Origin of the sequence: Mucilaginibacter sp. (assembly GCF_039207105.1) — a bacterium.
Lineage (GTDB): Bacteria > Bacteroidota > Bacteroidia > Sphingobacteriales > Sphingobacteriaceae > Mucilaginibacter.
Genome location: NZ_JBCECK010000003.1, coordinates 1 through 103,286 on the forward strand (window position 1 = coordinate 1; position 103,286 = coordinate 103,286).

General features: G+C 41.5%; 94 protein-coding genes and 1 pseudogene. 42 read left to right on the top strand and 53 right to left on the bottom strand.

The genetic code is table 11. The features are described from left to right. From AAGC65_RS01040 to bglX, 4 genes are all read right to left on the bottom strand, one after another. On the bottom strand, positions 1 to 223 hold a 223-nt coding region (locus AAGC65_RS01040; RefSeq protein WP_343110543.1), incomplete at its 3' end, for a hypothetical protein. 101 nt (positions 224 to 324) lie between these two features. Next, positions 325 to 2,100, bottom strand: coding sequence for a RagB/SusD family nutrient uptake outer membrane protein (locus tag AAGC65_RS01045; RefSeq protein WP_343110544.1), 1,776 nt, complete (start codon positions 2,098 to 2,100; stop codon positions 325 to 327). Positions 2,101 to 2,120: 20 nt separating this feature from the next. Next, positions 2,121 to 5,423, bottom strand: a complete 3,303-nt coding sequence (locus AAGC65_RS01050; protein ID WP_343110545.1) for a TonB-dependent receptor — start codon at positions 5,421 to 5,423, stop codon at positions 2,121 to 2,123. A gap of 864 nt (positions 5,424 to 6,287) precedes the next feature. Then, positions 6,288 to 8,597, bottom strand: coding sequence for a beta-glucosidase BglX (gene bglX / locus AAGC65_RS01055; protein ID WP_343110546.1), 2,310 nt, complete (start codon positions 8,595 to 8,597; stop codon positions 6,288 to 6,290). 199 nt (positions 8,598 to 8,796) lie between these two features. Between bglX and AAGC65_RS01060 the strand changes: the two genes are divergently transcribed. Continuing rightward, complete coding sequence (locus tag AAGC65_RS01060; protein WP_343110547.1) at positions 8,797 to 9,558, top strand: NrtR DNA-binding winged helix domain-containing protein; 762 nt, start codon at positions 8,797 to 8,799, stop codon at positions 9,556 to 9,558. 7 nt (positions 9,559 to 9,565) lie between these two features. Here AAGC65_RS01060 and AAGC65_RS01065 read toward each other — a convergent pair whose 3' ends face one another. Then, a complete protein-coding gene (locus AAGC65_RS01065) occupies positions 9,566 to 9,802 on the bottom strand; it encodes a hypothetical protein (protein ID WP_343110548.1) in 237 nt (78 codons plus the stop codon). A gap of 136 nt (positions 9,803 to 9,938) precedes the next feature. Between AAGC65_RS01065 and AAGC65_RS01070 the strand changes: the two genes are divergently transcribed. The 6 genes from AAGC65_RS01070 (at position 9,939) to AAGC65_RS01095 (ending at position 17,432) form a co-directional block, all read left to right on the top strand. Further along, positions 9,939 to 11,807 (top strand): M1 family metallopeptidase, encoded by a 1,869-nt coding sequence (locus AAGC65_RS01070; RefSeq protein ID WP_343110549.1) that lies wholly within the window; start codon positions 9,939 to 9,941, stop codon positions 11,805 to 11,807. Positions 11,808 to 12,066: 259 nt separating this feature from the next. Further along, positions 12,067 to 13,128, top strand: coding sequence for a sterol desaturase family protein (locus AAGC65_RS01075; protein ID WP_343110550.1), 1,062 nt, complete (start codon positions 12,067 to 12,069; stop codon positions 13,126 to 13,128). Between the two features lie 62 nt (positions 13,129 to 13,190). Next, positions 13,191 to 13,544: a winged helix-turn-helix domain-containing protein gene (locus AAGC65_RS01080; RefSeq protein WP_343110551.1), complete on the top strand. Its 354-nt coding sequence runs from the start codon at positions 13,191 to 13,193 to the stop codon at positions 13,542 to 13,544. A gap of 109 nt (positions 13,545 to 13,653) precedes the next feature. After that, positions 13,654 to 15,657 (top strand): TonB-dependent receptor domain-containing protein, encoded by a 2,004-nt coding sequence (locus AAGC65_RS01085; protein WP_343110552.1) that lies wholly within the window; start codon positions 13,654 to 13,656, stop codon positions 15,655 to 15,657. A 124-nt stretch (positions 15,658 to 15,781) separates the two neighbouring features. Beyond that, positions 15,782 to 16,930: a cytochrome c peroxidase gene (locus AAGC65_RS01090; RefSeq protein ID WP_343110553.1), complete on the top strand. Its 1,149-nt coding sequence runs from the start codon at positions 15,782 to 15,784 to the stop codon at positions 16,928 to 16,930. 10 nt (positions 16,931 to 16,940) lie between these two features. Next, the gene (locus AAGC65_RS01095; RefSeq protein WP_343110554.1) at positions 16,941 to 17,432 is read left to right on the top strand and encodes a molybdopterin-dependent oxidoreductase; all 492 of its coding nucleotides are present in this window, start codon (positions 16,941 to 16,943) and stop codon (positions 17,430 to 17,432) included. A gap of 174 nt (positions 17,433 to 17,606) precedes the next feature. On the opposite strand, the gene AAGC65_RS01100 is transcribed toward AAGC65_RS01095, so the two are convergent. Further along, positions 17,607 to 18,254, bottom strand: a complete 648-nt coding sequence (locus AAGC65_RS01100) for an ankyrin repeat domain-containing protein (protein WP_343110555.1) — start codon at positions 18,252 to 18,254, stop codon at positions 17,607 to 17,609. A 315-nt stretch (positions 18,255 to 18,569) separates the two neighbouring features. Here AAGC65_RS01100 and AAGC65_RS01105 point away from each other — a divergent pair, with 315 nt between their 5' ends. Together AAGC65_RS01105 and AAGC65_RS01110 are read left to right on the top strand one after the other, a co-directional pair. Further along, positions 18,570 to 21,164 (top strand): DNA translocase FtsK 4TM domain-containing protein, encoded by a 2,595-nt coding sequence (locus AAGC65_RS01105; RefSeq protein WP_343110635.1) that lies wholly within the window; start codon positions 18,570 to 18,572, stop codon positions 21,162 to 21,164. A 71-nt stretch (positions 21,165 to 21,235) separates the two neighbouring features. Continuing rightward, entirely contained in the window at positions 21,236 to 21,913 is a 678-nt protein-coding gene (locus AAGC65_RS01110) for an outer membrane lipoprotein carrier protein LolA (RefSeq protein ID WP_343110556.1), read from the top strand. 213 nt (positions 21,914 to 22,126) lie between these two features. Here the strand turns inward: AAGC65_RS01110 and AAGC65_RS01115 are convergent, their stop codons facing one another. The 4 genes from AAGC65_RS01115 to AAGC65_RS01130 all read right to left on the bottom strand — a co-directional run bounded on the left by AAGC65_RS01115 (position 22,127) and on the right by AAGC65_RS01130 (position 24,989). Continuing rightward, positions 22,127 to 22,378: a DUF1456 family protein gene (locus AAGC65_RS01115; protein ID WP_343110557.1), complete on the bottom strand. Its 252-nt coding sequence runs from the start codon at positions 22,376 to 22,378 to the stop codon at positions 22,127 to 22,129. 15 nt (positions 22,379 to 22,393) lie between these two features. Continuing rightward, the gene (locus tag AAGC65_RS01120) at positions 22,394 to 23,695 is read right to left on the bottom strand and encodes a DEAD/DEAH box helicase (protein ID WP_343110558.1); all 1,302 of its coding nucleotides are present in this window, start codon (positions 23,693 to 23,695) and stop codon (positions 22,394 to 22,396) included. A 262-nt stretch (positions 23,696 to 23,957) separates the two neighbouring features. Next, a complete protein-coding gene (locus tag AAGC65_RS01125) occupies positions 23,958 to 24,239 on the bottom strand; it encodes a hypothetical protein (RefSeq protein ID WP_343110559.1) in 282 nt (93 codons plus the stop codon). A 72-nt stretch (positions 24,240 to 24,311) separates the two neighbouring features. Then, positions 24,312 to 24,989: a pseudouridine synthase gene (locus AAGC65_RS01130; RefSeq protein ID WP_343110560.1), complete on the bottom strand. Its 678-nt coding sequence runs from the start codon at positions 24,987 to 24,989 to the stop codon at positions 24,312 to 24,314. Positions 24,990 to 25,122: 133 nt separating this feature from the next. Here AAGC65_RS01130 and AAGC65_RS01135 point away from each other — a divergent pair, with 133 nt between their 5' ends. Then, entirely contained in the window at positions 25,123 to 26,274 is a 1,152-nt protein-coding gene (locus tag AAGC65_RS01135) for a DUF5009 domain-containing protein (RefSeq protein ID WP_343110561.1), read from the top strand. A gap of 158 nt (positions 26,275 to 26,432) precedes the next feature. Here AAGC65_RS01135 and rlmF read toward each other — a convergent pair whose 3' ends face one another. Both rlmF and AAGC65_RS01145 read right to left on the bottom strand, forming a co-directional pair. Beyond that, entirely contained in the window at positions 26,433 to 27,395 is a 963-nt protein-coding gene (gene rlmF / locus AAGC65_RS01140) for a 23S rRNA (adenine(1618)-N(6))-methyltransferase RlmF (RefSeq protein WP_407940652.1), read from the bottom strand. Positions 27,396 to 27,418: 23 nt separating this feature from the next. Further along, entirely contained in the window at positions 27,419 to 27,889 is a 471-nt protein-coding gene (locus tag AAGC65_RS01145) for a nucleoside triphosphate pyrophosphohydrolase family protein (protein WP_343110562.1), read from the bottom strand. A gap of 336 nt (positions 27,890 to 28,225) precedes the next feature. On the opposite strand from AAGC65_RS01145, the gene AAGC65_RS01150 reads away from it, so the two are divergent. Then, positions 28,226 to 28,585, top strand: coding sequence for a hypothetical protein (locus AAGC65_RS01150; RefSeq protein WP_343110563.1), 360 nt, complete (start codon positions 28,226 to 28,228; stop codon positions 28,583 to 28,585). Between the two features lie 131 nt (positions 28,586 to 28,716). Here the strand turns inward: AAGC65_RS01150 and AAGC65_RS01155 are convergent, their stop codons facing one another. Both AAGC65_RS01155 and AAGC65_RS01160 read right to left on the bottom strand, forming a co-directional pair. Next, the gene (locus tag AAGC65_RS01155) at positions 28,717 to 31,470 is read right to left on the bottom strand and encodes a glycoside hydrolase family 78 protein (RefSeq protein ID WP_343110564.1); all 2,754 of its coding nucleotides are present in this window, start codon (positions 31,468 to 31,470) and stop codon (positions 28,717 to 28,719) included. Positions 31,471 to 31,558: 88 nt separating this feature from the next. Further along, positions 31,559 to 32,695, bottom strand: a complete 1,137-nt coding sequence (locus AAGC65_RS01160; RefSeq protein ID WP_343110565.1) for a glycosyltransferase family 2 protein — start codon at positions 32,693 to 32,695, stop codon at positions 31,559 to 31,561. A gap of 140 nt (positions 32,696 to 32,835) precedes the next feature. On the opposite strand from AAGC65_RS01160, the gene AAGC65_RS01165 reads away from it, so the two are divergent. After that, a complete protein-coding gene (locus tag AAGC65_RS01165) occupies positions 32,836 to 33,342 on the top strand; it encodes a DinB family protein (protein WP_343110566.1) in 507 nt (168 codons plus the stop codon). Positions 33,343 to 33,403: 61 nt separating this feature from the next. Here the strand turns inward: AAGC65_RS01165 and AAGC65_RS01170 are convergent, their stop codons facing one another. The 9 genes from AAGC65_RS01170 to AAGC65_RS01210 all read right to left on the bottom strand — a co-directional run bounded on the left by AAGC65_RS01170 (position 33,404) and on the right by AAGC65_RS01210 (position 41,774). After that, on the bottom strand, positions 33,404 to 33,601 hold the full coding sequence (locus AAGC65_RS01170; RefSeq protein ID WP_343110567.1) for a hypothetical protein: 198 nt from the start codon (positions 33,599 to 33,601) through the stop codon (positions 33,404 to 33,406). A gap of 297 nt (positions 33,602 to 33,898) precedes the next feature. Further along, positions 33,899 to 34,729 carry an amidohydrolase family protein gene (locus AAGC65_RS01175; protein ID WP_343110568.1) on the bottom strand — a complete coding sequence of 277 codons (831 nt, stop codon included), beginning with the start codon at positions 34,727 to 34,729 and terminating at the stop codon, positions 33,899 to 33,901. Further along, a complete protein-coding gene (locus AAGC65_RS01180; RefSeq protein WP_343110569.1) occupies positions 34,722 to 35,567 on the bottom strand; it encodes a fumarylacetoacetate hydrolase family protein in 846 nt (281 codons plus the stop codon). Before AAGC65_RS01180 ends, AAGC65_RS01175 begins: the two co-directional genes overlap by 8 nt. Positions 35,568 to 35,667: 100 nt before the next feature. Next, entirely contained in the window at positions 35,668 to 36,432 is a 765-nt protein-coding gene (locus tag AAGC65_RS01185; protein WP_343110570.1) for an SDR family oxidoreductase, read from the bottom strand. A gap of 123 nt (positions 36,433 to 36,555) precedes the next feature. Then, positions 36,556 to 38,217 (bottom strand): altronate dehydratase family protein, encoded by a 1,662-nt coding sequence (locus tag AAGC65_RS01190; RefSeq protein WP_343110571.1) that lies wholly within the window; start codon positions 38,215 to 38,217, stop codon positions 36,556 to 36,558. A gap of 53 nt (positions 38,218 to 38,270) precedes the next feature. Next, positions 38,271 to 39,632 (bottom strand): alpha-L-fucosidase, encoded by a 1,362-nt coding sequence (locus AAGC65_RS01195; RefSeq protein WP_343110572.1) that lies wholly within the window; start codon positions 39,630 to 39,632, stop codon positions 38,271 to 38,273. Between the two features lie 20 nt (positions 39,633 to 39,652). Continuing rightward, positions 39,653 to 39,985 (bottom strand): L-rhamnose mutarotase, encoded by a 333-nt coding sequence (locus AAGC65_RS01200; RefSeq protein WP_343110573.1) that lies wholly within the window; start codon positions 39,983 to 39,985, stop codon positions 39,653 to 39,655. 313 nt (positions 39,986 to 40,298) lie between these two features. Next, positions 40,299 to 40,814: a GNAT family N-acetyltransferase gene (locus AAGC65_RS01205; protein ID WP_343110574.1), complete on the bottom strand. Its 516-nt coding sequence runs from the start codon at positions 40,812 to 40,814 to the stop codon at positions 40,299 to 40,301. A 93-nt stretch (positions 40,815 to 40,907) separates the two neighbouring features. After that, entirely contained in the window at positions 40,908 to 41,774 is an 867-nt protein-coding gene (locus tag AAGC65_RS01210) for an AraC family transcriptional regulator (RefSeq protein WP_343110575.1), read from the bottom strand. Positions 41,775 to 41,929: 155 nt separating this feature from the next. Here AAGC65_RS01210 and AAGC65_RS01215 point away from each other — a divergent pair, with 155 nt between their 5' ends. The 4 genes from AAGC65_RS01215 (at position 41,930) to AAGC65_RS01230 (ending at position 47,038) form a co-directional block, all read left to right on the top strand. Further along, complete coding sequence (locus AAGC65_RS01215) at positions 41,930 to 43,156, top strand: outer membrane beta-barrel protein (RefSeq protein ID WP_343110576.1); 1,227 nt, start codon at positions 41,930 to 41,932, stop codon at positions 43,154 to 43,156. A gap of 490 nt (positions 43,157 to 43,646) precedes the next feature. Then, entirely contained in the window at positions 43,647 to 45,047 is a 1,401-nt protein-coding gene (locus AAGC65_RS01220; protein WP_343110577.1) for an ATP-binding protein, read from the top strand. 51 nt (positions 45,048 to 45,098) lie between these two features. After that, positions 45,099 to 46,760, top strand: a complete 1,662-nt coding sequence (locus AAGC65_RS01225) for an FAD-dependent oxidoreductase (protein ID WP_343110578.1) — start codon at positions 45,099 to 45,101, stop codon at positions 46,758 to 46,760. A 2-nt stretch (positions 46,761 to 46,762) separates the two neighbouring features. Next, positions 46,763 to 47,038, top strand: a complete 276-nt coding sequence (locus tag AAGC65_RS01230) for a UBP-type zinc finger domain-containing protein (RefSeq protein WP_343110579.1) — start codon at positions 46,763 to 46,765, stop codon at positions 47,036 to 47,038. A 101-nt stretch (positions 47,039 to 47,139) separates the two neighbouring features. On the opposite strand, the gene AAGC65_RS01235 is transcribed toward AAGC65_RS01230, so the two are convergent. The 6 genes from AAGC65_RS01235 to AAGC65_RS01260 all read right to left on the bottom strand — a co-directional run bounded on the left by AAGC65_RS01235 (position 47,140) and on the right by AAGC65_RS01260 (position 51,507). Then, positions 47,140 to 47,586, bottom strand: a complete 447-nt coding sequence (locus AAGC65_RS01235; RefSeq protein WP_343110580.1) for a DoxX family protein — start codon at positions 47,584 to 47,586, stop codon at positions 47,140 to 47,142. A gap of 173 nt (positions 47,587 to 47,759) precedes the next feature. Beyond that, on the bottom strand, positions 47,760 to 48,248 hold the full coding sequence (locus AAGC65_RS01240; RefSeq protein ID WP_343110581.1) for a hypothetical protein: 489 nt from the start codon (positions 48,246 to 48,248) through the stop codon (positions 47,760 to 47,762). 750 nt (positions 48,249 to 48,998) lie between these two features. Further along, on the bottom strand, positions 48,999 to 50,090 hold the full coding sequence (locus AAGC65_RS01245) for a DUF3810 domain-containing protein (protein WP_343110582.1): 1,092 nt from the start codon (positions 50,088 to 50,090) through the stop codon (positions 48,999 to 49,001). A gap of 99 nt (positions 50,091 to 50,189) precedes the next feature. Beyond that, on the bottom strand, positions 50,190 to 50,708 hold the full coding sequence (locus tag AAGC65_RS01250; RefSeq protein ID WP_343110583.1) for a DUF2911 domain-containing protein: 519 nt from the start codon (positions 50,706 to 50,708) through the stop codon (positions 50,190 to 50,192). 269 nt (positions 50,709 to 50,977) lie between these two features. Next, a complete protein-coding gene (locus AAGC65_RS01255) occupies positions 50,978 to 51,184 on the bottom strand; it encodes a hypothetical protein (protein WP_343110584.1) in 207 nt (68 codons plus the stop codon). A gap of 83 nt (positions 51,185 to 51,267) precedes the next feature. After that, entirely contained in the window at positions 51,268 to 51,507 is a 240-nt protein-coding gene (locus AAGC65_RS01260; protein ID WP_343110585.1) for a hypothetical protein, read from the bottom strand. 190 nt (positions 51,508 to 51,697) lie between these two features. Between AAGC65_RS01260 and AAGC65_RS01265 the strand changes: the two genes are divergently transcribed. After that, positions 51,698 to 52,327, top strand: a complete 630-nt coding sequence (locus AAGC65_RS01265) for a DUF47 family protein (RefSeq protein ID WP_343110586.1) — start codon at positions 51,698 to 51,700, stop codon at positions 52,325 to 52,327. An 86-nt stretch (positions 52,328 to 52,413) separates the two neighbouring features. Here AAGC65_RS01265 and AAGC65_RS01270 read toward each other — a convergent pair whose 3' ends face one another. Then, positions 52,414 to 54,954, bottom strand: coding sequence for an outer membrane beta-barrel family protein (locus tag AAGC65_RS01270; RefSeq protein WP_343110587.1), 2,541 nt, complete (start codon positions 54,952 to 54,954; stop codon positions 52,414 to 52,416). A 124-nt stretch (positions 54,955 to 55,078) separates the two neighbouring features. Continuing rightward, a complete protein-coding gene (locus AAGC65_RS01275; protein WP_343110588.1) occupies positions 55,079 to 55,492 on the bottom strand; it encodes an EamA family transporter in 414 nt (137 codons plus the stop codon). 439 nt (positions 55,493 to 55,931) lie between these two features. Here AAGC65_RS01275 and AAGC65_RS01280 point away from each other — a divergent pair, with 439 nt between their 5' ends. The 4 genes from AAGC65_RS01280 (at position 55,932) to AAGC65_RS01295 (ending at position 59,541) form a co-directional block, all read left to right on the top strand. Next, the gene (locus tag AAGC65_RS01280; protein WP_343110589.1) at positions 55,932 to 56,972 is read left to right on the top strand and encodes a fatty acid desaturase; all 1,041 of its coding nucleotides are present in this window, start codon (positions 55,932 to 55,934) and stop codon (positions 56,970 to 56,972) included. A 165-nt stretch (positions 56,973 to 57,137) separates the two neighbouring features. After that, entirely contained in the window at positions 57,138 to 57,974 is an 837-nt protein-coding gene (locus AAGC65_RS01285) for a sterol desaturase family protein (protein ID WP_343110590.1), read from the top strand. An 88-nt stretch (positions 57,975 to 58,062) separates the two neighbouring features. Next, positions 58,063 to 58,503 (top strand): hypothetical protein, encoded by a 441-nt coding sequence (locus AAGC65_RS01290; protein WP_343110591.1) that lies wholly within the window; start codon positions 58,063 to 58,065, stop codon positions 58,501 to 58,503. Positions 58,504 to 58,638: 135 nt separating this feature from the next. Beyond that, entirely contained in the window at positions 58,639 to 59,541 is a 903-nt protein-coding gene (locus tag AAGC65_RS01295) for a hypothetical protein (RefSeq protein ID WP_343110592.1), read from the top strand. 181 nt (positions 59,542 to 59,722) lie between these two features. On the opposite strand, the gene AAGC65_RS01300 is transcribed toward AAGC65_RS01295, so the two are convergent. Then, positions 59,723 to 61,939, bottom strand: coding sequence for a putative Ig domain-containing protein (locus tag AAGC65_RS01300; protein ID WP_343110593.1), 2,217 nt, complete (start codon positions 61,937 to 61,939; stop codon positions 59,723 to 59,725). 189 nt (positions 61,940 to 62,128) lie between these two features. On the opposite strand from AAGC65_RS01300, the gene AAGC65_RS01305 reads away from it, so the two are divergent. Further along, on the top strand, positions 62,129 to 62,482 hold the full coding sequence (locus tag AAGC65_RS01305; RefSeq protein WP_343110594.1) for a hypothetical protein: 354 nt from the start codon (positions 62,129 to 62,131) through the stop codon (positions 62,480 to 62,482). Between the two features lie 62 nt (positions 62,483 to 62,544). Here AAGC65_RS01305 and AAGC65_RS01310 read toward each other — a convergent pair whose 3' ends face one another. From AAGC65_RS01310 to AAGC65_RS01335, 6 genes are all read right to left on the bottom strand, one after another. Next, positions 62,545 to 62,754 (bottom strand): heavy metal-binding domain-containing protein, encoded by a 210-nt coding sequence (locus tag AAGC65_RS01310; RefSeq protein ID WP_343110595.1) that lies wholly within the window; start codon positions 62,752 to 62,754, stop codon positions 62,545 to 62,547. Positions 62,755 to 62,756: 2 nt separating this feature from the next. Then, complete coding sequence (locus AAGC65_RS01315) at positions 62,757 to 64,208, bottom strand: PepSY domain-containing protein (RefSeq protein WP_343110596.1); 1,452 nt, start codon at positions 64,206 to 64,208, stop codon at positions 62,757 to 62,759. 2 nt (positions 64,209 to 64,210) lie between these two features. Next, positions 64,211 to 66,568: a TonB-dependent receptor gene (locus AAGC65_RS01320; RefSeq protein ID WP_343110597.1), complete on the bottom strand. Its 2,358-nt coding sequence runs from the start codon at positions 66,566 to 66,568 to the stop codon at positions 64,211 to 64,213. 353 nt (positions 66,569 to 66,921) lie between these two features. Continuing rightward, positions 66,922 to 67,293, bottom strand: coding sequence for a hypothetical protein (locus tag AAGC65_RS01325; protein WP_343110598.1), 372 nt, complete (start codon positions 67,291 to 67,293; stop codon positions 66,922 to 66,924). Positions 67,294 to 67,343: 50 nt separating this feature from the next. Beyond that, complete coding sequence (locus AAGC65_RS01330) at positions 67,344 to 67,703, bottom strand: hypothetical protein (protein WP_343110599.1); 360 nt, start codon at positions 67,701 to 67,703, stop codon at positions 67,344 to 67,346. 223 nt (positions 67,704 to 67,926) lie between these two features. Further along, the gene (locus AAGC65_RS01335) at positions 67,927 to 68,289 is read right to left on the bottom strand and encodes a hypothetical protein (protein ID WP_343110600.1); all 363 of its coding nucleotides are present in this window, start codon (positions 68,287 to 68,289) and stop codon (positions 67,927 to 67,929) included. Positions 68,290 to 68,469: 180 nt separating this feature from the next. Between AAGC65_RS01335 and AAGC65_RS01340 the strand changes: the two genes are divergently transcribed. Next, positions 68,470 to 68,769, top strand: coding sequence for a hypothetical protein (locus AAGC65_RS01340; RefSeq protein ID WP_343110601.1), 300 nt, complete (start codon positions 68,470 to 68,472; stop codon positions 68,767 to 68,769). Positions 68,770 to 68,889: 120 nt separating this feature from the next. On the opposite strand, the gene AAGC65_RS01345 is transcribed toward AAGC65_RS01340, so the two are convergent. From AAGC65_RS01345 to budA, 3 genes are all read right to left on the bottom strand, one after another. After that, complete coding sequence (locus AAGC65_RS01345) at positions 68,890 to 70,128, bottom strand: DUF3179 domain-containing (seleno)protein (protein WP_343110602.1); 1,239 nt, start codon at positions 70,126 to 70,128, stop codon at positions 68,890 to 68,892. Next, positions 70,128 to 70,694: a peroxidase-related enzyme gene (locus AAGC65_RS01350; RefSeq protein WP_343110603.1), complete on the bottom strand. Its 567-nt coding sequence runs from the start codon at positions 70,692 to 70,694 to the stop codon at positions 70,128 to 70,130. The genes AAGC65_RS01345 and AAGC65_RS01350 overlap by 1 nt, the downstream gene beginning before the upstream one ends. 154 nt (positions 70,695 to 70,848) lie before the next feature. After that, positions 70,849 to 71,661 (bottom strand): acetolactate decarboxylase, encoded by an 813-nt coding sequence (budA, locus tag AAGC65_RS01355; RefSeq protein WP_343110604.1) that lies wholly within the window; start codon positions 71,659 to 71,661, stop codon positions 70,849 to 70,851. Between the two features lie 161 nt (positions 71,662 to 71,822). On the opposite strand from budA, the gene AAGC65_RS01360 reads away from it, so the two are divergent. The 3 genes from AAGC65_RS01360 (at position 71,823) to AAGC65_RS01370 (ending at position 74,540) form a co-directional block, all read left to right on the top strand. Continuing rightward, a complete protein-coding gene (locus AAGC65_RS01360; RefSeq protein WP_343110605.1) occupies positions 71,823 to 72,527 on the top strand; it encodes a DsbA family oxidoreductase in 705 nt (234 codons plus the stop codon). Between the two features lie 161 nt (positions 72,528 to 72,688). After that, positions 72,689 to 73,216, top strand: coding sequence for a hypothetical protein (locus AAGC65_RS01365; protein ID WP_343110606.1), 528 nt, complete (start codon positions 72,689 to 72,691; stop codon positions 73,214 to 73,216). A gap of 172 nt (positions 73,217 to 73,388) precedes the next feature. After that, the gene (locus tag AAGC65_RS01370) at positions 73,389 to 74,540 is read left to right on the top strand and encodes an MFS transporter (protein ID WP_343110607.1); all 1,152 of its coding nucleotides are present in this window, start codon (positions 73,389 to 73,391) and stop codon (positions 74,538 to 74,540) included. On the opposite strand, the gene AAGC65_RS01375 is transcribed toward AAGC65_RS01370, so the two are convergent. Next, on the bottom strand, positions 74,541 to 74,810 hold the full coding sequence (locus AAGC65_RS01375) for a hypothetical protein (RefSeq protein ID WP_343110608.1): 270 nt from the start codon (positions 74,808 to 74,810) through the stop codon (positions 74,541 to 74,543). It abuts the gene before it with no gap. A gap of 110 nt (positions 74,811 to 74,920) precedes the next feature. Here AAGC65_RS01375 and nhaA point away from each other — a divergent pair, with 110 nt between their 5' ends. Further along, the gene (gene nhaA, locus AAGC65_RS01380; protein WP_343110609.1) at positions 74,921 to 76,219 is read left to right on the top strand and encodes a Na+/H+ antiporter NhaA; all 1,299 of its coding nucleotides are present in this window, start codon (positions 74,921 to 74,923) and stop codon (positions 76,217 to 76,219) included. Positions 76,220 to 76,231: 12 nt separating this feature from the next. Here nhaA and AAGC65_RS01385 read toward each other — a convergent pair whose 3' ends face one another. Next, a complete protein-coding gene (locus tag AAGC65_RS01385) occupies positions 76,232 to 77,413 on the bottom strand; it encodes a glycosyl hydrolase (protein ID WP_343110610.1) in 1,182 nt (393 codons plus the stop codon). Between the two features lie 421 nt (positions 77,414 to 77,834). Here AAGC65_RS01385 and AAGC65_RS01390 point away from each other — a divergent pair, with 421 nt between their 5' ends. From AAGC65_RS01390 to AAGC65_RS01405, 4 genes are read left to right on the top strand one after another with little or no spacing between them, the layout of a single operon-like run. Next, positions 77,835 to 78,641, top strand: a complete 807-nt coding sequence (locus tag AAGC65_RS01390; protein ID WP_343110611.1) for an ABC transporter permease — start codon at positions 77,835 to 77,837, stop codon at positions 78,639 to 78,641. A gap of 1 nt (position 78,642) precedes the next feature. After that, entirely contained in the window at positions 78,643 to 79,416 is a 774-nt protein-coding gene (locus AAGC65_RS01395; protein WP_343110612.1) for an ATP-binding cassette domain-containing protein, read from the top strand. Positions 79,417 to 79,439: 23 nt separating this feature from the next. Further along, a complete protein-coding gene (locus tag AAGC65_RS01400; RefSeq protein ID WP_343110613.1) occupies positions 79,440 to 80,426 on the top strand; it encodes an MlaD family protein in 987 nt (328 codons plus the stop codon). 19 nt (positions 80,427 to 80,445) lie between these two features. Then, positions 80,446 to 80,763: a DUF3784 domain-containing protein gene (locus AAGC65_RS01405; RefSeq protein WP_343110614.1), complete on the top strand. Its 318-nt coding sequence runs from the start codon at positions 80,446 to 80,448 to the stop codon at positions 80,761 to 80,763. Here the strand turns inward: AAGC65_RS01405 and AAGC65_RS01410 are convergent. Both AAGC65_RS01410 and AAGC65_RS01415 read right to left on the bottom strand, forming a co-directional pair. Beyond that, the gene (locus AAGC65_RS01410; RefSeq protein WP_343110615.1) at positions 80,760 to 81,926 is read right to left on the bottom strand and encodes an acyltransferase; all 1,167 of its coding nucleotides are present in this window, start codon (positions 81,924 to 81,926) and stop codon (positions 80,760 to 80,762) included. The genes AAGC65_RS01405 and AAGC65_RS01410 overlap by 4 nt on opposite strands. Positions 81,927 to 82,011: 85 nt before the next feature. Continuing rightward, complete coding sequence (locus AAGC65_RS01415) at positions 82,012 to 82,728, bottom strand: hypothetical protein (RefSeq protein WP_343110616.1); 717 nt, start codon at positions 82,726 to 82,728, stop codon at positions 82,012 to 82,014. Between the two features lie 189 nt (positions 82,729 to 82,917). Here AAGC65_RS01415 and AAGC65_RS01420 point away from each other — a divergent pair, with 189 nt between their 5' ends. Further along, the gene (locus AAGC65_RS01420) at positions 82,918 to 83,394 is read left to right on the top strand and encodes a hypothetical protein (protein WP_343110617.1); all 477 of its coding nucleotides are present in this window, start codon (positions 82,918 to 82,920) and stop codon (positions 83,392 to 83,394) included. Further along, positions 83,364 to 83,894, top strand: a complete 531-nt coding sequence (locus tag AAGC65_RS01425) for a hypothetical protein (RefSeq protein WP_343110618.1) — start codon at positions 83,364 to 83,366, stop codon at positions 83,892 to 83,894. Before AAGC65_RS01420 ends, AAGC65_RS01425 begins: the two co-directional genes overlap by 31 nt. A 47-nt stretch (positions 83,895 to 83,941) precedes the next feature. Here AAGC65_RS01425 and AAGC65_RS01430 read toward each other — a convergent pair whose 3' ends face one another. Then, positions 83,942 to 85,819, bottom strand: coding sequence for an SPFH domain-containing protein (locus tag AAGC65_RS01430; RefSeq protein ID WP_343110619.1), 1,878 nt, complete (start codon positions 85,817 to 85,819; stop codon positions 83,942 to 83,944). A 268-nt stretch (positions 85,820 to 86,087) separates the two neighbouring features. Here AAGC65_RS01430 and AAGC65_RS01435 point away from each other — a divergent pair, with 268 nt between their 5' ends. The 5 genes from AAGC65_RS01435 (at position 86,088) to AAGC65_RS01455 (ending at position 88,493) form a co-directional block, all read left to right on the top strand. Beyond that, positions 86,088 to 86,249, top strand: coding sequence for a hypothetical protein (locus tag AAGC65_RS01435; RefSeq protein ID WP_343110620.1), 162 nt, complete (start codon positions 86,088 to 86,090; stop codon positions 86,247 to 86,249). Positions 86,250 to 86,391: 142 nt separating this feature from the next. Continuing rightward, positions 86,392 to 86,799 carry a hypothetical protein gene (locus AAGC65_RS01440; RefSeq protein ID WP_343110621.1) on the top strand — a complete coding sequence of 136 codons (408 nt, stop codon included), beginning with the start codon at positions 86,392 to 86,394 and terminating at the stop codon, positions 86,797 to 86,799. Positions 86,800 to 86,989: 190 nt separating this feature from the next. Next, complete coding sequence (locus tag AAGC65_RS01445) at positions 86,990 to 87,526, top strand: sigma-70 family RNA polymerase sigma factor (protein WP_343110622.1); 537 nt, start codon at positions 86,990 to 86,992, stop codon at positions 87,524 to 87,526. Further along, the gene (locus AAGC65_RS01450; protein WP_343110623.1) at positions 87,507 to 87,779 is read left to right on the top strand and encodes a hypothetical protein; all 273 of its coding nucleotides are present in this window, start codon (positions 87,507 to 87,509) and stop codon (positions 87,777 to 87,779) included. Before AAGC65_RS01445 ends, AAGC65_RS01450 begins: the two co-directional genes overlap by 20 nt. A gap of 30 nt (positions 87,780 to 87,809) precedes the next feature. Further along, positions 87,810 to 88,493, top strand: a complete 684-nt coding sequence (locus tag AAGC65_RS01455; protein WP_343110624.1) for an ATP-dependent Clp protease proteolytic subunit — start codon at positions 87,810 to 87,812, stop codon at positions 88,491 to 88,493. Positions 88,494 to 88,709: 216 nt separating this feature from the next. Here AAGC65_RS01455 and AAGC65_RS01460 read toward each other — a convergent pair whose 3' ends face one another. From AAGC65_RS01460 to AAGC65_RS01485, 6 genes are all read right to left on the bottom strand, one after another. Continuing rightward, a complete protein-coding gene (locus AAGC65_RS01460; RefSeq protein WP_343110625.1) occupies positions 88,710 to 89,936 on the bottom strand; it encodes a multidrug effflux MFS transporter in 1,227 nt (408 codons plus the stop codon). A 204-nt stretch (positions 89,937 to 90,140) separates the two neighbouring features. After that, a complete protein-coding gene (locus tag AAGC65_RS01465; RefSeq protein ID WP_343110626.1) occupies positions 90,141 to 91,370 on the bottom strand; it encodes a hypothetical protein in 1,230 nt (409 codons plus the stop codon). A gap of 159 nt (positions 91,371 to 91,529) precedes the next feature. After that, positions 91,530 to 91,874, bottom strand: coding sequence for a YMGG-like glycine zipper-containing protein (locus tag AAGC65_RS01470; RefSeq protein WP_343110627.1), 345 nt, complete (start codon positions 91,872 to 91,874; stop codon positions 91,530 to 91,532). Positions 91,875 to 91,989: 115 nt separating this feature from the next. Continuing rightward, a complete protein-coding gene (locus AAGC65_RS01475; RefSeq protein ID WP_343110628.1) occupies positions 91,990 to 92,802 on the bottom strand; it encodes an alpha/beta hydrolase in 813 nt (270 codons plus the stop codon). A 14-nt stretch (positions 92,803 to 92,816) separates the two neighbouring features. Next, a complete protein-coding gene (locus AAGC65_RS01480) occupies positions 92,817 to 94,133 on the bottom strand; it encodes a gluconate:H+ symporter (RefSeq protein WP_343110629.1) in 1,317 nt (438 codons plus the stop codon). A 135-nt stretch (positions 94,134 to 94,268) separates the two neighbouring features. After that, the gene (locus AAGC65_RS01485; protein WP_343110630.1) at positions 94,269 to 95,729 is read right to left on the bottom strand and encodes an ATP-binding protein; all 1,461 of its coding nucleotides are present in this window, start codon (positions 95,727 to 95,729) and stop codon (positions 94,269 to 94,271) included. Positions 95,730 to 95,912: 183 nt separating this feature from the next. Here AAGC65_RS01485 and AAGC65_RS01490 point away from each other — a divergent pair, with 183 nt between their 5' ends. Next, positions 95,913 to 96,269: a response regulator transcription factor gene (locus tag AAGC65_RS01490; protein ID WP_290324080.1), complete on the top strand. Its 357-nt coding sequence runs from the start codon at positions 95,913 to 95,915 to the stop codon at positions 96,267 to 96,269. Positions 96,270 to 97,259: 990 nt separating this feature from the next. Further along, positions 97,260 to 97,628: a response regulator gene (locus tag AAGC65_RS01495; RefSeq protein ID WP_343110631.1), complete on the top strand. Its 369-nt coding sequence runs from the start codon at positions 97,260 to 97,262 to the stop codon at positions 97,626 to 97,628. 24 nt (positions 97,629 to 97,652) lie between these two features. Here AAGC65_RS01495 and AAGC65_RS01500 read toward each other — a convergent pair whose 3' ends face one another. Beyond that, the gene (locus AAGC65_RS01500) at positions 97,653 to 98,795 is read right to left on the bottom strand and encodes a hypothetical protein (protein ID WP_343110632.1); all 1,143 of its coding nucleotides are present in this window, start codon (positions 98,793 to 98,795) and stop codon (positions 97,653 to 97,655) included. 229 nt (positions 98,796 to 99,024) lie between these two features. Here AAGC65_RS01500 and AAGC65_RS01505 point away from each other — a divergent pair, with 229 nt between their 5' ends. Further along, complete coding sequence (locus tag AAGC65_RS01505; RefSeq protein ID WP_343110633.1) at positions 99,025 to 102,144, top strand: tetratricopeptide repeat protein; 3,120 nt, start codon at positions 99,025 to 99,027, stop codon at positions 102,142 to 102,144. Between the two features lie 20 nt (positions 102,145 to 102,164). Next, a pseudogene (locus tag AAGC65_RS01510) lies at positions 102,165 to 103,286 on the top strand (hypothetical protein); the annotation flags it as partial.

The window sequence follows — 103,286 nt, forward strand, 5'->3', positions numbered from 1 at the left end:
GCGCCATAGCGGGTAGTACGTGTTTTGTCCATGTTACCTGATCAAGCGTTTGAGGGCCGACATATTTATGGCAGCTGGTGCAGTATTTTTCTGAAAGTGATTTACCATCAAGCGCAACAACGGCAGCAGGCTGATCACTATTACAGCTGAAAACGGATGTAATAATGCCAATTACCGATAAAATAATAAACGTACTAATAACTTGCTGTTTTCTGAATAACATGTTGATGGTAGGTGTTGATAACGCTAAAATAGATTTTAACCTAATAAAAAGAGCCGGTATTACCGGCTCTTTTTATTATAATGATATAACAGGGTTTTGAATTAATAACCCGGGTTTTGTTTCAATGTTGATGTTTTACCATCAGATTGTAAATCTACCTGAGACTGAGGAATTGGATAGTACTCATTTTTATTTGGTGTAAAGCTGGCACCTGTAACATCAGTTATTGTCTTGCCATCAGTTGCAAAGTAAGCAGCTAATGATTGCTGTGCTATACCCCAGCGTACAATATCAAAGAAACGGTGACCTTCTAAAGCCAACTCAAGCTTGCGCTCAAAGTAAATAGCCTTTAAAGCAACATCCTTACCTGTAAAATAGCCATTAGGATATTGAGCAACCACATAATTCGCGGCTGGTGTTGTTGTATATCCACCTGTTGGGTTTGCAGGATCCTTGTAAGTGTACACAAAACCAGCAGGGTTAGATGCTCTTGCACGTACACGGTTAACATAAGCTAAACCCATATCACCGCTACTCAGCTGAGCTTTAACCTCTGCTGCCATCAGCAATACATCGGCAAAACGGATGATATTGATTTGATTTGCATTACCAGGAGCCCATGAGTGCCCATCACCGTAAGTGCCTTTAGATGCCTGGAAGTAAACATTCTTTTTAGCTGAATATGGGCCTGCAGAGCTTTGCTCACGAATCCAGTTTTGACCTGGGTGATTACCCCAATCCAGGAACGGAATACCACGACGGCCAACTGTCCAATCAAAACGAGGATCAAGGTTACCTGCGTCAAGAGTGAATGGAGCATTTGATGCTATACCCTGATCATTAGCAACCGGATGTGTATTGTAATCATTAAGATAAGGTAATCCGGTAGCATCTGTACGGAATGAGTTAGCCAGATCCAACGTTGGCTGGAAAAATCCGCAGCAACCGAATGGGCTGTTATACGGATAGTTCAGCATATCGCCATTGTTAGCTTCGCTGATGGTATTTGTACCATCATTAGCAGCCTGCTGAACAGCAAATACGGTTTCCTTATTGTTTTTGGTGGCCGCGTTGAAATTGTCAAAATAATTTGCTGTTAAATCGTAAGCAACACCAGCTGAGTTTTTACCTGTTGTAATAACAGTAGTGAACAGCGCATCAGCTTCGGTATATTTTTTTTCATATAGATAGCTTTTAGCTAAATATGCAGCCGCAGCCCATTTATTTACACGACCAATCTGAGCCTGTGTCTCAGGCAGGTTTGCATAAGCAAATTTAAAGTCGTCCTCAATTTTAGGCCATATATCTGTAGTATTCGGCTGTATATAATTTACTGTGGCTTCATCAATATACGGCACATTATTAAACATCTTTTTAAGATCAAAATAATAGTGTCCACGTAAAAACCTCGCTTCAGCAATGGCCTGTGTTTTTGCAGCATCGGTCATATCTGTTGCTGCATTAGCTGATTTAATCACATTGTTTGTACGCTTTATACCTTCATAATCGGCTCTCCATTTACTGTTCAAAAAGCCGTTACTGGCATCTACTGTAAAACGGGCTATAGAGTTGATGGCCGGTTGATCGGTACCGGAGCTGCCTTTATGGGCATCGCCACCGGCAACTGAACCATAAACCCAGTTATCAGCCGCAGATTCCCACGGGCCGCCTCCACCGAAAGCAGCATTAGTACCCTGCTGACCATCAAGCGCTGAGTAAGCGCCAATTAATAACCCATTCACACCTGCCGCGGTATTGATAGCCCCAGATGGCAGCGCGCCTATAGCAGGCTGCTCCAAGTAAGACTTTTTGCACGAAGCTTGAATTATACCGGCTGCAATTAATGCATAAACCGATAAGCGTTGAATATTTTTCATTATCTTTTTGTATTAAATAATTAAAACTTAACCTGTAAACCCAATAAATAGGTACGAACTGGTGAATAGTTACCACGATCTACACCAAAGTTGGTGCTGCTTGAGGTTGCAGAATTGTTAATAACACCATTGTTAACATCTACAGACTGGTTGCCCGAGCCACTACCTACGATCTCAGGGTCAACACCGCTGTATTTTGTAATCGTAATTAAGTTAGCGCCTGATACATAAACCCTTAACCTGTCAATACCTACACTTTTCAATATTTTAGGATCAAATGTATAACCTACTTGTACGTTACGTAAACGCAGGTATGAACCATTTTCTACGTAATAAGAGTTTGGCACAGTACTGGTACTGAATGAACCATCAATTTCCTGTATAGGAGCTTTGGCATTCTGGTGAGTTGGAGTCCATGAATCATATAAAGCGGTTTTGCTTTTTGCTCCAAGGAAGTTGGTATAAAAATCAGTCCACCATTTAACGTCATTCCAAATCTTGTTACCATACGATCCGTACCAAAACATATTCATATCAAAGCGTTTGTAGGTAAAGTCAAGATTTAAGCCACCAGTAAATTTAGGGTTAGGGTTACCCAATAAAGTACGGTCAGCAGCAGTAACTTTACCATCACCATTAACGTCGGCATATTTGAAACGACCAACAGCCGCATCAGATTGATAAGTTCCGCCTGCTTTTTGGTTAGCAGCATCAATCTCAGCCTGCGAATTCCAGAAACCAGCTGTTTGATAACCGAAGAAACCACCTATTGGTCCGCCAACCTGGTTTCTTACAATGAAGCTACCGTTAAAGCGTCCGCTGTTCTGATCAAAATATGGTTGTCCTACAGTAACTTGTTTAATCACATTCTTGTAAGTAGTAAATGTTAAAGTAGCATTCATCTTCAGCTCAGATCCCAGATTTTGATGCGTAGTAATAGCAACATCAACACCTGTGTTGTCCATAGCACCAATATTTGAGTATGGGTTACGCGCTGTACCATTAGTACCAGCAAGAGGTGGGTTGAACAGTAGGTCTGTTATAGATTTTTTATAATAATCAGCCGAAATCTCTAACTTCTGATTGAAGAAAGTTCCGTCAAAACCAACGTTAAAGTTCTTGTCTGATTCCCATTTAGCATCCGGGTTACCGATAGCATTCTGAGCAAAACCAGCAACTGTACTGGTTGAGGTACCACCAATATCATAATATGAGTTGGTTCTGTTACCTGCAAAGGTACTGAAAGCGTTTGATGGGTTAACGTTAACCTGGTTACCCATAACACCATAACCACCCCTGATTTTCAAGTCGTTGATCCAGCTTACACCTTTCATGAAACTTTCCTGAGATACGCGCCAGCCAGCACTTACTGCCGGGAACCATCCGTACACCTCATTTAAGAAACGGGTTGAACCATCGCGGCGAATAGTAGCATTCAACAGAAACTTATCATTAAATGCATAATCTAAACGGGCAATAAGCGGAGAATACAACCTGTCTTTTTGCAAAAAGCTGTAAGCTGTCGGAGAACCGGTACCGCTTGATATAGTAGTATAGTTTGGATCAAATGTAAAGTACCCGGTATTTGTAGCACCCAATGCCTGATACCTATTTTTAACAGCCTCGTTACCTACCAATAATTTAATATCATGTTTACCAATAACCTGGTGATAGGTTAAAGTATTGGTCCAGGTATAGCTATAAGCGTTGAAAGAGTTTTCAGAATAGGAGTTAACTGTATTATTTTCAGAGTTTTCATATTCCGGATAAGTGAATGAGTGATTATAATTTGAGTAATACTCACCACCAAACTGGGTGCGGAAACTAAAGTATTTCAAGAAATCAACCTCTGCAAATACGTTACCGAATAAACGGTTGGTAATACCGTAATTGTTTTGGGTACGGGTTGCAATAGCAACAGGGTTACGCGCATTACCTAAATTAGCAGTATTTGAACCGGCAAAGTTTCCTTTAATATCATAAACCGGAATAATAGGCTGCTCACGGAATGCCATACCTATGGATGAACCTTCATCATTTTGATTGATCTGGGGGTTCTCTGATATAGCATAGCCAATATTTTCACCCACACGGATATGATCAGTAATGTTAAAGCTTGTATTAGCCCTTACTGTGTAGCGCTTAAGGTAAGTATTAAGCAAAGTGCCTTGTTGGTTAAAATAATTCACTGAGAATAAATAAGATGCTTTATCTGTAGAACCATTTACGTTAAGGTTATGGCTTTGGATTGGCGCTGAGCTAAAAATTTCATGGAACCAATCGGTACCTGATTTATTGGCTCTGGTTATACGGTAAAAACCAGAAGGATCTCCTGAGGTATAAAAAGGATTAACGGTATACTTTGCCGGATCAACAGCAGGATCACCATCCTTAATACCAAACGGACCAGCACCACCTGCATTAATATAATCAGGCAATACATTACCATTAGGGCCGTATAGGTTACTGGTTAAATCAACAGGTATACCTTTTAAGGTAGCAGTGTTTTGAATAGCCAAAGTTCTAAGGCTCATCATTTCAGTAGGGTTCAGCAAATCATATACGTTGCCGCCTTTAGGCTGCTGGGTACCATAATAAGCATCATATGAAATGTTGGTTTTACCTTTACCCTTTTTGGTGGTAATGATGATTACACCATTTGAAGCACGCGCGCCATAAATAGATGCAGAGCTCGCATCTTTCAAAACCTGCATGGATTCAATGTCATTAGGGTTAAAGTCATTTACGTTGGTAGTGGCAACACCATCAACCACATATAATGGCTGGTTGTTACCGAAGGTATTGGCACCACGTATTTTTACAGCAGGAGCCTCACCTGGCTGACCAGATGCTACAACGGTAACACCCGCTGCCTGGCCTTGTAACTGGTTTTCTACAGAACCTGTAGGCTGCCTGTTTAACGCGGCCACGTTTACTACGGCTACCGCACCTACCAGATCCTTTTTACGTTGAGAACCGTAACCAGTAACAACAACTTCATTTAATGAGTTATTACCTGCTTTTAAGGTAACATTAATGGTTGTACTTGAGCCTACAGTAACATCTGTAGTTTGATACCCGATGTAGCTAACAGTAATTACATCACCTGATTTAAGGGTTAAGGTAAAATCACCATTAACATCAGTTACAGCGCCCGTGGTAGTACCTTTAACGCGTATAGACGCGCCAACTACAGGTAACTTATCATCGCTGCCGATAACTTTACCTTTGTACTTTGTTTGGGCTGTAACTACTAACGAAGATAACAGGCAGCATAGTAGCACGCCCAGGAATCTTCCTTTAAGGAGTAAACTTTTAAACATGAGATTGAGATTTAGTTGATTAATATATTTGATTTAAGATTGTAAGTCGATAATTGGTGTTTTAAGTTGGAAACCGGACATTATAATATTTCAGAATAAACTTTTTTCGGGGGGAAGACAGGTTTATTCTATAGCTTTTATTAAGCAATTCTTTAAAATCAGAAGACTCAGAAAATAAAAAATGTAAAAGTTTAATCATATGATCTTCTCGTAATAAATTTTAAAACTTATCTCCCGTATCACCCTTTTTTAACGCTTTTCTAAAAGAGCGTTAACCCCTTAAATGTTACTATAGTATTAGATTTTTGTAAATTCCTGGTGTTTCAGAAACTTATATTGGCTTTGCAACTAATGTAATGAAGGTGTATTGTTTACACAAGGGAAAAATGCAGATTTACAAATTAATTATTGGTAAATCATTTAAGCAAAAAAACATCATAATTTCAGCATGCTTTATTAATAATTCCTTAATAAAAGAATAACTTTTGTAAAAATTTTATAATGTAAAAACATTATTGATGTTAGTAACAAATCCTTAAAAAGCCGGCTGAACGTATAATTCTGGTTACAAAGCAACAAAAACCTACTTGCTTTTGATTTTTTAAGCTTATTAATTTCAAATTCTTTTCAGGTTTTTATGATCAAAATATCATCATAATCAAAGCATTAATGTCATGATAACATTTATTATTCAAATTTTTTAAAACGGAGAGATAAAATTTATAAATAATATTTAAAATAATAAATGTAGCCAAAACAGTTATTGTCCTTTAACAAAGTACATTCACGCCACACTATGATACCATAAAAAAAGCGCCGGTATAAAAATACCGGCGCTTTTAATTTAGTTAAATGATATATTGTTTATTTATCCCATTGCACCGACGCGTCACGTGTATTGGCAGAGTTGGTACCTATTTGTATAATGAACTTACCCGCCTCCCAATCATATTTAAGCTGGCTGTTATAAAACTTCAACTCTTCTGGAGTAATGGTAAAGGAAACCTCCTTTTGCTCACCCGGCTGCAAGTTTATTTTTTTAAAGTTTTTTAATTCCTTTACCGATCTGCTGATGCTGGCTACCGGATCGCTAATGTATAATTGCACTACCTCTTCGCCGGCATATTTCCCGGTGTTGGTTACATTAACACTGGCAGTAAGGGTTTCATTGCCTTTTAAGCTGGTTTTACTCAATTTAACATCACTGTAACCAAACGTTGTATAGCTCAAACCATATCCAAAAGGATAAAGCGGATCATTAGAAATGTCCAGGTAGTTTGATTTAAATTTTGAAGGGCCTTTGCCATCATATGGCCTGCCTGTATTTTTATGGTTATAGTAAATAGGTATCTGGCCTACGCTGCGCGGAAAGGTGGCGGTTATTTTACCGGCCGGGTTATAATCACCAAACAACACATCGGCAATGGCGTTACCTGCTTCGGTACCCGGAGCCCAAACATCTAATATGGCGCTGGCATGTTTATCTTCCCAGGTTAAGGTAAGCGGCCTGCCATTAAATAATACAATAACCAGTGGCTTGCCTAATTTGGCCAATTCTTTCAGCATACTTTTCTGGCTCTCCGGAATATCAATATCCGAACGGCTTGATGATTCACCCGACATGCTCTGCGATTCGCCTACTACCGCTACGATCACATCTGATTTTTTAGCCGCATCAACAGCCTCTTTCAATAATTCATCGGCAGGCTTAGCATCAACGGAAACCATTCCCGGACCAAAGTTCAATCTTTTTATAAACAGGCTATCCTCTGTAATATTAGCGCCTTTAGCGTAGTTGATAGTTACATTGCTGCCCGCTACATTTTTAATACCTTCCAGTATACTAACCGATTTTTCCCATTCGCCGGCAATAACCCAGGTACCCAGCATATCACGATGATTATCGGCCAAAGGGCCAACAAGCGCTATGGAAGCTGTTTTTTTCAACGGCAATGTTTGCGCATCATTCTTTAATAATACAAAGGAATGTTTAGATATATTACGGGCAGCAGCACGGTTTTCAGGTGTTAAAACCTCTTTTGCCCGGCTTGGATCAATTGATTTATAAGGATTGTCAAATAATCCCAGTTTGTATTTGGCTTCCAGCACACGGCGGCAAGCCAGATCAATTTCCTGGTTGGTTACTTTTCCCTCAGCAAGCGATTTTTTAAGCGTAGTTAAAAAGCCCTCGCCTACCATGTCCATATCCAAACCGGCTTTCAGTGCCAGTGCCGATACCATTTGCAGATCGCCCAGGCCGTGGGCCTCCATTTCATTAACCGCGGTATAATCTGATACAACAAAACCTTTAAATCCCCATTGCTTGCGCAACAGATCGGTAAGCAGCCATTTATTGGCTGATGCAGGTACGCCATCAACCGTGTTAAATGAGCTCATGAAGCTGCCTGCACCCGCATCAAGAGCGGCTTTATAAGGTGGCAAATAATCCTGGTACATTCTGATCCGGCTCATATCAACCGTATTATATTCCCGGCCGGCTTCGGCACCGCCATACAGGGCAAAGTGTTTTACGCAGGCCATTACCGCGTCAGCATTTTTCATGCTGCTGCCCTGATAACCTTGCACCATAGCTTTGGCCACCTGACCACCATACCAGGGATCTTCGCCAGATCCTTCAGAGATGCGCCCCCAGCGTGCATCGCGGGCTATATCTACCATTGGCGAATACACCCAGTTTAAACCTTCGGCAGTAGCTTCCTTGGCAGCTATCTGGGCAGATTGCTTGATCAACCCCATATCCCAAACAGCCGACATGCCCAGCGGAATAGGGAAAATGGTACGGTGACCGTGTATTACATCAAGCCCGAAAATAAGCGGGATGTGTAATCTGGAATTTTTAACTGCAAGGTCCTGCACCTCTTTCACATGGTCGGCACCCCAAATACCAAACACACCACCAATAGCTCCTTTTTTAATTTTATCCTCAACGCCTTTATTTACTACAGAGCCTGTAGTGGCCGCGCCCACGGTTACCAGGTTAAGCTGACCAATTTTTTCGTCAACCGTCATCTTGCCCATGAGGCCACTCACAAACGCGTTCATTTTAGCGTCATCTGTTTTAGTTTGGGCCGATACCTGGCTCAAAGGCAGCAATGCTGCAACACAAAGCGGGATAATCTTATTAATAATCCGGTTTGAAAAACACTTTTTCATTTTTTTAATTTAGATGTATCAGAATTGGTTAAACAAATATGGAGATAATAAAATTCTATGCGACTGTATATCACCTACTTATTTTAACAAAATTTTACAGATTAAAATTGACCTGTACAAAACAAAGTCATCGTGTACAAAGTACACAATTGTAAATATTATAATTAAATAATCAAACTATTTTTGTACAATAGCACAAATGTTAAGCAAACAACAACTTATACAATACAGCGACGAGGCCCGCAAAAACTATCTCGATCATGTTTCTATCGATTGCGTAGTTTTTGGTTTTCATAACGGGCAGATGAAGGTACTGCTCATGAAAGCTTATGAAGAGGAGCAATGGTACCTTCCCGGTGGCTTTGTGCTTAAACAAGAACCTATTGATGATGCAGCTACGCGCATATTACAGGAGCGCACTGGTCTTAACAAAATATTTTTGCAGCAGTTTAGAGTGTTTGGTGATCCTGATCGTTCCAAATTCCATAACGACTTGTACATGGAGATGCTGCCTGTTCAGGAAAACTGGTTTTCAGGAAGATTTCTATCTATAGGATACTACGCTCTTGTTGATTTTTCTGGCGTTGCCCCCCAACCTGATGAATTTTCAGAGCTATGCACCTGGCGCGATCTGGATGATATGCCCGGACTACAACTTGATCACGAACTGATATTTAAAAGCGCGCTTGACGCCTTGCGTCTGCAGCTCAACTATCAGCCCATAGGCTATAACCTGATGCCTAAGGATTTTACCATGCCCGAACTGCAAAAGCTATACGAAACCATATTAGATAAAAAGCTGGATAGGCGTAACTTTCAGCGGCGCATATTGGCTTTTGGCATACTAAACCGGGCCGATAAACCACGCAAAGGTGGTGCGCATAAAGCCCCTTACCTGTATTCTTTCGACCTTGAAAAATATACCAACGCCTTAACCGAGGGCTTTAAAGGCGGTTGGTAACAAGCTATTATTCCGTTAAGTACTCTAATTTCACTTGTATATTTAAGTCTTCATTCATTTTGGCAAACTGGCGGGGATTGCGTGTAAAATCAGCATCGGTATCCATATAGATGTTGATAATTTTAACCTCCTCCGGATGCTTTTCTGTGCCTATATTGTACGTAAGACCATCACCGCCTTCCATGCGTTGTTTTAATTCCAGGTATTGTTTACCGGTTATCATGATCATCTTTTCTGCAGTCATCGGTTTATTAGTTTATAAGTATAAATTGGTTAGGGGTAATTGCAAATAGGTAAAAATCACCTATCTGAGCAATTTGTTTTTCCGTTTATCCTGTTTGCTATATTTACATCAAATATAACTGATATAATTTCTCTTAATGATCAACCTTAAAAAATTACTGGCTATAATTTTATTGTCGGGCAGTACAATTACTTATGCACAGGTTACCCTCCCTATAGCTGTCAACTTAAAAAATACATATACCAAAGGTACGCGCACCATCACCGGCGAACCTGGAAAAAACTACTGGCAAAATACAGCCAGCTACACTATAAAAGTCAATTTTAATCCACAAACCCGCAATCTTTCCGGAACTGTAGGAATTGATTATGTAAACAACAGCCCGGATACCCTTACCCAGGTACAGTTTAAACTATATCCAAACCTATATAAAAAAGGTGTTGTGCGCGATATGCCTGTAGAGGCTGTTGACCTTACCGATGGTGTACAAATCCAATCACTTAGCATCAACAATCAGCTACAGGATAGCGCTAAACGAAAAATTGACGGCACCAATATGGTACTACATGTGCAGCCTATATTGCCCAAACAAAAAACTCATTTTGATATTGCCTACAATTATACACTTAACCAAACATCGCACATACGTACCGGACAAATTGATACAGGCGCGTTTTTTATCGCTTACTTTTTTCCGCGGATAGCCGTTTACGATGATATTGACGGATGGAACCAGTACCCCTACCTGGGTTCGCAGGAGTTTTATAACGATTTTGGCCACTTTAATGCCGAGATCACTGTACCCGGCAATTACCAGGTTTGGGCAACCGGCAACTTAAAAAATACAGATGAGGTTTATCAGCCTAAATATGCAAAGCTGATAGCACAGGCGGGTAGCAGCGATAAAGTGACTGATATTATTACGGAAGCTGATCTAAAAGCTGGTAACATCACTAAAAACAACCCAACCAACACCTGGAAATTTGAGGCCGATAGCGTTACTGATCTGGTCTTTTCGCTCAGCAACCATTACTTATGGAAGACATCAAGTCTGGTAGTTGACCCGAAAACCAACAGGCGTACCCGGGTTGATGCCGTGTTTAACCCAGCTCATAAAGATTTTTATGAGGTGATTAACTATGCCCGCAAAACGGTGGAGACCATGAGCTACCAATTTCCGAAATGGCCGTACCCCTACCCGCACGAAACCGTATTTGACGGGCTCGACCAGATGGAATACCCGATGATGGTAAATGACAACCCGCTTGAAAATACTGAGGATGCCATTGAACTCACCGATCATGAGATATTTCATACCATGTTTCCGTTTTACATGGGCACCAACGAAACCAAGTATGGCTGGATGGACGAAGGCTGGGCCACCATTGCCGAATGGCTGATCAGCCCCATTATCGACAAAAAAATTGTGGATCCTTATGGCGTAGCAGCCACAGAAAACAGTGCGGGCACTGAGCAGGACGTGCCCATCATGACGCTTACACCTGGCTTAATCGGAACAGCTAAATTTACAGATAACTATCCCAAACCGGCTATGGCCTATTTGTATATAAAAGATATGCTGGGCGATGAACTATTTACCAAGGCCCTGCACTACTACATAGCACAATGGCATGGCAAACACCCTATGCCTTATGATTTTTTCAATTGCATGAACACCGGCGCCGGCATTAACCTGAACTGGTTTTGGAAAAGCTGGTTCTTTGACGGAGGTGTACCTAATCTGGCTATTAGCAAGGTAAATCAGCAGCAGCAAAAATATACGGTTATCATTACCAGCATTGGCAGCAAGCCCGTGCCTGTGAATTTAACCGTTTATTATACCGACGGCAGCAAGCAATTAGTTCATCAAAGCATAGCATGCTGGGCAAATGGAAACAAAAGCACCAACGTTGAGTTTACCGCTTCCAAAGCCATCAAACAGTTGGTTTTAGGTACAACCTATGATCCGGATGTAGATAAAAAAGATAATGTTTGGCGGCCGTAGAACCACAATCAAAAGTCATTGTAGTTTAGCGATTTAATACCATTCGCCATCTTCAAATAATGAAGGGTTTGTTCCATTGCATTTAAGTTTTGAAAGCAAATTCTTCATCATTTTTTGAAAAAACTGCCGCTTCGCTAAATCAATTTAACTTGATTAATTAAGAAATAATCCCGATATTTATAAAAATTAGATATGTATATACATAATTACATATTTAAACCGTTATAGATCAATAAACCAATTATAAAATTTTAATATTATGGAGTTTTTAGAGGGCATATTTAAACACTTTGTCGGCTTTTTTGGCTTTAATAGTTTGGCAGCCATCATTAAATCAGGCGATTATGATAAACTTCTTACCTATGAAGGCTTTAAATCGCTGATTTTCCCTATTATGCCGTTCTTATTGGTGATTGAAATTATACGCGCGGCTTTTTATAAACGGTTTAAAGTGATCAGCTATAAACTGCCATTTTTTTCCTACGTTTTTAACGCGTTCATTGGCAGGGTAATAGCTATTGCCATGGTAGGCCTTTGTATTGGCCTGTTTGAAAAATATGCCATATTTAAACTCACATTTACCTGGTACTGGTTCATTTATGGCTACATTGTTTGGGAGTTTGGCCATTTCCTTTATCATTATTGGGGTCATAAAGTAAGGTTGTTCTGGTGTCTGCACTCCACCCACCACGCGCCCGAGACTATGAACCTTTCTGTAAGCTACGCCCACTTCTTTTTAGAAGGGCCCTATGCCGATTTCATCCGTACCACCGTTTGTATTTTACTGGGTGTACCTCCTGCTATGCTATTTGTAATTATGTTTATTGATGGTTTTTGGGGTGGCATGATACACATTGGTGAAAACCTGGTTCAAGATGGCCGCTTAGGTTTCCTGAACAATATTATTCTTACACCATCACATCATAGGGTTCACCATGCTAAAAACCCACTGTATATGGATACCAATTTCTGTAATCTGCTCCCTATATGGGATAAGGTATTTGGCACCTATCAAAACGAGGATCGCAGCATCCCTATTGAATACGGTATTAGCCGCCCTATGATCAAGAACAGCTTTCTGGATGCTTATTTTGGCGAGATCGTAGCTTTGGCAAAAGATGTGCACAAAGCACCCGGCATTAAAAACAAATTCTTGTACCTGGTAATGCCTCCGGGCTGGAGCCATACCGGCGATCATAAAATGACCACCGTTGTAAAAAAGAAGTATTTTGAAGAGTTACAGCAAACCGGAAAACAACCGGAAGCTACAACTACAAACATAGCCGAATCGCAAAGCGGCAGCCCTGTTGCCTTATCATAAAACCACAGGCGTTTACGCTTAGGTTTTGCTTTTAACTAAAATAGCTTTACTTTCATTACGCAATGAATAATGAAAGTAAAGCTATTTTTAATTTAAATGGCAGAGTTTGGATAGAAACCGCTGATGAAAAGATACTTGGCCACGGCCGTGTGGAACTGCTTGAACGCATACAGGCTTCAGGCTCTATCAGGCAGGCTGCCTTACAAATGAAAATGTCATACAAACAAGCCTGGGATCTGGTTAACCACATGAATGATCGTTTTGGCCAACCACTTGTCGTATCATATCGTGGCGGCAAAGGCGGCGGTAAAGCCATAGTTACCGAACATGGCTTAAAAATAATCAACGAGTTTCACCTGTTGCAGCAAAAATTACAGGCATTTTTAAAAGAAAATACACAAAACTTAACATTTTAAGAGCAAAAGGATTGCCTTTTTCCTAAAAAACAGCTCTAACTATTTCAAATAGTCGTTAAAATTTGCGATTTTGCGTTATATTTTATTTTATATAACCAAAATCTAATCCATGAAAAAACCTTTACACTGCTTTTTTTCAATTTTCACTCTTGCTGCCCTCTCCACAACAAGCCTTAAGGCTCAAAATGCTGATACATCCAGGCATGTTTTTCAATTAGGCCAGGTTAATATCATTGGCACAAGGGATAGCCTGCGGTCCGACAAGCTGAGCTCCGGCACCATCAATCGCTATAACAGGCTTACGGTTTCAAATGCCTTAAACCTGCTACCCGGCATCACGCTAACAGCGGTAGGCCCACGTAATGAATCGGCAGTGAGTGTACGTGGTTTCGATGTACGATCGGTACCTATTTATCTGGATGGTATCCCACTGTATGTACCTTACGATGGCTATGTAGATCTGGCCCGGTTCAACACTTTTAACTTATCTGAAATACAGGTAGCCAAAGGCTATTCATCCGTATTATATGGCCCTAATGCCGAGGGCGGCGCTATCAACCTCATAAGCCGCAAACCGGTAAAGCCTTTTGAGCTTAACGCGGTTGCAGGCTGGCTAAGCGGCGGCTACAGGTTAAATACCAATATAGGCTCAAATTTGGGTAAATTCTATTATGAGGTTTCGGCGTCACAACTCAAACGCGACTGGTACCCGCTATCACATGATTTTAAACCTGTTAAAACTGAAGACGGCGGTCATCGCGACAATTCCTACAATAATGATGTGGCCGTAAGCGGTAAGGTAGGCTTTACCCCCACCGCCAACCAGGAATATGCCATAGGTTACAGCTACCAGCATGGCACTAAAGGTACACCCGTTTATGCCGGTAGCGATCCTTTAAACGCGCTGTTTAAAAGTCCGAGGTATTGGAAATGGCCAAACTGGGATACGCAAAGTCTTTACTTGCTGAGCAATAACCGCATTAACAGTACCAACGTAATTAAAACCCGCTGGTATTATGACCAGTTTAAAAACAACCTGCAAAGCTTTGACGATGCCTCGTACAGCACTATCACCAAGCCTTATGCCTTTACCAGTATATACAATGATTATACTCTGGGCAGCAGTATCATGTTTGAAAACACTTCGTTAAAGGACAACAGCTTTAGTCTGGCAGGCCATTTTAAACAAGATGTGCACCGCGAGCATAATGTTGGCGAACCTGTACGCCGCGATGCCGATAATAACTTTACCGTTGGCGCCGAGGATACTTATCATATCACATCTGCATTGAAAGCCAATGTTGGGCTTAGCTACATGAACAGGCGCAGCATTGATGCCCAGCAGTACACTAACAACGTAATAAGCGACCTGCCTGCTAACAACAACAGCGCCTGGAACCTGCAGGGCTTGTTACAATATGATATTGACAGCACCAACACCCTGAGCCTTTCTGTTGCCCGTAAAACCAGGTTTGCAACCATTAAAGACAGGTACTCATACCGTTTTGGCACTGCCATACCTAACCCTAACCTGAAAGCCGAAGATGCTTTAAATTACGACCTGAGCTACCGTACATTGCTGGTAGGTAAACTGAACATTCAGGCTTCATTATTTTACAGCAAGATCAACAACCTGATACAAACCGTAAACAACGTACAGGTTGATCCTAAAACCGGCACCCAGCAATCGCAGGTTCAAAATGTGGGCCGGGCAGAGTATTACGGCGCCGAATTTGCCATTGGCTATCCCATTGCCGATCAGTTAAGGATAGATGCTAACTACACCTACCTAAAACGCAAAAACTTGTCAAGCCCGACTATATTTCTGACAGATGTACCGCAGAACAAGGTGTTTGGATCGATCCAGTATACACCAATAAGCAAGTTATACATTATGGCCAGCGAAGAGTACAACTCCAAACGCTACAGCACCAGTTACGGTACTGTATCCGGAGCATTTTACCTGACCAATGTAAAAGCACACGTGACGCTAGTAAAAGGCTTTGCGATTGAAGGCGGCATAAACAATTTGTTCGACAGGAATTATACCCTGGTAGAAGGTTTCCCCGAAGCCGGAAGAAACTATTTTGCCAATGTGATATTTAATTATTGATAAATTAAAATTGATGAAAGAATAAGGACAAATGGACAAAAGACTTTTCAAAAACCCTCTTTCCGCCGAAGTCGAAGCGATGGTCAGGTGAGTTAATTGGCCAAATGTTTAATTAAATTTGATCATGAATATCAATAGAAAGCATAAAGCAATCATAAGTGCAAGGCTTCAAAAAAGCCGCGCTTTGTTTGTGCTGTTGCTATTCATGATCTTTTTATCCATCCTCAGCTTTACCCCAAACCCTATTGATACCGGAACTTACAATCTGGTATACCCTGCAAATTTTGGAAACCGCATTAGTATTCCGGCCGATAATCCTACAACCAAGCAAGGGGTTTATTTGGGCCGGATGCTGTTTTATGAAACCAAACTATCTGCCAATAATACCCTCTCCTGCGGTAGTTGTCATCAGCAAAACAAGGCATTTACAGATGGCCTGGCTTTTAGTAAAGGGGTTGACGGGGTGCTTACTCCACGCAATTCTATGTCGCTGGTTAATTTACTGTGGGCCAGAAAGTTTTTTTGGGATGGCCGGGCCACCGGGCTTGAAGAACAAGCCACCACCCCGCTTACCAATCCGCACGAGATGGGGCAGGCTTTGGCAATATCAGCCCAAAAGCTTAGTCAGACAAGCATTTATCCCCCATTATTTAAATTGGTTTACGGCGATAATGAGATCACCGGCGAACGTATTGTTAAAGCCGTATCCCAATTTGAACGTACACTCATCTCGGCCAATTCGCGTTATGATCGATACCTGCGCGGCACTTATCAGCCTACTGCCGATGAGTTAAAAGGCATGGAACTGTTCAACAATGCGCCACAGCCTGAAAAAGGCATTCGGGGAGCCAATTGTGGGCACTGCCACGGCGGACCAAAAACCTACATGGAGCTTTTTCACAACAATGGCTTAGACAGTATCCCAAAAGACGCGGGTATAGCTGCCCTGACAGGTTCTCCTGCAGACAAAGGCCGTTTTAAAGTACCCACCTTACGTAACATCGCCTTAACTGCGCCCTACATGCACGATGGCCGTTTTAAAACACTGGCAGAAGTCGTTGACCATTACAGTGACCACATACTGGAATCTGCTTCATTAAGTTCTTTCCTGCGTGGCGAATCAAATGAAGTTGGCGGCAAAAGCCTGAAACTACAACCGCTTGAAAAAAAGCAGATCATCGCTTTTTTAAATATGCTGACAGATAGTACTTTCATTAATAATCCCGAATTTGCAGATCCTAATTTATTAACTGCAAAAAATCAACATCATTAACAACATATCCATGAAAAAGCATTTTATAATAGCTTGTTTAGCTTTATTAAGTTTTACAGCCATCCCATTTATAACACAAGCACAAACCATCAAGGTAAGCGGCGAGGTTACTACTCCCCTAACTATTGATGCTGCCTACCTGCAAAAGTTTAACCCAACCACCGTAACCCGTAAAGACCGTGATGGTAAAGACCATACCTACACCGGTGTAATATTGGCCGAGATCCTGAAAAATGCCGGTGTTACCTTAGGCCCAGAATTGAAAGGCGAAAACCTGACCAAATACCTACAGGTAGAAGCCAGCGACGGCTACCAGGTGATATTCGCCCTGGCCGAACTGGATAAAAGTTATACCGACTGCATGATAATTCTTGCTGATAAGGTTGACGGCCAGCCCTTAGCCCCCGGCGATGGCCCCTACCGTATCATTGTTCAGGATGAAAAGAAACCCGCCCGCTGTATTAAACAGGTAACCGCCATGCAGGTACATTTTGTGAAATAGAATTAAATGTATCTAATTTTTGTCATTGCGAACAAAGTGTGGCAATCGCGAACTTTACAGAGGAAACTTGCTTAGTACGCGATTACTTCGTTCCTCGCAGCAATGACAAGTTTTCCAATTATATTGCTGTAGTATTGGATTACTTCGTTTCTTTCGATTTCAATTGAGAAAACCTTAACTCAAAATATCAGCGATCTCTTCAAACCCTTTTTCGCGGGCTAAGTCAGCAGGGAGTTTGCCGCCTTCCATGCGTACATTGGTTAGCGCGCCATGTTCAAGCAGTAAAATAAGCAAGTCAATATTGCCATGCTGGGCCGCGGTATGTAGTGGTGTAGCGCCCGCTTGCTGTTTCACATTTACCTCGGCACCATTATTCACCAGTACACGCGCAATCGCAGTATTATTATCGGCACAGGCCGAGTGTATGGGAAAAACCTGGAACCCATTGTTTGACGGGCGATTTACATCAGCTCCGCTAAGCACCAGGTAACGGGCTACAGCTTCGTGACCAAAATAACAGGCCAGTCCCAAAGCGGTAAAACCATCCGGCGCATAATCATCAATAGTGTTGTAGCTGGTTTCCACAAAATGCATTACTACTTCTAATTTACCGGCTGCTGAGGCTTCAAACAGGTTGATCTCGTTTACATACCTCAACAATACATCGGTAACCGCTGGCTTTTTATAATAACATGACAGCATCAGCGGCGAAACACCGTGGCTGGTGCGCGTAGTAGCCAGCGCAGGGCTTTGCATCAACAAGGCTTCCAGCTTACTTAAATCGGTAGTAGTAATGTATTCTTCCAGCGTCTCTATACTCATTATTTATTTAGGTAATATGCGTTTTTGTTAGATACGCGAATAATAAACCCACTTAGCAGGCGCATAATCTCATGGTTTTCAATAATACTAAAAAATTAAAAATACAACTAAATATTTGTTTAATCTGCTAACTTTATAAGAAGTAAATTCGAATTTGAGATGTTCGATTAAGCCATTTATTAAGTATAATAGGCCTTAAATCCAAAATCAAACCTCCCAAATCCGAAACTCTCAAAAAGTGAATATGTTGTTTTTGCAAAGTTTACATAGGTGAAATTTTATGTAAGTTTGCAGTTAAAGGATGTTACATCAGCGATGCCGGTAAAAGGAAATCAGTTTAAATCAAATAGTTTTAAGGACGAGAATCAGCCCCGCCAAACGGGAAAAGCTGATAAAGAGCGTATCAGCAAACGGCGGCTTCCGAGCTTGCCCCAGTTTGATATGGAGAATGGCCGTGCCATAAAAATAGCAGGCCTACTGTCGCTTTTAATGTCTATATACTTTCTTATAGCGTTCACCTCTTACCTGTTTACCTGGCAGGAAGATCAGAGTTATATTGCAAGCACCAACGGTGGCTGGCACAACCTGGCTACCGGCAAAACAGTACAGGAAATTGCCGATAATGGTGGTAACCCGCAAATAGCGCAAAACTGGCTGGGTAAATTTGGAGCGCTGTTAAGCAACCAATTCATTTACGAATGGTTCGGGATAGCATCGTTCCTGTTTGTGCTTGTATTTTTTGTATTGGGCTACCGTCTGCTTTTTAAAGTGAAGCTGTTTTCTATCACCAAAACAATCGCCTATTCGCTTTTTTGCATTGTATTTATATCCATCTCCATAGCTTATTTTCACGCATTTATTATTGATTATCCGCATTATTTGGAGGGTGGCTTTGGCTTTTGGTGCAACCGCCTGCTTGACGCGCAGATAGGCCCGGCAGGTACAGGCGGTTTATTGGTATTTGCCGCATTGGCCGTACTGGTGATTGCCTATAATATCGACTTTAAACTGCCTGCACGTAAACAAAAAGCCGAAGCGGCAATGGCTGTAGATAACGCGGCCCCTGTGCCTGCTGATGTGGATGAAGAAGAAAACGAAGAGGAAGAAGAACCAAGCATTCCGCTGGAATGGCCTCGCGGAGGTACAAACCGGGTTAAAGATATGCTGGCCAGTCAGCAGGAAAATACGGTAAAACCCGAGCCCCTTAAACAGCAACCCCTGGTGCAAACCCCGATTTATCACGAGCCTGTAGTATTAACACCAAGTACCCAACATGAGCCCGAAGAGGAAACCGAGATACCGCTTACCATTGATGTAAACCGCCCGCTGCCCGAGCTGAGTGTGGAGCAAGCTGATGATGTTAAAGCTAAAGACCTGGTGAGCCAGTTTGGTATTTATGACCACCGACTTGATCTGGCATCGTACAAATTCCCGCACCTTGAATTGCTGGAAAACCACGGCTCAAACAAAATATCAGTTAACGCCGAGGAACTGGAGGCCAACAAAAACAAAATTGTTGAAACCCTGAACCATTACAACATCGAGATTGATAAGATCAAAGCTACCATAGGGCCCACGGTTACATTGTACGAGATCATTCCAGCACCAGGTGTGCGTATCTCCAAGATCAAGAATCTGGAAGATGATATTGCCTTAAGCTTAGCCGCTTTGGGTATTCGTATCATTGCTCCTATGCCGGGCAAGGGAACCATAGGTATTGAGGTACCGAATCAGAATCCCGAGATGGTGTCGATGCGCTCTATCCTATCGACAGAGAAATTCCAGACCACCACGATGGATCTGCCGATTGCGTTGGGTAAAACTATATCAAACGAAGTATTTATTGCTGATCTGGCTAAGATGCCACACTTACTGGTAGCGGGTGCTACCGGTCAGGGTAAATCGGTTGGTATCAATGCCATATTGGTATCGCTGTTGTTTAAAAAGCACCCCGCCGAACTTAAATTTGTATTGGTTGACCCTAAAAAGGTAGAGCTTACGCTTTTCCGCAAAATTGAAAGGCACTTTTTGGCTAAACTGCCTGATGAGGCCGACGCCATTATTACCGATACCAAGAAAGTGGTGAACACCCTCAATTCGCTTTGTATTGAGATGGATCAACGTTACGACCTATTGAAAGATGCACAGGTACGTAACCTGAAAGAGTATAACGCCAAGTTTGTTAACCGCAAAATAAGCGATCCGGAAAAACACCGTTACCTGCCTTTTATTGTATTGGTGATAGACGAGTTTGCCGATTTAATGATGACCGCCGGTAAAGAGGTGGAAATGCCAATTGCCCGTATTGCCCAGCTGGCCCGTGCGGTAGGTATTCACCTGGTTATTGCCACACAAAGGCCATCGGTTAATATTATTACAGGTACTATTAAAGCCAACTTCCCGTCAAGGCTGGCATTCAGAGTGCTATCCAAGATAGATTCACGTACCATCCTGGATGCAGGCGGCGCAGACCAGCTGATTGGTCGCGGGGATATGTTATTCAGTACAGGCAGCGATTTGATACGCCTCCAATGCGCCTTTGTGGATACGCCTGAGGTAGAAGCCATCTCCAACTATATTGGTGAGCAGCGCGGCTACCCTACTGCTCTACTATTGCCTGAATACCTGGGTGAGGGCGAAACCAGCAGCGCCAAAGAATATGATCCGGATGATCGTGACCCGATGTTTGAAGAAGCCGCGCGCCTCATTGTAATGCATCAGCAAGGCTCAACCTCATTGATACAGCGTAAAATGAAACTTGGCTACAACCGTGCAGGTCGTATTATTGACCAACTGGAAGCTGCCGGTATCGTCGGCGCTTTTGAAGGCAGCAAAGCCCGTGACGTGCTATATCCTGACGAGTACAGCCTAGAACGCTACCTGGAAACACTTCAAAAACCTAAGGATTAAACCAAACACCATTTAATTGCTCTAAACCAATAACTATTGCTGATAATAGTTGTTGACGAATAAAAACACTAATGAAAAAGCTATTCTTATATTCCATTTTAGCGCTAAGCACCTGCAGTACTGCTTTCGCCCAAAAAGATACACAGGCTAAAACCATATTAAGCCAGGTAAGCCAGAAATACAAATCATACGATGCTATAAAAACAGATTTTAGTTTCACGCTGGATAATCCGCAGGCTGGTGTTAAGGAAACCCAGACTGGCACCTTGATATCAAAAGCTAAAGCGGGCAAATACAAGGTTACCCTATATACCTCGGCTACTGCCAAAGATGTAGACAAGGAGATCATCAGCGATGGTAAAACTCAGTGGACCTACCTCAAAAAAGATAAAGAAGTACAAGTAGGCGATGCCCCCAAAGGCGGCGACGGCGTAAACAACCCATCGCAAATTTTCACCATATACGAACACGGTTATAAATACCTGTACACCGGCGAACAAAAGGTAGCCGGCAAAGCATACCAAGCCATTGACCTTACCCCCGAAAACGATAAGCAAAATATTTTCAAAGTGCGCCTGCTGATTGATAAAGAGAAAAAACAGATATACAGCGCGCAACTATTTGATAAAAACGGCAACAAGTACAGCTACACCGTACGCAGCTTTACCCCCAACGCCCCAATTGCCGATAACGCTTTTGCCTGGGATGCTAAAGCACACCCCGGTGTTGAAGTAGTTGACCTGCGATAAGAAAGTTTTACGTTAGACGTAGTACGTTTTACGTTGATATAAAAAGAGCGATGGTAAAACCATCGCTCTTTTTATTTGTTACCTTCTCGTCATGCCGAACTTGTTTCGGCATCCCACAGGACAAGCAGCCACTATACTAAAAACCTTGCATGTGAGGTGCCGAAACAAGTTCGGCATGACGATAAAAACGTATCACGTCAAACGTAAAACCCCTTAATTTCCCTCCGGTTTAGGTACCCTTTTATCCGGCATAGGCCCGCGATGATGAATGATCAAACCATTCAGGAAATTACGGAGTATCTGATCGCCGCAAGGTTTAAAATTAGGGTGATCATCGGCACGAAATATGGCGCCCAGTTCTGTTTTGGTGATCCGGAAGTTAACCAGCGCCAAAACTTTTATAATATCATCGTCGGTAAATTTCATAGCTACACGTAGCTTTTTCATGATATCATTATTGCTCATGCTTTTATCGGTTTATTATCTTGAAATATCTATTTTAACTTTTTTGTTTTTGATCTTCTCGCCTTTGAGTAATTGTACCGCGCGCTCAATGCGGTTACGTTTTACAGCCGCGTATGATGAATGATCAAGCACCTCTATCAGGCCAACATCTTCTTTGGCCAGTTCGGCTTTTTTAAGCAGCAGGCCAACAATATCAACCTTATTTACCTTATCCTTTTTACCCGCGGCAACATATAGCGTGGCCCAGGGCGATAAGGGTGGCAACTGCGGATGTTCGGGCAACTCTTCAATCTCCGGCATTTCCCGCAAATAAGCAGGCTTTTCATCGGGCGATAATATCAGGTATGAAGTACCTTTGGCGTGCATACGGGCGGTGCGGCCGTTGCGGTGGGTATAGGCCTCTTCGGTATGTGGCAGTTGATAATGTATCACATGCTCAATTTCGGGTATATCCAATCCGCGCGAGGCCAGATCAGTAGTGATGAGTAAACGATGGCTACCGTTCCTGAATTTTAATAATGCTCGCTCACGGTCGTCCTGCTCCATGCCGCCGTGAAATATATCATGCGGCAGCCCGCGATCATATAACAGATCACTGATACGCTCCACCGCTTCACGGTGATTGCAGAATACCAGCGTGGCATTATCTCCGATTTTACAAATGAGAGCAAACAAGGCATCCAGTTTGTCGGCAGCTTCGGCAATTACAGCTTTCTGTTTCAGATCGGGCGTTGAAGCAGCATTGGTAAGATAATCCAGCTCAATGGGCTTTACCATGCCCGTAAATGCCGGAATTTCATCCATACGGGTAGCCGAGGTGAGTATCCGTTTTTTGATAGCCGGCATTTGCCTGATGATATAGGTCATATCCTCCTGAAAGCCAAATTCAAGCGCTTTATCAAACTCGTCCAGTATCAGCGTATGAATGGTATCTGTGCTAAAACTTTCACGGCGCAGGTGATGTGCTATACGGCCTGGTGTACCTATTAATACAGTAGGCGGCTGAGACAGGCTATTCAATTCAATTTTTACCGAATGACCACCATAACAGCAGTTCACTTTAAAGCCGCTACCTATGGCCCTGAAAACCTGTTCAATTTGCAAAGCCAGCTCACGCGATGGTACCATAATGAGCGCCTGCACGGTTTGCAACTCCGGATCAAGTAAACTTAATAAAGGTAGCAAAAAGCCCAGCGTTTTACCTGAGCCCGTAGGCGAGAGCAATATCACATCACTTTTTTTGGCTGCGCTTATCGCGGCCTCCTGCATAGGGTTAAGAGCATTTATCTTGAGGTTCAGGAGGGCTTGCTTTATCATTATCTGTGTTGGATTGTGCGCAAAGATAAGGTAAATAAAATGGGGCTTTAAATTTTGATACGCCGGACGCAAAAGACTCACCCCGCCTACGCTTCGCTGGGCGACCCTCTCTTCGCCTTTGGCGCAAAGAGGGTTGAAACAAAATTGTCATTGCGAGCGTAGCCTGGCAATCGCGAATATGTATAGCTCGTGATTGCTTCGTCGTTCCTTACAGCTATGACATTAATAGATTACTTTTCTTTCTACTAAAGACGAGAAAAACTTAATCAATCTGCTGATCTTCCAGTTCCTGGCGGGTTTTATCCTGAATGTAGGTTGCTATTTCTGATGCCTGCTCATGTGTCAGATCGCCGAGGGCGGTGTACTCCCATTGGCGCATATTATCGTCAAAAACAATTTCGCCCAGGTTAACCTTTCCGTCTTTCAACCTAAATACTCCGGTTGCCTGTAAAGTACCTCCAGGCAGGGTTTTGGTTATTGGATCTATTGTTATAATACGCTCTCCATCAGTGGTATATAAACTATACTTTGCCGGCTTAATCATCTTTTTTACATGTATGTATAAGTTACAATTACCGGCGTTTTTTGTTTATTTATTCAGTTAAAAATGAAGTATTTACCAACCCATAATTTGCATTACCCGCTCAAACTCAGGCTGCAGCCCGGCATTAATTTGCACACTTTGGCCAGTAAGCGGATGTGTAAAAGTTAGTTGCGACGCATGCAGCAACATGGTATTCATATCCCAGGTTTCGGTAAACAGCTTATTTTGCTTGTTGCAGCCATGCGTACGGTCGCCAATAATGGGATGAAAAATATGGCTGAAGTGTTTGCGCAGCTGGTGCATACGCCCGGTAGTTGGTACAGCCTCCACCAGCGAATAACGTGATGTAGGGTGCTTGCCCAAGGCGATATCCAGTTCGGTACGTTTTAGGGTGGTATATTGAGTAAAGGCATCCTGTAAAGTGCCGTTCTCTTTGCGTAAAGGATAATCAATATCTTCCTGATCAGGCGTGTGGCCGCGCACTATGGCCAAATATTTTTTATGCACCTGATTTTCCATAAACTGCTGCTGCATGGCCACCTCGGCCTGTTTGTCCAATGCAAAAAGCAGTATGCCTCCTGTTTTACGGTCGATGCGATGCGCGGGGTTTACCTTTTGCCCTATCTGGTCGCGTAATAGTTGCAGGGCAAACTCACTGGCATCGGCAGCTATGGGCGACCGGTGTACCAGCAAACCATGCGGTTTATTGATAGCAATCAGGTGTTCATCCCGGTATATGATCTCTAACATCGGCTCTGTTTCAAACGGCGAAGTTACAACGCTTCGTAACAATTTTATTTTATAAAGTATGATTGGTTAAAAAAATATTTTAAATAGTGCGCTTTTTATATCTTTAGTAAATCACTAAATCTCTTTCATAAAAATGACCACTACAACAAGCTCATCAACAGGTGTTACAGCGCCTGATGATATTAACACAGCGCCAACGCGCTTATTTTCTTTAGATGCCCTGCGCGGGTTTGATATGTTTTGGATCATGGGTGGCGAAGAGATTTTCCATACCCTGGCGAAGGCCACCAAATCACCATTTTGGGAGGCTGTAGCCCTGCAATTTACCCACCCTGATTGGAACGGTTTTCATTTGTACGACCTCATATTTCCCCTGTTCCTGTTCATGGCTGGAGTATCAACACCGTTTTCGGTAGGCCGCGAACTGGAAAAAGGCAAAAGCAAGCAACAACTCACCATCAGGGTAATTAAAAGGGCGCTGATATTGGTACTGCTTGGCCTGGTGGTAAACAATGGCCTTACTATAATGCCTATATCCCAAATACGTTTTGCCAGTGTGCTGGGCCGTATTGGTATAGCCTACATGTTTGCCAATATCATTTATCTGTACAGTAAAGAACGTATGCAGATGGTATGGTTCGCGTTTTTTATTATCGGTTACTGGTTGTTATTAAAATTTACATCGGCACCGGGCTTTCCGCATGGCGATTTGACCATGCAGGGTAACTTTGCCTCATACATGGACCGCATGATATTACCGGGCAGATTATACCTGGGTATTCATGACCCTGAAGGTTTATTCTCAACTATCCCGGCTATCAGTACCGGTTTACTGGGAATTTTAACCGGGCAACTGTTGAAGAAAACAGGCATCAGGCAAATACGAAAAGTAAGTATTATGGCCGTTACCGGTGTGATATTCCTGATCATAGCACAAATATGGAATTTAGATTTTCCGATCAATAAAAACCTGTGGAGCAGCTCATTCGTGATGCATGTAGGCGGTATAAGCCTGCTGCTGATGGCCTTCTTCTATTATATTATTGACGTGCTGGGTTACAAAAAGTGGGCCTTTTACTTTAAGGTGATCGGTATGAATTCTATCCTTATCTACATATCTGGCCACTTTATCAAATGGCAATACACTACCAACGGCTTTTTTGGCTGGATAGGCCAGCTGATTGGCGACCCATACAATATTGTAGTAATGGCTGTTTGCTTTGTAATGGTAAAATGGGTGTTCCTGTACTATTTATACCAGAAGAAAACATTTTTGCGTGTGTGACCGCTGATGGGTGTGATTGCGCTGATTGCTGACCGTTGATGCAAAAATGATTACGCTGATTTCGTTGATTTTCTAAGTCCTGATAAGATCAGCCCAATCTATTTAATCAAAACAAAATCAATAGTCAAGCATCAGCGAAATCAACGTAATCAAAAAAATCAACGGTCTTTCCAATTTTGCCTGTCTTCGGCGGAAAGGAATGTCCAGGCCATGATGCGGCTTACCTTTTGGCCTTGCGACATGTTGATGGTTTGAACATCTGTCGCCCCTGCTTTTTGCAGCGCGTTGTATAATATGCGCAGGTTTTCTTTTTTTGATACCAGCGTGGTAAACCAAAGGCATTGTTTACCAAAATGGGTACTTTGAGCAGCCATTTGTTTTAAAAACGCGGCTTCGCCGCCTGGATACCATAACTCCGCATTTTGACCGCCAAAGTTAAGCACCGGTTCTTTTTCCTTACCTGCTTTCAGTCCAAGGTTATTCCATTTACGGCGCGAACCTTCGGCCGCTTCTTTGATAGATGCGTGAAATGGTGGATTGCAGATGGTAAGATCAAACCGCTCTCCGGGCTTTATGGCAAATAAGAATATATCGGCCCGGTGTTTTTGCAGGCGCAGCTCAATGGCGTTTTTTAGATCTTCATTACCATCAATAATGCCTTTTGCTGATTGAAGTGCTTCTTCGTCAATATCAACACCTACAAAGCTCCAGCCATACTCCTGATGACCTATAATGGGATATACACAGTTTGCCCCTACCCCTATATCGAGCACTCTTACTTTTTTTCCTTTCCGGATAACAGCATTATTTGTTGTAGCCAGCAGATCGGCAACGTAATGAATATAATCTGCCCGGCCCGGGATAGGCGGACATAAATAGCCGGCAGGAATATCCCAATAGTCTATGTGGTAATGCTGTTTAAGCAGTGCCCGGTTCAGCATTTTTACAGCATCGGGATTGGCAAAATTGATGGTTTGATTATCGTACTGATTTACGGTAACAAAAGGCCTCAATTTCGGCACAGCTTTGGTCAACGCTTTAAAATCATACCCCATGCGATGCCTATTACGCGGGTGCATGGTCTCTTTTATTTCTGACGGGTTTGGGGTTGATTCTGGCAAGTTTCTTTATTTTAAGTATGATATTATCCTACAATGCTGCCCAAATTGGCAGGTGAATAGTTAATGGATTTTAATGTCTTATTATCAGCAGTACGATACACCAGGAACAAACCGTCTATCTCTTTATAATGCGATTCGGTGCCTGCCGTGTTACGATAATGCTCAATGGTTTGATTAGCTTCTTCTACCGTTTTACAAGCTTTGCTCATGTTTGAACGGTGCACCTCATCAAACAATTCTTTAAATTTTTCGCCCAGGCCAAATTCCAACACTGCGCCCGATAATACGTATTGCAGATCGCAAAGGGCATCGGCTATCTCAACCAGGTTGTTATCGTTCACTGCCTCCTGTAACTCTTTCAATTCTTCGGCCAGTAACTCTATACGCAACTGACTACGTTCTTTCGAGGGTATTTGAGGCGAAGCAACAATAGGATGTTTAAAGGTGCTGTGAAATTCAGCTACCTGGTTTAAGGAATTTAAATCTTTGATCATGGGCATTAAAGTATTTATAGCCTGCAAAGTTATCAATTAACCTAAAAGCTTTCTAAAAATCATTTGCTGTTTGGTGGTTCAAGGCTTTTATCTGAACAAATTTTAATAAATAATAATTTCAACCAAGATAAAACTATACTATCATCATAATCTGTAATTAGCGATAAAAGACAAAATTAACGCCTTAAAATGAGTCAGATAGCTTGTTAATTCAATAAAAATTGCTTAACATTGATTATGGTTGTTAACACAAACATAATATTAAAGTCACTATTTATTAACCTAAATTTGCAGCGAAAAATAAATCTAACAAGCTGAATTTCCTTATACCACAATATGAAGAATAATAAGAATAAACCTGCCGGTAAAGAGGCCCGCAAGGCCCTGAAGAAACAATTAAACGATAAACTTTTTGCCCAGATCAAAATCGTAGTAAGCGAATTTGAGCCCGATTTTAAAAAGGTGAACAAAGCTGTTGAAAAAGCTGCAAAAAACTTAGCTAAAACATTGGCAACCAAAATAAGCACGGAAAATACTGCTGCTGCCGAAAAACCAGCAAAGGATAAAAAGCATGCAGCAGCAACTGAAGTTAAGGTTCCAGAGGCCGCGGCAGCTAAAACAACTGCTGATAAAAAAACCGCACCAGCTACTAAAACTGCCACTAAAAAGAAAGCGGAAACCGAAGACGCAAAATAATATCGTTTAGCAAACAAAAAGAGGCCGTTAATAGCGGCCTCTTTTTGTTTTATGACTTATATTAATCTTCTACATCTAAAAGTCTTTTGTCCCAAAGCCCAGCAGTCTTTCAATCCTTTGTCCCAAAGTTTCTATTTAGCCCTGTCCTTTGCTTTTTCCTTCGGCATAATCCAGGGATAGCTAAAAGTGTAATCCCCGGAGCCAAGTCTTACGGTTGCTCCTTCATCATTTTTCTCAGCAGTAACATTAAATGATCCTGCAATGGGTTTACCATCAGCCTTAACCTCTTCCGGATGTGCAGATGGTAAGGTAACTTCGGCCGTTGAATTCACCGGTATCTTAACATGCACCTGCATAGTTCCATTGTTTACTTCCCATGATGATAATATCTGCCCGTACATGGTTTCGAGGGATGCCCTGGCAAAGCTAACCTTACGGTGAGGTGGTTCAGGCTTAATAACAATGTGCTTGTAGCCCGGTGCTCCTACTTGTAAACCCGCCATTTGCTGATACATCCAGTCGCCTACAGCACCATAGGAATAGTGGTTAAAAGAGTTCATGCTTTTATCTTGGAAGGTACTATCAGTTTTAATACCATCCCAACGCTCCCAAATAGTAGTTGCACCCATTTTTACCGGATACAGCCATGATGGATATGTTTTTTGCAACAACAGATCATAAGCTACATTACTGTATCCATTTTGCGATAACACCTGGCACAAATAAGGTGTACCCAAAAAGCCCGTAGATAAGTGATTATTCCTTCTGCGTACATCATCAACCAAATAAGCTGCCGCTTTGGCTTTCAGACTATCAGGTATTAAATTAAATTTTAAAGCCAGCACATAGCCCGTTTGCGAATCGGCAAATACCCGGCCGGTTGGTGTAATGTAATTATGGATAAACGCCTTTTTTACTTCCTCATAAATATCGCCGTACTTTTTCTCGTCGGCAGTATTCCCTAAAGCACCTGCAGCCTGGCTCAGCAATTTGGAAGAGTATGCGTAAAATGCGGTAGCGATCAGATCGGGATCGGTATAGCCATTAGGTTCAGAAAAATCGTAGATGCCGGGGCGATAAAACAGCCAATCGCCAAATAAGCTGCCGCCATGCCAAATGTGTTTTTCGCCCGCCTTTTTAACTATATAATCTACATAGGCTTTCATACTGGGGTATTGCACTTTCAGAATGTTTTTATCTGCATAAACCTGGTACATTGTCCACGGTACAATAACGGAAACATCCCCCCAGCCTGCCGATGTAGCACTGTTGGTTGGTAAATTATCGGGTACCACAAAAGGTATCCCTCCACCCGGAAACTGATCAGCAGCTACATCTTTCATCCATTTGGCAAAAAACGGAGCTACCTGCATATTAAAGGCAGCCGTACGCGAAAAAACCTGCGCATCACCCGTCCAGCCTAAACGCTCATCACGCTGTGGGCAATCCGTCGGAATATCTAAAAAGTTATCCTTTTGACTCCATTGAATATTGTGCTGCAGCTTATTGATCATGGTATCTGAACAAGTGAAATTGCCGGTTATAGGCAGATCAGAGTGAACAACCACTGCCGTAAAATTTTCGGGCTTCAATTCGCCGGGGAAACCCTCAACAGCTATATAGCGGAAACCCATGAAAGTAAAATGCGGCTCAAAAGTTTCAACACCGCCACCCTTTAAGGTGTAATTGATACTGGCTGTTGCTGAGCGTAGGTTGGCTGTGTAAAACTCGCCAAACTTATCCAATACCTCAGCATGGCGTATATTAACTGTTTGCCCTGCCTGGCCGCTTACTTTCAGGCGTACCCAGCCGGTAAGGTTTTGTCCAAAATCAACAATTTGAATGCCTTTTGAGCTTTTAAATATAGCTATAGGTTTTATCTCCTGAATTTTACGCACGGGGACGCTTTGTACACCAACCAGCATTTTATTATCAAAGCTCACTTCGTGCACGGCCTGCCAGTTGGCATCATTAAATCCTTTCATATCCCAACCTGCCATTTCTTTGCGGGCATCATAATTTTCGCCATCATAAATGCCATCAAGCGTGATAGGCCCATTTTGGGTACTTTTCCAGGAGTTGTCAGAGTTGATGTATTCAACCGTTCCGTCAGCGTAAGTAATTTGCAGCTGGCATAGTAGCGCCAGTTTTTTACCCCAAACTCCCCATTGACTGGCAAAACCAGTTGTGCCGCGAAACCAGCCATCTCCCACCATAGCTCCTACTACGTTATCCCCCTGCTGCAACATGGAGGTAATATCGTAAACCTGGTACTGCAGGCGTTTTTTATACTCCGTCCATCCGGGGGTAAGTTGCTGTTCACCTACTCTTTTACCATTTAAATGCAATTCATATAAACCATGAGCGGTAGCATAAGCCCGGGCCGAAATTATCTTTTTTGACAACGTAAATTGCTTGCGAAGCATTAGCGCAGGCATTTTACGCGATGTATCTTGCATAGGCTGAACCCAGGTGGCTTTCCAGTCGGTAGGTAAAAGTAAACCCGTTTCAAAATAGGTGGGTTTGCTCCAGGCAGATGCATGGTTGTGGTTATCCCAAACCTTTACCTGCCAGTAATAACGCGTGCTTGATTTTAGGGCGGTTCCGTTATAAGTGATCAAAACAGACGAATCGGTATTTACCTTACCTGTATTCCACACTGTTTTCGAGGATGAGAAAGTCGCGTCTGTTGCAACCCGGATATTATAGGCCTGCTGCATGGTGTTTGTTTGCGGGGTATTTATTTTCCAGCTCAGGCGGGGATGCAGCATATCTATACCCATCGGATTAGTCAGGTACTCGCAGGTTAAACTTTCAACAACAGGCGTTTGTGCCATGCACATCACCGGGAAGGCAAGCAATAGATAAAGAAATATACGCTTCATGATTTAAATTGGTAAATCAAGTATATCAATTGTATTTTGAAATGGCAACCCCGTCTATCTTCTTGCTAAAACGTGATAATCTTATGGATTACTCTTTCTCGCCTTTTAACATAGCTAAAGGGTAAAAACTATCGCGCCAGTAAATACCACCTTGCTTTATGGTTATCAATGCCGATTTTAAGGTAACGTAGGCCATTATGAAACTGGCGAACGGGATCATAAACGCATACCACCATTTATTAGGCCTAACGGATATCATATAAATTATCTGAAATACGATCACTACTAAAGCCATGATACGGATCAGGCTTGAGCCGAAAATTAACATGAGCGGAACCGGTAAAACAAAACAGATCAATACCATTAAGGTGCTTGCTATTGATTTAGCTAAACTATATCCGGAATAGGCAAACGAGTTTTTCAGGAGCCCATTGGTAAACTCCTTCATGTTTTTGTACCACTCTAAACAAACATACTTGCTACCGCCCAATACACCCTGTTTTAAACCTGCCGATTTAATGATACTGCCAAGCTTCAGGTCATCATCAGGCCGCAATTTGATACGGGCATGCGTTCCTATCTTTTCGTAAGCATCCCGTCTTACCAAATTAAACGCGCCAATACCTATAAAGCCTTTTGATTTAGGATCTTTAGCCGCCCAGGGCTTCAGGTTCATCATTAACATGATACCGAAGGTTGCCAATACACTATTCAGCGTTTTTGATCTGGATATGGCTTCGGGCAAAATAGATAAATGATCGAGCTGGTGCCTGGTAGCATATCCTAAAGCCTTATTAATGGCATCCGGGTGAAAAACGATATCGGCATCGGTAAAAAGCATCCATTCCTCAGAACTGCTCAGATAACCCTGGTACAGCGCGTTATTTTTACCCAACCAGCCAGCTGGTAAATCTGTTATAGTTGTAACCGTTAGCTTTGGATAACGTGTGATAAAACCCTGCAATATAACGGCGGTACTATCTGTTGAACGGTCATTCACTACAATAATGCGGCAGTTATCGTAATTGATATTACAAACGCTTTGCAGGGCATTTTCAAGGTCGGCCTCTTCATTACGTACAGCTATAATAATGGCCAAAGAAGGTTGGGTTTCAATTAAAGGCTGCTTTTGTACCTGTTGAATTTTTTTCAGGTTTACAAGCAGATAAATAATCGTGGCTACCCACGAAAAGCTTACCACTATGCTGTAGCTAAGGAGAATCATTTGTAACGAGGTTTTGATAAAGGTGAACAAAATTGCAGATATTTTCAACTATTCTTTCCCCCACTAAAACCTGCTGACATAGGGCTGTCATCACTGTATTGTTACTTTGAATCATCAATCAAAATTTAAACAATAAAGCTATGTCAATCTCCATTATCCCCGTGTTATTAAAAGAAATGCAGCAGGAAGCGCAAACAACCCGTAAAATGTTATCCCGCATACCTGAAGATAAATACCTATGGCAACCGCATGAAAAAAGCATGACCTTGCAGCACCTGGCTGTGCATATTGCCGAGCTGCCGGCCTGGGTTACCATGACACTTACTACCGATGGCCTTGATTTTGCCGCTAATCCATATGAGGTAAAACCGGTAGCTAATAACGCCGAATTAATGAATTTTTTTGAAGAATCATTAGCGGGTGGAAAAGCCCATTTAGAACAAGCCAACGAAGCAGACCTGGAAAAAACCTGGGTACTACGCAATGGCGATATGGTTTTGAGTGAAACCACTAAAGCAGAAATGATCCGAATAGCCTATTCGCAAACGGTACATCACCGGGCACAACTGGGTGTTTACTTACGCCTGCTTAATATTCCTATACCGGGCAGTTATGGCCCAAGTGCTGATGAAGGCTTTCAGCAATAAGAAATAAAACGCGTAATCCCTTGTGTTACAACAAATACAAGAGATTACGCATTACACAACACTATTTGTGGTTTGATAATTTGTTTACGTTGATCTCTTCCAGAAAACCCTCCTCATTAATAGCATAACGGGCGTACTCTGTATTGGTATCGATCTTATATGCAGATTTTGACCTTTTTTTAATTTTTTTGCGTACAACCAACAATGGCAAAATAATTACGGCGAGCAGGGCGGTAACTTCTAATAAAATAGTATACATGACTTTGATTAATAAATGTTATTGATAGCACCGGCACCATTGTATAACTCATAGATCATTGTGCTGCCGCGACCAAATAATTAACAGCTAAATGGATGCCATGTTTTTCACTGACGTGATTTATTTACATTTATTATGATGCAGGTCATAAATAACAGGCTTATTACAAATCCTGTCAATAACCTTATAACAAAAAAACCTTGCTATTTAACGTTATAGCAAGGTTCTGATAAAAGTTTAACACGAAAGTAATTTTAGAGGATAACAAACAATCATCTACAAAACTGGCATACAATATTATAAGTTATAAAACAGTGTAGCATTATTACCCCAAAATAGTTCCTGTTCTGTGGCCGATAGTTTTGAACAATACTCATTTAAAACCTTCATGGTACCCTCATAACCGCCGGCAAGTAAACATACTGGCCAGTCGGAACCAAACATTACCCGGTTAATACCAAAAGCATTGAAAACTACGTCAAGATAAGGCACAAAATCGGCTGGTGTCCAGGAACTCCAGTTAGCCTCGGTAAGCATGCCCGAAATTTTGCAATGTACATTGGAATGCTGTGCCAAAACTTCGATATCCTGCCGCCAGTCACCTATCTGCTGATCTTTAATATGCGGTTTAGCCAAATGATCAACCACAAAAGGCTGATCTGGAAAAGTCCTTACTAACTGCTCAGCATAGGGCAAATGCTCCGGGTATATGAGTATATCATAAGTATAACCATGCTTTTGCAAGCTGGCTATACCCTTTTTAAACGCAGGCTGCAGCATGTATTGCTTATCGGGTTCCGATTGCAGGATGTGCCTGAAGCCCTTCAGCTTATCATACTGCTTAAAATATTCCAGGCGCGCTTCCAGATCATCAGCTTTCAGATCAACCCAACCTACTACGCCTTTTACAAACTCATTTTCAGCAGCCTGTTTTAGCAGGAATAAGGTTTCTTCTTCCGACTGACTGGCTTGCACGGCAACACAGCCGTCAATACCATTTTGCTGTAATACTGGTAACAGGTCGGTTGGTAAAAAATCCTGTTTGATCACCAGCATTTCGTCGCTGATCCAGCTATCTCTAACTGGGTCAAATATCCAGAAATGCTGGTGCGCATCAATTTTAGGCATAAGCTACAACGTTTTGTTTTGATTCGCCCAGGCCATCAATACCAAGTTCAACCACATCGCCGGGTTTCAGGTAAAATGGTGGCTTCATACCCAAACCTACACCTGCAGGTGTACCGGTTGAAATAATATCACCCGGCAACAGCGTCATGAACTGGCTGGTGTAGGCTATTAAATGAGGCAGGTTAAAAATAAAGTTTGATGTTGTACCATCTTGTAAAGTTTCGCCATTAACCTTAAGCCACAGGCGCAGGTTATGCGGATCGGCAATTTCATCAGGTGTAGCCAGGAAGGGGCCAAGTGGAGCAAAGGTATCGCAGCCTTTACCTTTATCCCAGGTACCGTTACGCTCTAACTGAAACTCTCGCTCTGATACATCATTATGCAATACATATCCTGCTACATAATCCATCGCATTAGCTTCATCAACATATGATGCTTTCTTACCAATTACAACAGCTAACTCTACTTCCCAATCGGTTTTTACCGAGTTTTTAGGGATCACGATATTATCGTTAGGGCCTACAATAGCAGTAGTGGCTTTCATGAAAATTACCGGCTCAGGCGGCAGTGGAGCATTGGTTTCTTTAGCATGATCGGCATAGTTAAGGCCAATACATACAATTTTTGATGGGCGCACAATCGGGCTGCCTAAACGTACCTCCTCGCCTACTTCTGGTAATTGTTTATCTTTTATAAAGGCAACTAAGCGAGCCACACCGTCAGTCTCAAAAAACTGCTCGGTATAGTCTTCGCCAAAGGCAGATACATCATATCTTTTATCGTTAATGATCAGTCCCGGTTTTTCCTGTCCGTTAGCGCCAAATCTTATAAGTTTCATAGTTATTGTAGTTGTTTATTGGTTGTATGTTTTACGTTTCTCTATGTATTCAGTTATTAACACTAAACGTACAACTTATAACGTAAAACGTACAACCTACTTAGTTATTCAAAGTAATAAATCCGCCGTCAATAGGGTAATCTGTACCGGTAATGAAACCGGCCTCGTCTGAGCAAAGATATAATGCAAGTGCCGCTACCTCTTCAGATTTTGCCATACGGCCAATTGGCTGACTTTTAGATAATTTTTCAAATATCTCAGCTTCCTGGCCTGCATAGTTCTTAGCTATAAAACCATCAACAAAAGGCGTGTGTACCCTTGCCGGCGATATACTGTTACACCTGATGTTGTCATGAATATAATCGCGAGCTACAGAAAGCGTCATAGCATGGATAGCGCCCTTGCTGGTTGAGTAAGCAAACCTGTCAGTAATGCCCACGCTGGCAGCTATAGAAGCAGTATTTAAAATCACCCCTCCGCCATTAGCTTTAAACATAGGTACAGCCGCGAAAAGGCAGTTGTAAGCGCCTTTTACATTCACGTTAAAAACACGCTCAAAATCTTCAGTGCTGGTATTATCAACCCGGCCTATATGAGCTATACCCGCATTGTTAATTAAAATATTAATCGTGCCAATCTTTTTAAAGGTATCAAGCACTTGTTGCTGATTACTTACATCGCAGGCGTAGCCTGTTGCCTTGCCACCTGCTGCTTCAATTTCACTTACAGTATCTGCCGCAGCTTTATCATTCAGTTCGATGATGTGCACCGTTGCGCCTTGCTGTGCAAACATAACAGACATAGCTTTGCCTATGCCGCTGCCCCCGCCAGTAATTACTACTGATTTATTGGTTAATTTAAACATATTTAGACCCCTTTATTTATTCTTTTCATTTGGCGAACCGACTCTCACCCTGTCATCGCTTCGCTCGACATCCCTCTCTTCGGCTTTGCCGCAAAGAGGGAATTAATACACTCCTATAAGTTCTTATAAGGATACTCCCCTTTTCCAGGGTATAAAATCGTCCTGGCCTAATTTAACGGCTTTTGGCTCTATCTCTCCACTGGCGACTTGTATCACATAATTTAATATGCGTTCGCCCGCCTGATGAATGGTTTCATCACCTTCAATAATGGTACCGCAGTTAATATCGATAATATCAGGCATACGCTCAAACATAGCGGTATTAGTTGATAGTTTTACCACCGGCGCGATAGGGTTACCCGTCGGCGTACCCAAACCTGTGGTAAACAACACAATGTTGGCGCCCGAGCCTACTTCGGCTGTGGTACTTTCCACATCGCTGCCCGGTGTGCAAAGCAGGTTAAGGCCCGGTTTGATTACCTTTTCGGGATAATCAAGTACAGCGGTTACCGGTGATGTACCCCCTTTTTTGGCCGCGCCTGCCGATTTAATGGCATCTGTAATTAATCCATCCCTGATGTTTCCGGGTGATGGGTTAGCGTAAAAGCCCGAACCATCTGCCTCGGCTTTGGCATTATAGGTGGTCATGAGGTGCATAAAACGATTGGCTGTATCCTCATCGGTACAACGGTCGCTCAATTCCTGCTCAACTCCGCAAAGCTCCGGGAACTCAGCTAAAATAACCGAACCACCCATTTTTACTAATAGATCAGAAACATAACCCAAAGCCGGATTTGCCGAAATACCTGAGAAACCGTCGGATCCACCACATTCCATACCTATGCAAAGTTTAGAAAGCGGTGCAGGCTCGCGCTGCGTTTGATTTGCCTGTACCAGGCCGGCAAAGGTTTGCTTCAAGGCTTGCTGCAACAATTCACTTTCGGTACCTACCTTTTGCTGCTCTAACACTACCATTGGTTTGCTGAAGTTAGGGTCGCGTTTGGCTATCTCAGCCTGTAAAATACTTACCTGAGCATGCTGACAGCCTAAGCTAAGCACAGTTGCCCCGGCCACGTTAGGATGGGTAATGTATCCTGCTATTAAACCACAAAGCGCGTCAGAATCATCCTTGGTGCCACCGCAGCCCATGCTATGGTTCAAGAATTTGATGCCATCAATATTTTTAAACAAACGTTTTGAATCTGGCCTGTCTGCAGCTGCCTGAATATCGGCATTTAATATTTCTTCAACAGACTTACCTGCCTGATAAAGCTCCATCAATTGCTCTACATCGCCCTCGTAGCTTTTAGCTTTTTTATAACCCAATTTATCAACCAGCGCTTCTTTTAGCACATTGATGTTGCGGTTTTCGCAAAATACCAACGGCACTACAATCCAGTAGTTGTTGGTACCCACCGAGCCATCTGCCCGGTGGTAACCGTTAAATGTTTTACCTTCAAAGTTGCCGGTATCGGGCTGATGCCATTGCAGTTTACGCTCGCCCAGATGGAAACCTTCCGATGCGTGATGAACATTTTGAGTGCTTAGCAAACCACCTTGTGGTATAGTGCTTGTTGCCCGGCCTACCAATACGCCGTACATGTAAATTTCCTGCTCAGGCTTTAACTCATTGATAGCAAATTTATGCTTGGCAGCCACACGCTCTGTTAAAGCAAATGTGTTGCCCTCAAAATTGATCACAGTACCCTGCTCCAGATTTTGGAGAGCTACCAGCACATTATCATGCGGGTGTATTCTTAAAAACGTTTCTTTTTGTTGTGACATTGTATTTTATCTTTTCCCGCACATACCAATAAACGGCCCGGAGGCCATTTATTTTATTGCAGGGTTAATTCAATTACAGGTATTTCGTAATCTGGCTTTTTAACCGGCAGGGTTAATACCAGATCCTGCTGATCATTTTCAGATTGTTTGTATAACAGCTCTGAATGATCATTTAAAAACTGCGCGTATTTGATTTTACCGCTATATCCCGGCAAAACAAGCTTACCTGTATTTGGGTAGTTGTACAAATGTACATACAGGCGCTTGGTTGTTTTATTATAGGTAAGCTTTGAACTATCCGGCGCTTTATAAGTATCGGGCGCGTAGGTACAGTTATAAATGGCATTACCATTGGCATGCATCCAGTGGCTCAGACTATCAAGCGCGTTGGTGGCACGGTAGTCAAATTCGCCGCGGGCTGTTGGGCCTACGTTCAATATCAGATTACCACCGTTGCTGGTTGAGGTGATCAGCAGATCAAGCAACTGGCGGTGGGTTTTCCAGGTATTTTCATCGCGATAGTATCCCCAAGAGCCGGAAAATGTTTGGCAGGTTTCCCAGGTTTTGCCACGATATTTTAACAGTTCTTTGGTGCTTACCTGCTCTGGTGTTTCAAAATCGGCACCGTCTTTATATTCTTCCAGGTTAAGGCGGTTATCAACAATGATGCCCGGCTGTAGCTTTCTGATCAGTTTTAACAGTTCAACAGATCCCCATTCATCTTTGCCTTTACCGTGACCATCCTTACGGGGGAACGAGAAATCGAGCCAAAGAATATCGATTTTACCGTATTTAGTTAACAGCTCAGTGATCTGGTTACGCATATACTCGCGGTATTTAGCCATATCGCGGTTTTTATTCAAAGCCGCATAAGAGGCGTCACTTTTATCTTTTGGCGATTGCGGGTGAATTTCGTCAATAGTATAATCAGGGTGATGCCAATCCAACAGTGAATAATAGAAACCAATTTTTAAACCTTGTGCACGAAAGGCGTTTACATACTCGCGTACCAGATCGCGTTTGGCCTGGGTATTTGGTGCTTTATAATCGGTATATTTAGAATCAAATAAGCAAAACCCTTCATGGTGTTTGGTGGTAAGCACCGCGTATTTCATACCTGCGGCCTTGGCCTGCTTTGCCCATTTTTGCGCATCAAACTGATCAGGGTTAAACTGATCGAAATACTTCTGATAGCCAGCGTTATCTATCTTTTCATTGTGCTTTACCCACTCATGCCTTGCCGCGCCCGAATATAAACCCCAGTGAATAAACATACCGAAACGGTCGTCCTTCCACCATTCCATACGTTTTTCCTTTTGAGCATCTGTTTCTGTTCCTATCATTTTTTGTTGAGCCAATACCGGCATGGCCACCATCAGCACAAAGGCTAATAGCAAGTGAGTTCTTTTAAGCATAATTATTTAGTTGAAATTGGTTACAACGCAAATATTTTATTCATCAAAACCCACTTCTCACCTTTTAAAGCGCCCTTTACGGGCTGCTGGTATTTCCACATCAGGGTTTCCCACTCCTGCACTTTAGGGTTGGCAGCATCGGCAGCAGCCTTTTGCTCAAAGCTAAAACTATCATCAGTTTCCATGATCATCATTAAACGCATGTCAAAACGATAGATCTCCATGTTGGTGATGCCTGAACCAACGATGCTTTCGTGGATCTCGGGCCAAATAGCTTCATGGTATTTTTCGTATTCGGCAATTAAATCTTTGTCATCAACCAAGTCAAGTGTTAAGCAATATCTGTGGCCCATAGATGTATTATAAAATCAGGATATATTGGTAATACAAAGAAATAAAGTTTGCCCTAAAATAGTTGTCCCAAAATCGTCAAAGTGTTCAGCTTTTTTGGCATCGATGGCGTAAGTCAATTGCTGGATTTGAAGCGCACTGAGTAGCATACCTACGGCATGCTAAATCCATTATTTTAATCTGCTACTACAAAGCTTTTATTCCTACGGAATATTGATAAGTAATACGTACTTATTATGGTTGAGTTTAAGCTATTCTTATCAAAGTTTTTACTACTACAGAGTATTGTAAACTATGTTATTGAGCTCCTCTACCTTAAAGCCGTTTCCAATAGATCATAGTTCTGGTTAATCCTCCATGCGGCTTAAAGGCGTAATCCGGAATTAACCCTGCCAAAGTAAACCCAAGCTTTTCATAAAAACCCGAAGCTCCCTCCTCTTCAGCCGTATCAAGTACTAAAAGTGTCCGTTTCTTTTCAATGGCTATACTTTCTGCCGTCTGCACCAATCTTTTGGCTATTCCCCGGCCGCGATGACTAAGCCGCGTCATCATTTTAGCAATCTCTGCCCGATGGGGCTGATTAGGTGGACAATCGAGCAATAAAGTTACTGTAGCTACAAGGCAATTGCTGTCAAAAGCGCCCAAAACAACCCGCTCTCCGCGCTCAGCCGCCGCTAATGATCCCATCCAGAAACTCTTGGCTGTTTCTAAATCCAATGGATGCATAAAACTAACAGACCCGCCATTTGCAACAACTTCTACAAGAATTTCACTTAATGTCTCAATAATTTGCGGTTCGGCCCTTAAAGGCTCTATCCTGATAGTTGACATAGCTAAAAATAAGCGTTATTGATCAATAACTACCCAGTTCAAAAGTCCTTTATCTATTAGTCCTTTGTCCAAAAGTCCCATAATCCCCAAGTCCTAATTCTTAGTAAACTCCTTTTGATATATCAGCGGGCTTTTACCGGTTACCTGCTTAAAATGCTTGTGAAACGTAGAGAAATTATTGAAGCCGCTATCATAACATAACTGCTTAATGTTAAGCTTATTTTCAATAAGTAGCTTACAGGCATAACCCACCTTGATCTCGATAATGAACTGTGAATAAGTTTTGCGCGTTTTTGATTTAAAATAGCGGCAAAAGGAGTTGGAGCTTACACCTGCTATTTCGGCAATTTCGTCCAGATAGATCTTTTTCCGGAAGTTACGAACAGAGTACTCGTATATATTGTTCAGCCTGTCGTTTTCAGACTCGTCGTGATCATATTTAAAACCTATTGACGTCAGGTAATTTACCGGGTTACTGATGGCCATTGTATTCAAGGCCTTGAGCAGCATGATGATTCTTTCGGCACCATCTGTATCCAGCATGGCAGCTAATTGCTGGGCTACTTTTTCTTTGGTATTGCCGCTGATCTGCAAACCGCGTTTAGAGCGTTCAAGCAAAACTTTGATCAGTTTGTTCTCCGGGAGCTGCAAAAACTGGTCGCCCCAAAAATTTTCGCAAAAGTGCACTACAATTATTTCCACTTCGGCCGGTTCATCAGAAAAGTAAACATCATCAAAACGCCAGTAATGCGGCAGGTTTGAACCTACCAATGCCATATCGCCGGCTTTAAACTGTTTAATGCTATCGCCAATAAACTGAGTACCATTGCCTTTTTTAAAATAAATAAGCTCAAGCTCTGGGTGGCAATGCCAGCGGTTATTGATATCGGGCAGTACATCATGCCTTACACTAAACGAGTGTGCCGGACCCGAAGAAACTTTAAGTAAAAGGGGCTTCATTCAACTTAATTTACAATTGATTGGGTAAATGTAGTTAAAAACTGTAAAAATAACTGATTTTAAATAGCAGGTATCCATGTAAAATAATTGTTATCATACCATTTTAACAATTATATAATTTAGATAACTTCGTGCGAAATTTTAAACCTTATTACATGAAAAAACTCTACGCATTGTTGTTAGCAGCAACATTATTTCCATTTGTTTTAAAAGCTCAAAGCAATTACAAACCAGGCTACGCCGTCACGGTTAAAGGTGATACGCTACGGGGCTTTATAGATTTGAGAGAGTGGCAAACAGACCCTCGAAACATCAACTTTAAAACTTCGGCAAGTGCCAGTGAAATTCAAATTCTCGGGCCATCTGCAATTACTTTTTTTAATGTATCTGACCTTGTATCATATGAAAGATATATAGGCAAGCTTAGTACAGATAGAACCAATACATCAGTAATGATTAATGGACGCGATACCAGTACCATTACAGACAGCCTGTTTTTAAGAGTTTTACAAAAAGGAAGCAAGGTAACTCTGTATGAATACAATGATAAAATAAAGACCCATTTTTTTGTGGCCGATAATGCTGATAACAAACCGGCAGAATTGATTTACAGGATATATTACGATGGCGCCAAAACTGTAACAGAAAACGGATACATGCGTCAACTATATGCATTGGCCGTTAAATATGGCGTTGGCGATAATTTGCATTTTCAGATTAACAAAGCTGATTATAACCTTTTGGACATTGAAAAGATAACCGCTAAAATCAATAATATTGATAAAAAGGATATTGAAAAACAACACACCCTTAATAAGGGAACTACATTTTATGTTGGGGCCGGATTAAATATAGGCACAATAAAAGCTGAAAACGTATTTTCCCCATCATCTTTTATCAAATCCACAACACTCTTTCCGCGCGTCAATGTTGGTTTAAACGTGTATGCTAATCCAAACGTGGGGAAATTTATTTTCAGACTTGAGGCTGCATTTACCGGCAACAAGTTTAAAACTACTGAAAGCTATTATGCCCCTGCGCTCACTCATACCGTTGATCAATATAACTTTTCCCTCATACCACAAGTTATATATAACTTTTACAATGCCGACAATTTCAAATTTTATGGAGGTGCTGGTTTTTCCATCAACATATCAAGCTATAAAGGCAGCAACTTAACTGTTACCGATCCTACAACAGGATTAAAAAACACCTTTAAGCCTGCTACAATGTGGGGGGCATTTCCTATAAAAACAGGAATTGTACTTCAAAAGAAAATTGATCTTTACGCGGCCTATATTCCCACGGCTTACTTTACAGACGATTCAAGTTATTCTATGGGAGTAACATCTATACAAATAGGAATTAACTATGCTTTTTGATAAGCTAAATACTGAATTAAAAGCGTTCCGGCATCTCACCTCCGGAACGCACAGTTACTGATTAAACCAAATTCACAGTTATTGATTAAACCAATAACAATCAACTAAATCCAGATCAAGTTCATGTTTGATCTTGCTTACCATCTTTCTCAAGGACGATAAGGTTTTGAATACAGTATTAGGCTTATCGTATGTATAAGTAGTGGCCTTCTCCGGGCCGTATTATGAGGTGATTTATATGGTGGTAAACAAAAAGTATTCCTGTTTGTTTTAAAACGGTTTTGATAAATTGTTGAAGTTTTTTGCCGGCATCAATGATTATATTTTTTTCAGACACTGTATATGACAGTTTAGTGTAACTTAAAGCCTGTTTGGGCATCCAAGTTAAAAATCATGCGTATTTTAGCACCAGCAAATCTGCCGAGATTTTGGTCGGCATTGCTGTCATAAACGCCCTCAAACATTAAATAATTATAGCTAATTTTAATACATGCAAACGGTAACTGTATCCTGGCTAAAATCGCTCGAAGTTTTAAACAATGTACCTGACGATCAGCTGCAATGGCTGTTAGATAACAGTAAAGATCAATTTTTTGAAGAAGGCGAATTTTTGATGCAGCCCGAAGAGCCCATTACAGGGCCCCATATCACGGTTGAAGGCAGCATGCGTTTTTTTATGATGCAGGGCACTGCCCGCAGAGATTATACCATTATTGGCCCGGGCAACATCACCGGTTATCTTCCCTTTTCAAGAGGAAAAATAGCTAAAGGATATGCGCAGGCCATGACCAAATTGCACTTGCGCAGCTTGGATACCAGCCTGATACCCGAAATGATCAAAAATCATTACGAACTTACACAGGCGCTCGTAAACATTATGACCACCCGCGTGCGCGACTTTACGGCTCTGCAACAGCAGAACGAAAAAATGATGGCCCTGGGTAAACTTTCGGCTGGCTTGGCCCACGAGTTAAACAACCCGGCATCGGCCATTGTTCGTGATTCATTGACACTGAAAAAACACTTATCAGAAGAGCCGGAGAGCATTAAGGCTATATTCTCAATGAAAATTGAGCCCGAGCAGGTTACCGCCATCACCAAAACCTTGTTTACGCTGCTTGATGCCAATAACAATACCAGGCTAAGCCTTAAACAACGTACCCATCGCGAAGATGAGATCATTGAGTGGCTTGATGAACATGAAATTGAAAATAGCTATGACATTGCCGAAAGCTTTGTTGATTTCAATTTCACTATTGAAACATTGGAAACATTTGAAAAATATTCGCCAGGTAATAATCTGACACATATTTTAAACTGGGCAAGCGATATGCTGATCACCGAAAAAATGGTGAGGGATATTCAGGAATCGGCAAGGCGTATAGCCGAGCTGGTGAGTTCTGTAAAAACCTTTACCCATATGGATCGGGCACAGGATAAGCAATATGCCGATATACACATCGGTATACGCAACACCCTAACCATGCTGGGTTATAAAATTAAAAAAGGGAACATCAGCGTTATTGAAGATTTTGATGAAACCCTGCCTGAAGTTAAAGCCCTGATAGGTGAACTTAACCAGGTATGGACCAACCTGATTGATAACGCCATTGATGCCATGTTTGTTAACGGCAAAGGCACACTTACTATTAAAACCCGCCGCGACCGCGAGTTTGTGGAAGTTTTTATAGTTGATGATGGCCCGGGTATTGCTCCGGAAATACAAAGCCTGATATTTGATCCGTTCTTTACTACCAAGGAAATGGGCAAGGGTACCGGCATGGGCCTTGAGGTTGTGCAACGCATTGTTAAACAGCACCGTGGCTCTATAAAAGTAAAATCAGAGCCTGGCCATACCGTGTTTAGTGTTTGTTTCCTGATAGATGGATAACCGGCAATTGTTGAATAAAAATTAATAATTTTACGTTTAGAAAAAGCCCCTATGAGCCGCCCAATTATATTTTCCATTGATGATGATCCGCAGGTACTGCGGTCCATAAGCCGCGATCTTCGTGCGCAATATGGTAAAGAGTACAAAATACTGAGCACAACATCGGCAAATGAGGCGCTTGAAACCCTTACCGAACTCAAAAACAGTTCGGATGTAATTGCCTTGTTTTTGTGCGACCAACGCATGCCCGAAATGGAAGGCGTTAAATTTTTAGAACAAGCAAAAAAAATATATCCTGATGCCAAGCGCGTATTGCTTACCGCTTACTCTGATACCGAAGCTGCCATTAAAGCTATTAATGATGTACAGCTTGATTATTACCTGATGAAGCCCTGGGATCCGCCGGAAGAAAAGCTTTTCCCGGTGATCAATGACTTGTTGGAAGATTGGCATAATAGTTACGTACCTGAATTTGTAGGCATTAAAGTAGTAGGCTATCAATTTTCACCTCAATCGCACGTGGTTAAAGACTACCTGGCCGGTAACTTAATACCTTACAGGTGGCTTGATGTTGAAAAAAACATAGACGCGGGCAGTATCTTGTCGTTAAACAATCTTACTACTGATTGTTTACCACTGGTTGTTTTTGAAGATGGCAGTTATTTAGCCAAACCAACCATACAAGCCATTGCCGCTAAGTTGGATACCAACCCACAAACACTTACCGATGTTTATGATGTGGTGATCATAGGCGCCGGCCCTGCAGGCCTGGCCGCGGCGGTTTACGGTGCATCTGAAGGCTTAAAAACGTTATTGATTGAACGCAAGGCACCAGGCGGACAAGCAGGTACCAGTTCGCGTATTGAAAACTACCTGGGTTTCCCATCTGGTTTAAGCGGGGCCGACTTAACCCGACGGGCCATTAGCCAGGCTATGCGTTTGGGTGCCGAATTTTTATCGCCCCAATCGGTAAGCGACATCAGGCAAAAAGATGGCTATAAAACCATTGTTCTTGATGATGGCCCCGAAATCATTAGTCGCACTGTGGTAATTACCACCGGTGTTGACTACCGTAAACTGGAGGTAAAAGGCGTTGAAAACTATACAGGTGCAGGTATATATTACGGTGCTGCTACAACCGAAGCCTCTGCCTGTACGGGTAAAGAAGTGTATGTTATCGGTGGTGGAAACTCTGCAGGTCAGGCGGCTATGCACTTGTCAAAATTTGCCAAAAATGTGTACATCATCATCCGTCGCGATGATTTGGTAGCTACCATGTCTGCCTATCTGATCAACCAGATTGCTGATACACCTAATATTGAGGTAGTACCTAATACCGAAATAATTGAGGCCAATGGAACCAACTGCCTTGAAGAGTTAACCCTGATGAACTGCCAAACCAAAGAAACAGTTAAAAAGGTAGCCAATGCCCTTTACATTTTTATCGGCGCCAAGCCTTATACCGACTGGATCAAACTTGACATTATAAAAAACAGTAAAGACTTTATTGAAACCGGACGCGAGTTGCGCAGCTATGAAGGTTTTGGCAAAATATGGAAGCTTAAGCGCGATCCGTTTTTACTGGAGACCAGTTGTTCGGGTATTTTTGCCGCAGGCGATGTGCGCGCCGGAGCAATGAACAGGGTTGCTTCCGCCGTAGGCGAAGGCTCAATGGCCATTAGTTTTGTACACAAATATTTAGCAGAAGTATAATAATGCAAAAAGAAGAAGAATTATGTCAACATTTGGCAGGTATTACTGAAGTTAAACTACCTGAAGAACGCCTTTGCGAAGAGTGTGTTAAAACACACTCTTCATGGGTGCATTTACGTACCTGCCAAACCTGTGGTGTTACACTTTGCTGTGATAGCTCGCCCAACACACACATGACCAAGCATTTTAAAGCCACCGGACACCCGGTAGTTATATCGGCCGAAGAAGGCGAACGCTGGCTTTGGTGCTACGCAGATGAACAGGTTGTAGGATATTAGTAGTTTTGAGTGATGAGTTTGGGGTTTTGAGCCCGGCATTTAAAAAGTAAAGGTTTAAAAGTTTTAATTAATTTGTCCGGCCTAATTCAGCAACTCACAACTCACACTGAACGACTATCTTTACTCAGGTAATTATCCAGGGATATTGGGCCAGAACCTAATATGAGGAACAATACCAGCAATATCAGTGCAGTTATGGAAGGCCAGGCCATAGCATTGATAGGCTCCTGAAAAATACCGGTTAAAAATACCGCTCCCAAAACTATAGGTATCTGTATGATACAGCCTAAACGTGTAAGTATACCAACCGCTATCAATATACCACCTACCATATGGGCAAATGTTACGTAATAAACCAATATCATCAATAACGTAGGCGAAAGATTAATTACGTTTTGATCATCAATCAAGCTTTTAAGGTAAGCCGTATTATCCATAAACGCTATACCTTTCAACAACAGAAATACGCCAAGCGCAATACGTACCAAATCAAGAATTTTAGGGTGATGAGTATCGCCCCAGTTTTCAATTTTATGAACCAAGTTCATTATTTCCTCCTTTTTAAAGGTTAATTGGTTATCATAAGCAGCGGCTTTATGGAGATCAAAGAGGCTTGCTTATTTCACTAAATATAGTAACAAACTTGTTATAAATACAAATTGTTTGCCTTATAATACAGAAAAAATTTACAAGGAGCTGTTATTTAAAGTTTGATTTATCATCAATCAAAACCCAGAAACTCTTTCTGCTTAACTACAACCGAACCAAAGGTATTATCGCGGTTAACCTTTATAGTGATATGAAAAAAGTTATTATCAAACATATAAATGTTATTAACGGCATCGGCACCTTGTATATTCATTTTTAGCCCAACGCTTTTTGCCTGGGTTATTAAGTTGAATAAATGCTGCGTAGTTTGCGATTTATAAGTAACCGTGCGCAATATGGTGCCATTACTCAATTTAGTACATTCACCGATAATCAGGCTTTCCTCCTTTTTATCGGTACCGGTTTTATGCAGATGCTCAATTGTATTGCCTCCTACATCCTGCAGATATTCCTGTTTAAAGCCTTTGCCCGCTACCACATAATTATGCGCTTCGTCATTAGGCAGGTTTGATATGTTGGTAAGATCGTTTATAGTGATGCTTTGACCAAACACCTGAGCACAGCAAAAAGTGAATAAGGTTATCAGGATGTATTTGTTCATTTCTATTATATTTTAGGCCGTGTTATACCCTACAGCTTATCATCAAATGTAATGCCATTAGCAGGTGGCAATACATGTTTGCATTATCCTATAAGTGTTTTTCATGCACTAAAATAGGTTTATAAACTCTTCGAAACTTGGGTCCCAAATTTTAATTATTAATTGCAGTTAGCTTGCGAAAGTTTTTTTCACATGCTGGGTAATTATAGTTTTCCATAACTGTGCAAAACTATTTCATTTTCACAAACAAGTGCTTACGTTTTCACAAACACACTGATTTATTTTATTTCTTTGTGATTAAAATCCAGCTAAAAAATTACCATAAGTGAAAATTATAAAACAGCGAAAGCAAATTGTTTTATGGTAACAATATTTTTACTTTAAAAGCTCAGCGTTTTGGCACAAATCTTAAAAATCATTGAAAATAATAACAGTAACTTTGACAGTCAATAACGCAATATTTGTAATGCACATGCGTTTCTTTTCAATTATCCACATATAATTGAATCAGTAACTGATCAAATTCACTGCTCAAAACGGCACAAATTACAAAGTAATAAAATTTTGTTTACTGAGGCTGGAGCATCAGTAATTATAAAGAGCTTGGGTAATCATCAACATGATATCTGAGATTTAGTTGATACAATATCATTTGATGATATTGCAGTGCGTTCCGGGGGTGAGATACCGGAACGCTTTTTTTATTTTGGTTCATTGGTATCATTGGTTTGTTGGTTCATTAGTATCAACTTAATGAGCCCAGTTTTTTCGTTCCGATGCCATCACCAGCAATACCATCCGGTTATAAGTATCCAGGCCCTGCGGTTGATTATTGGCCTTTAAAAAGTTATCATAAAAAACACTGCTTATAGCACTTAACTTATTTTGATAAAGTAACCAATAATTACGCTCAATGGCATAATCATGGCGTACCTCCTTGGATATAGTAGCCTTCAGTGCTTTGTAGGCCACTGTATCGCGGCGTCCCAGCGAGTACATGAACTCACTAACCGCCAAATGATAAGCAGAATAGCGCAATAATCTGTTACTTGAATTTATGGACACCGTAAAGCCGGCAAAATCAGCCTCATCCTCGGCACCGTATCCCATCTGGTGCGACATTTCATGACAAGCTACAAAGGGCCGGTTAAAAACGGGCATTTGATAATTGATCTGCGCCTCGGATGTAAAAGGATTATAATAACCTGATGTACCTATATAATTTAAGAAAGCGGTTAATAATGATGGCTTAATGTCTGGGTGATAAGCCCGAAAGTTAACAGAATCGACCGAAAGCTTTTTTACAGCCTGTTCAGCGGCTTCATAAATGGCGCTGTTGCTCTGCGCCATATCTGCAGATGTAACACGCGCCCTGGAGGCATTTACACTATCAATAAGTAGCTGGGTCACGGCTTTCAAATCGGCGGTGGTAAAAGAGGTATCACGCAGATTTAAACGTTGCGCTGCTGACGGCCTGAAATAGTTCATTCCCCAAAACAGGTAAAAAGCAAGTATGCCTATCTGTACCCCTATCACCATGCCCAATAACAGCATACCTGCCTGCTTAAACTGCTTTTTAAACAGCAGCCTGATCAGCATTACTATTTTATAAATTAGGTAAGCAATCACAGTTATATAAAGCAGATCGCCAACACTAAAGGGGAATAGGTTTAAAACCGGGTGCAATACATAACAAATGAAAATGTAAAAACCACGCGAATAATAACGCTCAACCAATTCGGGATAACCGGCAAGCTGCATCAGCATAAAAATGGCTAATGCCAGCAATAATAAAGCTATTATTCTTTTTAGTACAGGTTTTTGAGTTATACTATAACGCATGGGGTTTGTAAATATAGTATTATTTGTACAGCTGCCGCATGGTCATAAAAAAAGCCCCGTAAGCGGGGCTTTAGTGTGATCAGGTTAATAAAAAAATCTTTATTTTATGGATACAGGTACTTCAAAGGTATCCCATTTAAGGCTAAACCCACCTTTACCAATGGTGTAAGACAGGCTCTCTTGTTTTGGAATGGTTTTACCTTTAACCTTTACCCTTAACTGGTCATTACTTTCTTTATAAGTATATGCACCCCATTGTTTTGGATTTTTATCGAAAATAAGTGTCCACTCGCCACTTTGCGATGGGATAACGAAAAACGCATACCTACCGGCCGGAAGCGCTTTACCTTCAACTTTGATAGCTTTACTAGTAGTAATGCTGGTAGCCGAATCAGCACCTGCACGCCATACTTTGTCAAAAGGAACCAGTTCGCCTAATACTTTGCGGCCTTTTACATAAGGGCTGCCATATTTAATTTTAATGGTTGAACCGGCTACCACCGCGGTTGTACTATCATGCGGACTTGCAGGTTTTTTTGCCTGCCCAAAGGTAACTGTTGCCATTAACAGCGCAAATGCAAACAGGAACGCTGCCTTAATTTGGAATGTTCTTCTCATAGTTTTCATATTTTTGTTGGTATAAATATAGTATGAAATTTGCTTGATTACTCACCAGCCTTATAAATAAAGTTGTGTGTACAGCACATGATAATATAAGAAACAATTAAAACCTATTAGCATTAACCATTGTTATACCCATACAGAAAATCACATTGCAGTTAGGAATTGACCTTAGGGTTTCATAGCCAAAAGGTTAAACAATTGTTGTGGTTTTTTTAGCCCTTGCCGCAAGACAAGGGCTTTATTTTTTTCGATACCGGTATGCTTTAAAGCAATTCAAGATCTTCCCGCATTTCCTCCCAATAAATTGTTTCACAATACAGTCCGTTTTGAATTGCCACCCGGTATTTCACCTCCCGCAGCTCGGCCCTAACTTCGTCTTCAGTCCGATCGCCGCTGATGGAGTGATAGTAAATTACATAACCAGTCTTACTGTTTATGAATTTAAAGTGTTTATCGCCGGCGGGTTCCATAACAATGATGAGCTTATACCCATATAATCATTGGTTTAGCCATATTGTTTTACATTATATCAAATGTTACAATACAAATTGCTTTAACTTAGTTTAAAGAGCAAAGCCAGGGTCGAAAGCTCACTTTCGCTAATAAAATCGGGCGAATCAAACTGCCTTTGAATAATGTTTAGCGGTAGTTTAATGCTTCCGGTTGATGTTTTAACCATAACTCCGGAATCAAAAATACTATGGTCTTTATAGTTACCTATCAAGTGGTTATATTGGGATAGCCTTATCAATAATTCAACAATGGCATATGTGGGTAAAGTGCTTTTAGGCATGCGGCAAAGGTACACCCATTGATTAATAATATTAAATTAACATTACATTAACAATAAGGTGACCTTTAACAGCAAATTAATATATACATTTAACCGAAATTTATTTGAAGGCTAAAACAATTTAATTAATTCATTTACAAGTCTTTACTTTCGTCAATATTTAAAACAAACGATCATTAAATCTGGATCTATGTCAATATTCCCCAACTCAAATAAGATTTTTTACGACCTGTTTAATAAGGCTGCAGCTAATGTTGCCGAAATGGCTACCCTGCTTGATATGGCCGTAAACTCGTCAGATTTATTTGAACAGAAATACAATTTTACGCATATTGATAAGCTGAAAATAACCAGCTACGGTTTTACGCATCAGATTTATGCAGAATCGGGTAAACAGCTGGTATCACCTTTTCAGCGTAAAGATATGTGCGATTTGGCAGCCGCGCTTGATGATGTTGCCGACAGGATTGCTATGGCATCGCGCAGGATACATCTTTATGATGTGCCCAAAATAACCCCTCCTATCATTAGCCTGGCAGCTTTAATATTGGAAACAAGCACCGAACTGCAAAGAGCCATCAACGCTATGAGCAACCTGAGTAATTCGGCTCAGATATTTGAACTTTGCAACAACATTAAACAATTGGAATACAAGGCAGATACCGTTTACAACGAAGCTTTTGCCGACCTATTGGCTAATGAAACCGACGCCATTCAGCTTATTAAGTATACTGATGTTTTTATGGCTATGGAAACCGCTACAGATAGCTGTGAAGATGCTACTTTGGTAATTGAAAGTATCCTGATTAAAAACGGCTAATGTTATAAATTACCATCCAATCAACATAAAAAAGGAGCCTCTTTAACAAGAGGCTCCTTTTTTATTTCGGCACCATGAGCGGAGGGTTACTTGCTCTTGCCTCCACCCCCGCCGCCATTATTGCCTTCTTTAGCTTTTTCTGTTGGAGGAGTATCTGGGTTTCCGTTATTTATATTATCATCATCACGGTCTCCTCGCTTATTATCTTTATTATCCTCTTTCTTAAAGTCAAGTTTACCAAATTTGTAGCTCAGGCTTATACCAAATGAGCGCACAGGAACCTCCCTTATGTTAACCTGGTTGAAGCCGTCGCCAAATGTTGTTGAACGCTGCCCAACAAAATTAGCGAATGGATTAGATGCGGTAAGCCCAACGCTGAATTTTTTGTTAAGCAGCATTTTACGCATAGCTATGTTATAGAACACAAATTTAGGATTAACGCCTTGTATACCTTTTTGCGATGAATTGTAGTTACCAAAAAACTCCGCGCTAAGGTCATGCCCAAAATTATATTGCGCGTTCAGGTTTAAACGATAAGTAAAACCGCTCACCGTGGCCGAGCCCGGGTTTCTGCTGATACGATCTGAAAATATCATGTTGGTACGCAGGCTCAATTTATCGGTAACAGGAAGCGAACCATATAAATTGATACCGGCACGTATCTGCGACCCTAAGTTATACCACTGGTTTAATAAAACATTTGTGTAAGAGGCACCGTTTACCTTAAGAGTATCATAACGCGTAGCAAACTGCTGTATATCATCAGAGTTATAACGATAAAATGCGGCTATGTTAATGTTCGCGCCTTTTTCAAATGATTTGTTGTATCCAAATTCAAAGCTGTCACCCTTTTCCGGTTTCAGGTTAGGATTACCGGTGCTGATGTTATGCGGATCGCTGATGTTTAAAAACGGGTTCAAAGCGCCATAATCAGGTCTTTGAATGCGGCGAGTATAGCTTAATTTGATTGATTGACTATCGCCGATCTTATGGGATAATACCAATGATGGCACCAGGATATTATAATCGGGAATATCAGTTCCCTGAAAATCGGCCTTAATAGAAGTATACTCATCCCTTAAACCAGCCTTTACATCTAAAAAGTTATGAAATAATGAGGTAGTGGCCGAGAGGTAATAGGCATATATTTTACTATCGTAAATAAAACCATAAGTTTGGTTTGCGTTGGGCACAAAAACATCATACTGCAAGGTATCGGTAACCACATTGTTATTGATGTGATTAAAGTCGATCTTAGCTCCGGTTTCTATAGTGAAATTTTTGCTTACCGGCTGGGTATAATCAATAGAAACATTTGTTTCTCTGTCTTTACCCGGGTTATTGTTTGATATACCGGTTGATGGCCTGTTTATATTTAAAAAATCCGTTTGCTGGAATGAGCTGAAGCTGTTGTTGCCAAAGCTCTCTGTATATAATATATCAAGCTCCTGCCCTTCCTTTTTAAAAGTCTTTTTGTAGCCTACGCTCACATCAGTCGACCGGCCATTGAATTTGCTGCTCGAGTTACGAATATCTTTAATATCTGAAAGTAAATTACCTGCAGCGTCAGTCATCCGGGTATCCTCATTGGTAATACCATTACCGTGATTGCCAAAGTGATTAAAGCCAACTGACGCATTCAGATCGTCGTGCTTACTAATGTTCCAGGTAAAGTTTAGCCCCGATTGGTAACCATTACGGGTAAAGTTACTGCTGCCATTTTGCAGCAGTGATGTTAAATTATTTGCCTGATCTATTGAGGTGCGTGAGCGCGAACTGGGCGAATTGCTGTTAAGCTGAGCGTTACCGCTAAAAAAAGCGTTAACTCCAAAGTTACCTTTACGAACATTCAGGTTGAACGATCCATTCTCGCGACGGGTACCGGCCGATAGGTTAACACTGCCGTTCACACCCTCTACTCTACTATCTTTTAAAATAATGTTAACAATACCGCCGGTTCCGGCAGCATCATATTTAGCACCGGGGCTGGTAACTACCTCAATGCTCTTGATTTGGCTGGCCGGGATGCTTTGCAAAGCATCGGCCAGGCTTGCACCAAAAATGCTTGATGGCTTACCGTTTATTAAAAAACGGATATTGGCATTACCCTGCAACTCCACATTTCCATCTATATCAACGGTTATTTGAGGTACCTTTTTTAATATATCAATGGCTACACCACCCTGCGCGCTCAGGTCATTTTGTGGATTATATACCATTTTATCAATCTTATTTTCAACAGTTGGAGTTTTTGCTGTAATGGTTACTCCTTTCAGCTGATGTGCCACAGGCGCCATTTTTATTTCACCAACTGATACAACAGCACCATCTTTAACAATCACATGTTCTATGGTAGCACGCTGGTAGCCCATAAAATCAGCAGTAACTTTGTATTCGCCAGCCGGAATATGCTCTACCGTAAAGTTACCTTTAGGATCAGTACTTATACCGTTAAACGGCGAAGCGTTGCCTTGTTTATATATTGATATAGTAGCGTAGTCAACCGGCTGTTTGTTAGAGGCATCCGTAACTTTGCCACTTATTTTACCTTTTGCCGCAGGATTTACCTGGGCCAGGGCACTTACAGAAATACAAACAGATACAAACAGCGCGTAAAAAGACTTCATTCCTTCAGATGGTATAATTGAGCTGCGAATTTGAAAAGAAAGATTGGATAAATGCTGAATTTTATGAATTGTTGTGGATTTGTTACAATAAGGTTAACAAATTCACGTTACGTTTGCTATTATTTTAAAATATCAGCACCAAAGTGCCTGCTATAATTAATAAAGCACCGATGCTATTTTTTAAGGTAAGCGGCTCGCCTAAAAACAAAACGGATAAGGCTATGGCCAGCGCAACGCTTAATTTATCAACCGGGGCAACTTGTGATACCCTACCCAATTGCAGCGCCTTAAAATAACAGATCCACGATAAGCCGGTGGCACAGCCAGAAAGTATCAGGAATGTCCAGTTTACCCTGGTTAAACTTCCCATCCCCTGGTTACTCCCTTTAAATAAAACAATAGCCCAGGCCAATATCAATATTACCACGGTGCGTATGGCGGTAGCCAGATCTGTATCAACTCCTTTAATGCCAACTTTGGCAAATATTGCGGTTAGGGCTGCAAATAATGCTGAAAGCAAAGCGTAGATCCACCACATGATTTTTTTATTTAAAAAGTGTTTGTATCAACCTGTATAAATAAACTTATTAAAAGCTTAACCTATATAACTTAAACAAATGCTAATTTGCACCCTCATTCTGTATTAAATCTGTTTCAATTCAAAACATTTACAAATTTTAAGTAATTATGCCCTTCAGCATGAAAAAAACTATCCGCACAAACTTTCTACAGAATCAGTACCTACGTTAGTGGCAATTCGCTAAAACAGCACAAAAAATTCATTTCCGTTTTTATCTTTTGATACAGGTTGACTTACAAGACATTATCTTTAAAGCACTGGTATTCAAATATTCGCAAAATGATTTTATATAAAATATTCGTGAAATGTTTATGAAGTTTTTGTTATACATTATATTTTTTTACTGAAAAATGATATTTTCAACACGTTATTCATATATTTAACGTTTATATTTTATATGATAAAGAAAACTGATTTTGTTTATTCCCAGGAGTCTGAACCACATCGTATCCGCACAAAGAAAATTTTAAAGCAATTTCCGCAGCTCAGAAAGCTGATAGGAAAAAATCCAAACACCATATTTGCCATTATTGGTCTGGTTGCATTCCAGGTAATTTTAGCCTGGTTTCTGCGCGACCAATCATGGTGGCTCATTTTTGGAGCAGCCTATTTATTAGGTGCCTTTGCCGATCATGCTTTATTTGTAATGATCCACGAGTGTACGCACCAGCTGTTATTCAAAAATCGTAATGCCAACCGCTGGGCATCCATGTTTGCCAACTTACCGCAAATATTACCAAGCGCTATATCTTTTGAAAAATATCACATTAAACACCACTCTTTTCAAGGTGTGCATGAGCTTGATGCCGATTTACCTAATAAATGGGAAGCAAAACTGATCAGCAACTCGTTTTTCGGCAAAGCATTCTGGTTATTATTTTTTCCAATTTTCCAGATTTTCCGTTTATCAAGGCTACGCGAAATTCATCCGTTTGACGGATGGATATTAACCAACTTTTTATTGCAAGCTGCATTTACTACCGCTATATGGTACTTTATGGGCTGGCCAGCCGTAGCATTTTTGCTATTGAGCTTCTCTTTTTCTGTTGGCCTGCACCCACTTGGTGCCCGCTGGATCCAAGAGCATTATCTTACTCACAGTGTTGAACAGGAAACTTATAGCTATTATGGTAATTTTAACGTGGTAGCTTTTAACGTGGGCTTTCATAACGAACACCATGATTTCCCGTCTATCCCCTGGAATAAACTTCCTGAAATCAAAAGGACAGCACCCGAATACTACGATACATTACATTACCATACCTCTTGGACCAAATTATTTTTCCGTTTTCTGTTTGACCGTGAAATATCACTTTTCAATCGCATATTAAGGAAAGATCGTGGCCGTGTAGCCATAACCGATGTATCAAAACCTGATATAGACATGGTAAAGGCAGAAACCTTGAAACCTGATCTCGAAGTAAGCATAAGTAAATAACATACAAAAAGGGCCTTTTAGGCCCTTTTTTATTTGACATGAATTGGTCTAAATATTATGGTATAAATCTTCCTCCTGAAAAATGAACGAATCATGAAGAGCTGAAAATCAGTTATAAGCCTACAGTTAAATTGATTTACTTTTAGCCCCTCTATTAATTTAACTATGGCAGAGCTGCGCTCATTTTTCTCAACACACGAAGATTTAACTCAGGTAATTTTATACGCAGGCATTATAACAAGCCTTTGGTTTGCCGAAATCATGGTATCGGCCGAAAGCATCAGCTACAAATGGAAACACTCTACCGTAAATGCGCTTTTTATTTTCACAGCGCTACCCATACAGCTGTTGTTGACTACTTTTGTCATCCTCATCTCTAAATGGACTATCGCCCATCATTGGGGGTTGATCAATTTTATCCCACATCATCGTAATCATTGGGTTTATTACATTAGCCTGTTTATGCTGCTTGATCTTTGCGAATACATTTATCATGTTACCATGCACAAGGTAGAGGCCTTATGGAAATTTCACCTGGTACACCACAGCGATCTGAAGGTTGATGTATCTACCACCACCCGTGAGCACCCCTGCGAAACCGCCATACGCACTTGTTTCCTGATGCTTTGGGTATTTATCTGCGGTCCTGCTATTGGTGTTTTAATCCTGCGCCAAACTTTCCAGTCGTTTTTTAACATTTTAGCGCACACCGAATTTCGTTTGCCAGAAAAGGTTAACCGTATTGTTGGACTGATATTTATTACCCCTAACCTGCACCATGTACATCACCATTATCAATTACCTTATACCGATTGTAATTATGGCGACGTATTAAGTATATGGGACAGGCTATTTGGCACCTACGGCAAACTAAGCAAAACCGAAACCGTATTTGGTATTGATACCCATATGAATAAGCAACTGAATGGCAATTTTATGGGCGCAGTTAAGTTACCATTCCAAAAATTTGAAAGGCCTAAGCAGCAACATCATAATTACTGATCGCCTTGCCTGTAGTATATCAATAAATTAATTAACACTGATAAAATCAATATAAAAATTCACTATAATTGCTAATAATTTTAGCAATATGGATTTAATAAATACTGCCGAGCAGCTCATTATATACAGCCGGTACATAGGCCAGCAGATAATGATTACCAGCCTGTTAAATAATCAAATAACTATTGGCACACTTACAGGCATAAAACAAAATGGCATACAGATTAATGTTGATCATGTAAGCAGATGGATACCGCTTACCGATAATTTTAAGGTTTGCGAAATTAAGTTATTGTTGAAGCCTTTAAAAAAGTTAACCCCGGCTATTACCGCTATAGCAAACAGTTTACCCGTACAGGCGTTTATAACACCATATTACCAGCAATTAGGGTTTGATATGCCTGTATTTATTGCGCCGGGGCACAGCTGTAATTGTCAATATGTACACGAGCTTGGTCTTGCCGATTATCGTTCGCCGGCAGACATATTACAGCAACGAGCATTGTTACTCGCATTTGAATCGGCTTAATAATGGCAGTATATTTATCCTGATTGCAAATAATTTAAGGGCTAAATCATTCATCACTTGCCCATTAAAACCATTTAATTAATGCAATACTCATACTATTTTGGTTAATTTGCGTTATTATTTGCAACAAATAAGATGAGCAGATCAAAAAAATTAAAATTAATAGTGCCTTTGATCACCCTGCTTTTTGTAGGGGCCTTTGCCAAGCACAGGCTGTTTGACAGGCACACGCAATCTGGTACGCTCAGTAGTAAGCAAATGGACGAAACATCGGGCATAGCGGCATCAACCATTAACCCCGGTATTTATTATGTACATAACGATAGCGGCGATACAAGCCGCTTTTTTGCCATAACCCCTGATGGTAAATTAAAGACAACCATCTTTTTCAACGGCGATAAAAAAGTTCATTTAGGTGTGCGCGATTGCGAGGATATATCCGTAGGTCCCGGCCCCGTTAAAGGAAAGAGCTACGTTTATATAGGCGATATTGGCGATAATGGCAGTGCATGGCCATATATAACTATTTATCGCATCCCCGAAAAAAAATCATGGGCAACCGACAGTGTTGCCAATGCCACAGCAGTCCCCCTCAACTTCAGATACCCCGATGGCCCTAAAGATGCAGAAACCATGATGGTTGACCCGGTTGAAAAGCTATTTTATATCGTATCTAAAAGAGGAGATACGGTAGGCGTTTATACCGCACCCTTAAATAGCCATGTTAAAGACACAACCGTGTTGACCAAACGCACCAAATTATTTTTCCCGGGTTTTAAGCCATTTAAGTGGATAACTGCCGGCGATATATCAAAAGATGGGCAACATGTTTTATTAAAAAGCTACGAAAAGGTTTATTACTGGAAGCGTGAACCTCACGAACACATTTGGGATACCATGCTCCGGAAACCGGAAGAACCATCATACAAAGCTGAAAAGCAAGGCGAAGCCATCGGTTTCACTCCAGATGGCAAAGGTTACTATACCACCAGCGAGGGCGTATTTGCCCCCATCTATTATTACGAAACATCGGATTAAACTGGTGGTTCCCAATTACTTTTCCGTTGTCATTTCGGTTGACCTTGCGCTCGTCTATGACGAGTGCTTCATATGGCAAAGCGATTGCATCGCCCTTTTATAACTTTAAACTATTGCGTTTTAAACGCAATTACCATATTAAGCACTCGTTACAAACGAGCGCAAGGGAATTGCTACTTTTTTACTTACTCACCTTAATCAGCATAACCCCGTGCGGAGCAACCTTAGCGCTGAAGGTTTTACCGGCGGTAATGATATACTTTTGTTGCCACACATCCCTGAATTTGGTAAATCCGCTTAATGCGGAATCACTCTTATCAAGGCTAATCGTTTGATATTTGTCTGACAAATTGAATAAACCTATGGCTTTGCCGCCGTCATTAAGCTCCTTTACCCATATCTGATAATTATCGTTTTTGATGTATTGATTTGCTCCTTTGCCCAAGGCATCCTGGTCAATGGCCAGCACCTCATCATTAGTTAGCAGGTTGATTGTAAACCTGTCCAGATGCCCCATATCGCACCCTATCAACAATGGTGACGATAGCAGGCTCCATAAACTGATATGGGTATACTGTTCATCAAAAGTAAGCTGTGTATTGTGCAGGCTCGGCCCCCAGCCCACTTTGCCTACCACGAGCATATCAGGGTCATTAAAGTGACCCGGCTGCGAAAAGGCCGCGGCCTTGTTTTGGTTAAACCCTATGGACGACATACTTCTCCAGGTATCCTGAATATCTCCTGTAGTACGCCAGCTGTTACCGCCTACCTCGGCTCCCCACTCCCATACATTGCCCCAGCCGTACTGGCAAAGGCTGTACATAATATCGCGGTTCATCTTATCCAACGAAGTACGCATAACCTGGTATGGCTTTTTTAAACCTGCCAGGTCAGGCTTGGGTTCAATCTCCGAGTAAGCACACCAGTCGTATTTTAAATAATCAACACCCCAGTCGGAATAAGTTTGCGCGTCCTGTTCTTCATGCTGCCAGCTACCTAAAAACCCACCGCAGGTACGCGGACCCGGCGATGAGTATATCCCCATCCGCAAACCCAAGCCATGTATATAATCGCTAAGGCCCTTCATATCCGGAAATTTGCTATTTGCTGTTATTTTACCATCTGGTTGACGTTGCTCAGCTTCCCAGCCATCATCAATATTAATGTAAGCCCAACCATGAGCGCTCAGCCTGTCGACCATAGCTTTGGCCGATGTTCGTACTTTTTGGTCGTTAACACTTAATCCCCAGGCATTCCAGCTATTCCATCCCAATGCCGGAGTTAAGCCAATTTTATCGCCAATAACAATACTGAACTCTTTTGTTTTACTACCCTGTTTATTGCTTACCGTTAATGTCACCAGGTAGGTTCCTTTTTGGGCAACTGCACCTGTTATAATACCGGTTGTAGCATCCAGCTTTAAACCCTCGGGCAGTCCCTGAGCTTTATACACCAATGGTTTATGGCCGGTAGCAGGTATCAGGTAAAGAAATGGACTGCCGGGCCGTGCGCCAAAAACATCGGCGCCGTTTATTTTTGGCTTTGCCGATGGATAAGGTGTAAGCAAGTAAGGTGTAGTTTCGGTTTGGGTTAATACCTTGCCAGATTTGTCGTCAGTAAAAGTATAGGTGATGGTATATGATTTTTTTTCTAAACGGGCTATCTCAAAACTATAAGTAAAAGGCTTAGTATTGGTAAAAGTCGCGTCGTTGGTTTTTTCGTATAAAACCGCATTCGTTTCCGGGTCGCTGACCTTAAAAGCCAGTTTACCACTATAACTATAATGACTGGAAGTAATAAGCTTGATTGATTTGCTCAGGCTGTTACGTTCGCCGTAATCAAAATCAGCCTCGGTATTGATCTTTACATGATCCATCACATCGGCCATAGCTATGCTGAAGTTGGTGCCGTATATACCGCCATCTCCGCCGGTATCATAAACGCGCACTGCCAATACATTCTCTTTATCCCACAAAATAGCCGGGTTGTTGGCCGCGATGGTATAGGTACGCGGACCGTAAAAGGCTCCTTTTACAATATCGCCGGTTTTACCGCCAAAACGGCCAATCAGCTTACCATTAAGAAAAACCTCGTCGTTATCATCAACACTGCCCAGGTTAATGCGCACGCTGTCTTTCAAAAACGCTTTTTCTTTTAATGATGACGGTATAACGATGTGTATGCGGTACCAGCCAAAGCCATTATAGTCCGGATGGCCTTCCTGCTCCCAGCTTTGGGCTACGTTAACGGCTGCCCAATGCGCATCATTATAAGTTGGCGATGCCCATTGCGCCGAATCGCCAACGGCCAGTTTCCAACCTTTAGTTAAGGGAATGTCCTGAGCAGAGGCGCTCAAAAAACAGGTACACAGTAATATCAGTGTAAATAGTTTTCTCATGTAGGTATTTATTTAGGTAGCACGATCTAATAAAACAGCAAGCTTTAAAGTTACATTTTTCGGCGATACAGGAAATGTAAATTTTACAATTATTAGTGTTTGGTCTCAAATTCAGAACCAAAACTTAACCTGCCGTTGACGATTAGTTTTAATGAGCATATTACTTTAAGCTACTGAAAAACAACAACTATGAAAAAGACCCTTTTAACAACTACCCTGTTAATTTGCTGCTTTTTAGCAAGTTTTGCAGCCATAACCGATTTTTCGGGAATGTGGACAGGAACCCTTAAAACCGAAAGCGGTGAAGCTTACCCATTACTTTATGATTTTAAGATTGATGGTAATAAACTAACCGGTACTGCCAAAACACCCAAAGGCGACCTACCTATTGATGATGGCAAAATAACCGGAAACGAGTTTAAATTCACCGTATTATTAGGTAATATGGAGATTGAGCACACCGGCAAGTTTTACACCGACTCAGTTGGTATTGATATAGCTGCTAACGGTAACAAAGCGCATACTACGCTGCTAAGGAAATAATAAAAATTATAAAACGTCATGCTGAATTTATTTCGGCATGACGTATTTTGATATTATTGCTTTTACTTATCCCCTGTTGTATCTCGTTCTACCAGATCCATTCCACATTTGGGGCACACTCCGGGTTTATCGGCACTCACGTTGGGGTGCATGGTACAAGTATATTTACCCTTTTTTTGATGCTTTTCGGTTGAATGATTAGCATTATTGCATGCGGTAATAAACCCTAATGACAATACGGCCAAAGCTGCTATAATAATTGATTTTTTCATGGCTATTTGTTTTTAATAAAAGAGGCAAAGCCGAATAATGATGTTACCAGCACACCAAGCGCGGCCAGCATACTTACTATATCCCGGATATCTTTCCCGGCCCAACTCATACCAAAATATTTATGCAAAAATATAAATGATAAGCCCTCAGCCCTATCAATCCCGGCAACTTTGGTAGCCAGTTTTGATGAAGTAGTTTCGATATACCAATTATCACCGCCGGGATACCCCACCCGCTCAACCGGCAGGCGTTTGTTGATAAAACCATATTCGTTATCAAACTGCTTAATTACATCAACCTTAACCCTGCCCTTAAAGGTATTCAGTGGAGATTTTCCGTCCTGGTAATAGTTGCTTAAAAAACGAGCATAGTCCTCATCACCCAATTCACGCTCTTTGCCTGTTTGGGTATCAAAATATAAAACCTGCTTTTTGTTATCAACCAGCTGATAATAAATATTACCGTTGAAACTTACCAATCCAGCCTTTTTTATGGTACTATCCGCCACAGGTAGCGCCAGGTTTGAAACACCTAACTGGTTACGATTGATGATTTGCCCGTAATCGGCTTTATCGGGTTGGTTGTTATGAAGCTTTACTATTAAGTGAAAAGCGGCGCTTATCACAAAGGTGAACATCACGAAAGATACGATAAGACCAATTTGACGATGAAAGCGATGTACAAAACGCTTCTCTTCCGTACCCTTTGCCTTTCGGTTTTGCTGAATCCTTTTAAACTTTTTCCAGAACAAACCATAAATAGTTAACCCGCTGATGAGCGTGAATAACAGTATACTAACAATTATCAACAGGAACACATTACGGAATGTATCTCCTGCGATATCTGCCAGAAACTGCCAGGTATGCAACTGCTCAAATACACCAAGCATCACTTTACGGGTATTGTTATTAAATGTACCCATGCGGCTTTGGGCGGTTTCAATGTAAACGTCCATGCCATCTGGCCTATTAAATGATACCTTCCATACCGGCAGCAGGTGATTGATAGGCTGATACTTGCCATCAAATGAGGTCTGCAATATCATGTTTTTGATAGCTGAGGTTGAATCCTGAGTAAAAAAGCGGGCCAGGTATTCGGCATATTGTACATCGCCATTAGGCAATAATATACCATCAGTCGCGGAATAGTATTTGTATACGCTATCCTTATCCAGCACCTGGTAAAAAGTGCCTTTATTAAAATGAATAAGATTAAAATTGCGAAGCTGCTGCAGATGGTTTTGATCCATCACCTGCTGAACAGACAGCACTGGTTTCATTTCACGTTGCGATAAAGGTTTAAATACCTCTTTGGCGATAAACGGTCTGAACCAGTTTGACATGAATGGGTGCGACAAGCCGCTCAACGTCCAGAAAATGACCGGTACCAGGCCTATTAAGCCCAGTACACGATGCCATTTATAAAATTTACTTTTTATTGCTGCTGATGCCATGATCAATATTTTGAAAAAGAGTAACTGATGCCTAAAGTGTAAGTACGCGGCGGCGCGGCATTATACGTATCGCCATACTGGTTGCTGGTAACTGTAGTTGCGTAAAGCTGATTAGTTAAATTCAGCACATTGAACCAGATACCCGCTCCTTTTAACACGGTGCTTTTAATATCATAACCCAAACGCAGGTTGTAAATATTATAACCGCTATAGATTTTGGTATTGGCAGGGTTGGTATAATACTGGTTAATATGCTGCCACTCAGTAGCTATCCGGAAACCCGGCAAATAGTTAGGCTTGTACGTAAGCTCGGAGTTGGCTATCCAGGCCGGGGCATTGTTCATACGGTTGCCATTATAGCTGGTTACCGTATTAGTACCTGTAGCGTAGTTAGTGCTAACCTCGCTATATTCTACATAGGTATGTCTTGCATTGGTACCGCTAAACCTAAAGATAAGGTCGCTAACCGGCGCTACGGTAACGGAGTACTCCACACCACGGTGACGGGTTGCGCCCGCGTTTTGATTCTGTGTAGTGTTATCAGGTAACAGCTGGCTAATGATCTCATTATGGCCTTCCATATCAAACAGGCTCAGTTCAAAATACAGCTTTCTATTAAAAGCCGAGAACCAGCCTCCAACCTCATAATTATCAAAGGTAGCTTGCTTTAAGGGGGTCAACTGGCGCGAACTATATAGATCGCCGGTTTCCGGTGGCTGAAAGCCTACACTATAATTAGCATAAAAACCTTTGTTACGGCCCAGATCATAAGTTAAACCCAATTTTGGAGCCAGTATATTGAAGTTATTGGTTTCCTGCTGTTTGTATTTGGTTTGATTAGGAGGCAAACTATTAGTAAAATCATAATGAACACGATCATACCGCAAACCACCAACTATACGCAGCGCTTCGGTAGGTTTTAACTCATATTGTAAGTATGCGGCGGTGTTAAACAGTTTGATATTGTAATTATCGATATAGCGGCCTGTGTTTGAAAATCCGGTGTAATAGTTATTCTGCACATCTTTGTCAATATTCAGAAACTGCGCATAGTATGAGCTTGGGCTATCGTCCATATAAACACCACCGATCAGACGCGAATGCAAGAAATCAAAGTCAACCCGGTGCTGAGCCAGCAAGCCGTAGCTCTGAAATTTTTGATCATTCACCTGCCCGTTCGAGCTCAGGTATTTGCCGGTATTATCGCGCACATCAGAAATGTAATAACTGGGCAACTGGGCGGTAGAATTATCACGGAAAAACAGGGTCACGAAGGTGCTGTTTTTGTCATCCCATTGATGATCTAATCGGGTGCTTGCCCTAAAAGCTTTAACTCTGCGATAGCTAAAACGCTGATTTGCTCCATAACTGCGGTCATAAAAATGAGCGCTATCCAGGCTGCCCGGCGTTTGTGTGTTCAGATAATTATAGGCTGCCGATGTGGTTAAACGGGTGGTAGCATTAAAATCATAAGTGGTTTTAAAGTTGCCCGAGTATTTATCAAAATCAGAATAATCCTGCCAGCTGTCTTTTTGGTGGGCTATATAGCCGCCAACGTACAAGCCAAACTTGCCTTTTGTAAAACCACCGTCAGCATCAACACGGCGGTAGTGATAGTTGTCACCCTGTACCGATACATTACCGGCATAACCGGTAGGCGGCCCCTGGGTAATAAAATTTACAGCACCCCCAATCGAGTTGCTACCATAAAGTGATGAAGCCGGCCCCTTGATTACCTCTATATCCTTAACACCCGACATATTGATCTCATACAGCGAGTTATGGTTAAAAATCCCGGTAGGGCGAATGGGCAAGCCATCCTCCATGTATAGATAAAGCGCATTATAAGTAATAGGCTGCCGAATGGCCATCGTATGCTGCTCGTTACCTAAATTCACCATGTATACGCCTGCCACCTTGTTAAGCAGTTGGTACAAGGCAGTAGCTTTGGCATCTTTGATCTGGGTAGAGTTTATTTTACTAATGGCGATAGGCGCATCCTGACGGGCCTGCCCTTCGCGGCTGGCGGTTACCACAACCGGCTGCAGATCAACCGTAGATGGTTCCAGGGCTATATCAAGGTTTTGAGTTTTGATATCGGCAACATTAATGACACGAACATTGTAGCCAACCATAGCAAATTTTAGCCTGGTAACGCCTTGCGCATTTATTTTAAAATACCCTTTGGCATTTGTCATGGCCAGTTTAGCGCCATTTACGGCATCGGCGTTACAAATAGATGCCCCTGCAAGCGCTTCATGTGTATTGGCATCGGTAATGGTGCCTTGTATAGTTGATTGGGCGTTGGCCAGGGCTTGAAGTGATATAAAAAGTATAAATAGAATTAGATATTTTTTCATGTATAGTAAATCAGGAGCTCAGGCTCCGGGGTATATGATTGTAGTATGAAACACATGGTATTTTCCCGAGAATAGTCGAGTATTACTACTGAATCCCAAGCTTGTAGAAACGTAAAGGGTAGCACTTTATGAGCTATCCTTCGACAGATCTTACAGGGCACACTTACGAAGTTTTAAAAACTTCGTAAGTGTTGAACAGCCTATCATTTCGACCTAAGGAGAAATCCTATCAGGCATACAAGCATCACGTACAGATCTCTCCTCGTTCGAGATGACATAGAAGAATATCAGTATACGCGAAAGCGCATAGCAAAGCCATCAGTCAAAAAATCCGGGAAAATAAAAATGAAAAATTATCCTAATTGGGGAGGCTGGAAGATGGCACCGACAGGTTTAACCGGCAGGGTGCTATCATAAGGGGTTACAATTACTTGCAACAAGCTGGAGTGAAACTTAATAACCGTTGAACTGGCTACATAAACTTCCTGAAAGAGGCTTTTTTGCGACTGCCTTTCATCGCTGGCCTGCTTATCCTCTGCCTGTTTTATCTTTTTCGCAAAATAACATTTGCCATCGCAATGCAACCAGGGCTTATTCCGGTTTTCGCAAAGCTTGGTGACAATGTAGTTTCTGTTCAGTTCAAAACCCGCGTAAATAAAGAAACGAGAGAAATTAACTGTAACCAGCGAAACGATGAGTAAATAGGCTGTTATACGTTGCAGCATGTTGCCGCAAAGGTAGTAGCTATGTGTTTAATAAGCAACCCCTATGTAAATTAATTACTGCGTTTAAGCACCGTATTGAGGTGCTGCCCTTTATAAACAATATGCATTTTAATGGAATCGGGGTAAAGTTTGCCGGTATGCGGGGCATTGCCGCCGGGCACAGGTACGTTAAAAGAAAAATCATTCCCGTTTATCATACCATCGGTAATGTTTACATCGCCCTGTGGCATATGCGCGGTGCCGGTGAGTTTATCGCTATCTACTTTGAAATTATAACTTAAGGTCAGGAGCGTGCTATCCGGAGCAAGCTTTGCGCTGCCTGTCCATTTCCCGTTCAGATCTACCGCTGCGGCAAAGCAAATAGCCATTAACATCATTAATGGAGCGGTAGCAAATATCTTCTTTTTCATTGATTTGGGGCTTTAACAGGCAACTCGCTAAAGCTTCCTGTTATGAAAATACAACCCCGGGGTTAAAAAGTTTTACTAATAAAAAAACCTTACTTTTCAGTAAGGTTTTTTTATTAGTAGTATTAACTATAATCAAATTATCTTGCTGAACGATAGTGAAGCATCTATTGTACTACCTGCATAGTTCACAAATAGACCCTTCTTTCCTCAGGATGACAAGTTATTATTTCTTTTCTTCCGGTCTTTTTAACACCGAGTGAACTTTTGTACCGTTAATATCCAGATCAACACTGGTAGAATCACCATAAAATTTACCTGTGTGTGCTATGGTTATTCCCTGGGTAGCAATATTGAATGAAAAATCTGTTCCATTAGTTTTACCTTCGGTTATTTCGGTTGTACCTTCCGTAGTTAAAGCAGTACCTGTTAATTTATCGCCGTCTACTTTTAAGTCATACAATAAAGGGTATTCGGTATCATTGTAAATTAATTTCCCGGCCCATTTACCATTCAAATCTGCAACAGCGGCAAGGCAAGCCATAAAGCAACCTACCAACATAGCGGTAGTAAAAATCTTTCTTTTCATAATCTATTTTTATTTATCTAAGATAAGCTGTTTTTTGTTAAAAATCCATTAAGCCAAAATTATTTAAAACATTCAGTTTAGCTATAAAACGGCGCCAAAACCGGCCTTTTACACTTCTTTATTTTTATATATTAACTGAATGTTATTTAGTGGCGCAAATATTTGTTTAATTTTGCTGTAATGAAAAAAGTGGAAGTACTAAAGCTGATGGACCTGATTGAAGATATCAGGAAACTTGATGAATTGATTGCAGTGAGTCGTACAAAAAAAACCTCTGATTTTGTGCTGAACCAGTACGAGGCTAAAAAGATCAAGATGGTTGGCTCTATCATCAGCGAGCTGGCCAATCCGCCTATTCAATCAATAGAAAGCTACCTCATCATCAAAAAAATACTCAACAAGTACTACCCTAATATTGCCGAAGATGAGTTGATAAATGGCACTGATGTAGGTAAAATTCTGGCTGTTATTGAGGGTTAACTAATATTCAATACTGACTCGTCATCCCGAATTTATTTCGCCCCCCACAAGTATACGACATAATGGGGTGCTGAAACAAGTTCAGCATGACGTGAGGTAATATATCCGAAGTATACTCATCTAATAAATTGCGGCTACATGCTCCAGCTCTGTAGCTTCCTCACCTTTCCAAAACGTTGTTGCGGGATGAAAATGTTTCCACGAATGCCAGTACTCCTGGTAGGCTTGCACTTTGGTTAATTGCTGCCCTTTTTGCAGGCCCGATATGCACTGGCCATCCCAATTCCACAAAGAGGCTGTTTCCTTATCAGTGAGCAAGCCCTTATCTGAGAGCTTAAAGTGCAGTGTTGTACCTTTGATGGTATTATTCCATGCATGGTAAGTTTGGCCATCCCTTTCAATAGCGATCAGCAGCGAATTGTTGTAATGCTCATCATTAAGTATATGCTGCTTGTTTAAATGCCGCCAGTCATAAGCTCTTGAACGCCCATCTACAATTACGCCAATCACCCAGCTTTTTCTGATCAGCGAATCTTTATCTTTTAGTGTGCTGTCTTTATCAATGGCCTGTACCCTGTCATAATTTTTCAGGTCGGCATAGTCGGCGGTATACAAATTATCGGGTTGCATAATAAGCGAGGTCGGATGTTTTTGCAACCATGCACTCAGGGTTGCCTGCTCATAAGGCAACTCTTCCAACCGTTTCCCTTTTAATTCGCCTACTGCTGCTTTACCGGTGGCCTGATACCACCATGTTTTGGTGCTCTGGTCTTCAATAATAGCATTGTAATGCCTTGCTCCTACCAGCCTGAAATTTTGCTTTATACCGTTTACAAACGGACTGTATACCCTGCCGGTTCGGCACATGGTGCAATAAGTAACCAACACGGGTTTATTGCCCACCACATCCTGTACCTTATGATGATAACCCAGATAAACCACCGGGTATGCCTTGGCCACACCATTATTAACCACACCTATAACCAGGTAATTTAACGGAACTTTATTGGTAAGCCCGTTTGCAAACTTTGCAGCTGCGGTTTCCTTAAACATGGTTTCGGCCTTGTAGGCCATATCGGTAAAGTAAAAACTGCCTAAACATAGTACCAGCACAGCAGCTTTTATAATTTTATTGCGTTGGGAGTTATGGGCATAATTTTTAACCAGGTACCACAATATAAATACCGCGCCAATGGAACGTAAAGGGTTAACAATTTTTTCGAGATAATAGCATATAGTTATCGCGTTAAGATCCTGGCTGCCCGGGAAAGGCATTAACAGATACGCGTGCAGTAAACCTGGCACTACCAACAAAATAACACCTAACCAAAATATCCGGGCACTCTGTTTATCATTCATCACGTTTCGACATTTAGAGCGGCATACCTGTTTTCCGATGGCAGGTAACCACTGGTTTTCAATATCCCCGCAAGGCGGTCATAAAATGCAGGCTCAGTTGGGGTTATACTGGCCAGGCCATCAACATATCTGTTATACAAACTAAACAGCGCAGCAATAAGTACAGTATCATGCAGTTCCAGATCAGTAGCACCGGCATCCCGGGCATTTTGAACAAGTTGAGGAGTAACATTTTTGCCATTTACCTGAGTTTGGCGGGCAATTTCAAGCAAATGCTTCATCTTAGGACTAACAGGGGCGTTGTCCGGATCGTTCTTAACCTTTTCGGCTGTTTCCGTTTCGCCTAAAAGTACGTTAGCTGCGGCTGTGTGCGCATTAGTGCAAAAACGGCATTGGTTACCATTGCTCACTACGGTCGCAATCAGTTCGCGCTCACCTTCGGTCAAGGTAGATTGGCCTCTTAAAAGTAGCTGTGTAAGCTGCCTGATAGGCAAAGCAGTATCCTGCCGGTAATTTAACAAACCTGTAATTCCGGGCAGGTTTTCATCTAATGGTATGTAAGGCATAACAATAGTTAGGTTACCGGTTTGCACCAGTCAGTAAGTAAAAAATAATAATTGGTTTATAACTATTCCGAATTTAATAAAAACTCTTATTAAAAAGAATAGCTTACCGCATAATTATTTATGCCAACCGGTTACCTAACTATGATATGGAATATTATTGTTTTTTACCGTTCTCTACACTTTTGATCTCTTCTTTACGATCTCTTTTAAAGTCGAAATTATCAAAGCCTGCTGTTTGCGGCAGATCCATTGAGTAGCTGGTTAAGGGATCAACCTCTACAGTAATATCTTCGGCAATCAGGTCAACAACATGCCCGCCAAAAACCTTATCGTCTGATAAAAAATGGAAATGGTATCCGGCAATGTGAGGACCTTCCATGAATTTAGGGGTTCTGAAACCTATCATATCGCCCTGCATATCGGCATGGTCAAAAAAATGTTGCTTATCAAGCATTTCGGCAAGGGGTAAATAAGGTTTCTGCGCGGGCGGAAAAGCCCGGGCCTTCACCAGTTTAAATTTACCGCTTACATGTATAGCGTAAATACCGTTCTGGTTGATAAGCAAACTATCCAGATAGTTATAAAAAGCGGTTTTATTTAATGTGCCGCTATGTTTATAAACTTTTACCGGATGAAAAAAGCAGGCCAGCGCATAAGGCGTTTTACCGGTATCGGCCAGTTCGGTGGTTTTGCCGGTATATTGCGTTTTATACAATTTACCTTTAAAGAGTAATAACTCGCCATCAACCTGATCTGGTGCGCCCAGACCAAAATCGCCATGTTGTTTAAGCTGTTTGTAAGGATACCAGGCATCATAAAGCCCGGCTATAAATGATGAGGCAACACCGGCGCTAAATAAATTATGATCGTTAACATTTGCCGGCTGTTTTTTTTGCTGAGCAGATGCACTAAAACCGGAGCTTATTAAAGCTAATAGAACAGAAAAAATAAGGGGTGTTTTTTTCATGATTAATATAAATAAATGTAATGGCAAAACACTTATTTTTTCGTCAAACGAACAAGTATTATCCTAAAATCAATATATCTATACACATAATTTTACTTTATACTTACCCTAATACTATACAGGTATGATAGCTTTGTATAACTTCAACAACGAATTAAAATATGAAAGTAGAAATTTGGTCGGATGTGATGTGCCCTTTTTGCTATATAGGCAAACGCAGATTTGAAGAAGCACTGCTGCAATCCGGACATCAGGATAAAATAGAAATTGAATGGAAAAGCTTTCAGCTGAATCCAGATTTAAAAACAGATCCATCAATAAACTTTATGCATCATTTGGCCGATAGTAAAGGCTGGACGCTTGACTACACCCAGCAACTGAATGACCATGTAAACCAAATGGCGGCAGAGGTTGGTTTGAATTATAGCTCAAACAGGGTTGTTGCCAATAGTTTTAAAGCTCATCGCTTTAGTCACCTGGCTAAAAAATACCATTTGGGCAATGAAGCAGAGGAGGCCTTGTTTAAAGCTTATTTTACCAATGGACAAAACATTGACGATACAGCTACCCTTATACAATTGGGAACCGAAATAGGCCTTAATGCCGAAGAGCTTCAGCAGGTATTAGATAGTGATGCCTATGCCGAAAATGTAAAGCAGGATATTGCAGAAGCACAACACTTAGGTATAAGAGGAGTACCGTTTTTTGTGATGAATAATAAATACGGTGTATCCGGAGCTCAGGCATTACCGGTTTTTATGGAAACCATTGAAAAATCATTTACCGAATGGGAGCAGGAAAACTCAAAACCTGCGCTAACCATCATCGAAGGCCAATCATGCACGCCCGAAGGTGATTGTAACTAATATATAAGCACCTAAGGTATAATAAATTGTCTTAGGTGCCTTATCTTCTCCCGTTTTTTATCTTCGCATACAAACACTACGGTTAAAAAGTTTTAATTTTTTTCAAAAAGCTAAAACAGTCATATCTTTATAATAAGTTCAACCTTATCATAATTGTGTGCATGAAGAGCCTATACTATAAAATTATCGCTTTACTATTTCTGGTAATTGCTATTAATGGCTGCAAACCGGATGAGGCCATTAACCCTAAAAAAATTGTGCCCATACCTGGTTATAATGACGACAATACTCCCAACACAGGAGATGGCCTGCCTCTGGGACCACAAGGCACAGTAGAATTTCAAATTGATGGAGTAAAAACTACTTATACCAATGTTTCTTACGAGGTTTTTTACCCCCATACCCCCCAGGCCTTTGTATCTCCTGAAACCGGACAGATCAATATTCTCGGAACAGGCGCTAATCCCGCACACGATTTATTTTCGCTCATATTTCTCAACTCAAAGGCCGGCACCTATGATATTTTCCTGATAAACGCAATTGACCTTTTTGGTGGCGATGGCGATGATGCCAAAGTAAAAGTAACCACATTTAGCGACGGCCTTTTACAAGGTACTTTTAACGCTAACCTTACCGGCGACGATAATAAAACCCACAAAGTTATTGGCTCTTTTAATATAAAAATGTAATTTACAGTGCCGGCTTAAAACGAACACTTTGCATTTTTGCTTATAACTCAACTTACTAATTCACAGCAAAGTAAAAAACGTTTTAGCTATATATTGAGTGCTGGTTTTTATCTATCTTTGTGCTGGTAAACCAATGTGTACTTTATACACAATAAAATAATTTAAATAATCAATGATCAACGCTCCGGCCGTACCAATCTCAACATCAAAAAAAGCACTCCGAATTGCCGTAGGCGCTATGTTTTTTATGGCTGGGTTAAGCTTTTCAAGCTGGGCGTCGCGCATTGCTACCGTGCAACAAAACATGGGCCTGTCTGATGCTGCTTTAGGCGCAGTACTATTCTCACTGCCTGTTGGGCTCATGTGCTCCCTGCCTTTTTCAGGTTGGGTGATCACTAAAATTGGCAGCCGCAAATTACTTATCAGCGCTTTACTGGTATATGCCACCGCGTTGGTAACACTGGGGTTGGCTCAAAACACTTTCCAGCTTATCATTTGCCTGGTTTGTTTTGGTTTCAGCAGTAACGCCGTTAATATCTCTGTTAATACACAAGCTGTTGCCACCGAAGAGATCTATAAAAAACCTATTATGGCGTCTTTCCACGGCCTCTGGAGTTTGGCCGGATTTGTTGGTGCTGGTATAGGAACCTACATGATAGGTAATAACATTGATCCTTTTCACCATTTTTTGGTGATGATGGCTGTGATATTTACCGGTGTGATCATAGCGGCCCGTTATCTTAAAGACGATAAAGTAGCCAACTCGGGGCCAGTATTTGTAATGCCCGACAGTTCGCTGATCAAGTTGGGTGTTATTGCTTTCTGTTCTATGATATGCGAAGGTGCCATGTTTGACTGGAGCGTTATTTATTTTAAAAAAGTAGTACTTGCTCCTACCGCTATGGTGGGTTTGGGTTTCACTACCTTCATGTTCACTATGGCCGGCGGCAGGTTTGTTGCCGATTGGTTTGCAGCCAAATTTGGCTTGAAGCGTACACTACAGGTTAGCGGTAGCTTAACCGCCATAGGTTTGCTTATTGCGGTAGCATTCCCTTATATATATACCGCTATGGCAGGGTTTCTGCTGGTAGGCGCGGGCGTATCATCAGTAGTGCCTATGGTGTTCAGCGCTGCAGGCAAGTCAAAAACCATGCTACCTGGTGTTGCATTGGCAGCAGTATCAACCATTGGCTTTCTGGGCTTTTTAGTTGGCCCGCCGGTAATTGGTTTTATAGCCGGTATTGCCACTTTAAGAGCATCATTTGTACTGATAGCACTTATGGGTGTTTCTGTAGTAGTGGTATCAACCAAAGCCAAGATCTGATCATCCCCTATTCAGGTCGGCCTCACTGGGATTAAGCAGGTATTCAAATTGCTCATACCCATTATGAAAAATAAAATTCAGCCTTTCTTTGGGTACATGAATATCCAACGACATTAAACCAAGCGTTTGTGGAAGATTATCCCTTATTAATTTCAGATCGGTAATGTGAGGCATGTCAATAAATATATCCTCGCCGCGGGCTTCTATCTTCCATCCAGGCAGATTGGCATGATGTAATACATCCAACCATTTTTGTTGATAAGGGTTCATAATCGCTTTTTTGTTTAATAAAGCTTGGGCAGCGTAATTGGTTTTAATTATTTAATATTTCCGTGGCTGCTCCAAATCATTAAACATTAATTTCCTTAATTTAGGCAGCAATGAGGCAGCAGACACCCATTGAAAGAATCACCGCGCCGGTTAACAAGTTTATCCATCAGGAACATACCAGTGGTATGGTACTTTTTATAAGCGTTGTAATAGCCATTATATGGGTTAATTCTCCCTTACAGCACTTTTATCACGAGCTGTGGAATAATAAATTTTCACTTAGCTTTGCAGGCCACTCGCTTGACCACACACTGCATCTTTGGATAAACGATGGCCTGATGGCCATATTTTTCTTTGTGATAGGCCTTGAACTGAAAAGAGAGTTTATAGCCGGCGAATTATCAAGCATTAAGAAAGCCTCCTTGCCAATGGTTGCCGCGCTTGGCGGTATGCTGGTACCCGCGCTCATTTATTTTTTAATAAACAAAGGCCAGGCTTCAGAACATGGCTGGGGAATACCTATGGCTACGGATATTGCCTTTGCACTGGCCCTACTTTCTATAGCAGGTAAACATATCCCGGCATCTGTAAAAGTATTTTTATCGGCATTGGCTGTAGCCGACGATCTGGGAGCAGTATTGGTAATTGCTCTATTCTACAGTTCACATATAGCCTTAGCGCTGTTAACAATTGGTGTATGGTTGCTGGTGATCTTGCTTATCGGCAATAAAATGGGTATCAGGAGTGTTGTCTTTTACCTGGTGATTGGCTTTGCGGTTTGGGTTACCTTCTTACTTTCGGGCATACATGCTACCATAGCGGGTGTGCTGGTTGCCTTTACTATACCTGCTCGTACCCGCATCAATGAAAAAAGCTATGCCGATAGCCTGCGCGGGCTTTTACTTGAATTTGAAAAGGCTATCCCCAATAACAGCACTCTAACCACTCCAGAACAACATGATACTATTGAACAAATAAAAAAATTAAGCACCGATGCCGAAACGCCACTGCAAAAAATAGAATTCATGCTGCATCCCTGGGTAGCCTTTGTGGTGATGCCGCTTTTTGCGTTGGCCAACGCGGATACCATCATTGGTCCGAATTTTTTTTCATCACTGATAAACCCGGTGAGTTTAGGCGTAACCGCAGGATTGTTAGTGGGTAAGTTTACAGGCGTACTAACTGCCACCTGGTTCATGGTAAAGTTTGGGGCGCAGCTGCCTTCAAAGTCTACCTGGAAACAAATGGCAGGTGTGGCCTTACTGGCAGGTGTGGGTTTTACAATGTCGCTTTTTATATCCGGACTTGCATTTTCGCAACCTGAGATGGTTGATCAGGCTAAATACGGCATTTTATTGGCTTCGTTATTGTCGGGAATATTGGGCGTAATGGTATTAAGAAAAGCATAATTACATCTGCCATTACTTTCCTTTATTGGGTTTCCCGTAAACGCTCAGCAACGACAGTCGGTTTTGAAACATCGTTTTCGGACTATTAAAAAATTGTACAAAATCGGCAGCGCTTACCTGTCCGGGGTATGGCACATAATATTGATCTGCACTATCATTCCGCCATGCCATCACATATGATATTTTATGTTTTGTTAAGGTTGGTAATAACACTCCCGTCCACCAGTTGGCCTGTGGTATTTGCTCATAACCGGTTTCGGGCAGGCAAGCTACTTTGTGGTGTTTGGCAGCAACTACATCCAGAATACCCAGACGCTTATTCAGTTTAGCCTGAAATTCTGCAACATTCTTGAAGCAGTAATTATCAAAACCAACAAAATCGGCATAATCATCGCCGGGATATCTCTGCAGGAACTCTTCTTCCGATTCAAAATCAGCCGTAGAATATACGATGAGCAGGTTGTGCAGCTTTTTCTTGTTACGCAGATAGTCAATGGTAAAGCGCCATAAAGTTTTAAAATCTTCTGGTGTGCTGGTATTTTTACCCCACCAAAACCAGTTACCGGTAAGTTCATGAAAGGGCCTGAATAAAATAGGGATAGCCTCTCCCTCTGCTCCTTTAAGGTCAGCTATCTGCGCTGCAACCCTATCTAACCAACTTACATACACTTCATGATATGCTCCACCGAGGATGAGTTCTTTAACGGTTTGCTGTGTGGTATCCCAGGCGGTTTTTCCGTTAGCAGGGTTATCCATATGCCAGCAATAGGTGTTGATGCCACCACGTTCATAAGCCTCTTTTATTAATTGTTTTTGAAGTTTAAAAGGGATGCCATTGATATCTTTGATACTATCATGCTCAATTTTAGCCAGATCCCAGCCATATAAAGCCGGATACGATCCGGTAACACTCTTTACATCTGAGCGGCCGGGTTCAAAACGCCAGCTGGTACCATAAGCCGTATCGTCATGGTGACCAAATATAATACCGGCACCCTGTAAACGCTGCATACTGTAAAAAAGCTGCCTGGTTTCGGCGGTAGCCTTTTTATCGCTCGGGTCCTGCAACTGTGCATTCGCTAACAAGTTATAAAACAATAAAAATATAATGGAAGCTATGATATACTTTAAAACCGCGTTCATATTTAAGGTACCAGGTTGCCTGTAAATATCCTTTAATTTTTGAAAAGGCATCGCATGTTTGTGCAATTACCGTACAATCTTGCCCCTGAGTAAATTTCTTAGCTTATGTGTTTAATAATCCAAACCGAAGGCCTTTGCTTATTATATTGCCTCCTGATCAGAATTTTACACTCCTTTAACTATATTTTTTAACGCTTATATATTCTATATAAATTATAACTGTTAGGTTTGCACTCGCTCGTGATTTTAACTTTTAACCCATATGGTCAAAAGCTTAAACTCAAGTTAACATGTTGTTCAAATTTGCCTGCTTAACTTTCCAAAGGTTGCTTGATAAAGGTACTACCATCCCCTATTTTATCATATCAAAGCAAAAAACGCCGGATAATGTACTTAGCAGCAAACAATTGCAATAAGTTTATTGTAGAGTAACCATAGTCAAATTTGTACAAAATACTACTATATCATATTAATGGATACAGCAGAAAGCACAACAACGGTAACTAAAAAAAACTCAAAGCTTAAGCAAAGCCTGATAAATTTTTTTACCGACCTCTATAAGATCAATCAATTTATCCTCCGTTTTTTCAGGGAAGCTTTTTTACCGCCATTTGAAATTAAAGAGGTGGTAAGGCAATGTTTTGAAGTAGGCGTGCGCTCCTTTACTCTTATTTCGGTAACCGGTTTTATTGTTGGGGTGATATTTACCAAGCAATCAAGACCATCCCTTTCGGAGTTTGGGGCAACGTCCTGGCTGCCATCGCTGGTATCCATAGCCATTATGCGTGCGTTAGCGCCCTTGGTTACGGCGCTAATAGCATCGGGTAAAGTTGGTTCAAGTATTGGTGCCGAACTGGGCTCTATGCGGGTAACCGAACAAATTGACGCTATGGAAGTATCGGGCACCAAACCATTTAAATTTTTGGTATGTACCCGGGTATTGGCAACTACTATTACCATACCTATTTTATCAACCTATACTGCGCTGATAGCCATAGTGGGTGGTTATTTAAATGTGAGCCAAAATGAGGGCACCAGCTGGAGCACTTTTATTCAGCAGGTGTTTGAGCCTTTAACTTTTATTGATTTTATAGCATCACTCATTAAATCAATAGTATTTGGCTTTACTATTGGTATAGTAGGCTGCTACCAGGGTTATAACTCAACCAAAGGTACCGAGGGTGTGGGTAAAGCCGCCAACGGAGCAGTGGTTACGGCCATGTTCCTGGTGTTTATTGAAGAAGTAATTATTGTACAGATAACCAGTTGGTTCCGCTAATATGAAAAAGGTAAAAACACAGGTTGATCATAGCAATCCGGTTATCAGCATCAGGGGGCTCAAAAAAGCATTTGAGGATTATGCCGTTTTGCGCGGAATAGACCTTGACCTATACCAGGGCGAAAATCTGGTAGTACTCGGTCGTTCGGGTACAGGTAAATCGGTTTTAATTAAGATCATATCAGGCTTATTAAAACCCGACGAAGGTGAGATAACCGTATTGGGCCATAACATTGCTCAAATAACAGATGCTCAACTTCAGGAGTTACGCATCCGGATAGGCTTTTCGTTTCAGAACAGTGCTTTGTACGATAGTATGACGGTTCGCAAAAACCTTGAATTTCCATTGGTTCGTAACCGCAAAAATATTACCCGGAAGGAAATTAATACATCAGTAGAGACCGTGCTTGAGGCTGTGGGCTTGTCGCAAACCATCAACCAGATGCCATCGGAGCTTTCGGGCGGGCAGCGTAAGCGTATCGGCATTGCACGCACGCTTATCCTGAATCCTGAAATTATGTTGTATGATGAACCAACCGCGGGCCTTGATCCGATAACCTGCATCGAGATCAACGACCTTATTAACGAGGTTCAACAGCGATATAATACATCATCCATCATCATTACCCATGATCTTACCTGTGCCAAACAAACCGGCGATCGGATAGCCATGTTGCTTGACGGTCAGTTTCAGCGTACCGGCACTTTTGAACAAGTGTTTGATACTAATGATGAGCGGGTTAAACCATTTTTTGATTACAACTTTATACAATAAGACAAGTTATTATAACCATTATCATGGATAGAACAGAAAATAAAAAAGCAATTATAGTAGGCATATTTTTAGCGCTCGGCCTGGTGGTATTTATACTGGGTGTATTTACACTTGGTGGCCAGCAAAAAGCCTTTGTTAAAAACATCAAGATCAGCTCGGTATTTAGCGATGTTGCCGGATTAAAAAAAGGTAACAACGTTTGGTTTTCAGGTGTTAAAGTGGGTACCATAAGCGAAGTTAAATTCATTGGCCCATCAAAAGTTCAGGTGTTTATGCATGTTGATGAAGCAACCCAGCAATACATTCACCGCGATGCCGGGGCTAAAATTGGATCGGACGGTTTGATCGGTAATAAGATCATTGTTATTGATGGCGGCAGTCCTCAAGCTCCTGTAGTACAGGATGGCGACCAGTTACAAGCTGAAAAAATGCTTTCAACCGATGATATGCTGAAAACCTTGCAGGATAATAACCAGAATATATTGGCTATTACCAATGATTTTAAAGTATTAAGCCATAAAATACTGGAAGGTAAAGGAACCATTGGCACCCTAATGACGGATAGCACGATGGCCATGCAATTGCGCGCGGCTATGCAAAACCTGCAAACAACTACCCAAAGCGCCGCACAGATGGCTGTACAGTTACATACCTTTAGCGCCAAAATGAACACTAAAGGTGGCTTTGCTGATAAACTGCTTACCGATACCGCTACTTTTAATAAAATAAGCCAGTCGGTTGCGCAATTGCAGCAAACAGCGGCCAACGCATCAACTCTAACCGATAATTTAACCAAAGCAAGCAACAAGCTTAATACTACCGATAATGCCATTGGTGTACTACTGAATGATTCTAAAGGCGCTACCCAGGTACGTACCACACTTAACTATCTGCAGCAAAGCTCGGTAAAGTTAAATGACGATCTGGAAGCCGTTCAGCACAATTTTCTGCTACGCGGCTTTTTCAAGAAAAAGGCTAAAGCCAAAGCCGATAGCTTGAAAGCACAGTAATTATAGCTTATATTGCACTATGAATACAGGATGCGCCTTATTGGGTATTATTGAAGGTGGTGCAGCGCTATTGGTAGTTTTTTTGGCATACCTGATTAAGTACAAAAAGCAGGTAAACATTATTGCAGGCTACGACGAAAGAGAATGCAAAGATAAAGATGGATTAACCAATTGGATTGGCGGTACGCTGATGATTAGCGGCAGCATATGCTTTTTATTAGCCATTCTGGTAATCGCATTGCCTAATCATACTAATCTGATCATGGCCTTTTTTGGCATAGTAATGGTGCTTGGTTGCATGGTTGCAACTATTGGCAGTAATAAGTACAAGTTTTAAATAACCGCCTTCACTCCAGGAATTTTCAATAACAAATGTGCTAACAAAAATGATCCTGTAACGGCAAGTGGTGCTACCAATAGTAATTTAACAGCGGGGTCAACGCTCCATGCTCTAAACAGCATAGATACCGAGATCAGTATCAGCGGGTGAAAAATATAAACGCCAAAAGCTGCTCTTGACATTTTTCCTATCAACACAGATTGTCCACTCCATTTTTGTTCAGCAATACCCACCATTCCCACTATAATAAATATACCCGTAAACTGCTCCCAACAGGCATACATTAATGATTGCCAGCACCCATTACCGCTAAAAGTTTCTATAGGGCTGTTGGTGATGATTTTTAAATAATAAATTGCCGGAAAACCAATAAGGAGCATCAATAAAGCCATCATTGTAAATACTTTGCCTGTTTTATAATCAACCTTATTAAGCCATTCCCCGCGCCTGGCCATTATCCCCAAAACAAACAAGGCAATGTACTGCACAAAATGCCCCAACTGAAAGCCAACAGGTTGCAAAACCCAGCCAACCGGGAATATACAGCGCATTAGATAAGTACCTAAAGCCAGCGTCAGTGTAAAAAACACTATGGTTGTTATACAAGGCATTTGGCCTATTGGTAATGCTTTTACATTTTTAAAAAGCAGCATAACTATCACATATAACACATTGAACAATAGCAGAGCCGCTACAAACCACAACACGCCAAAATCTATCCAGTGATGAAAACCACCCAAATATTGGGCATACGTAATATTATGCCCCTGACCAAAGCGGTAAACCAAATAACTTAATACAGGCGACAATATAAAGGAGTAAAACACCAGCGGAATACCCAACCGTTTAAACCTATCTACAATAAAACCTGGTGCTCCTTTTTTGTGATAAGACGATTCAGTAAAATAGGCTGATATAAAAAAGAAAAAGCCCATAAAAAAAGATTGGTTAGTTGCTACAAAAATCGTCATGAGTATTTGCGCTGCTACCTTTGTTGTTTTTTCGCTATAATACCAACCTCCTGGTGCACCGTATGTTATAAAAGTATGGTGCAGTACCACTAAAATGGTAAGCACTACTTTCAGATTATCGATATAGACTATTTTCCCAGCCTGTATATGGCTGTTTTTAACTGACGGCACAACTGTAGAAATTTGCATTATTTAATAGATTGTGGATGGATTAATTGATACTATACCATTAAATGATGCTTTATTTGAATATTAGTTACACCCTAATTAAAAATTATTTATTCAACTGGCCTGCTGTACGTAGGTCTGGAGGCAGTTCCTGATACTTTTTATAGCTAACGTTCAGATAGCTTGCCAGGTTAAAATTTCTGTTGATATAGGTTTTAACCGAGGGTATGTACAGCAATATAAAATTATCCAGATCAGGTTCTTTCAGCGGCACATATCGGGCAATGTTATCGGCGCTAAACACTTTGGCTATTTCATCCTGTATTTGCTGATCTTTAATAAACTCCTCCTGTTTTTTCTTCTTTTTATTGTCCTTATCCCACCAGTGTAAGCGCACGGTGATACCGCCATCATAATTCCCATTCTGATCCCGGTGATATACCACCGTTTGTCCGTGAAAAGCAGGATCTGTAAACTCGCCTTTTCGTGTTTTAAGTTCGATGTTAGTTACCTGGACCTCGCTGAGTGTGGTTTGTTTTGGAGTTAGGAAAATCTCTTTCGGGTTTAAATTGGTAAGTAGTAAAGTATCGGGCCGGTAAAAAGAACCGGTAAAGAAAAGCTTATCGCCCGCTTTAGCCTGAATAATGAACTTTCCGGATTTATCGGTAAGTGTATGTTTACCATTATTGGCATTTTCAACCATAACGCCTGGCAATACCACCCGGGTTTTGTTTTCAAATACAGTACCGCTTTGTGTATTTTGAGCAAAAACAGCACCCGAAATCAAACAAATTGTTACGATTAAAAGCAGATGGCGAAGCATGTATAAAAATAATCAGAACACACGGATATTATTTACAATAACGAATGTTTTAACTAAAATTAACAATTATATAACCGTTGCAATAAATAATAAGAAAACATTGCCTAAAGATTCTTGTTTATAAAAGCTCATACTAATTTTAATATATTTGAATCAGGGAAGTTATCCCATTATAGTTAAGCATTAATTGTGAATACGCAACTTCAAAATTCGGTATCTGTTGGCCAAAGTCGCTTACTATTAGTGCATAAACTTTATCAGCAATATGCCGGCATGCTTTTAGGTTATATAGGCGATGTTGTTAAAAACCAGGCTATTGCCGAACAATACCTGGTTGCGGTATTTAAAGACGTACCTAATGAGCTGGATGAGCTTACCAACGAGGATGTAAATACCTTTTGCCACCTGCAGTCAATGGCCCGTAAAAAGCTGTCTGAATATTTTGTAAGTACGGCTTATCAAAATAATGGGAAGAGTGAAAACAAACCATCCATCTGTGATAATAAATACACCCAACAGATGACTCACGAGCAGCAGCTTGTTTTTTGCGGGGTACATTGGTATGGCAAAACCATTACCAGCCTTGCAACCGAGCTTAACCAACCCGAAGAGAATATCAGGAAAATATTAAAAGATTGTTTTACTATTATCAGGAGCAGCAATTGAGGACACAGGAATACATAGAAAGCGGTATTTTAGAAACCTTTGTTTTAGGTGCCGCCTCTGAGCAGGAAGTAAAGGAGTTGCTGTTCATGAAAGCAGAATATCCTGAAGTTAATGAAGCCCTGCAGCAACTGGAAAAGGATATAGAAAAGCTGGCCCGTAATTTGGCCGTTGAGCCCCCATCCGGAACATGGTATAAAATTGCACAGGAAATAAATGCCGTTATCCCTCATCAGGAATCCTCACCGCAGGTATTTAACCGCAAGAATGATCGTGAACGCCCCGATACAGAAAAAGACAAAGGCGACCAATACATTGAAGTAGAAGGTTCATCAAGCCACATGCGCCTGCATAAAGCCTGGCGCTGGGTATTTGCAGGGGTATTTATACTCGGTAAAATATTCCTGGCATTCGCTATATACTTTTATCTGGAAAACAAACATACCCAGCAACAGATACAGGAGCTGAGAACAGAGATCAGGGAATTGAAAAACAAAAAATAAACAACAAAGGCTGCCAATAGGCAGCCTTTGTTGTTAAAAGTACATTATTACTCAGCCTTATCCTCCTCATTTGCTTTCTGTAGTTTTTTTAGCATTTCGCTACCTATCAGGGCATCAATAATACCATTACCCGCACCGTTCTCCTTACCGCTAACCAATATTTCAGGCACCAGTTTAATACCATTGGTAGCCAGCGCTTCGGCTACACGCACAATAGCGTATTGTTCGGTACCCATAGCATCGGTTTTTTGCTTGGTTACCTCGGCCTCAGCTAAACCTATAGCCTTGATCTTGGTACTTTCGGCAATACCATTTACTTCGGTGGCATTGGCATCGGCCTTGGCATTTACTGTTTTGGCTTCCGCATCGGCCTTAGCTATGGTTATCCTTACCTCTGCATCGGCTTTGGCGTTAATGGTTTTGGCCTCTGCCTCACCACGTGATGCGGCAACTTTTGAAGCCGCCATTTGTGTATTGATCTCTACCTGACGGGTTGATTTTACTACTTCGGGCTGCATATCGGCACCAGCCCTCGCGCTTTCAAATTCCTTACGTTCAATCTGGGCATGGCGTTGTATCTCGTAAGTTACTTTCTCTTCTTCGGCCAGTTTACGGTCGGTAAGGGTTTTCATTAGCGCGGCAGGAGGCACAATATCGCCTATCAGCGTATCAACCCCAATTACGTTATAGGTTGTTAACACGGCGCCTATATGGTCGCGCGCGTCGCTTTGCCTTTGTATACGATTGGCCAAAAAGCCTATCACATCACTCTTTTGTGCCGAGTTACGGAAATAGTTGGCAATAGTTGGTTCCAGTACCTGCGATACCAGGTTTTTCATTTTACCAAAACGGGCTATTACTTTTGGAGCTTCGTTACGTGGTACGTGTATAATCTGTGACACATCCAAATTAAAGGTAAAACCATCGCTTGATCTCACGGTAATGGTACACAGGTTTTTATCCAGTTCATGTGCTTCGGTACGGCTATCGGCCCAGTTAAGCACAATGTTGGTAGTAGGTACCACCTCCACAGCGTGCGTATAAATATTGATGGGGTGCTTACCCGGATCAAGCGGATCTTCCCAAACACCTTTTTGCCCGCGGTGAACAATGTTACCGTGTTTAAAGGCATCGCCGCTGGTATCTTTACCTTCGGGACCCACAAAGGAGTTTACTACACCCACGTAGCCGATAGGTATATAGGTCATATCCACCTGCTCCACAATCACAAACCAGGGGTTAAGGTAATAGGTACCAGCCAGTATCACATCCTCCTGCAAACCTTTGCAGCCACCCGCATTGATAAAGGCAATAGGATCCTGGTAGTTTTTATGCCCCGATACCGATTCACCGGCAATTTCACCTTTATCAAGCGGTTCGCCATCAAGCGTGGTAACTATACCTACCTTGTTTTCATGTATCTGGGTAATGGGCACCATTTCAATCTCAAACAAAAAGGTATTGATACGATAACTACCCGGCGTCAGGAAAGCGGCCTGTGGACCTTTTTGTCCGTTGTTATTCAGGAAAGCTATGGCATCCTGAAATTTATCACAGTCAACCGGTTTACCCAGTACACGGCCGGTATCAAGCGTGGCTCCATCTTTGGCTTTTACCAGTCCCAGCTTATTTTGCTCAATAATGGTAAAGGGCTCCATAGTAATGCCGTACTGCCAGGGCCACATACCCCAATACAAACCAGGCGCAAGGGCTTTGGCCTGCATGCCGGCCTCGCCATTGATGGCTATGATACGACCATCCGGCAGGCGCGATTTGCTGGACAAGGTGAACTTTTTAACCACTAGGCCAATACGGTTATCGGGCACGATCACCATGCCGAAAAATACGCGCAAAACAGATTTGTACATCAGCAAAATCAGGATGACGGGCACAGCCCACCAAAGCATCACAATTAGATTGTTCATTTTTTTTTAAGATTTAGTGTTTGATTTTTTTAACGGAACCCTTAAGGTGCGGGCCCTCACAATAACTTATAGCTTTACTGGATTGGAGTACCTTGGCTATATAGTGTCATTAAGACATTTGTAATTTATACTTGTTACAGCTTTTTTCAAAAATATTTTTGACCGCTGATTTTGGGCTCTGATTCTTCTGATTAAATGATTTTTGGATTTGAAACAAATACCATCCACAGGGAGTTATTCAAATAGGTATCATCAAATTCCATATATTATGACTACTCCTGCAAAACCCAATAAGACCGGTGCTAAAAAAGGAGATACCGGCAAAAGCAAAACATCTGGCGAAGAGATTAAAACCGAAGGGCCACTAAGTGAAAAAGATGAAGTGAAGAAAGCAGAAGAAAAGGCAAGGAAGCGCGCCCAGGGCAAATAACCATAACGTACTTTCAGGGTTTTATTTTTAATGGTAATTGCATAGCTTAGATTAAACTTTTAAGCTACGTGAAGTCATCATGAACTGGGATAATAATCTGTTCATAATAGCTTCCTTACTATTAAAAAAACAAATTCTTCAAATGAAAAATTACAGCTTTTTATTATTCGCCATCATATTATGTTTTATGGCTTCGTGCAAGCCGGGTGTTAGTACCGCCACGCTTACCGGGAAATGGAAATATGTCAAGGTAGAACACCCCAATGCCAGCCCGCCCGATAGCATGAGACCAGACGAATTAGCTGAAGCTTCGCCCTATATTCAGTTTACTCCTGAAATGAAGTGGAATATTGTATGGGGTGGCAAATACCTATCGCACGGTAGCTTTACTCTTAACGGCAACAACATTAAGGTGAATGAAAAACTGCCCGATGGCAAAACCCGTGATTTTGTATTTACCGTAACTGAACTTACCGAAACCAATATCGTTTTTGAAACCATAGGTGCTGATGGCTCCAAAGTTACCGCGGTAAGGATGAGTAAATTTTAAGATAGTGAGTTTGAGTAGTGAGTAGTGAGTAGTGAGTAGTGAGTAGTGAGTAGTGAGTAGTGAGTAGTGAAAAATATTGGATACTATTTTTGTTTGAGTTTTTGTCATTATTCCTTGCTCCAAAAATCTTTTATCCAAAAAAGGTGATATATCTGTTATCATTTACACATAGTAATAAAACAGTGAAACAATGGATACAGTTAATTTACAGGAGCAGGCGGCAAGGCAGCAGCTTTTTATAGCATTGTACCAAAAGGTTTTCCCGGCAGTAGCAAAATATGTAAGCAAACATGGTGGCTCTTTTGACGAAGCCAAAGATGTTTTTCAGGATGCGCTGCTGAGTTACTATGAAAAAAGCAGATCAATAGCCATTAACAGCAGCGAAGGAGCCTACATTTTTGGTACCGCCCGTTATCTATGGATACAACGTTATAAGGAAGGTAACAAAACCACCCAATTGGATGATAGCTTTACCGAAAGTATCGGCAACCAAACCGAAACAGCTCCGGCCGAAGATAAACTTCTGAACTTTTTAGAAACCGCCGGCAAGCGTTGTATGGAACTCTTGCGCTCTTTTTATTATGACCAGCTGCCTATGGCCAGAGTGGCACAATTATTCGGCTTTTCGGGTGTGCGATCGGCAACGGTGCAAAAGTATAAGTGCATTGAAAAGGTCAGGGAAACGGTTAAACAAAAAGCATTAAGGTATGAGGACTTCCTTGAATAACATAGCACAAGCAGAACAGCACTTGCTCCAAAAGTCGCATGCGGGCAGTGCCCTCCTGTTTGAGGCCAAAATGCTTATCAATGATGAGCTTAAAGATAATGTCGCGGCCCAACAGCAGGTATATAGCCTGGTTAGGCAATATGGCCGTAAGCAATTAATAGAAGAAATTGAAACCGTTCACCAGCAATTATTCAATGAGCCTGAGCATCTGAGCTTCAGGCAAAAAATAGCCCGTATATTTTCAAACAGGTAAACAGATCATTACCTCCAAACACTAAATTTTATGAATATCGATAAACAGGAATTCCGCAAATATGCGGTCATGCACCATGCTATTGCCGGTACCCGGGTAGATAGTTTTATTGCCGAAGTAGAAAAAAACAGCCTTCCCATAGCCCAAACGCCTTATATAACCGAAGAACGTGAGATGCGCGTAGCCCAGATGGACGTGTTCTCGCGCCTGATGATGGACCGTATTATTTTTCTGGGCCAGGCGGTTGATGATAACGTAGCCAATATTATCCAGGCTCAGCTGCTTTTCCTCCAATCAACCGATGCTAAAAAGGATATCCAGATGTATATCAACTCGCCCGGCGGTTCGGTATATGCAGGACTGGGAATTTATGACACCATGCACTTCATCGGCCCCGATGTGGCCACTATCTGTACCGGCATGGCCCTGTCGATGGGTTCGGTGCTGTTATGTGCCGGGGCTGCGGGCAAACGTGCGGCACTCAGGCACTCGCGTGTAATGCTGCACCAGCCTTCGGGTGGGGCGCAAGGCATGGCATCAGATATTGAGATAGCAGCTACGCAGATCCGCAAAATGAAGCAGGAACTATACGAGATCATTGCCAAACACAGCGGCCAACCTTACCAAAAAGTATACGACGTATCAGACCGGGACTACTGGATGATTGCCAGCGAAGCCAAAGAATTTGGCATTATTGATGAAGTATTGGGGTGAGCTTTGGGACTTTTGGGACTGTTAGACTTTTGGACAAAGGATAAAAGATTAAAGTTATTGATATGACTCATTGAATAGTGAACCGCCTCCTCAGGAAGCGGTTCACTATAATAACATTATAGATCTTGTCTTAAAAGAAAATCGTTATTAGCGGAATCGATCTAAATCAAATGAATAATCAGCGAAATCAACGTAATCAATCCAAATCAACGGTCATTAATGCGCCATCACGGTTGCATCGGCGCTGGCCTCTACTTTGTTTTTAATAAAACGTTTGCCTATCACCAATACCAAGAGTGCCAAAACTGACGATGCTGCCATAACACCTGCCATAGGCAGCGGGCTGTGACTTTTAATGAGGGTAATGCCTATCGATGCCAGTGAACCAATAGCCATTTGAAACGCCCCTACCAATGCGGATGCTGAACCTGCGTTTTTGGTGAACGGCGCGAGCGACAATGCGGCGGTATTGGGATAGCTAATACCTACACCACATAAAACACCAAATATCATGACGATGGTACCGCCAATGCCAAACCAGTCATTTAATGATCCTATTAAAAATATGGTTGATATAATCACCATGCCTATGAGCGAAACATTTACCATTTGCTCGCTTTTAAACCTCTTCATCAGCATACTGTTTACCTGGCTTGAACCTATAAACCCAACTGATAAACCGGCGAATATCCACCCGAAACCTTTCTCACCCACTTTAAATACCTCTATAAATACAATGGGCGATGATGACACATAGGCAAACAAACCCGCAAAGGCCAGTGCCCCGCTCAGCGAGTAGGTTAAAAACTGCGGATCTTTTAACACCTGCAAAAAGTTACCGATGATGGGTATGGGTTTTAAGGAATATGAGGGATCGGGCTGATAACTCTCGGGCAGCGAGAATATAACTGCCAGCAATATCAACACCGCTATAATGGTCAATATTAAAAAGATCACCTGCCACTCATATACCGCTGTAATGTAGCTACCAATGGTAGGCGCCAGCATGGGCGATGCGCCCAATACCAAAATAAGCAGGGCAAATACCTTCGCATTTTCCTCTACCGGGAACAGATCACGTACCATCGCCATAGCGGCAACGGTTGCCGCGCAGCTGCCTATGGCCTGGAAAAAACGCATAATGATCAGCATTTCAAGCGAGGTTGAATAAAAACACCCTACAGAAGCTACAATATAAAGGCAAAGACCAAAGTACAGCGGGCGTTTACGGCCAAACCTGTCAAGCAGTGGCCCATATAATAGCTGGCCCGCGGATATACCAATAAAATAGCTTGATAAGGACAGCGCCACCTGATCTGTACTGGTATGCAGATATTTGGCTATAGCTTTAAAGCCGGGCAGGTACATATCTATAGAGAATGGCCCGAGTGCCGTAAGCGATCCTAAAATAAGAATTAAGTATACGTATCGTTTCCTTGTCATATATAGTTTTGGCAAATCAGCTGGCTTATAAACCAGGGTAAACAAATAAAATTAACGGGCTTCCGGCGATGGACGGTAGATGATATATCTGAGCTATAAGCGGCCGGGCAAAAACATGGCGCAAAAATAAGTGATTAAATTAAAACGAAGTATACTTAATTTGCCATTTATTTATTTAATTGATATACAATAAATTAGACGACATTAAAAAGTTTCGCCCAGGTTCAGGTATATGGCCGAGTAGTTTTTACTTGCGCCGTAATCTAAACTGATATTGGTACCCGATTTTTTATTGAACTTAAACCTAAGCCCGCTGCCACCAGCCGGGTGCCAGTAAACAAAATTATGGCTGTTGGCCTGGGTAACGGAGTTTACATTGGCAAATAAAACAAAGCCAAGCAGGCCGTTGCGTGTAATATCCCGCCGGTATTCGGTTTCAAAGTAAGCCAATCGCTGGCCCCGGTAACGGTTTTGTACAAATCCCCTACCCGATCGCTGGTAGGGCTCCCAACCCAGGCTGGGCAGGTTCAAATAAGGTGTGCCGGGAGTGAGCGACGTCCAATAATACGACCAAAAGGCCAGCACACTTTTAGGCCCGGAATTACTTAACGATACATATTTACGAACATCAATATATAAGGATTGCCAGTTGTTATGGCTGCCCAGCACCCGCGTATTAACCCGGTATACCACGTTAGCATAGGCACCGGGCAAGGGGTTAATAGAGTTTTTGCGGGTATCGTACAATAAATTCACGGTAGCTCCAGAGGCCAATACATCCTGCCCGGTAGCTGTACCATAGTTATAGTTAGTAAAACTGCGCAGGTTATTGGGGCCGTCATCCTCAATATCCATATAGTAATCTAAATTATACCCTATGCCTGCGTAAAAATAAGGCTTTATCTTTTTTAGTACAGTTTGATAAAAGCGTAGATACCGGTAGTTTACCAAAAAGCGGTCATCTTCTGCCTGTGCCCCTCCCAAGCCCCAGGTGTATTGCGGATAAACCAGCAAACGGGTGTCGCCAACAATATTCCATTGGTTATCATTCAGCCATATGTTGGAGCGTATGGGCAAGCCGTAGCGCCCTTTTAAATTAAAATAGGGCGTGAAAGTAAAGCTGGATAAATTGGTAGTCTCCTGATCGCCGAGGTAAAAGGCTGCTGTAGTTGATGTAAAAAGAGCCTTACCACCGCTGCGGCCATCTGATGAAGAAATGGGCAGGATAGAAAAATAAACCTTCTTTTTTTCGGTATAGGATATTTTACGGGGCTTAATGTTGAATAATGATCTGGCCACATCAATGAGGTCTTTTTGAGCAACAGTATCAGATTTTAATCCATTAGCCTTTGCCGTGTCTGTCCCATAGGTTTGAGCCAGCACTATACAAGGAAATAAACAAAACATGAATGCTGCAAACGCTCTACCCATCATACATAAACCAAATATTGAAGCATGCTGTTTGTAATTAACTTGTTATACATTACGATTAAAACAGCCCTTTCGTAACACTCAAAGCATTGATGATGTAATATAATTAAAAAGCCTGTAGCTTGGGTAAGCTACAGGCTTTTTAACCTTTTTTAACAGTTATTAATGGTTCTCGATAGTGGTTGTTGTAGTGGTTTTGGTAGTTTTGGTGTAATGGCGCGTATGTTTTGGATGAGCCCTGCGCCATGCTGCACGTTTCTTTTCGTCGGCACGGCGTTGCTCATTACCAATAATGTAACCGCCGCCTGCGCCAATAGCACCGCCAATTAAAGCACCTTTAACATTATGACCTATCAGGCCACCGGCTACAGCACCACCTGCACCGCCTATAATTGCCCCTTTACCTTGCTTACTGATCCCTTTCTTTTTTTCCTGAGCCTGCGCGTTATAGGTAAACGTTAGCAAGAACGTTACGAGCAGGCAAGCAAATATCATTAGCTTTTTCATATGTATATTATCTGATAAGTGTTAATAAACTTTCAGTTAATACTTATACAAATAGCACGCCGCAGATGCGAAAATGAATTAAATATCTCTAAAAACGACATTTTGAAGACTTTGCCTATTGCAGAAAAGCAAGCACCGTAGCCGAAAACTGTACAGTTCTGGATGCACTGTTATGATCACCCGGTACATATTTTAATTGCGAGCTTGGGATAAATTTATGAAGCTCCGTTTCTGATCCGTTATCATGATCTTCGGTTCCGCAAATGATCATAACCGGAATTTTCACACGGGCCAGCTCCTCTTTACTGGTTGATGGCTGATATTTCTGCTGCAGGGCCAACGCCTGTACATCAAAGGCGGGGTTGCTGTGTATGTAATTGACCATGCCATCAACATCATGAAAACTGGTATCGCCCATCAGCGCTTTGTAAGCATGTATGCGTCTTGGCCACTCAGGGTTGGTATATCCATCGCCCATGCCACCCATCACCAGTTTTTGTACCCGTTTATCAAGCACGAGCAAACGTGAGGCGATAATAGAACCGCGCGAATAACCAACCACGCTGTACTTAGTAAGCTTTAAACTGCTCACTAAGCCCATAATATCCTTTGCTTCGGCATCATGGGCGTAAGCGGCATCGGTATGTGGCTTGTCTGACCGACCATTGCCCCGTTGATCCAATATAATTACTTTATAGCCCGCTGTAAGCAGATCTGTATAAAGCTGGCCTTTTTTCCAGCCCTCACCTGTGCCCGAAAATCCGTGCACCAGTACCACCGGGAAACCTTCGCCATTTACTTCGTAATATATTTTGGTACCATCAAACGAGGTATAATAACTACCCGTATCTGTTTGCTGTGCATAATTAGTTTTACTAATGAACAGCAGCAGCATTAAAGCAACCGCGTAATATGCCAGCTTCTTCATAGGGTGGTTATGATTTATTTTACAAATTGATTGATAATCAATACACCTATTAAACCAATAACAGAAACTAACGATTCCATCATTGACCATGATTTAATAGTATCCTTTATGCTCAGGTTAAAATATTCTTTATATAACCAAAAGCCTGAATCGTTCACGTGCGAAAATGCCAGGCTACCCGCGCCTATGGATAATACCATCAAATTAGGGTTGATGTGATTTTGCAACACCAATGATGATACAATACCCGCTGCAGTTAAACCGGCCACCGTTGCCGAACCCAAGCTAATACGGATAATGGCAGCTATAACCCAGCCCAAAACAAGCGGCGGCAAATTAAACTGTTGTAATTGGGCTGCAATCTGATCGCTTACACCACTGGCAGTAAGCACTTCTTTAAAAGCGCCGGAGCCGGCAATAATGAGCAATATCAATGCTATATCTTTAGTGGCATCGGTATAGTTAACGGCCAGCTGGCTCATGGTATGGCCTTGTTTTATACCTAAAGTAAATGTTGCCACAATAAGGGCAATGAGCATTACTATAGATGGATCGCCTAAAAAAGCGACTACTTTTAGCAGGGTAGGATCCTTAATACCCATGTATGGAAAAAACGCTGTAAGCATTAATAATATAACCGGCAGCAGTGCAGTAAAAAAGCTATTAAACGCTCCCGGCAGCTTATTCTCAGGTAATTCTTCGGCCCTGAAGGTGGCTAATGGCTCGGAAGGGATTTTTTTAAGGAAACGGGCAAATATTGGGCCTGCTATAATAATAGCTGGTATGGCTATCATTAAGCCATAAATAAACGTGGTGGCCATGTTGGCATGAAACAATGCCACCAAAGCCGATGGCGAAGGGTGCGGCGGTAAAAACCCATGCGTTACAGACAGTGAGGCCAGCATAGGCAAACCTATATATACCGCAGGCAGCTTATATTTATATACTACCGAAAATATAAGCGGCACCATCAGCACAAAACCAATTCCATAAAATAAAGGGATACCTATAATAAAACCTGCGATTACCAACGCCCACTGAATATATTTTTGCCCAACAGCATTTACCAGCACTTCTGCTATTTTTTGAGCGGCACCGCTTACAGCTACCAGCTTACCCAGCATGGCACCCAAACAAATGATAATAAGCAGCTGACCCATAATATCGCCCATACCTTTTTGTACCGATGCTGTAACTTTATTAATAGGGATGCCAAGCATGATACCGGCTGCTATAGATACCAGCAGGAATGCGATAAAAGGGTTGACCTTTGCCCAGCTTACCAATAAAACAAGCAGAACAATACAGATCAGAATAGTTAATAATGCCATGATGCTAAAAAAGTGTTTATACGTAGGTAAATAGCTTTGACGAATAAAGCTCAATGTTACACGCCTAAAGTAATAACAAATTTTGAGTTTAAGATTTTTATAGTCAAAACCGTTACAAAAGTCAGGAAGGCTCTACTATTGCACGTGCAGCGGCAGCAAAAAGTAAAATTCAGAGCCTTTGCCTTCCTGGCTTTCAACACCTATTTTACCATGATGAAGTTTAATGATCTCGGCCGACAGGTAAAGTCCTATACCAAAGCCGGATGATCCTCGGGTGCTTTCATTGTCAACCCGGTAAAAACGCTGAAATATGGTTTGCTGGTCTTTCAGTTTTAAACCAATACCCTGATCTTTTACGCTCACTTTTAAGTTTTTACCTTTTATAAAAGAGTTTATAGTTACCGTACTGCCTTTTGTAGAATACTTTACAGCGTTACTGATCAAATTATTGAGTACCTGTATGATCTTATCTTTATCGGCATTGATATAAATTGCTTCGCCGCCGGTAAAAATCAGGTTGTGCCCTTCATCCATAGACAGGTTATCAGCCACCACTTCGGTGATCAGGGCATTGATATCAAAACTCTGAGGATTAAACTGCATTTTGCCCGACTCAATTTTTGACATGTCCAGAAAACCATATATCAACCTGGTCATCTTGTTGATCTGCTTTTCGCACTTTTCGAGCGCGCCTATAAAAAATTGGTCGTCTATCTTTTTAGCCTTTGCCGCCAGTATTTGGGTATAGGCTTTAAGGGAGGTAAGCGGTGTTTTTAATTCATGGCTGGCCATAGCTATAAAATCATTTTTCATGATCTCATCATGCCGCCGTTCAGTAATATCGTTGGTGGTACCCAGCATACGTAAAGGTTTATGCTGATCGTCATAAATAACCTTGCCCGAAGTTCTGATCCAGTGGATTGATCCATCAGCCCAAACTATGCGCGCCTCATATAAATACACACCTGTTTTAATAGCTTTCTTAAAGGCTTTTAATGCAATATGTCTATCTTCAGGATGAATTATTTCGCGCAACTGCTTTTCGTTTATCTTATCCTCAGGGTCGAGGCCAAATATTACGGCAAGCCGCGGGGAGTTGATCAGATCATTGTCAGCCAGGTCAAGGTCCCAGTTACCTATACCGGTGGCCTCAATGGCCAGACGCAGACGTTCTTCAGCATCTTCTAAAAGCTGCCTGGCTACCACCTGCTTGGTTACTTCGGTAGCTACTACCATAACACCAATTATAGTATTGCAGGCGTCCTTAACGGGCTTATATACAAAGTCAAAATAAAACAGGTTATTACGCTCGTTACGCTTTAGCAATACCTTTGTTTCGTAGCCATAATGAATATGACCATTTTCGTAAACATCCTGTACTAATTTAACAAACGGCAACTTATCAGCACAAGGTAAAGCAAGCGAAAGCGGCATACCAACAACACTGCCGGGACAACCCCATAATTCAAGAATATGAGGATTGGCCGATTCCACAACAAGATCCGGCCCTTTCAGGAAACTGATTGCCACCGGAGCCTGCGAAATTAAATCATTAACGCGTTGTGTTACTGGTGTATTTTGACCGTTGCTTTCCAAAATTTTGATTAAAAAAGAAATATGTTTAATTCAATACCTTTTTTTAACTCGGTAATATAAATTTAGTTAAATTTGCACGTTAAATCCGATAAAGTTTTTTAGCCCAAACCATTACCTACTATACGATACATAGCATAATATACTTTAGTACCTTTTCGGCCTTTTCACTTTTTAATATTTTTTATGTCAAAACGTATTTTAGTATTGGATGATAATCAGGACATATTAGATATTGTTCATGAAACGCTCACTTATGAGCAATTTGAAGTAAAGAGCACATCAAACAGCCTTGATGTGTTGCCGCTTATGGATCAGTTTACTCCAGATCTTGTTATTTTAGATTACCGGGTGGCGGGTACCACCGGAGGCGAGATTTGCAAAAGCATCAAGCTGCATCCTAAATTTTGCAATACGCCTGTTATTATATTTTCGGCCTATCTAAATAATGACGACCATTTACTCAACTATGGTTGCGACGGCATTATTAACAAGCCATTTGATTTATCTGAGTTGGTTGAGAAAGTAAACAACCTGATATAAAATCCCTCTCCCCTTTACCTTTATAAATAAATAATAGCTGCCTTTTATAGCAGCTTATAACCAATAGTACAACTTATATGCTTCAATAATATTTAATAAATAAATAAAAAATATCGTTAAAACAGCAATGATATTACAATATTGATGAAATTACCCATAAAATTCAGCTAAGTAACTAATAGTTAGTCACCTTGATTAAAATATTGATAAGTTTTTTAATTTTGTTATTGTGAAGGCTTAAGTAAATATTTTTGATATAAATCTTTGATTAATGTCATGGTTGTACAAGCTAAACCAAACGAACTTATAGTTGAGCAAGACAAAAAGATGCCTGCATGCCCACGGTGCAAATCTCAGCTTGATAGCCGTGTACCCAGAAGCTTTTTTGTAAAGATGTTTCTGTTTTTTCTCCCGCTTAAACGCTACATGTGTTATAAATGCCAACGTAAATACTATTTGTTGGGATAAGATCAAACAAATTATTTTTATTTACTCCTAATTAAGCCAAACTGACGCATAAGTATGTTTTAGATACTTAGCCCCTCTTTTTAATTTAAGGTATTGTAATTTGGAAGCCACCGATTAGTTTTATAGTGGACGACCTGAATTTAAGTACCCAAAAAAGAAAAAAATATCACTGCTCCAGATGCGGCGAACCATACCACTTCCAGATGCGCAGAAGCTGGTTTACAAAAAATGTGCTCTTTTTTTTAAACGTGCGCAAGTATTTTTGCGCCAAGTGTAAAAAATCAAGCCTCGTTTTTATAGACAAAGCCGATTCGTAGTTTAATTAAGCCACCTATTACACCATAAGAAACAAGTACCGGAACCCGGTTTTATTGGGTTTGCTGTATTGTTTTAGCTATACCTTTATTATTTATCTGAAATTTAAGTACTTGAAGCAAAGTTGGTACAAGAATTGCTTAACTGTAAGTGAAACGTTTATTATTTTAAGCAATTACCAGGTAAGTAGTTAAAGAAGATACAATTATGACACGGATATTAGCGGTGGATGACGACAGAGACATTCTGGAGGTTTTACAGTACATACTTGAAGATTCAGGTTATGAGGTAGAGACCCTCGCAAACGGCCAATATTTGCTTGATAAAATAAGCCAGAACCCTCCCGACTTAATACTACTTGATATTATGCTGGGTAATTTGGACGGTCGTGACCTTTGCAGAAAAGTTAAAACTAATAAGGAAACGCACAACATTCCGGTAATACTGATATCTGCGAGCCATGATGTTTCTCAATCATTAAACCAAATTGGCGCTCCGGATGATTTTATAGCTAAACCATTTGATATTGATGTATTGTTAGGCAGCATCAGCAGGCAGCTGAATACCGCGGCCTAAAACACAGCAAGCCACATTCCCCTTCTATTCAAAACCTGCCAGCTCCTTATCTATCTTTTCATTCCACTGCTGTTGGGTAAAGGTGCCTGTACCATGTCTGGTTTCGTTATCATACTGATCCTGCATCACATTCATTTCATGGAAAGATTCCAGGTATTGCACATTAATAGGTCCGTCATAATTATCAACGGTTAATTGCTCAGCCCTCAGTTTTTGCTTAAACCGTTCGGCAATAATTTTTACAATATCAAAATGCCGCTGTTCATGATTCAGGCTGTAATCATTACGGCTGCCCGGCCTTACCCAGCAGGCACTTTTAGGTACATAAGCCTTAACGGCCAGTTTTACATTTACAATTCCCTTAACCACCTCCACCTCTTCAGTGTAACCTATACTCGGAAATACCTCCGCCTCATACTTACCGCCTATGGGTTTGGCCTTAAAATCATCCCAGCGTAAAGGGCGCTTGGGCGAGTAGTAAATCGTATCCCCTTCGGGCTGTTCGGTATAATCGGTAAAAATTATTCTGGCACCTTTAGCCAGTTTAATATTGGTATCTGCCTCCCGGTTTATCCAGGTATTAAAATAGGTTAATCCATATTGCAACGCGTGGCGCACTACAGGTTCAACATCAATGAGCTGTGAGGCCGGCCGGTTATAACCCGCGCTTCCGGTATAATCAATCAGATGAACTTGCTGATCCTCTTTTTGCAGATAGAATGACAATGATATTTTCACTTTACCCTCCACATTGCCGCCCGGTAACACGGTTTCATCAAGGCGCAGCTTTTTAATACTAATGGTTACCGGCCTTAATGATCTGTTTGGTGGTAAAGCCACGTTTACAAATTGTTTAATGGCCGGTAAAACACCTCCCTTAAAATCGGTAGTATATGGGGTTCCGGGTGTGGTACCAGTTACCATTGCAGGCAATAACCAGGCAACAGCACGACGGTCGTCTCGGGCATCAACTACATTAGCCACATAAAATTCTTTGGCAGTTATGGGCAACTGCTCATTAATTAAAACAATTGGCTTAGTTATTTTTTGTGCCTTTAAAATCAGAGGAAAAAACAACAGCATGACCAGCAATTTACAAGCATATTCCCCCCGGCGTTTTAAAATAACGCCGGCCAATAGCAATGGTAACATCATCAAATACGCCATACTATATAATGCTTTATCTTCAAATAAATTGCGGCCATAACCACTATTTAATTAACTTTGGCACCGCGCCCGCACCATGTTTATTCAACAAATTTTAAAGTTTTCCACACAGATATTATCTGAAGTATTACCTTCGTTCAATAGAATGTGTTATCCACATTTGTTAATTACTTATGTTAACAGCTCTTTTTCGTTTCGCTAATTTAGCACAATCGTTAGTATGCGCTTTATGATCAAAATTAAATACATCACCCTGCTAATCCCGGTATTTATTGTTTCAACAGCACATGCCCAGCAAAATCCAGCCACTCAAATTTACCGCACTTACCATTCGGCTATTGACCTCATGGACAAGGGAAAATTCGTTTCGGCAGCTGAGCAATTTCGCCAGGTTGAAGCATCCCGACTAAAAACAAACACCCAGCCTCAGTTTGAATCTGAGCTGTCAATGGTTAAAGAAAACAGCCAATACTACGAGGCTTTTTGCGCCCTTAACTTAGATAATGACGATGCCGAAAGCATGTTCCTACGTTTTATTAAAGAGCATCCTGAGAACCCATTGACCAAACTGGCATACTTCCAAATTGGTAAATCGTACTTTAAACAAGGTAAATATCAGGACGCCCTGCGCTGGTTTGATAAGGTAGAAGCCAGCGAGCTTAATGGTCATGATAATACCGAATACAAATTCCGTAAAGCATACGCTTACTTCTCAACCAACGATTTCAAAAGCGCCCAACCGCTTTTTGCCGAAGTAAAAAGCAGGCACTCTGAATTTACCGAAGATGCTACCTATTACTTTGCTTACATAGCTTATCTTAATAAAGATTACCACCTGGCCCTGGCCAATTTTGAGCGTTTAAAAAACTCAAAGAAATACCAGAGCAGCTATCCTTACTACATATCGGCTGTTTACTTTTTAGATAAACGCTATGATGATGTTTTAAGCTATGCCGTACCTATTGTAAACAACAGCAAACAGGAGCACGAAACCGAAATGCTGCGCATTATTGCCGCTTCATACTTTGCTAAAGCCAACTATGATAGCGCGGTTAAATATTACGACCGCTTTCAGCAGCGTGATCAGGGTAAAACCCAAAATACGCAGGATAGCTACCAGATAGGTTATACCTACTACAAAGTGGGTAATTACGCCAAAGCCGCTACCGAACTGGAGCACCTGATTGAACAGGGCGATGTTTACAGCCAAAGTGGTAATTACACGCTTGGTGATGTTTTTCTGAAAATGAACAACAAGCAAAGCGCCCGCAACGCTTTCCTGGCTGCTTCAAAACTTACTTACGATAAACAACTGCAAGAAGATGCTTTGTATGAATATGCCAAGCTATCATACGAGCTTGATTTTAATACCGAAGCACTTGCCGCAACCCGCTTGTATTTAAAAAACTACCCGCGCTCGCGCCGTAACGATGAGGTAAAAATATTATTGGGCGAAGAGCTGTTAAACTCACGCAACTACAAAGAGGCTGTCGAAATTCTGGAGCCTATACCTAATAAATCTCAAAGCGCGCTAACAGCTTATCAGAAAGTTACCTACTACCGTGGTTTGGAGTTTTATAATGAGCGGGCATTTGAAAATGCTATAGGTATTTTCCTGCGTTCGTTAAAAAACCCTACTGATACCAAAACCCAGGCCCTAACTACCTACTGGATGGCAGAGGCTATGTACGAGGTGCGTAAATACGGCGAATCGGTTGAAAACTTTGAGAAGTTTTTAAGCATGCCCGAAGCTAAAGAAACTGACCTGAGCAATTACGCCAATTACGCTCTGGCTTACGCGGCCTTTTACGGAGAGCAATACGGCAAAGCCGCCAGCTACTTTGAAAAGTTTTTACGTGGCGATGTAAAGGATAAAAATACCGAGAATGATGCCATAACCAGGCTCGGAGATAGCTATTTTGTATTAAAAAGCTACGGCACAGCGCTTGATTATTACAACCGCATTATTGCCATGCACAACCAGGGCGAGGATTATGCCTTGTTTCAGCGTGGTATGATTCAGGGGTTACAGGGCTCGCTGGATACTAAGATCAGTACACTGAATGATGTATTAAGCACCTTCCCTAACTCCGATTATTCTGATGACGCTTCATTTGAGATAGCTTATACCTACTTCCTGAAAAATGACGGCGACAGGGCTAAAACAGATCTGAACGCCATGATCCAGAAATACCCGAACAGCAGCTATGTACCCCGTGCGCTGGTTACCATCGGTTTAATTGATTACAACGCCAACAATGACGATGCCGCTGTTGAATCATTTAAAAAAGTAGTTCAAAACTACTCTTCAACTGACGAGGCTAAACAGGCACTCAAACAAATTGAAAAAATATATACCGATAAAGGCGATGCCCAAACATTCATCGCTTACGCTACCAGCACCCCCATTGGTAACTATACCACCTCGCAACAGGAAGATATCATGATAACCGCCGCCAACAACCTATATTTAAAAGGCGATTGGCAAGGTACTGTAGGCGCGGTAAACGCTTACTTCGATAAATTCCCGAGCAAGCAGATCTATGAAAAACAGGCCCGCTTTATCAGGGCGCAGGCTTTGGTTAACCTGAACAGGTCGCAAGAGGCAGTGGTTGATTATAACGTGATCCTAAATGACTGGACAAGTGCTTACACCGAGAAATCGTTGATCAGCATGGCCAAGCTGTACATCTCCCAGAAAAAATATAATGAAGCCATCGTGTTCCTGAAAAAATTGGAAACCAATGCCGAGTTTAAGGAAGACTATTCTTTCGCCATCAACAACCTGATGCTTTGCTACGCGCAAATGCAGATGCCCGATGATGTGCTTAATTATGTAAAACAAGTACGTGAGAACGATAAAGCCGCCCAGGAAGATAAATTCCGTACTGGTCTTTATGCCGGTAAAGCTTATCTGCAAAAAGGCGATACTACTGCTGCCGTTAAAGAGTTTAATTACACCGTAACCAATACCAAAACCGTAGCCGCTGCAGAAGCCAAGTACAATGTTGCCAATATTGAATATTTAAAAGGTCACTACAAAACATCGCAAAAAATGTGTTTTGACCTGGCTAAAGACATGCCAAATTATGATTACTGGGTAGCCAAAACTTATATTTTGCTGGCCGATAATTACGTGAGGCTAAAAGATAATTTCCAGGCCAAAGCCACCTTACAAAGTATCATTGATAATTACAAGGGTAAAGATGATATACTGCCAACTGCCCGTCAAAAAATGGGCATATTAACAGGTAAGCCCGTTAAACCGGAGCCTGTTGTTGATACAACCGCCACTGATTCAACCGATGTGGCACCGGCAGATACTACTAAAGCCCCAGGTCAAAACTAAACAGGATGACAAAGAATAAGATGAAAAGACAAGCAATGAACTTAAAATATACCTTTACGCTGCTTACCTTAATAATAGCATTATACTTTGTTCCTGCACAAGCACAAACAAAGAAACCGGCGAAAAAGGCAACTACTAAAAGCGCTCCTAAAACTAAACCGGCAAAAAAACCGGCTGCCAAAGCTCCGGCTCCTGCCCCAAAAAAAGCAGCTGCAACAAAAAAGCCGGCAAGCAATAATGTCTCAAAAAATTTAGGCGACGCGGCCGCGAAGGCAAGCCAGGATACGACTAAAAAAGGCGGAGGTAACAATTCCAACAATGATACGAACGGAGGCAGCCTTTCTGAAGAGATCGTAGTGACCACCGCGTACAAACCAGTATTGGCCGATGCGGTAAAGATACGCCGTAACCCCGATCTGGAAGATAAAGCTCCCTTCAAGGCTCCCTTAGCTTATGCTCCGTTGGATAAAAGACAAGAACAAAATTCTGAGATCAGGCAGCTGGAGCCTATGAAAAGGCCGCCCGAACAGGATTCTGTATTACTTAACAATTACGTTAAAGCCGGTTTGGGCAACCTGAAAACACTTTTTGGAGAAGGTTATTTTTCAAACGGTCGTGATCAGGCATTACAGTTGGGTGGTTATATCAAGCATTTTTCACAATCAGGCTCATTAGAAAAACAAAGCCAGAGTAAGGATGATGTAGGTGTATTTGGCAAAAGCATTCTGGGTGATAATAATATCAGCGGTCGTATAACCTACAACCGTATGGGTACTAACTTTTACGGTTATGATCAATCTGTTCCTCCACCTACAACCTTTGTCCCAGGCAAGCAACACTTCAATACCATTGGTGCCGAAGCCGAGCTGGCCAAAAACTATAAGGACGTTGAAAATGATTTCACCTACGCCTTAAAAGTAAAAGGCTATGCGTTCAGCAATGCTTACCAGGCCAGGGAAAACAACTTTATCATTTCTGGCTTTATCAACCAAACCGTTAAACAGTTTTATGCCGGTTTAAGCGGATCAATTGACATCAACAGCCAGAAAGATAGCCTGTATAAGATCAACAACAATATTTTAAGATTAAACCCATACATCAAGTTTCAAGGTACCAATTACAAAATTGACGCGGGTGTAAAC

Coding starts and splice junctions, on each gene's coding strand:
- AAGC65_RS01045 (WP_343110544.1), bottom strand. CDS start 2,100: ATGAAAAATATTCAACGCTTATCGGTTTATGCATTAATTGCAGCCGGT.
- AAGC65_RS01050 (WP_343110545.1), bottom strand. CDS start 5,423: ATGTTTAAAAGTTTACTCCTTAAAGGAAGATTCCTGGGCGTGCTACTA.
- bglX (WP_343110546.1), bottom strand. CDS start 8,597: ATGAAAAAGTGTTTTTCAAACCGGATTATTAATAAGATTATCCCGCTT.
- AAGC65_RS01060 (WP_343110547.1), top strand. CDS start 8,797: ATGTTAAGCAAACAACAACTTATACAATACAGCGACGAGGCCCGCAAA.
- AAGC65_RS01065 (WP_343110548.1), bottom strand. CDS start 9,802: ATGACTGCAGAAAAGATGATCATGATAACCGGTAAACAATACCTGGAA.
- AAGC65_RS01070 (WP_343110549.1), top strand. CDS start 9,939: ATGATCAACCTTAAAAAATTACTGGCTATAATTTTATTGTCGGGCAGT.
- AAGC65_RS01075 (WP_343110550.1), top strand. CDS start 12,067: ATGGAGTTTTTAGAGGGCATATTTAAACACTTTGTCGGCTTTTTTGGC.
- AAGC65_RS01080 (WP_343110551.1), top strand. CDS start 13,191: ATGAATAATGAAAGTAAAGCTATTTTTAATTTAAATGGCAGAGTTTGG.
- AAGC65_RS01085 (WP_343110552.1), top strand. CDS start 13,654: ATGAAAAAACCTTTACACTGCTTTTTTTCAATTTTCACTCTTGCTGCC.
- AAGC65_RS01090 (WP_343110553.1), top strand. CDS start 15,782: ATGAATATCAATAGAAAGCATAAAGCAATCATAAGTGCAAGGCTTCAA.
- AAGC65_RS01095 (WP_343110554.1), top strand. CDS start 16,941: ATGAAAAAGCATTTTATAATAGCTTGTTTAGCTTTATTAAGTTTTACA.
- AAGC65_RS01100 (WP_343110555.1), bottom strand. CDS start 18,254: ATGAGTATAGAGACGCTGGAAGAATACATTACTACTACCGATTTAAGT.
- AAGC65_RS01105 (WP_343110635.1), top strand. CDS start 18,570: ATGCCGGTAAAAGGAAATCAGTTTAAATCAAATAGTTTTAAGGACGAG.
- AAGC65_RS01110 (WP_343110556.1), top strand. CDS start 21,236: ATGAAAAAGCTATTCTTATATTCCATTTTAGCGCTAAGCACCTGCAGT.
- AAGC65_RS01115 (WP_343110557.1), bottom strand. CDS start 22,378: ATGAGCAATAATGATATCATGAAAAAGCTACGTGTAGCTATGAAATTT.
- AAGC65_RS01120 (WP_343110558.1), bottom strand. CDS start 23,695: ATGATAAAGCAAGCCCTCCTGAACCTCAAGATAAATGCTCTTAACCCT.
- AAGC65_RS01125 (WP_343110559.1), bottom strand. CDS start 24,239: ATGATTAAGCCGGCAAAGTATAGTTTATATACCACTGATGGAGAGCGT.
- AAGC65_RS01130 (WP_343110560.1), bottom strand. CDS start 24,989: ATGTTAGAGATCATATACCGGGATGAACACCTGATTGCTATCAATAAA.
- AAGC65_RS01135 (WP_343110561.1), top strand. CDS start 25,123: ATGACCACTACAACAAGCTCATCAACAGGTGTTACAGCGCCTGATGAT.
- AAGC65_RS01145 (WP_343110562.1), bottom strand. CDS start 27,889: ATGATCAAAGATTTAAATTCCTTAAACCAGGTAGCTGAATTTCACAGC.
- AAGC65_RS01150 (WP_343110563.1), top strand. CDS start 28,226: ATGAAGAATAATAAGAATAAACCTGCCGGTAAAGAGGCCCGCAAGGCC.
- AAGC65_RS01155 (WP_343110564.1), bottom strand. CDS start 31,470: ATGAAGCGTATATTTCTTTATCTATTGCTTGCCTTCCCGGTGATGTGC.
- AAGC65_RS01160 (WP_343110565.1), bottom strand. CDS start 32,695: ATGATTCTCCTTAGCTACAGCATAGTGGTAAGCTTTTCGTGGGTAGCC.
- AAGC65_RS01165 (WP_343110566.1), top strand. CDS start 32,836: ATGTCAATCTCCATTATCCCCGTGTTATTAAAAGAAATGCAGCAGGAA.
- AAGC65_RS01170 (WP_343110567.1), bottom strand. CDS start 33,601: ATGTATACTATTTTATTAGAAGTTACCGCCCTGCTCGCCGTAATTATT.
- AAGC65_RS01175 (WP_343110568.1), bottom strand. CDS start 34,729: ATGCCTAAAATTGATGCGCACCAGCATTTCTGGATATTTGACCCAGTT.
- AAGC65_RS01180 (WP_343110569.1), bottom strand. CDS start 35,567: ATGAAACTTATAAGATTTGGCGCTAACGGACAGGAAAAACCGGGACTG.
- AAGC65_RS01185 (WP_343110570.1), bottom strand. CDS start 36,432: ATGTTTAAATTAACCAATAAATCAGTAGTAATTACTGGCGGGGGCAGC.
- AAGC65_RS01190 (WP_343110571.1), bottom strand. CDS start 38,217: ATGTCACAACAAAAAGAAACGTTTTTAAGAATACACCCGCATGATAAT.
- AAGC65_RS01195 (WP_343110572.1), bottom strand. CDS start 39,632: ATGCTTAAAAGAACTCACTTGCTATTAGCCTTTGTGCTGATGGTGGCC.
- AAGC65_RS01200 (WP_343110573.1), bottom strand. CDS start 39,985: ATGGGCCACAGATATTGCTTAACACTTGACTTGGTTGATGACAAAGAT.
- AAGC65_RS01205 (WP_343110574.1), bottom strand. CDS start 40,814: ATGTCAACTATCAGGATAGAGCCTTTAAGGGCCGAACCGCAAATTATT.
- AAGC65_RS01210 (WP_343110575.1), bottom strand. CDS start 41,774: ATGAAGCCCCTTTTACTTAAAGTTTCTTCGGGTCCGGCACACTCGTTT.
- AAGC65_RS01215 (WP_343110576.1), top strand. CDS start 41,930: ATGAAAAAACTCTACGCATTGTTGTTAGCAGCAACATTATTTCCATTT.
- AAGC65_RS01220 (WP_343110577.1), top strand. CDS start 43,647: ATGCAAACGGTAACTGTATCCTGGCTAAAATCGCTCGAAGTTTTAAAC.
- AAGC65_RS01225 (WP_343110578.1), top strand. CDS start 45,099: ATGAGCCGCCCAATTATATTTTCCATTGATGATGATCCGCAGGTACTG.
- AAGC65_RS01230 (WP_343110579.1), top strand. CDS start 46,763: ATGCAAAAAGAAGAAGAATTATGTCAACATTTGGCAGGTATTACTGAA.
- AAGC65_RS01235 (WP_343110580.1), bottom strand. CDS start 47,586: ATGAACTTGGTTCATAAAATTGAAAACTGGGGCGATACTCATCACCCT.
- AAGC65_RS01240 (WP_343110581.1), bottom strand. CDS start 48,248: ATGAACAAATACATCCTGATAACCTTATTCACTTTTTGCTGTGCTCAG.
- AAGC65_RS01245 (WP_343110582.1), bottom strand. CDS start 50,090: ATGCGTTATAGTATAACTCAAAAACCTGTACTAAAAAGAATAATAGCT.
- AAGC65_RS01250 (WP_343110583.1), bottom strand. CDS start 50,708: ATGAGAAGAACATTCCAAATTAAGGCAGCGTTCCTGTTTGCATTTGCG.
- AAGC65_RS01255 (WP_343110584.1), bottom strand. CDS start 51,184: ATGGAACCCGCCGGCGATAAACACTTTAAATTCATAAACAGTAAGACT.
- AAGC65_RS01260 (WP_343110585.1), bottom strand. CDS start 51,507: ATGCCTAAAAGCACTTTACCCACATATGCCATTGTTGAATTATTGATA.
- AAGC65_RS01265 (WP_343110586.1), top strand. CDS start 51,698: ATGTCAATATTCCCCAACTCAAATAAGATTTTTTACGACCTGTTTAAT.
- AAGC65_RS01270 (WP_343110587.1), bottom strand. CDS start 54,954: ATGAAGTCTTTTTACGCGCTGTTTGTATCTGTTTGTATTTCTGTAAGT.
- AAGC65_RS01275 (WP_343110588.1), bottom strand. CDS start 55,492: ATGTGGTGGATCTACGCTTTGCTTTCAGCATTATTTGCAGCCCTAACC.
- AAGC65_RS01280 (WP_343110589.1), top strand. CDS start 55,932: ATGATAAAGAAAACTGATTTTGTTTATTCCCAGGAGTCTGAACCACAT.
- AAGC65_RS01285 (WP_343110590.1), top strand. CDS start 57,138: ATGGCAGAGCTGCGCTCATTTTTCTCAACACACGAAGATTTAACTCAG.
- AAGC65_RS01290 (WP_343110591.1), top strand. CDS start 58,063: ATGGATTTAATAAATACTGCCGAGCAGCTCATTATATACAGCCGGTAC.
- AAGC65_RS01295 (WP_343110592.1), top strand. CDS start 58,639: ATGAGCAGATCAAAAAAATTAAAATTAATAGTGCCTTTGATCACCCTG.
- AAGC65_RS01300 (WP_343110593.1), bottom strand. CDS start 61,939: ATGAGAAAACTATTTACACTGATATTACTGTGTACCTGTTTTTTGAGC.
- AAGC65_RS01305 (WP_343110594.1), top strand. CDS start 62,129: ATGAAAAAGACCCTTTTAACAACTACCCTGTTAATTTGCTGCTTTTTA.
- AAGC65_RS01310 (WP_343110595.1), bottom strand. CDS start 62,754: ATGAAAAAATCAATTATTATAGCAGCTTTGGCCGTATTGTCATTAGGG.
- AAGC65_RS01315 (WP_343110596.1), bottom strand. CDS start 64,208: ATGGCATCAGCAGCAATAAAAAGTAAATTTTATAAATGGCATCGTGTA.
- AAGC65_RS01320 (WP_343110597.1), bottom strand. CDS start 66,568: ATGAAAAAATATCTAATTCTATTTATACTTTTTATATCACTTCAAGCC.
- AAGC65_RS01325 (WP_343110598.1), bottom strand. CDS start 67,293: ATGCTGCAACGTATAACAGCCTATTTACTCATCGTTTCGCTGGTTACA.
- AAGC65_RS01330 (WP_343110599.1), bottom strand. CDS start 67,703: ATGAAAAAGAAGATATTTGCTACCGCTCCATTAATGATGTTAATGGCT.
- AAGC65_RS01335 (WP_343110600.1), bottom strand. CDS start 68,289: ATGAAAAGAAAGATTTTTACTACCGCTATGTTGGTAGGTTGCTTTATG.
- AAGC65_RS01340 (WP_343110601.1), top strand. CDS start 68,470: ATGAAAAAAGTGGAAGTACTAAAGCTGATGGACCTGATTGAAGATATC.
- AAGC65_RS01345 (WP_343110602.1), bottom strand. CDS start 70,128: ATGAATGATAAACAGAGTGCCCGGATATTTTGGTTAGGTGTTATTTTG.
- AAGC65_RS01350 (WP_343110603.1), bottom strand. CDS start 70,694: ATGCCTTACATACCATTAGATGAAAACCTGCCCGGAATTACAGGTTTG.
- budA (WP_343110604.1), bottom strand. CDS start 71,661: ATGAAAAAAACACCCCTTATTTTTTCTGTTCTATTAGCTTTAATAAGC.
- AAGC65_RS01360 (WP_343110605.1), top strand. CDS start 71,823: ATGAAAGTAGAAATTTGGTCGGATGTGATGTGCCCTTTTTGCTATATA.
- AAGC65_RS01365 (WP_343110606.1), top strand. CDS start 72,689: ATGAAGAGCCTATACTATAAAATTATCGCTTTACTATTTCTGGTAATT.
- AAGC65_RS01370 (WP_343110607.1), top strand. CDS start 73,389: ATGATCAACGCTCCGGCCGTACCAATCTCAACATCAAAAAAAGCACTC.
- AAGC65_RS01375 (WP_343110608.1), bottom strand. CDS start 74,810: ATGAACCCTTATCAACAAAAATGGTTGGATGTATTACATCATGCCAAT.
- nhaA (WP_343110609.1), top strand. CDS start 74,921: ATGAGGCAGCAGACACCCATTGAAAGAATCACCGCGCCGGTTAACAAG.
- AAGC65_RS01385 (WP_343110610.1), bottom strand. CDS start 77,413: ATGCCTTTTCAAAAATTAAAGGATATTTACAGGCAACCTGGTACCTTA.
- AAGC65_RS01390 (WP_343110611.1), top strand. CDS start 77,835: ATGGATACAGCAGAAAGCACAACAACGGTAACTAAAAAAAACTCAAAG.
- AAGC65_RS01395 (WP_343110612.1), top strand. CDS start 78,643: ATGAAAAAGGTAAAAACACAGGTTGATCATAGCAATCCGGTTATCAGC.
- AAGC65_RS01400 (WP_343110613.1), top strand. CDS start 79,440: ATGGATAGAACAGAAAATAAAAAAGCAATTATAGTAGGCATATTTTTA.
- AAGC65_RS01405 (WP_343110614.1), top strand. CDS start 80,446: ATGAATACAGGATGCGCCTTATTGGGTATTATTGAAGGTGGTGCAGCG.
- AAGC65_RS01410 (WP_343110615.1), bottom strand. CDS start 81,926: ATGCAAATTTCTACAGTTGTGCCGTCAGTTAAAAACAGCCATATACAG.
- AAGC65_RS01415 (WP_343110616.1), bottom strand. CDS start 82,728: ATGCTTCGCCATCTGCTTTTAATCGTAACAATTTGTTTGATTTCGGGT.
- AAGC65_RS01430 (WP_343110619.1), bottom strand. CDS start 85,819: ATGAACAATCTAATTGTGATGCTTTGGTGGGCTGTGCCCGTCATCCTG.
- AAGC65_RS01435 (WP_343110620.1), top strand. CDS start 86,088: ATGACTACTCCTGCAAAACCCAATAAGACCGGTGCTAAAAAAGGAGAT.
- AAGC65_RS01440 (WP_343110621.1), top strand. CDS start 86,392: ATGAAAAATTACAGCTTTTTATTATTCGCCATCATATTATGTTTTATG.
- AAGC65_RS01445 (WP_343110622.1), top strand. CDS start 86,990: ATGGATACAGTTAATTTACAGGAGCAGGCGGCAAGGCAGCAGCTTTTT.
- AAGC65_RS01450 (WP_343110623.1), top strand. CDS start 87,507: ATGAGGACTTCCTTGAATAACATAGCACAAGCAGAACAGCACTTGCTC.
- AAGC65_RS01455 (WP_343110624.1), top strand. CDS start 87,810: ATGAATATCGATAAACAGGAATTCCGCAAATATGCGGTCATGCACCAT.
- AAGC65_RS01460 (WP_343110625.1), bottom strand. CDS start 89,936: ATGACAAGGAAACGATACGTATACTTAATTCTTATTTTAGGATCGCTT.
- AAGC65_RS01465 (WP_343110626.1), bottom strand. CDS start 91,370: ATGATGGGTAGAGCGTTTGCAGCATTCATGTTTTGTTTATTTCCTTGT.
- AAGC65_RS01470 (WP_343110627.1), bottom strand. CDS start 91,874: ATGAAAAAGCTAATGATATTTGCTTGCCTGCTCGTAACGTTCTTGCTA.
- AAGC65_RS01475 (WP_343110628.1), bottom strand. CDS start 92,802: ATGAAGAAGCTGGCATATTACGCGGTTGCTTTAATGCTGCTGCTGTTC.
- AAGC65_RS01480 (WP_343110629.1), bottom strand. CDS start 94,133: ATGGCATTATTAACTATTCTGATCTGTATTGTTCTGCTTGTTTTATTG.
- AAGC65_RS01490 (WP_290324080.1), top strand. CDS start 95,913: ATGTCAAAACGTATTTTAGTATTGGATGATAATCAGGACATATTAGAT.
- AAGC65_RS01495 (WP_343110631.1), top strand. CDS start 97,260: ATGACACGGATATTAGCGGTGGATGACGACAGAGACATTCTGGAGGTT.
- AAGC65_RS01500 (WP_343110632.1), bottom strand. CDS start 98,795: ATGGCGTATTTGATGATGTTACCATTGCTATTGGCCGGCGTTATTTTA.
- AAGC65_RS01505 (WP_343110633.1), top strand. CDS start 99,025: ATGATCAAAATTAAATACATCACCCTGCTAATCCCGGTATTTATTGTT.